Annotated in this window: 92 protein-coding genes and 6 tRNA genes (1 of these 98 running past the window's edge); 87 read left to right on the top strand and 11 right to left on the bottom strand. The window is 63.9% G+C overall.

Going from position 1 to position 103,797, the window contains the following annotated elements; genetic code table 11:
* From L6D75_RS07840 to mgtE, 22 genes are all read left to right on the top strand, one after another.
* On the top strand, window positions 1–968 hold a 968-nt coding region (locus tag L6D75_RS07840; protein ID WP_236193466.1), incomplete at its 5' end, for an AMP-binding enzyme.
* 586 nt (window positions 969–1,554) lie between these two features.
* Window positions 1,555–2,343, top strand: a complete 789-nt coding sequence (locus L6D75_RS07835) for an ABC transporter substrate-binding protein (protein WP_176518119.1) — start codon at window positions 1,555–1,557, stop codon at window positions 2,341–2,343.
* 88 nt (window positions 2,344–2,431) lie between these two features.
* Window positions 2,432–3,121: an ABC transporter permease gene (locus L6D75_RS07830; protein ID WP_176518120.1), complete on the top strand. Its 690-nt coding sequence runs from the start codon at window positions 2,432–2,434 to the stop codon at window positions 3,119–3,121.
* Window positions 3,118–3,816: an ABC transporter permease gene (locus L6D75_RS07825; protein WP_176518121.1), complete on the top strand. Its 699-nt coding sequence runs from the start codon at window positions 3,118–3,120 to the stop codon at window positions 3,814–3,816. Before L6D75_RS07830 ends, L6D75_RS07825 begins: the two co-directional genes overlap by 4 nt.
* A 22-nt stretch (window positions 3,817–3,838) precedes the next feature.
* A complete protein-coding gene (locus tag L6D75_RS07820) occupies window positions 3,839–4,603 on the top strand; it encodes an ABC transporter ATP-binding protein (RefSeq protein WP_008096710.1) in 765 nt (254 codons plus the stop codon).
* A gap of 100 nt (window positions 4,604–4,703) precedes the next feature.
* Window positions 4,704–5,684, top strand: a complete 981-nt coding sequence (gene argR, locus L6D75_RS07815; RefSeq protein ID WP_176518122.1) for a transcriptional regulator ArgR — start codon at window positions 4,704–4,706, stop codon at window positions 5,682–5,684.
* A 519-nt stretch (window positions 5,685–6,203) separates the two neighbouring features.
* Window positions 6,204–7,424 carry an aspartate aminotransferase family protein gene (locus L6D75_RS07810; protein WP_176515757.1) on the top strand — a complete coding sequence of 407 codons (1,221 nt, stop codon included), beginning with the start codon at window positions 6,204–6,206 and terminating at the stop codon, window positions 7,422–7,424.
* A gap of 133 nt (window positions 7,425–7,557) precedes the next feature.
* A complete protein-coding gene (gene aruF, locus L6D75_RS07805) occupies window positions 7,558–8,577 on the top strand; it encodes an arginine/ornithine succinyltransferase subunit alpha (RefSeq protein WP_176515758.1) in 1,020 nt (339 codons plus the stop codon).
* A 52-nt stretch (window positions 8,578–8,629) separates the two neighbouring features.
* Window positions 8,630–9,658: an arginine N-succinyltransferase gene (gene astA / locus L6D75_RS07800; protein ID WP_176515759.1), complete on the top strand. Its 1,029-nt coding sequence runs from the start codon at window positions 8,630–8,632 to the stop codon at window positions 9,656–9,658.
* Window positions 9,659–11,122 carry a succinylglutamate-semialdehyde dehydrogenase gene (gene astD, locus L6D75_RS07795; RefSeq protein WP_176515761.1) on the top strand — a complete coding sequence of 488 codons (1,464 nt, stop codon included), beginning with the start codon at window positions 9,659–9,661 and terminating at the stop codon, window positions 11,120–11,122.
* A 23-nt stretch (window positions 11,123–11,145) separates the two neighbouring features.
* A complete protein-coding gene (gene astB, locus L6D75_RS07790) occupies window positions 11,146–12,495 on the top strand; it encodes an N-succinylarginine dihydrolase (RefSeq protein WP_176515763.1) in 1,350 nt (449 codons plus the stop codon).
* A 14-nt stretch (window positions 12,496–12,509) separates the two neighbouring features.
* On the top strand, window positions 12,510–12,800 hold the full coding sequence (locus L6D75_RS07785; protein ID WP_176515765.1) for a topoisomerase II: 291 nt from the start codon (window positions 12,510–12,512) through the stop codon (window positions 12,798–12,800).
* Window positions 12,801–12,810: 10 nt separating this feature from the next.
* Window positions 12,811–13,818, top strand: a complete 1,008-nt coding sequence (gene astE / locus L6D75_RS07780) for a succinylglutamate desuccinylase (protein WP_176515767.1) — start codon at window positions 12,811–12,813, stop codon at window positions 13,816–13,818.
* Window positions 13,819–14,230: 412 nt separating this feature from the next.
* A complete protein-coding gene (gene alaS / locus L6D75_RS07775; protein ID WP_176515769.1) occupies window positions 14,231–16,855 on the top strand; it encodes an alanine--tRNA ligase in 2,625 nt (874 codons plus the stop codon).
* Between the two features lie 83 nt (window positions 16,856–16,938).
* A complete protein-coding gene (locus tag L6D75_RS07770; protein ID WP_176515771.1) occupies window positions 16,939–18,174 on the top strand; it encodes an aspartate kinase in 1,236 nt (411 codons plus the stop codon).
* Between the two features lie 167 nt (window positions 18,175–18,341).
* The gene (csrA, locus tag L6D75_RS07765) at window positions 18,342–18,530 is read left to right on the top strand and encodes a carbon storage regulator CsrA (RefSeq protein ID WP_003254503.1); all 189 of its coding nucleotides are present in this window, start codon (window positions 18,342–18,344) and stop codon (window positions 18,528–18,530) included.
* A 72-nt stretch (window positions 18,531–18,602) separates the two neighbouring features.
* Window positions 18,603–18,693 (top strand) — tRNA-Ser (locus L6D75_RS07760).
* 106 nt (window positions 18,694–18,799) lie between these two features.
* Window positions 18,800–18,876 (top strand) — tRNA-Arg (locus tag L6D75_RS07755).
* Window positions 18,877–18,949: 73 nt separating this feature from the next.
* Window positions 18,950–19,026 (top strand) — tRNA-Arg (locus tag L6D75_RS07750).
* Between the two features lie 72 nt (window positions 19,027–19,098).
* Window positions 19,099–19,175: transfer RNA gene (locus tag L6D75_RS07745), tRNA-Arg, on the top strand.
* Window positions 19,176–19,247: 72 nt separating this feature from the next.
* Window positions 19,248–19,324 (top strand) — tRNA-Arg (locus L6D75_RS07740).
* A gap of 377 nt (window positions 19,325–19,701) precedes the next feature.
* A complete protein-coding gene (gene mgtE / locus L6D75_RS07735; protein WP_176515773.1) occupies window positions 19,702–21,144 on the top strand; it encodes a magnesium transporter in 1,443 nt (480 codons plus the stop codon).
* A gap of 91 nt (window positions 21,145–21,235) precedes the next feature.
* Here the strand turns inward: mgtE and L6D75_RS07730 are convergent, their stop codons facing one another.
* Window positions 21,236–21,562, bottom strand: a complete 327-nt coding sequence (locus L6D75_RS07730; protein WP_003254499.1) for an Arc family DNA-binding protein — start codon at window positions 21,560–21,562, stop codon at window positions 21,236–21,238.
* A 345-nt stretch (window positions 21,563–21,907) separates the two neighbouring features.
* Here L6D75_RS07730 and phnN point away from each other — a divergent pair, with 345 nt between their 5' ends.
* Window positions 21,908–22,495 carry a phosphonate metabolism protein/1,5-bisphosphokinase (PRPP-forming) PhnN gene (phnN, locus tag L6D75_RS07720; protein ID WP_176515775.1) on the top strand — a complete coding sequence of 196 codons (588 nt, stop codon included), beginning with the start codon at window positions 21,908–21,910 and terminating at the stop codon, window positions 22,493–22,495.
* Window positions 22,496–22,604: 109 nt separating this feature from the next.
* Window positions 22,605–22,681: transfer RNA gene (locus tag L6D75_RS07715), tRNA-Arg, on the top strand.
* A gap of 71 nt (window positions 22,682–22,752) precedes the next feature.
* Here the strand turns inward: L6D75_RS07715 and L6D75_RS07710 are convergent.
* Window positions 22,753–23,724, bottom strand: a complete 972-nt coding sequence (locus L6D75_RS07710; protein ID WP_176515777.1) for an endonuclease — start codon at window positions 23,722–23,724, stop codon at window positions 22,753–22,755.
* A 131-nt stretch (window positions 23,725–23,855) separates the two neighbouring features.
* Complete coding sequence (locus tag L6D75_RS07705) at window positions 23,856–24,419, bottom strand: hypothetical protein (protein ID WP_176515779.1); 564 nt, start codon at window positions 24,417–24,419, stop codon at window positions 23,856–23,858.
* Window positions 24,420–24,626: 207 nt separating this feature from the next.
* Here L6D75_RS07705 and L6D75_RS07700 point away from each other — a divergent pair, with 207 nt between their 5' ends.
* Window positions 24,627–25,625 carry a sensor domain-containing diguanylate cyclase gene (locus tag L6D75_RS07700; RefSeq protein ID WP_176515781.1) on the top strand — a complete coding sequence of 333 codons (999 nt, stop codon included), beginning with the start codon at window positions 24,627–24,629 and terminating at the stop codon, window positions 25,623–25,625.
* A gap of 61 nt (window positions 25,626–25,686) precedes the next feature.
* On the opposite strand, the gene lpdA is transcribed toward L6D75_RS07700, so the two are convergent.
* The 4 genes from lpdA to L6D75_RS07680 are packed head-to-tail and all read right to left on the bottom strand — an operon-like array spanning window position 25,687 to window position 30,636.
* Window positions 25,687–27,066, bottom strand: a complete 1,380-nt coding sequence (lpdA, locus tag L6D75_RS07695; protein WP_176515783.1) for a dihydrolipoyl dehydrogenase — start codon at window positions 27,064–27,066, stop codon at window positions 25,687–25,689.
* Between the two features lie 2 nt (window positions 27,067–27,068).
* Complete coding sequence (locus L6D75_RS07690; RefSeq protein ID WP_176515784.1) at window positions 27,069–28,343, bottom strand: dihydrolipoamide acetyltransferase family protein; 1,275 nt, start codon at window positions 28,341–28,343, stop codon at window positions 27,069–27,071.
* Window positions 28,344–29,402, bottom strand: a complete 1,059-nt coding sequence (locus L6D75_RS07685) for an alpha-ketoacid dehydrogenase subunit beta (protein ID WP_176515786.1) — start codon at window positions 29,400–29,402, stop codon at window positions 28,344–28,346.
* Window position 29,403: 1 nt separating this feature from the next.
* Window positions 29,404–30,636 carry a 3-methyl-2-oxobutanoate dehydrogenase (2-methylpropanoyl-transferring) subunit alpha gene (locus L6D75_RS07680; protein ID WP_176515788.1) on the bottom strand — a complete coding sequence of 411 codons (1,233 nt, stop codon included), beginning with the start codon at window positions 30,634–30,636 and terminating at the stop codon, window positions 29,404–29,406.
* A 197-nt stretch (window positions 30,637–30,833) separates the two neighbouring features.
* Between L6D75_RS07680 and bkdR the strand changes: the two genes are divergently transcribed.
* From bkdR to L6D75_RS07665, 3 genes are all read left to right on the top strand, one after another.
* The gene (gene bkdR, locus L6D75_RS07675) at window positions 30,834–31,319 is read left to right on the top strand and encodes a Bkd operon transcriptional regulator BkdR (protein ID WP_008098689.1); all 486 of its coding nucleotides are present in this window, start codon (window positions 30,834–30,836) and stop codon (window positions 31,317–31,319) included.
* Window positions 31,320–31,499: 180 nt separating this feature from the next.
* Window positions 31,500–32,741, top strand: coding sequence for a glutamine synthetase family protein (locus tag L6D75_RS07670; protein ID WP_176515816.1), 1,242 nt, complete (start codon window positions 31,500–31,502; stop codon window positions 32,739–32,741).
* 128 nt (window positions 32,742–32,869) lie between these two features.
* Window positions 32,870–34,201 carry an MFS transporter gene (locus L6D75_RS07665; protein ID WP_176515790.1) on the top strand — a complete coding sequence of 444 codons (1,332 nt, stop codon included), beginning with the start codon at window positions 32,870–32,872 and terminating at the stop codon, window positions 34,199–34,201.
* A 181-nt stretch (window positions 34,202–34,382) separates the two neighbouring features.
* Here the strand turns inward: L6D75_RS07665 and L6D75_RS07660 are convergent, their stop codons facing one another.
* The 4 genes from L6D75_RS07660 to flgA form a co-directional block, all read right to left on the bottom strand.
* Window positions 34,383–35,126, bottom strand: coding sequence for a flagellar brake protein (locus L6D75_RS07660; protein ID WP_176515792.1), 744 nt, complete (start codon window positions 35,124–35,126; stop codon window positions 34,383–34,385).
* An 80-nt stretch (window positions 35,127–35,206) separates the two neighbouring features.
* Window positions 35,207–35,674 carry a flagella synthesis protein FlgN gene (locus tag L6D75_RS07655; RefSeq protein ID WP_176515794.1) on the bottom strand — a complete coding sequence of 156 codons (468 nt, stop codon included), beginning with the start codon at window positions 35,672–35,674 and terminating at the stop codon, window positions 35,207–35,209.
* 49 nt (window positions 35,675–35,723) lie between these two features.
* Window positions 35,724–36,038 carry a flagellar biosynthesis anti-sigma factor FlgM gene (gene flgM / locus L6D75_RS07650; protein WP_176515796.1) on the bottom strand — a complete coding sequence of 105 codons (315 nt, stop codon included), beginning with the start codon at window positions 36,036–36,038 and terminating at the stop codon, window positions 35,724–35,726.
* 151 nt (window positions 36,039–36,189) lie between these two features.
* Window positions 36,190–36,942, bottom strand: a complete 753-nt coding sequence (flgA, locus tag L6D75_RS07645; protein ID WP_176515798.1) for a flagellar basal body P-ring formation chaperone FlgA — start codon at window positions 36,940–36,942, stop codon at window positions 36,190–36,192.
* 79 nt (window positions 36,943–37,021) lie between these two features.
* On the opposite strand from flgA, the gene L6D75_RS07640 reads away from it, so the two are divergent.
* The 59 genes from L6D75_RS07640 to L6D75_RS07350 form a co-directional block, all read left to right on the top strand.
* Window positions 37,022–37,951, top strand: a complete 930-nt coding sequence (locus L6D75_RS07640) for a chemotaxis protein CheV (RefSeq protein WP_176515800.1) — start codon at window positions 37,022–37,024, stop codon at window positions 37,949–37,951.
* Between the two features lie 52 nt (window positions 37,952–38,003).
* The gene (gene cheR / locus L6D75_RS07635) at window positions 38,004–38,831 is read left to right on the top strand and encodes a protein-glutamate O-methyltransferase CheR (protein WP_176515802.1); all 828 of its coding nucleotides are present in this window, start codon (window positions 38,004–38,006) and stop codon (window positions 38,829–38,831) included.
* A 337-nt stretch (window positions 38,832–39,168) separates the two neighbouring features.
* Window positions 39,169–39,576 (top strand): flagellar basal body rod protein FlgB, encoded by a 408-nt coding sequence (flgB, locus tag L6D75_RS07630; protein ID WP_176515804.1) that lies wholly within the window; start codon window positions 39,169–39,171, stop codon window positions 39,574–39,576.
* A gap of 2 nt (window positions 39,577–39,578) precedes the next feature.
* A complete protein-coding gene (gene flgC, locus L6D75_RS07625) occupies window positions 39,579–40,022 on the top strand; it encodes a flagellar basal body rod protein FlgC (RefSeq protein WP_176515806.1) in 444 nt (147 codons plus the stop codon).
* A gap of 15 nt (window positions 40,023–40,037) precedes the next feature.
* Window positions 40,038–40,745: a flagellar hook assembly protein FlgD gene (flgD, locus tag L6D75_RS07620; protein ID WP_176515808.1), complete on the top strand. Its 708-nt coding sequence runs from the start codon at window positions 40,038–40,040 to the stop codon at window positions 40,743–40,745.
* 31 nt (window positions 40,746–40,776) lie between these two features.
* Entirely contained in the window at window positions 40,777–42,132 is a 1,356-nt protein-coding gene (gene flgE, locus L6D75_RS07615) for a flagellar hook protein FlgE (protein ID WP_176515810.1), read from the top strand.
* 72 nt (window positions 42,133–42,204) lie between these two features.
* Complete coding sequence (locus L6D75_RS07610) at window positions 42,205–42,390, top strand: hypothetical protein (RefSeq protein ID WP_176515812.1); 186 nt, start codon at window positions 42,205–42,207, stop codon at window positions 42,388–42,390.
* Window positions 42,391–42,661: 271 nt separating this feature from the next.
* Complete coding sequence (gene flgF, locus L6D75_RS07605) at window positions 42,662–43,402, top strand: flagellar basal-body rod protein FlgF (protein WP_176513079.1); 741 nt, start codon at window positions 42,662–42,664, stop codon at window positions 43,400–43,402.
* Between the two features lie 47 nt (window positions 43,403–43,449).
* Window positions 43,450–44,235, top strand: coding sequence for a flagellar basal-body rod protein FlgG (gene flgG / locus L6D75_RS07600; protein WP_054900084.1), 786 nt, complete (start codon window positions 43,450–43,452; stop codon window positions 44,233–44,235).
* Between the two features lie 35 nt (window positions 44,236–44,270).
* Complete coding sequence (gene flgH / locus L6D75_RS07595) at window positions 44,271–44,966, top strand: flagellar basal body L-ring protein FlgH (protein ID WP_176513081.1); 696 nt, start codon at window positions 44,271–44,273, stop codon at window positions 44,964–44,966.
* A gap of 12 nt (window positions 44,967–44,978) precedes the next feature.
* A complete protein-coding gene (locus L6D75_RS07590) occupies window positions 44,979–46,088 on the top strand; it encodes a flagellar basal body P-ring protein FlgI (RefSeq protein ID WP_176513083.1) in 1,110 nt (369 codons plus the stop codon).
* Between the two features lie 11 nt (window positions 46,089–46,099).
* Window positions 46,100–47,263 carry a flagellar assembly peptidoglycan hydrolase FlgJ gene (gene flgJ, locus L6D75_RS07585; RefSeq protein WP_176513085.1) on the top strand — a complete coding sequence of 388 codons (1,164 nt, stop codon included), beginning with the start codon at window positions 46,100–46,102 and terminating at the stop codon, window positions 47,261–47,263.
* A 12-nt stretch (window positions 47,264–47,275) separates the two neighbouring features.
* Window positions 47,276–49,306, top strand: coding sequence for a flagellar hook-associated protein FlgK (gene flgK, locus L6D75_RS07580; protein WP_176513087.1), 2,031 nt, complete (start codon window positions 47,276–47,278; stop codon window positions 49,304–49,306).
* A gap of 13 nt (window positions 49,307–49,319) precedes the next feature.
* Window positions 49,320–50,903 carry a flagellar hook-associated protein 3 gene (locus L6D75_RS07575; protein WP_176513089.1) on the top strand — a complete coding sequence of 528 codons (1,584 nt, stop codon included), beginning with the start codon at window positions 49,320–49,322 and terminating at the stop codon, window positions 50,901–50,903.
* A gap of 122 nt (window positions 50,904–51,025) precedes the next feature.
* A complete protein-coding gene (locus L6D75_RS07570) occupies window positions 51,026–54,604 on the top strand; it encodes a glycosyltransferase (protein WP_176513091.1) in 3,579 nt (1,192 codons plus the stop codon).
* Window positions 54,605–54,656: 52 nt separating this feature from the next.
* The gene (locus tag L6D75_RS07565) at window positions 54,657–57,377 is read left to right on the top strand and encodes a glycosyltransferase (protein ID WP_176513092.1); all 2,721 of its coding nucleotides are present in this window, start codon (window positions 54,657–54,659) and stop codon (window positions 57,375–57,377) included.
* A gap of 244 nt (window positions 57,378–57,621) precedes the next feature.
* On the top strand, window positions 57,622–58,392 hold the full coding sequence (gene rfbF, locus L6D75_RS07560) for a glucose-1-phosphate cytidylyltransferase (protein ID WP_176513094.1): 771 nt from the start codon (window positions 57,622–57,624) through the stop codon (window positions 58,390–58,392).
* Complete coding sequence (rfbG, locus tag L6D75_RS07555) at window positions 58,374–59,447, top strand: CDP-glucose 4,6-dehydratase (protein ID WP_219824855.1); 1,074 nt, start codon at window positions 58,374–58,376, stop codon at window positions 59,445–59,447. The genes rfbF and rfbG overlap by 19 nt, the downstream gene beginning before the upstream one ends.
* The gene (rfbH, locus tag L6D75_RS07550) at window positions 59,444–60,766 is read left to right on the top strand and encodes a lipopolysaccharide biosynthesis protein RfbH (RefSeq protein ID WP_176513098.1); all 1,323 of its coding nucleotides are present in this window, start codon (window positions 59,444–59,446) and stop codon (window positions 60,764–60,766) included. Before rfbG ends, rfbH begins: the two co-directional genes overlap by 4 nt.
* A gap of 215 nt (window positions 60,767–60,981) precedes the next feature.
* Entirely contained in the window at window positions 60,982–64,293 is a 3,312-nt protein-coding gene (locus L6D75_RS07545; RefSeq protein WP_236193464.1) for a glycosyltransferase, read from the top strand.
* A 166-nt stretch (window positions 64,294–64,459) separates the two neighbouring features.
* Entirely contained in the window at window positions 64,460–65,569 is a 1,110-nt protein-coding gene (locus L6D75_RS07540) for an N-acetylneuraminate synthase family protein (RefSeq protein WP_176513100.1), read from the top strand.
* A 2-nt stretch (window positions 65,570–65,571) separates the two neighbouring features.
* Window positions 65,572–67,398 (top strand): thiamine pyrophosphate-binding protein, encoded by a 1,827-nt coding sequence (locus L6D75_RS07535; RefSeq protein ID WP_176513102.1) that lies wholly within the window; start codon window positions 65,572–65,574, stop codon window positions 67,396–67,398.
* Entirely contained in the window at window positions 67,391–68,524 is a 1,134-nt protein-coding gene (locus L6D75_RS07530; protein WP_176513104.1) for an FkbM family methyltransferase, read from the top strand. The genes L6D75_RS07535 and L6D75_RS07530 overlap by 8 nt, the downstream gene beginning before the upstream one ends.
* Entirely contained in the window at window positions 68,521–69,486 is a 966-nt protein-coding gene (locus L6D75_RS07525; protein WP_176513106.1) for an NAD-dependent epimerase/dehydratase family protein, read from the top strand. Before L6D75_RS07530 ends, L6D75_RS07525 begins: the two co-directional genes overlap by 4 nt.
* Window positions 69,487–69,544: 58 nt before the next feature.
* The gene (locus L6D75_RS07520; protein WP_236193463.1) at window positions 69,545–70,441 is read left to right on the top strand and encodes a class I SAM-dependent methyltransferase; all 897 of its coding nucleotides are present in this window, start codon (window positions 69,545–69,547) and stop codon (window positions 70,439–70,441) included.
* A gap of 171 nt (window positions 70,442–70,612) precedes the next feature.
* On the top strand, window positions 70,613–71,548 hold the full coding sequence (locus L6D75_RS07515) for a ketoacyl-ACP synthase III (protein ID WP_176513108.1): 936 nt from the start codon (window positions 70,613–70,615) through the stop codon (window positions 71,546–71,548).
* A gap of 252 nt (window positions 71,549–71,800) precedes the next feature.
* The gene (locus L6D75_RS07510; RefSeq protein WP_176513110.1) at window positions 71,801–72,652 is read left to right on the top strand and encodes a flagellin domain-containing protein; all 852 of its coding nucleotides are present in this window, start codon (window positions 71,801–71,803) and stop codon (window positions 72,650–72,652) included.
* A gap of 71 nt (window positions 72,653–72,723) precedes the next feature.
* Window positions 72,724–73,101: a flagellar protein FlaG gene (locus L6D75_RS07505; RefSeq protein WP_176513112.1), complete on the top strand. Its 378-nt coding sequence runs from the start codon at window positions 72,724–72,726 to the stop codon at window positions 73,099–73,101.
* 80 nt (window positions 73,102–73,181) lie between these two features.
* Complete coding sequence (gene fliD, locus L6D75_RS07500; protein WP_176513114.1) at window positions 73,182–74,594, top strand: flagellar filament capping protein FliD; 1,413 nt, start codon at window positions 73,182–73,184, stop codon at window positions 74,592–74,594.
* Window positions 74,595–74,728: 134 nt separating this feature from the next.
* Entirely contained in the window at window positions 74,729–75,124 is a 396-nt protein-coding gene (gene fliS / locus L6D75_RS07495; protein ID WP_176513115.1) for a flagellar export chaperone FliS, read from the top strand.
* Window positions 75,125–75,138: 14 nt separating this feature from the next.
* A complete protein-coding gene (fliT, locus tag L6D75_RS07490; RefSeq protein WP_176513117.1) occupies window positions 75,139–75,435 on the top strand; it encodes a flagellar protein FliT in 297 nt (98 codons plus the stop codon).
* Window positions 75,436–75,601: 166 nt separating this feature from the next.
* Window positions 75,602–77,077 (top strand): transcriptional regulator FleQ, encoded by a 1,476-nt coding sequence (fleQ, locus tag L6D75_RS07485; protein WP_176513120.1) that lies wholly within the window; start codon window positions 75,602–75,604, stop codon window positions 77,075–77,077.
* Between the two features lie 171 nt (window positions 77,078–77,248).
* Complete coding sequence (locus L6D75_RS07480; RefSeq protein WP_176513122.1) at window positions 77,249–78,466, top strand: sensor histidine kinase; 1,218 nt, start codon at window positions 77,249–77,251, stop codon at window positions 78,464–78,466.
* Window positions 78,466–79,836 carry a sigma-54-dependent transcriptional regulator gene (locus tag L6D75_RS07475; RefSeq protein ID WP_176513124.1) on the top strand — a complete coding sequence of 457 codons (1,371 nt, stop codon included), beginning with the start codon at window positions 78,466–78,468 and terminating at the stop codon, window positions 79,834–79,836. The genes L6D75_RS07480 and L6D75_RS07475 overlap by 1 nt, the downstream gene beginning before the upstream one ends.
* Before the next feature lie 106 nt (window positions 79,837–79,942).
* Complete coding sequence (fliE, locus tag L6D75_RS07470) at window positions 79,943–80,275, top strand: flagellar hook-basal body complex protein FliE (protein ID WP_008097326.1); 333 nt, start codon at window positions 79,943–79,945, stop codon at window positions 80,273–80,275.
* Window positions 80,276–80,290: 15 nt separating this feature from the next.
* On the top strand, window positions 80,291–82,066 hold the full coding sequence (gene fliF, locus L6D75_RS07465; RefSeq protein ID WP_176513126.1) for a flagellar basal-body MS-ring/collar protein FliF: 1,776 nt from the start codon (window positions 80,291–80,293) through the stop codon (window positions 82,064–82,066).
* Complete coding sequence (gene fliG / locus L6D75_RS07460) at window positions 82,059–83,078, top strand: flagellar motor switch protein FliG (protein WP_027921181.1); 1,020 nt, start codon at window positions 82,059–82,061, stop codon at window positions 83,076–83,078. Before fliF ends, fliG begins: the two co-directional genes overlap by 8 nt.
* 193 nt (window positions 83,079–83,271) lie before the next feature.
* On the top strand, window positions 83,272–84,036 hold the full coding sequence (gene fliH / locus L6D75_RS07455) for a flagellar assembly protein FliH (protein ID WP_176513128.1): 765 nt from the start codon (window positions 83,272–83,274) through the stop codon (window positions 84,034–84,036).
* Window positions 84,026–85,384, top strand: coding sequence for a flagellar protein export ATPase FliI (gene fliI, locus L6D75_RS07450; protein ID WP_176513130.1), 1,359 nt, complete (start codon window positions 84,026–84,028; stop codon window positions 85,382–85,384). The genes fliH and fliI overlap by 11 nt, the downstream gene beginning before the upstream one ends.
* 7 nt (window positions 85,385–85,391) lie before the next feature.
* Complete coding sequence (gene fliJ / locus L6D75_RS07445) at window positions 85,392–85,844, top strand: flagellar export protein FliJ (protein ID WP_176513132.1); 453 nt, start codon at window positions 85,392–85,394, stop codon at window positions 85,842–85,844.
* 177 nt (window positions 85,845–86,021) lie between these two features.
* Window positions 86,022–86,327, top strand: a complete 306-nt coding sequence (locus L6D75_RS07440; protein WP_176513134.1) for an STAS domain-containing protein — start codon at window positions 86,022–86,024, stop codon at window positions 86,325–86,327.
* A gap of 8 nt (window positions 86,328–86,335) precedes the next feature.
* On the top strand, window positions 86,336–88,027 hold the full coding sequence (locus tag L6D75_RS07435) for a fused response regulator/phosphatase (protein WP_176513136.1): 1,692 nt from the start codon (window positions 86,336–86,338) through the stop codon (window positions 88,025–88,027).
* Between the two features lie 50 nt (window positions 88,028–88,077).
* Window positions 88,078–88,425, top strand: coding sequence for an Hpt domain-containing protein (locus L6D75_RS07430; protein ID WP_176513138.1), 348 nt, complete (start codon window positions 88,078–88,080; stop codon window positions 88,423–88,425).
* A 72-nt stretch (window positions 88,426–88,497) separates the two neighbouring features.
* Complete coding sequence (locus L6D75_RS07425; RefSeq protein WP_176513140.1) at window positions 88,498–89,784, top strand: flagellar hook-length control protein FliK; 1,287 nt, start codon at window positions 88,498–88,500, stop codon at window positions 89,782–89,784.
* 199 nt (window positions 89,785–89,983) lie between these two features.
* Window positions 89,984–90,481, top strand: a complete 498-nt coding sequence (gene fliL, locus L6D75_RS07420; protein WP_176513142.1) for a flagellar basal body-associated protein FliL — start codon at window positions 89,984–89,986, stop codon at window positions 90,479–90,481.
* 9 nt (window positions 90,482–90,490) lie between these two features.
* Complete coding sequence (gene fliM, locus L6D75_RS07415; protein ID WP_176513144.1) at window positions 90,491–91,459, top strand: flagellar motor switch protein FliM; 969 nt, start codon at window positions 90,491–90,493, stop codon at window positions 91,457–91,459.
* 47 nt (window positions 91,460–91,506) lie between these two features.
* Window positions 91,507–91,971 (top strand): flagellar motor switch protein FliN, encoded by a 465-nt coding sequence (gene fliN / locus L6D75_RS07410; protein WP_176513146.1) that lies wholly within the window; start codon window positions 91,507–91,509, stop codon window positions 91,969–91,971.
* A gap of 12 nt (window positions 91,972–91,983) precedes the next feature.
* The gene (gene fliO, locus L6D75_RS07405) at window positions 91,984–92,424 is read left to right on the top strand and encodes a flagellar biosynthetic protein FliO (protein WP_176513180.1); all 441 of its coding nucleotides are present in this window, start codon (window positions 91,984–91,986) and stop codon (window positions 92,422–92,424) included.
* Window positions 92,424–93,191, top strand: a complete 768-nt coding sequence (fliP, locus tag L6D75_RS07400) for a flagellar type III secretion system pore protein FliP (protein ID WP_176513147.1) — start codon at window positions 92,424–92,426, stop codon at window positions 93,189–93,191. Before fliO ends, fliP begins: the two co-directional genes overlap by 1 nt.
* Window positions 93,192–93,212: 21 nt before the next feature.
* On the top strand, window positions 93,213–93,482 hold the full coding sequence (gene fliQ / locus L6D75_RS07395) for a flagellar biosynthesis protein FliQ (protein WP_176513149.1): 270 nt from the start codon (window positions 93,213–93,215) through the stop codon (window positions 93,480–93,482).
* A gap of 7 nt (window positions 93,483–93,489) precedes the next feature.
* Window positions 93,490–94,266, top strand: a complete 777-nt coding sequence (fliR, locus tag L6D75_RS07390; protein ID WP_176513151.1) for a flagellar biosynthetic protein FliR — start codon at window positions 93,490–93,492, stop codon at window positions 94,264–94,266.
* Between the two features lie 2 nt (window positions 94,267–94,268).
* The gene (gene flhB / locus L6D75_RS07385; RefSeq protein ID WP_176513153.1) at window positions 94,269–95,411 is read left to right on the top strand and encodes a flagellar biosynthesis protein FlhB; all 1,143 of its coding nucleotides are present in this window, start codon (window positions 94,269–94,271) and stop codon (window positions 95,409–95,411) included.
* 168 nt (window positions 95,412–95,579) lie between these two features.
* A complete protein-coding gene (gene flhA, locus L6D75_RS07380) occupies window positions 95,580–97,709 on the top strand; it encodes a flagellar biosynthesis protein FlhA (RefSeq protein ID WP_176513156.1) in 2,130 nt (709 codons plus the stop codon).
* Between the two features lie 11 nt (window positions 97,710–97,720).
* On the top strand, window positions 97,721–99,028 hold the full coding sequence (flhF, locus tag L6D75_RS07375) for a flagellar biosynthesis GTPase FlhF (RefSeq protein ID WP_176513158.1): 1,308 nt from the start codon (window positions 97,721–97,723) through the stop codon (window positions 99,026–99,028).
* 92 nt (window positions 99,029–99,120) lie between these two features.
* Window positions 99,121–99,954, top strand: coding sequence for a flagellar synthesis regulator FleN (gene fleN, locus L6D75_RS07370; RefSeq protein WP_016393812.1), 834 nt, complete (start codon window positions 99,121–99,123; stop codon window positions 99,952–99,954).
* Entirely contained in the window at window positions 99,951–100,691 is a 741-nt protein-coding gene (gene fliA / locus L6D75_RS07365) for an RNA polymerase sigma factor FliA (protein WP_176513160.1), read from the top strand. The genes fleN and fliA overlap by 4 nt, the downstream gene beginning before the upstream one ends.
* A gap of 108 nt (window positions 100,692–100,799) precedes the next feature.
* A complete protein-coding gene (locus tag L6D75_RS07360) occupies window positions 100,800–101,174 on the top strand; it encodes a chemotaxis response regulator CheY (protein ID WP_104881405.1) in 375 nt (124 codons plus the stop codon).
* 18 nt (window positions 101,175–101,192) lie between these two features.
* Window positions 101,193–101,981 carry a protein phosphatase CheZ gene (locus L6D75_RS07355; protein WP_176513162.1) on the top strand — a complete coding sequence of 263 codons (789 nt, stop codon included), beginning with the start codon at window positions 101,193–101,195 and terminating at the stop codon, window positions 101,979–101,981.
* 12 nt (window positions 101,982–101,993) lie between these two features.
* A protein-coding gene (locus tag L6D75_RS07350; protein ID WP_176513164.1) for a chemotaxis protein CheA crosses the window boundary here: on the top strand, window positions 101,994–103,797 show its 5' portion. It continues 398 nt past the right edge of the window; only the first 1,804 of its 2,202 coding nucleotides appear in the window; it begins with the start codon at window positions 101,994–101,996; its stop codon lies beyond the right edge, outside the window.

The raw sequence follows: 103,797 nt of genomic DNA, 5'->3' as shown, positions 1-103,797 counted from the left end.
GCGTGCCGAACTACCCGGACATCACCCGCGTGTCGAAGATCGTCGACAAGCACAAGGTCAACATCCTCTACACCGCGCCCACCGCCATCCGCGCGATGATGGCCGAGGGCGAGGCCGCCGTGGCCGGTGCCGACGGCTCCAGCCTGCGCCTGCTGGGCTCGGTGGGCGAGCCGATCAACCCCGAGGCGTGGAACTGGTACTACAAGACCGTCGGCAAGGAACGTTGCCCGATCGTCGACACCTGGTGGCAGACCGAGACCGGCGGCGTGCTGATCAGCCCGCTGCCAGGTGCCACCGCGCTCAAGCCAGGCTCGGCGACCCGCCCGTTCTTCGGCGTGGTGCCGGCGCTGGTGGACAACCTGGGCAACCTGATCGAGGGCGCCGCCGAGGGCAACCTGGTGATCCTCGACTCCTGGCCGGGCCAGTCGCGTTCGCTGTACGGCGACCACGACCGCTTCGTCGACACCTACTTCAAGACCTTCCGCGGCATGTACTTCACCGGTGACGGCGCGCGCCGCGACGAGGATGGCTACTACTGGATCACCGGCCGGGTGGATGACGTGCTCAACGTCTCCGGGCACCGCATGGGCACCGCCGAGATCGAGAGCGCCATGGTCGCGCATCCCAAGGTCGCCGAGGCGGCGGTGGTGGGCGTGCCGCACGACATCAAGGGCCAGGGCATCTATGTGTACGTGACCCTCAATGCCGGCGAGGAGTCGAGCGAGCAGTTGCGCCTGGAGCTGAAGAACTGGGTGCGCAAGGAAATCGGCCCGATCGCCTCGCCGGACGTGATCCAGTGGGCGCCGGGGCTGCCGAAAACCCGCTCGGGCAAGATCATGCGGCGCATCCTGCGCAAGATCGCCACGGGGGAATACGATGCGCTGGGGGACATCTCGACCCTGGCTGACCCTGGGGTGGTGCAGCATTTGATCGACACCCACAAGGCGATGAGCCTGGCGACTGCCTGAGGTACTTGGGGCTGCGTTGCAGCCCAATCGCCGGCAAGCCGGCTCCCACAGGGATCGCGCAGCCACTGTGGGAGCCGGCTTGCCGGCGATTGGGCCGCAAAGCGGCCCCGGCTTAAGCAAAAACCCCGCTCGGGCAACCGGCGGGGTTTTTGCTTAAGTGTTACCCGACATTCATCGGTAACTCTTCTGTCACCGCTTTCGCACAAAAACGAGGCGCCCGGGAACATTTACGACCCGATTCGGTGCGCTGCCATAGCCATTTTTTGCAACGCAGCACGCTGCACTTGCCGTAACACAAGGCTTTGCCAATAATAGGCCCAGTAATTGCTAGTCCAATGGGTTCTATTTCTTGCGCTCTTGCATATTCTGCAAAGGCTGTCAACCTCGCCCGCTGCGGTTTCAGGCGCTTCTGTAAGTAGTTGTCGCTTTGAAGAAATATCGACTACCGGGCTGTCGTTAAAATGCCACTCACTCGCTCGTGGTCTGCGACCTTGGTCGAACCCTGCGCGGCTCGCGTTGTACCCATTCGCATAACGGGCAGTTGTTTCCCCTGCCTTGTATTGCCCCGTACCGATGGAGTTACCTGATGAAGAAGCTCGCACTGCTTGGCGCCCTGGCGCTTTCCGTGTTTTCCCTGGTGTCGCAGGCCGATGATGTAAAACCGTTGAAGATCGGTATCGAAGCCGCCTACCCACCCTTCGCCTTCAAGCAGCCAGACGGCAGCATCGCCGGTTTCGACTACGACATCGGCAACGCCCTGTGTGAAGAGATGAAAGCCAAGTGCACCTGGGTCGAGCAGGAGTTCGACGGCCTGATCCCGGCGCTGAAAGTGCGCAAGATCGACGCCATCCTGTCGTCCATGTCGATCACCGACGATCGCAAGAAGTCGGTCGACTTCACCAAGCGCTACTACCTGACCCCGGCGCGCCTGGTCATGAAGCAAGGCACCACCGTCAGCGACAGCCTGAGCGAGCTCAGCGGCAAGAAGATCGGCGTGCAGCGCGGCTCGATCCACGACCGCTTCGCCAAGGAAGTGCTGGCTCCCAAGGGCGCTACCGTCGTGCCATACGGCACCCAGAACGAAATCTACCTCGACGTCGCCGCCGGCCGCCTCGACGGCACCGTGGCCGATGCCACCCTGCTCGAAGATGGCTTCCTGAAAACCGACGCCGGCAAGGGCTTTGCCTTCGTTGGCCCTTCGTTCACCGACGTGAAGTACTTCGGTGACGGCGTCGGCATCGCCGTGCGCAAGGGCGACGACGCCAACCGCGAGCGCATCAACCAGGCGATCGACGCGATTCGTGCCAACGGCAAGTACAAGCAGATCGAAGCCAAGTACTTCAATTTCGACATCTACGGTCCAGACTCGAACTAAGTCGTCGAGTTTCACCTGTGCAATGGTGCAAACAGCAGAGGCTCTGAGGTTTGCACCATTTTTCATTCTCTAGGTCGAGGACCTCATCATGTTGAAAGGCTACGGGGCAGTCATCCTCGACGGGGCGTGGCTGACGCTGCAGCTCGCCCTGTCGTCGATGGCCCTGGCCATCGTGCTCGGCCTGATTGGCGTGGCGCTGCGCTTGTCGCCGGTGCGCTGGCTGGCCTGGTTGGGCGATATGTACGCCACGGTGATCCGTGGTATTCCGGACCTGGTGCTGATCCTGCTGATCTTCTACGGCGGGCAGGACATCATCAACCGTGTGGCGCCGCTGGTCGGCTATGACGATTACATCGACCTGAACCCGCTGGTGGCGGGTATCGGTACGTTGGGCTTCATCTTTGGCGCCTACCTGTCGGAAACCTTCCGCGGCGCCTTCCTCGGTATTCCCAAGGGCCAGGCCGAAGCCGGCGTGGCCTATGGCATGAGCAACCGCCAGGTGTTCTTCCGCATCCTGGTGCCGCAGATGATCCGCCTGGCGATCCCGGGCTTCACCAACAACTGGCTGGTGCTGACCAAGGCCACCGCGCTGATTTCGGTGGTCGGCCTGCAGGACATGATGTTCAAGGCCAAGCAGGCGGCAGACGCCACCCGCGAACCCTTCACCTTCTTCCTGGCGGTGGCGGCGTTGTACCTGGTGATCACCAGCGTCTCGCTGCTGGCCCTGAAGTATCTCGAGAAGCGCTACTCGGTGGGCGTCAAGGTGGCTGAGCTATGATTTTCGACTACAACGTCATCTGGGAAGCCATGCCGCTGTACCTGGGCGGCCTGTTGACCACCCTCAAGCTGCTGGCGCTGTCGCTGCTGTTCGGCTTGCTGGCGGCGGTGCCGCTGGGGCTGATGCGGGTGTCCAAGCAGCCGCTGGTGAACATGAGCGCCTGGCTCTACACCTACGTGATCCGCGGCACGCCGATGCTGGTGCAGCTGTTCCTGATCTACTACGGCCTGGCCCAGTTCGAGGCGGTGCGCGAGAGCATCTTCTGGCCGTGGCTGTCCAGCGCGACCTTCTGCGCCTGCCTGGCGTTTGCCGTCAACACCAGCGCCTACACCGCCGAAATCATCGCCGGCAGCCTCAAGGCCACGCCCCATGGCGAGATCGAGGCGGCCAAGGCCATGGGCATGTCGCGCATGAAGATGTACCGCCGCATCCTGCTGCCTTCGGCCTTGCGTCGGGCGCTGCCGCAGTACAGCAACGAAGTGATCATGATGCTGCAGACCACCAGCCTGGCGTCGATCGTGACCCTGATCGACATCACCGGTGCCGCGCGCACGGTCAATGCCCAGTACTACCTGCCTTTCGAGGCCTACATCACGGCGGGCGTGTTCTACCTGTGCCTGACCTTCATCCTGGTGCGCCTGTTCAAGCTGGCCGAACGCCGTTGGCTCGGCTACCTGGCGCCGCGCAAGCACTGAACGCTCTGTGAGAACCGACAGCATGTACAAACTCGAAGTCCAAGACCTGCACAAGCGCTACGGCAGCCATGAAGTGCTCAAGGGCGTGTCCCTGGCGGCCAAGGCAGGCGATGTGATCAGCATCATCGGCTCCAGCGGTTCGGGCAAGTCGACCTTCCTGCGCTGCATCAACCTGCTCGAGCAGCCGCACGCGGGCAAGATCCTGCTCAACAACGAAGAGCTGAAGATGGTCGCCGGCAAGGATGGCGCGCTCAAGGCGGCCGACCCGCGCCAGTTGCAGCGCATGCGTTCGCGCCTGTCGATGGTGTTCCAGCATTTCAACCTGTGGTCGCACATGACGGCGCTGGAGAACATCATCGAAGCGCCGGTGCACGTGCTCGGCGTGAGCAAGAAGGAAGCCCTGGAAAAGGCCGAGCACTACCTGGCCAAGGTGGGCGTGGCGCACCGCAAGGACGCCTTCCCCGGGCACATGTCCGGCGGTGAGCAGCAGCGCGTGGCAATCGCCCGGGCCCTGGCCATGGAGCCTGAGGTGATGCTGTTCGACGAGCCGACCTCGGCGCTCGACCCGGAGCTGGTGGGCGATGTGCTCAAGGTGATGCAGGCGCTGGCCCAGGAAGGCCGCACCATGGTGGTGGTGACCCACGAGATGGGCTTTGCCCGCGAGGTGTCCAACCAGCTGGTGTTCCTGCACAAGGGCCTGGTCGAAGAAACCGGCTGCCCGCGCGAAGTGCTGGCCAACCCGCAATCCGAGCGGCTCAAGCAGTTTCTCTCGGGCAGCCTCAAGTAAAGGCTGCATCTTTGCACCAGAATAGGGCATGCTGCGCAGCGAGCACAGCCTGCCCACGGCGCCACAGACGCGAACGACCTCAGGTTTCGGACCTTACCCTATGACCACCCAGCGAATCGGTTTTCTCATCTGGCCCAGCACCAAGCCTCTGACCCTGGCGCTGGCGGAGGAGGTGTTGCAGGTGGCCCAGCGGGTGCATCCGGACGTGGTCTACGAGCTGGCCTTCCTCCAGGCCGAGCCTGCCGAGGAGGGCGCCTGGCGCCTGCCGGGCGAGCCCTGGAACGGCCGCCTGGAAGGCTGTCACAAGCTGTTCTTGCTGGCGGACGACTTGCCCCAGGCGATCGGCTCGGCCCTGTCGGCGGCGCTCAAGCAGGTGGCGCGCAGTGGTTGCATGATTGGCGGGTTGTCTGCCGGCGTGTACCCGCTGGCCATGCTCGGCCTGCTCGATGGCTACCGCGCGGCGGTGCACTGGCGCTGGCAGGACGATTTTGCAGAGCGCTTCCCCAAGGTCATTGCCACCAGCCACCTGTTCGACTGGGACCGTGACCGCCTCACGGCCTGCGGCGGCATGGCGGTGACCGACCTATTGCTGGCGGTGCTGGCGCGTGACCATGGCGCGGAGCTGGCGGGGGCGGTGTCCGAAGAGCTGGTGGTCGAGCGCATCCGCGAAGGGGGCGAGCGCCAGCGTATTCCGCTGCAGAATCGCCTGGGTTCCAGCCACCCGAAGCTGACCCAGGCGGTGCTGCTGATGGAGGCCAATATCGAAGAGCCGCTGACCACCGACGAAATCGCCCAGCACGTGTGCGTGTCGCGCCGGCAGTTGGAGCGCATCTTCAAGCAGTACCTCAATCGCGTGCCCAGCCAGTATTACCTGGAGCTGCGCCTGAACAAGGCGCGGCAGATGCTGATGCAGACCAGCAAGTCGATCATCCAGATCGGCTTGTCCTGCGGGTTCTCCTCGGGGCCGCATTTCTCCAGTGCCTACCGCAACTTCTTTGGTGCGACGCCGCGCGAAGACCGCAATCAGCGCCGTAGCAGCAGCCCGTTCGAGTTGAGCTCGGCGCCTGCCGAAAAGGGCTGATGTGCCTTGGGGTGCATGCCTTGAGTTTTATGGCGACCATGAGATCGAGCGCCGCCCGCGCGGCGCATCGCGGATAAATCCGCTCCCACATTTGTTGCAACGTGCCGCGGTCTGTCAGGCCATGGTTGCCCGCCTTTGGCTCCCGCCGAGACACTGCGTCGTACTCACGAGGCTGACAACCATGGCCTATCAGGCATAGGTACGTTGCAACAAATGTGGGAGCGGATTTATCCGCGATGCGCCGCGCGGGCGGCGCTCGATTTATGCGGCGCCACAAAATCAACGCCCTACACCCCGCACCCCCTCCAATTGAATGTGAACACCCGTTCACCCAGCCCCCCGCTGCCGTTACACTGCGCGATTGCGACAGTGTTTGTCGCATTGCCGAAAGCCTGGCTAAAACAGGGTTTTGCGCTGTAACAAGTTGTCGCTTGGCCGCAAGGACAGGCGCGGATCAGTCCTTACAATCCCCCCATCGCTCGCCACTTCCAGGCCAGCGTTCCTCTTCAGGAGACTCAGATGTCCGTTGAGCAAGCCCCGGTGCAACGTGCCGATTTCGACCAGGTCATGGTTCCCAACTATTCTCCGGCGGCCTTCATTCCTGTGCGAGGCGAGGGTTCCCGCGTGTGGGACCAGTCGGGCCGTGAGCTCATCGACTTTGCCGGCGGCATCGCGGTGAACGCCCTGGGCCATTGCCACCCGGCGCTGGTCAAGGCCCTGACCGATCAGGCCAACACCCTCTGGCACGTCTCCAACGTCTTCACCAACGAGCCGGCCCTGCGCCTGGCGCACAAGCTGGTCGACGCCACCTTTGCCGAGCGTGCCTTCTTCTGCAACTCCGGCGCCGAATCCAACGAGGCCGCCTTCAAGCTGGCCCGTCGCGTGGCCCACGACCGCTTCGGCCCGGACAAGCACGAAATCATCGCCACCGTGAACAGCTTCCACGGGCGCACGCTGTTCACCGTCAGCGTCGGCGGCCAGCCGAAGTACTCCGACGGCTTCGGCCCGAAGATCACCGGCATCAGCCATGTGCCATACAACGACCTGGAAGCGCTGAAGGCACAGATTTCCGACAAGACCTGCGCCGTGGTGATCGAGCCGATCCAGGGCGAGAGCGGCGTGGTGCCGGCCGACAAGGCCTACCTGGAAGGCGCCCGCAAGCTGTGTGACGAGCACAACGCGCTGCTGATCTTCGATGAAGTGCAGACCGGCGTCGGCCGCACCGGCTCGCTGTATGCCTACCAGCACTACGGCGTGACCCCGGACATCCTCACCAGTGCCAAGAGCCTGGGCGGTGGCTTCCCGATCGGTGCCATGCTCACCACCAGCGACATCGCCAAGCACCTGGCGGTCGGCACCCACGGCACCACCTATGGCGGCAACCCGCTGGGCTGCGCCGTGGCCTGCGCGGTGCTGGACGTGATCAACACCCCAGAGACCCTGGCTGGCATCAAGGCCAAGCACGAACGCTTCAAAGCCCGCCTGGAGAAGATCGGCCAAGAGACTGGCCTGTTCACCCAGGTGCGCGGCGTCGGCCTGCTGATCGGCTGCGTGCTGAGCGATGCCTGGAAGGGCAAGGCCAAGGACATCCTCAACGCCGCCGAGAAGGAAGGCGTGATGGTGCTGCAGGCCGGCCCCGACGTGGTGCGCTTCGCGCCGAGCCTGGTGGTCGAGGACGCCGACATCGATGAAGGCCTGGAGCGCTTCGAGCGTGCCGTGGCCAACCTGATCAAGGGCTGATTCGCCTGCGATCCGCTCGCCGGCGCCCACCCGCGCCGGCGAACCCTGATTTTCACAGCGGGTGCGTGCATGCAGGCACCCGCCGTTTTCTCGCGCCGTCGTGCACGGCCCGTTTTTCCAAAGGAGTGACACCATGCTGGTGATGCGCCCCGCGCAAATGGCTGATCTGAACGAAGTGCAGCGCATGGCTGCGGACAGCCCCGTTGGTGTCACCTCGCTGCCGGACGATGCTGCCCGCCTGGGCGACAAGATCGCCGCCTCGGAAACCTCGTTCGCCGCCGAAGTCAGCTTCAACGGCGAGGAGAGCTACTTCTTCGTGCTCGAGGACAGCGCCACCGGCAAGCTTGCCGGTTGCTCGGCCATCGTCGCCTCGGCCGGCTATTCCGAGCCGTTCTACAGCTTTCGTAACGAGACCTTCGTGCACGCCTCGCGCGAGCTGAAGATCCACAACAAGATCCACGTCCTGTCGCTGTGCCACGACCTCACCGGCAACAGCCTGCTGACCAGTTTCTACGTGCTGCCCGAGCTGGTCGACAGCGGCTGGGCCGAACTCAACTCGCGCGGCCGCCTGCTGTTCATGGCCTCGCACCCGGAGCGCTTCGCCGAGTCGGTGGTTACCGAAATCGTCGGCTACAGCGACGAGCAGGGCGAGTCGCCGTTCTGGGACGCCATCGGGCGCAACTTCTTCGACCTCAACTACGCCCACGCCGAGCGCCTGTGCGGCCTGAAGAGCCGCACCTTCCTCGCCGAGCTGATGCCGCACTACCCGATCTACGTGCCACTGCTGCCCGACGCTGCGCAAGAGGCCATGGGCCAAGTGCACCCGCGTGCGCAGATCACCTTCGACATCCTCATGCGCGAAGGCTTCGAGACCGAGCACTACATCGACATCTTCGACGGCGGGCCGACCCTGCACGCACGGGCTTCGGGCATCCGCTCGATCGCCCAGAGCCGCGTGGTGCCGGTGAAGCTGGAAGAGGCGCCGGCCAAGGGCGGGCGCCAGTACCTGGTGTGCAACGGCCAGCTGCAGGACTACCGCGCCGTGCTGCTGGAGCTGGACTGGGTGCCGGGCAAACCGGTCGGCCTGAGCGCCGAAGCGGCCGAAGCGCTGGGTGTGGGCGAGGGCGCCAGCGTGCGCCTGGTCGCGGTCTGAAGCCTGGGAACAGAGTTTTGCGGTGGCGCTCGCTGCCGCACAAGGAGATAGCATGATCGTTCGTCCTGTACGCAGCAGCGATTTACCCGCGCTGATCGAATTGGCTCGCAGCACCGGTACCACCGGCCTGACCACCTTGCCGGCCAACGAAGAGCGCCTCGGCCACCGCGTCGGCTGGGCCGAGAAGAGCTTCCGTGGCGAAGCGGAGCGTGGCGACACCGACTACCTGTTCGTGCTGGAAAACGATGAAGGCATGGTGGTGGGCATCAGCGCCATCGCCGGTGCCGTCGGCCTGCGCGAGCCCTGGTACAACTACCGGGTCGGCCTGACCGTCAGCGCCTCGCAGGAGCTGAACATCTACCGCGAAATCCCGACCCTGTTCCTGGCCAACGACCTGACCGGCAATTCCGAGCTGTGCTCGTTGTTCCTGCGCAGTGACTACCGTTCCGGGCTCAATGGCCGCTTGCTGTCGCGCGCGCGCATGCTGTTCATCGCCGAGTTCCCCGAACTGTTCGGCAACAAGATCATCGCCGAAATGCGCGGCATGTCCGATGAGCAGGGGCGCTCGCCGTTCTGGGAAAGCCTGGGCCGGCATTTTTTCAAGATGGAGTTCAGCCAGGCCGACTACCTCACCGGCGTGGGCAACAAGTCGTTCATCGCCGAGCTGATGCCCAAGTTCCCGCTGTACACCTGCTTCCTGTCGGAGGCGGCGCGCAATGTGATCGGCCGCGTGCACACCGATACCGAGCCTGCGCTGGCCATGCTCAAGCAGGAAGGCTTCAGCTACCAGGGCTACGTCGACATCTTCGACGCCGGCCCCGCCATCGAGTGCGAAACCTCGAAGATCCGCGCGGTGCGCGAAAGCCAGAACCTGGTGCTGGCCGTCGGCACCCCAGGCGACGACGCCACGCCATACATCATCCACAACCGCAAGCGCGATGACTGCCGCATCACCGCTGCGCCCGCGCGCCTGGCCGCCGGCACCCTGGTGGTCGACCCCTTGACCGCCAAGCGCCTGCGCATGGGTGCAGGCGACAACGTGCGCGCCGTGCCGCTGTCGGCAAGCCGGGAGGCCCAGTAAATGACCACGCATTACATTGCCGGCACCTGGCAGGCCGGCCAGGGCGATGCCCTGCAGTCGCTCAACCCGGTGACCCAGGCGGTCATCTGGCAAGGCCAGGGCGCCGCTGCCGGCCAGGTCGAGGCTGCCGTGCAAGCCGCTCGCCAGGCCTTCCCGGCCTGGGCCCAGTTGAGCCTGGAAGCGCGCATCGACGTGCTGGAAAAATTCGCCGAGCAGCTCAAGCAGCATGCCGAAGCCCTGGCCCACTGCATTGGCGAGGAAACCGGCAAGCCGTTGTGGGAATCGGCCACCGAAGTCACCAGCATGGTCAACAAGGTGGCGATCTCGGTGCAGAGCTATCGCGAGCGCACCGGTGAAAAGAGCGGGCCGCTGGCCGATGCCACGGCGGTGCTGCGGCACAAGCCGCATGGCGTGGTGGCGGTGTTCGGCCCCTACAACTTCCCCGGCCACCTGCCCAACGGGCATATCGTGCCGGCGCTGCTGGCGGGTAACTGCGTGGTGTTCAAGCCCAGCGAGCTGACGCCCAAGGTTGCCGAGCTCACGGTCAATTGCTGGATTGCCGCCGGCCTGCCGGCGGGCGTGCTGAACCTGGTCCAGGGCGCCCGCGAAACTGGCGTGGCCCTGGCTGCCAACCCGGGGATCGATGGGCTGTTCTTCACCGGCTCCAGCCGCACCGGCAACCTCTTGCACCAGCAGTTTGCCGGGCGCCCGGACAAGATCCTGGCCCTGGAAATGGGCGGCAACAACCCGCTGCTGGTCGATCAGGTCAAAGACCTCGACGCCGCGGTGTACACCATCATCCAGTCGGCCTTCATCTCCGCCGGCCAGCGCTGCACCTGCGCCCGTCGCCTGCTGGTGCCGGCAGGGGCCTGGGGCGATTCGCTGATCGCGCGCCTGGTCGAGGTGAGCAAGAGCCTCACTGTCGGAGCCTTCGACCAGCAGCCAGCACCCTTCATGGGGGCGGTGATCTCGCTGCAGGCGGCGCAGGCCCTGGTGGCGGCCCAGGCTGAACTGCTCGCCAAGGGCGCGGTGGCCTTGCTGCCGCTGACCCAGCCACAGGCCAACGCTGCGCTGCTGACGCCGGGCATCGTCGATGTGACCGCAGTGGTCGAGCGCCCGGATGAAGAGTTCTTCGGCCCGCTGTTGCAGGTGATCCGCTACGCCGACTTCGATGCCGCCATCGACGAGGCCAACAACACCCAGTACGGCCTGGCCGCCGGCCTGCTGTCCGATTCCCGGGCGCGCTACCAGTACTTCTGGCTGCGCAGCCGCGCCGGCATCGTCAACTGGAACAAGCAACTGACCGGCGCCGCCAGCAGCGCGCCGTTCGGTGGGGTAGGGGCCAGCGGCAACCACCGCGCCAGTGCCTATTACGCGGCCGATTACTGCGCCTACCCCGTGGCTTCGCTGGAGACCGCCAGCCTTGCCTTGCCGGCGTCGCTGACGCCGGGCGTCACCCTATAACAACAGGTCTCGGAGCCTAGCCGATGAAATCCTATGAAGTGAATTTTGATGGCCTGGTGGGGCCTACCCACAACTATGGCGGCCTGTCCTACGGCAACGTGGCTTCGCAGAGCAACAGCCAGCAGGCGTCCAACCCGCGTGAAGCGGCGCGCCAGGGCCTGGCGAAGATGAAGGCGCTGGCCGACATGGGCTTCCAGCAGGGCGTGCTGGCGCCGCAGGAGCGCCCGGACGTGGCGGCGCTGCGCCGCCTGGGCTTTGCCGGCAGCGATGCCGAGGTGATCCAGCGCGCCGCCAAGGAGGCCATGCCGCTGCTGGTCGCCAGTTGCTCGGCGTCGAGCATGTGGGTGGCCAATGCCGCCACTGTCAGCCCCAGCGCCGACACCGCCGATGGCCGCGTGCATTTCACCGCCGCCAACCTCAACTGCAAGTACCACCGCAGCATCGAGCACCCGACCACCAGCCGCGTGCTGGCGGCCATGTTCAACGACGACAGGCACTTTGCCCATCACCCGGCGCTGCCTGCGGTTGCGCAGTTCGGTGACGAAGGCGCGGCCAACCACACGCGCTTCTGCCGCCGCTATGGCGAGGCGGGCGTCGAGTTCTTCGTCTACGGCCGCAGCGCGTTCGACAGCCGCTACCCGGCACCGCAGAAATACCCTGCGCGCCAGACGCTTGAAGCCTCCCAGGCCGTGGCCCGGCTGCACGGCCTGAGCGATGACGGGGTGGTCTACGCTCAACAGAACCCGGCGGTGATCGACCAGGGCGTGTTCCACAACGATGTGATCGCGGTGGGCAACGGCGAGGTGCTGTTCTACCACGAGGACGCCTTCCTCGAGACCGACGCGGTGCTTGGCCAACTACAGGCTAAACTGGCCAGCAAGGGTGGCCATTTCCAGGCCATCCAGGTGCCACGCGCGGCCGTGACGGTAGAAGACGCAGTGCGTTCGTACCTGTTCAACAGCCAGCTGCTGAGCCGCGAAGATGGTTCGATGCTGCTGGTGGTGCCGGAAGAGTGCCGCAACAACGAGCGGGTCTGGGCGTACCTGAACCAGTTGACCGCCCAGGGCGGCGCGGTGCGCGAGGTCAAGGTGTTCGACCTCAAGCAGAGCATGCAGAATGGCGGTGGCCCCGCGTGCCTGCGCTTGCGCGTGGCGTTGAAGGAAACGGAACTGGCGGCGGTCAATCCAGGCGTTATCATGACCGCCCCGTTGTACGACACGCTGCTGCAGTGGGTCGACAAGCACTACCGCGACCGCCTTGGCGAAGCGGACCTTGCCGACCCGCAGCTGCTGGTGGAATGCCGTACCGCGCTGGATGAGTTGACCCAGATCCTGAAGTTGGGTTCGGTCTATCCGTTCCAACGCCAACCTTGAAGAGAGAACCTGTAATGACCGACGCCATGCGCCTGATCCTCGAAGATTCCGACGGCACCCAGCTGGAAACCTCCTGCACGCGCTTTGCCGTGGTCTGGCAAGGCAAGGAAGTGTGGATTCAGCAAGATGGCCGCGGCCAGCTGCTGATCGGCGTGGATGTCGATGAAAACGACACCGAGTACGCCAACCTGCTGCTGCGCCCGATGGCCACCAACCTGGTCAGCCTGCAGCTGGAGATGGAGCCGGCCGATGCTGGCGAAGGCGACGATCACGTCCATGGCCCCGACTGCGGCCACCACCACTAAGGAAGCGCCTATGCTCGCCCTTGGCAAACTGCTTGAGCTGACCCTGACCGATCACGAGCCGGCCGAGAAGACCCAAGTGACACCCAAGGGCGTGCGGTTGCGCTGGCTGGGCGAGGGCGCACTGGAGGTGCGCCCGCCGGAAACCGAGGACTGTGGGCTGGACCTGCTGCTCTCGGCCGGCATCCACGGCAACGAGACGGCGCCGATCGAGCTGCTCGAGCGGCTGCTGCATGGCGTGGCCAACGGCAAGATCAAGCCCCGTGCGCGGGTGCTGTTCCTGTTCGGCAACCCGGTGGCGATCCGCAAGGGCGAGCGCTTCATCGAGCAGGACATCAACCGCCTGTTCAATGGCCGCCACGAACTTTCCAGTGGCTTCGAGGCACTGCGTGCCGCGGAGCTCGAACAATTTGCCCGGGTGTTCTTCAGCAAACCCGAGCGCACCCGCCTGCATTACGACCTGCACACCGCCATCCGCGGCTCGAAGATCGAGCAGTTCGCCTTGTACCCTTATAAAGAGGGGCGCAAGCATTCGCGCCGCGAGCTGGCCCGCCTGGCGGCGGCCGGCATGGAGGCGGTGCTGTTGCAGAGCAAGTCGTCGATCACCTTCAGTGCCTTCACCTACGAACAGCTCGATGCCGAGGCATTCACCCTGGAGCTGGGCAAGGCGCGGCCGTTCGGGCAGAACGAGCAGGTCAACCTCGACAGGCTCGAAGAGCGGCTGATTCGCATCATCGAGGGCACTGAGCCTGAGAACGATGGCTCGCTGGACGGGTTGAAGCTGTTCAGCGTTGCCCGCGAGATCATCAAGCACAGTGACAGCTTCCACCTGCATCTGCCGGCGGATATCGAAAACTTCTCCGAGCTGAGCAAGGGCTACCTCTTGGCTGAGGACCTCGCGGAGATGCGCTGGGTGGTCGAGGAGGAGGGCGCGCGAATCATCTTCCCCAATCCCAAGGTCAGGAATGGGCTGCGTGCCGGGATTCTCATCGTCCCCGACTCGGGGCAGCGGCTGGGCTGAGGTTGCGCCCTCGTTGTAGGAGCGGCCTTGTGTCGCGAAAGGGCTGCGCAGCAGCCCCAGTTAAGTTGCAGCAATGAAGAGATCTGGGGCTGCTGCGCAGCCCTTTCGCGACACAAGGCCGCTCCTACAGCCGGCCGGTCGTCGCTTCATGCTCCCCATGAAAACCTTTTAATTCACCGCCTGTTCCATTTTCCCTTCCCTTGGGCGGTAATTGGCTTGCCAGCGGCAAAAGCCTGCATTTAGCATCCGGTCATGTCTTTTTCGTTTGCTTGAGCTGAAAAGCCGTCCAATCGACGCTTTCTATCGCATAAACACACTGCACCGAGATTGCAGGACCGATATAATGCGGCCCTTTGCCGTCGTTTCGTCGACGTGTTTGCCCAACAGGGCCGCCGTTTCCGTGGAAGAACCTATGAAAAGCGCAGAAATCCGTGAAGCCTTCCTTCGCTTCTTCGAAGAGCAGGGACATACCCGAGTCGCCTCCAGTTCGCTGATCCCGAACAACGACCCGACCCTGCTGTTCACCAATGCCGGCATGAACCAGTTCAAGGACTGCTTCCTCGGCGCGGAGAAGCGTGCCTACACCCGTGCCGTGAGCAGCCAGAAGTGCGTGCGTGCCGGCGGCAAGCACAACGACCTGGAAAACGTCGGCTACACCGCGCGTCACCACACCTTCTTCGAGATGCTGGGCAACTTCAGCTTCGGTGACTATTTCAAGCGCGACGCGATCACCTTCGCCTGGACCTTCCTGACCTCCGACCAGTGGCTGAACCTGCCGAAGGAAAAGCTCTGGGTCACCGTCTACGCCAGCGACGACGAAGCCTACGACATCTGGACCAAGGAAGTCGGCGTGCCGGCCGAGCGCATGGTGCGCATCGGTGACAACAAAGGCGCCCCGTACGCCTCCGACAACTTCTGGACCATGGGCGACACCGGCCCGTGCGGCCCGTGCACCGAGATCTTCTACGACCACGGCGCCGACATCTGGGGCGGCCCACCCGGCTCGCCGGAAGAAGACGGCGACCGTTACATCGAGATCTGGAACAACGTCTTCATGCAGTTCAACCGCACCGCCGATGGCGTGCTGCACCCGCTGCCAGCGCCGTCGGTGGACACCGGCATGGGCCTGGAGCGCATCAGTGCGGTCATGCAGCATGTGCACTCGAACTATGAAATCGACCTGTTCCAGAACCTGCTGTCCGCTGCTGCCAAGGCCATCGGCTGCAGCAACGACGGCCAGGCTTCGCTGAAAGTGGTCGCCGACCACATCCGTTCCTGCGGCTTCCTGATTGCCGACGGCGTGCTGCCGTCCAACGAAGGCCGCGGCTACGTGCTGCGCCGCATCATTCGTCGCGCCTGCCGCCACGGCAACAAGCTGGGCGCCAAGGGCAGCTTCTTCTACCAGATCGTCGCCGCCCTGGCGGCCGAGATGGGCGAGGCCTTCCCTGAGCTCAAGAGCCAGCAGGCGCACATCGAGCGCGTGCTCAAGGCTGAAGAAGAGCAGTTCGCCAAGACCCTCGAGCAGGGCCTGCGCATCCTCGAGCAGGACCTGGCCCAGCTCAAGGGCAACGTGGTACCTGGTGACGTGGTGTTCAAGCTGTACGACACCTATGGCTTCCCCATGGACCTGACCGCCGACATCGCCCGCGAGCGCGAGCTGACCATCGACGAGGCCGGCTTCGAGCGCGAGATGGACGCCCAGCGTGAGCGTGCACGTTCCGCCAGCGCCTTCGGCATGGACTACAACAGCCTGGTCAAGGTCGACACCGCGACCGACTTCCTCGGCTACGAGGCCACCGAAGGCCAGGGCAAGATCATCGCCCTGTACAAGGATGGCCAGTCGGTCGACCAGCTGGGTGAAGGTGAAGAGGGCGTCGTGGTGCTCGACCGCACGCCGTTCTACGCCGAATCCGGTGGCCAGGTCGGCGACAGCGGCTACCTGCAGGCCGGCGCTGCGCGCTTCGACGTGCGCGACACCACCAAGACTGGCGGCGCCTTCCTGCACCACGGCGTGGTGGCCAGCGGTGCGCTGGTCATCGGCTCGCCGGTCGAAGCCAAGGTCGATGCCCAGGTGCAGCACGCCACCTCGCTGAACCACTCCGCCACCCACCTGCTGCACGAAGCGCTGCGCCAGGTACTGGGCGACCACGTGCAGCAGAAGGGCTCGCTGGTCGACAGCCAGCGCCTGCGTTTCGACTTCAGCCACTTCGAAGCGGTGAAGCCGGAGCAGATCAAGGCGCTGGAAGACATCGTCAACCGCGAAGTGCGCAAGAACACCCCGGTGGAAACCGAAATCACCGATATCGAAACCGCCAAGCGCAAGGGCGCCATGGCCCTGTTCGGCGAGAAGTACGGTGACACCGTGCGCGTGCTGAGCATGGGCGGCGATTTCTCCGTCGAGCTGTGCGGCGGTATCCACGCCAAGCGCACCGGCGATATCAGCCTGTTCAAGATCATCAGCGAAGGCGGCGTGGCCTCGGGCGTGCGCCGTATCGAAGCGGTCACCGGCGAAGCGGCGCTGGCCTACCTGAACGCTGCCGAAGAGCAGGTCAAGGAAGCGGCGCAACTGGTCAAGGGCAACCGTGACAACCTGATCGACAAGCTGTCGGCGGTGCTCGAGCGCAACCGTCAGCTGGAGAAGCAGCTGGAACAGCTGCAGGCCAAGGCCGCCAGCGCCGCCGGGGATGATCTCTCCAACGCGGCCGTTGAGGTCAAAGGTGCCAAGGTGCTTGCCGCCCGCCTCGACGGGCAGGATGGCAAGGCGCTGCTGGCGCTGGTCGATCAGCTGAAGAACAAGCTCGGCCACGCAGTGATCCTGCTGGGCAGCGAGCATGAGGGCAAGGTCGTGCTGGTGGCCGGCGTGACCAAGGACCTCTCCAGCCAACTCAAGGCTGGCGACCTGATGAAACAAGCCGCAGCAACAGTGGGTGGCAAGGGCGGTGGCCGTCCGGACATGGCCCAGGGTGGTGGCGTCGACGTCGCTGCGCTGGACCAGGCCCTGGCGCTGGCCGTGCCGTTCGCAGAGCAGGGACTTTGAGATGACGGGGCGGCGGTCTAGTCGCCGCCCCGTCATGTTGGATGGTTTTTTTGGGGCCCTGTATGGGCTGAGGCACCATTGAAATGGCGTTGATCGTACAGAAATTTGGCGGCACCTCTGTCGGTTCCATCGAGCGGATCGAGCAGGTTGCCGACAAGGTCAAGAAACACCGTGAGGCGGGCGACGACCTGGTGGTCGTGCTGTCGGCCATGAGCGGCGAAACCAACCGCCTGATCGACCTGGCCAAGCAGATTACCGACCAGCCGGTTCCGCGCGAGCTGGATGTGATCGTGTCCACCGGCGAGCAGGTCACCATTGCCCTGCTGGCCATGGCCCTGATCAAGCGTGGCGTGCCGGCGGTGTCCTACACCGGCAACCAGGTGCGCATTCTCACCGACAGCTCGCACAACAAGGCGCGCATCCTGCAGATCGACGACCAGAAGATTCGCGCCGACCTCAAGGCCGGGCGCGTGGTGGTGGTGGCAGGTTTCCAGGGCGTCGACGAGCACGGCAGCATCACCACCCTCGGCCGAGGTGGCTCCGACACCACCGGCGTGGCCCTGGCGGCCGCGCTCAAGGCTGACGAGTGCCAGATCTACACCGACGTCGATGGCGTCTACACCACCGACCCGCGTGTCGTGCCCCAGGCGCGCCGCCTGGAGAAGATCACCTTCGAAGAGATGCTGGAAATGGCCAGCCTCGGCTCCAAGGTGCTGCAGATCCGTTCGGTGGAGTTCGCCGGCAAGTACAACGTTCCGCTGCGCGTGCTGCACAGCTTCAAGGAGGGTCCGGGTACCCTCATTACCATTGATGAAGAGGAATCCATGGAACAGCCGATCATTTCCGGTATCGCCTTCAACCGTGATGAAGCCAAGCTGACCATTCGTGGCGTGCCGGACACCCCGGGCGTTGCTTTCAAGATCCTCGGCCCGATCAGCGCGTCGAACATCGAAGTGGACATGATCGTGCAGAACGTTTCGCACGATAACACCACCGACTTCACCTTCACCGTGCACCGCAACGAGTACGAGAAGGCCCACGCCGTGCTGGAAAACACCGCGCGCGAGATCGGTGCCCGTGAAGTGAGTGGCGACATCAACATCGCCAAGGTGTCGATCGTCGGCGTTGGCATGCGCTCCCACGCAGGCGTTGCCAGCCGCATGTTCGAAGCCCTGGCCAAGGAGAGCATCAACATCCAGATGATCTCCACCTCCGAGATCAAGGTTTCGGTCGTGATCGAAGAGAAGTACCTGGAGCTGGCCGTTCGTGCGCTGCACACCGCGTTCGAGCTTGACGCTCCGGCCCGACAGGGCGAGTAAGGCCTTGCCAGAAGGGCGCGGCTAAGCCGCGCCCTTCGCGTTTCTGGCTGCCGCGCAGGCCCTGTCCTGCCGGCGTGGTGGCCAACCGGGCCTGGTGCTGTCGTCCGCAGCCGTGGCCCGTCATTCCAAGACTGTTATCCCTGAATGTTTTGCGTAAGGAGAAAGCTATGTTGATTCTGACTCGTCGGTGCGCCGAGAGCCTGATCATTGGAGACGGCGAGATCACCGTGACGGTGCTTGGCGTCAAAGGCAACCAGGTGCGTATCGGCGTCAGCGCGCCCAAGGAAGTGGCCGTTCACCGCGAGGAAATCTACCTGCGGATCAAGAAAGAGAAGGATGAAGAGCCAAGCCTTTAATTTTTTTGAAGTTTTTTTCAAAAAAAGGGTTGCAAACGAGGAAGAGCCTGTTTAATATTCGCCTCGTGTTGCGGTGAGGTGGCCGAGTGGCCGAAGGCGCTCCCCTGCTAAGGGAGTATACCTCATAAGGGTATCGGGGGTTCGAATCCCCCCTTCACCGCCATTATTCGCTTAGGGCGCTGTAAACGGTAAGAACGCTAAGTCGTTGAAGTTAAACGAAAAAGTTCTTGCAAAAATGTTTCAGCGAACTATTATGCGCGGCAAGACACGGACTCATAGCTCAGCTGGATAGAGTACTCGGCTACGAACCGAGCGGTCGCAGGTTCGAATCCTGCTGAGTCCGCCATTTTTGAAGTGGTTTTGCTTGCAAGGCTGCTTCAAACCAACCAGTGGTAACCTGGTCTAAAACTACCAACCACGGACTCATAGCTCAGCTGGATAGAGTACTCGGCTACGAACCGAGCGGTCGCAGGTTCGAATCCTGCTGAGTCCGCCACTTTTGAAGTGGTTTTGCTTGCAAAGGCACTTCAACCCACCAGTGGTAATCTGGTCTAAAACTACCAACCACGGACTCATAGCTCAGCTGGATAGAGTACTCGGCTACGAACCGAGCGGTCGCAGGTTCGAATCCTGCTGAGTCCGCCACTTTTGAAGTGGCTTTGCTTGCAAAGGCATTTCAACCCACCAGTGGTAACCTGGTCTAAAACTACCAACCACGGACTCATAGCTCAGCTGGATAGAGTACTCGGCTACGAACCGAGCGGTCGCAGGTTCGAATCCTGCTGAGTCCGCCATACATCAAGAAGCCCGCTCATTTGAGCGGGCTTTTTGTTTTCTGTTTTCACTGAATTCTCGGTGATGCCTGACTAGACTGCAAAGTAACCGGCCCAGCACTCTTTTGTGCGGCAGATGTGTTCTTTGCTTGGCACCCTGCGTCGCACTGTTGGCTTCGAGCGTTGTCCTAGCTTTATCGCGCAAACGATTGTTCTGGCCAAAATTTTAAGCGATCTGACAGCTTAGGCAGTGTATGATTGCGCCCGTCAGCCCCGCCGGGGCTTGTGGAATCCCACCATGGACTTACCCAGTAGTTACTCCTTAACAAGTTTTATACAGATTGATCTGACCGATTGATTCTCCCGGCGTGCTCCGCTGCTGGGAGTGGAGTTCGCCTATGACTGAAGTAGAAGTAAAGAAAGCTCAAGAGAGCCTGCAGGATCGCCTGGCCCAGGTGGTCGAACTGTTGCAGCGCCAGCGCGTGGTAGAGGACCTGACCCACCGTCAGGAAGGTCATCACCATGACCGGGTGGAAAGCCTCGTCCACCGTCAGAATCTCGTCGAGCTGCAGCGCAAGCTCGATGACCTGCACCCTGCAGACGTCGCCTACATCCTCGAAGCCTTGCCCCTGGAAGACCGCCTGACGGTCTGGCAGCTGGTGCGCTCGGATCGCGACGGCGACATCCTCCTCGAAGTATCCGACGCCGTCCGCCAATCGCTGATCGCCGACATGGACGATCACGAAATCCTCGCTGCGGCGAAGGAAATGGACGCCGACGAACTGGCCGACCTGGCGCCCGAGCTGCCGCGTGACGTCGTTCACGAGCTGATGGAGAGCCTCGATGCCCAGCAGCGCGAGCGCGTGCGCTCGGCGTTGAGCTACGACGAGGAGCAGATCGGTGCGCTGATGGACTTCGAGATGGTCACCATCCGCGAAGATGTCAGCCTCGAAGTGGTGCTGCGCTACCTGCGCCGCCTGAAGGAGTTGCCCAACCACACCGACAAGCTGTTCGTGGTCGACTACGACGGCATCCTCAAGGGTGTGCTGCCGATCAAGCGCCTGCTGGTCAACGACCCGGAGAAGAAGGTAGCGGAGGTCATGGCGACCGACCCGGTATCCTTCCACCCCGAGGAAGATGCCTACGACGCGGCTCAGGCTTTCGAGCGTTACGACCTGGTATCGGCGCCGGTGGTAGACAAGAGCGACCGCTTGATCGGCCGCCTGACCATCGATGAAATGGTCGACCTGATTCGTGAGGAGAGCGAAAGCGAAGTCCTCAACATGGCCGGCCTGCGCGAAGAAGAAGACATCTTCGCCTCGGTCTGGCGTTCGCTGCGCAACCGTTGGGCCTGGCTTGCCATCAACCTGATTACCGCCTTTGTGGCATCACGCGTGATTGGCCTGTTCGAGGGCTCGATCGAGAAGCTGGTGGCATTGGCAGCCTTGATGCCGATCGTTGCCGGTATCGGCGGCAACTCCGGTAACCAGACCATCACCATGATCGTTCGCGCCATGGCGCTGGACCAGGTGTCGCCGGGCAATACCAGCCGCCTGATGCGCAAGGAGCTGGCGGTATCGCTGCTCAATGGCCTGATCTGGGGTGGGGTGATCGGTGCGGTGGCGTTCTGGTTGTATGGCAGTTGGTCGCTGGGCCTGGTGATGACTGCGGCGATGACCTTGAACCTGCTGCTGGCAGCCTTCATGGGCGTGTTGATCCCGATGACCCTGACCCGCCTGGGCCGCGACCCGGCGATGGGCTCGAGCGTGATGATCACGGCCGTGACCGACAGTGGCGGCTTCTTCATCTTCCTGGGCCTGGCCACCATCTTCTTGCTGTAACCCCATGGGCGCCGGCTTGCCGGCGACAAGGCCGCGAAAGACCCATAAAAAAAGCCAGCTTGCGCTGGCTTTTTTGTGCTCGCTACACGCCTCAGGAGGCGTCGGCGGCCATTTCCACGTCGTGAGCGATGAGGGCCACCAATGCGTTTTGCTGTCGGTGGGAGAGCTGGCGGAAGCGCTGCAGCAGCTCACGCTCGTGCAGCGACAGCTCAGGGCTGTCCAGGCGCATGCTCAGCTCGTCGCCCAGCGCGCCTTCCTGGATAAGGCTCTGCTCCAGGCGCGCGATGATCTCGGAGTTCATGCTGCGGTGATGGTTGCGCGCTACCTCGGCAATGCGCTCACGCATTCCGTCTGGCAGGCGGACGACGAACTTGTCAGCGGTGCGGCTCGAATAAATAGCCTGTTTCATTGGGCGCATATAAATTGACCGGTTTTTGGTTCAGGGGGAAGCGGTTCTCAAATTGGCCGCACGGGATGGTGGTACGACCGTGGCGACGACAAAATGTTCAACCGTCAGATAAATTTGGTGCTCATCTTGCCTCATGGTCGCCGTTTCCTTGGCGTCAATTCTGTGACAAATAGTGAGCCGGATACAGGCTTTTTGCCAGTACCAATTATCAGAAATGAGTACTGGTTTGAAAAGTTTTACATCATCCGCCCAGCCATCGCGTCAGCCCTTTGCCGTCAAAAACCCGTAAAACGCAGCAAAGGGTAGGGAAAACACCTAAAATGCCCGGGTTTCCTTTCATAGAGCATAGTGGCTATGCAACATGACGCAAGCGTCCAAGGTGAAGCCTCAGGCCGCCTGATATTTCTGATAGGACCCTCCGGTTCAGGGAAAGATTCCCTGATTGATGCAGCGCGTGCGCAGCTGGCTGCGGCGGGGGTGGAAATTGCCCGCCGGGTCATCACCCGCTCTGCCGAAGCCAAGGGTGAAGACGCCCATGGCGTTACCCCCGAGCGCTTCGAAACGATGCGTGCGGCGGGCGACTTTGCCATGCACTGGCGCGCCAACGGGCTGGACTACGGCATTCCGGCGCAGGTGGACCAGTGGCTGGCGCAAGGGCGCCCGGTACTGGTCAACGGCTCGCGTGCCTATCTGCCCCAGGCGCGCCTGCGCTACCCCGATTTGCTGGCCGTGTGCCTGGTGGTAAAGCCGCAGGTACTGCGTGAGCGCCTGCTCGCCAGAGGGCGAGAAACCCTGCAGGAGATCGACCAGCGCCTGGCGCGCAACGCCGGCATGCAGCTTGATGGCGATGCCCCCATGCACCTGCTGGACAACTCGGGGGCGCTGGATGCGGCGGTGGCCGCGTTGCTCGCCTTGTTGCGCGCGGAAAAGCTGATCGGGTGAGGGGCGGAAAAAAGCTACGGGCAAAAAGCCCGATTGAGGCTGACAAACGGCAGCGTGCTGGTTAACATGCTTGCCGTCCAGCCGCGCAGCATTCGTTGCCGGTTCTTGTGTCTCAGTAGCTCAATTGGATAGAGCATCCCCCTCCTAAGGGGAAGGTTGGCAGTTCGAACCTGCCCTGGGACGCCATGCATTCAAGCCCTGCGCCACCAACGCCACCATGGCTCGCTCCGCAAGCCATGGCGTGATTCGGCCTTCGGCTACTTGCAGTTCCCCGCCTTGCGATACCCCGCCGCCTGCGCCTGCGCTTCACTGTCGAACGCTACCTGGTTCTTCTGTGCCACCTGGCTGTACCCCGGGCAGCCGTTGGCCAGGTGGTACACGTGGCTATTGCGGTTGCCGATGATTGCCCCCTCGGTCACAGCGCTGGCCAGGGTCGGCTGGGGTACAGGTTTGGCTGGCGTTTTCGGGCCTGGAGCGGTGGCTACGTCAGAAGCGCCGGCAGGCTTGTAGCCGAGTGTCCAGGTGCGCTCGCCGCTGACGAACGGGTTGGAGTGCCCCATGATCCGGGCGATGCGCTGGTCACGTTGCTTTTCCCAGGCAGACACCGGGTGCTGCTTGTCCCAGGCCATCAGCAGCTGTTGCTGCTGGCGCGACATGCTCAACTGGTAGCGGTCGAACATGTAGAACGTGGTGCGCGCCACCAGGCCCTTCACTTCATCGCGCGGTTCTGCGGCTTTCTGCTGGAAATCGACCTTGGTGGTGCACTGGCCGTATTGCGGGGCGACGCCCGAGACCATGCCGTAGTTGAAGTTGCTGCGGTCGCCGTTCACTTCGCCCACGGAAGGGTAGAGGTTGAACAGGTCGGCTTCCATGGCGCGGAAGGTGGGGTCGGTGTCGACGCAATGCTCACGCCCGCCGTTCTGCCAGCACTGGCGTTGGTGGCCGAAGGTCCAGGCCGGCACGATGTGCTCCCACTCGGTGCGTTCGGCGCGGGTCTGCAGCTTGCGGGTCTGGTAACCGCAGGACTTGAGGTCCACGCGGCCGCCGGACTTGCCGACCCAGGTCCACTTGCAGCCACAGTACAGCTCGCCCATGGCGCTGCTGGCCTGGTCGAGGTAGACCTTCTGCTTGGCAACGACCTTGGCTTCGGTGAAGGTCGCGGGCGGGGTGGCAAAGGCGCTGGGAATGGCGGCGAGGGCGAGGGTTACGACGTACAGCAGTTTCTTCATGAGACAACATCATTGGAGGGGTGGGCGCGGGATTATACGGGGAGCCGAGGATGTGGGAAGAAATGCCCTGCAGGCTTCACGCAACGCGCCTACAACGGGGCAGCCAGCCTTGCACTGGCCACCCCATGCGCTCAGGCCTGGCTGGCCTGCAGCGCTTGTTCGCGCTCGTCGATGCCTTGCGCTGGCGCAAGGTCGGTGCCCTGGCGCGCCTGCTCGGCATGCAGCGCCTGCAGCTCCAGCTTGGCCTGGGTTTTCAGCTCGACGTCCTCTTTCATGCGCTGGGCAACCTGCTGGTCGACCTTCATCTGCTGCTCCGGCGGCAAGGCGTCGTACTCATCGGCGGTCATGCCCAGCTCCTGAAGGATCTTTTCCTTGATCTTCTCCTCCGGTGACTTGGCCATGTAGTCGCGGAAGTCCTGCACCGCCGTGCGGGTTTCCTGGGTGCTGGCGCCGGCCTGCTGGCGGGCGGCAAGGTCGGGGTTCTGCAGCATGACCTTGAGCTTGGCAAAGGCTTCGGCGCGGGCATCGTCAGCCTCTTGCTGCGCGGTGCTGCCTTGGCCCTGCTGCTGCGCAGACGCGTTGCTGGCGGCCAGCGGCGCGCGGAACGCCACGCCTTCGGGCTGAGCCTGTTGCGGGTCGATGCGCTGCTGGTGCTGCACGGTGGCCCAGCCCAGGCCATTGAGGGTGATTGCCATGTTCTCCTCCTTGGATGGTACGAAACCCGGTGAGAGGGGCAAAACCCATGCCAGGCACTTTGGGCCAGGAAAGTAGGGCAGTGCATTCATTCTGATGGCAAACTGCTCGGAATATCCTTGCCTGCCAGGGGCACAAGCTTGCCGCCTGCGGCAAACATGAGCGCCGCTTGATCGCAGTGCAGCAGTGGGACATCAGGGAGAGCGTCCATGAGTGAGCAGTCAAGGCCGACACCCGCCGGTTTCAGCGAACAGCAGTTGCACACGCTGTTCGAGTTGATCAGCGATGGCGTCTGGGACTGGCATGTCAACACCGGCTATGTCTATCGCAGCCCTGGCTGGTACGCCATGCTCGGCTATGCCAGCCATTCCATGGCCAATACCTTGCTGACCTGGGAGAGCGTGATCCACCCCGAGGATTATCCACGGGTGATGGCGAGCTTCGAGGCCTACATCCAGCGGCGCAACGAGCGCTACCTCATCGAATACCGCTGCCTGTGCCAGGACGGCAGCTACCTGTGGATCGAGGACACAGGCTCTGTCATCGAACGCAACCAGGACGGCTCGGTGGCACGCATTCTCGGGGCGCACCGCAATATCGACGCCAGCAAGCGCCTGCTGGCCGAGCTGCAGCAGAAGAACCTGTCGCTGGAAACCCTGGTCGCCGAACATACCCGCGAGCTGTCGTGGGTCAACCAGCAGCTGCAACGCCAGCTCGACGAGAACCGTGAACTGGCAGAGCGTGACGCGCTGACCGGCATCGCCAACCGCTACAGCCTCGAGAAGATGCTGCACAAGGCGTGCGAGCGCGCCCAGCGTTTTCACCAGTTGCTCGCTGTGATTGTCATGGATGTTGATGATTTCAAGGCGATCAATGATCGCCATGGTCATGTGCGTGGCGATGCGGCGTTGGTGCAGATCGTCGAAGCGCTGCGTGGCTGCCTGCGCGAACACGACTTGCTGGCCCGTTGGGGCGGTGACGCGTTCGTCGTCGTCTTGCCGCTGGCCTCGTTGCGTGAAGCCCTCGAGAGTGCGGCCAGGCTGCGATGTGCGATAGCGCGCGTCGAGCCGGTGGGGGAGGATGCGCTGACCTTGAGTTATGGGGTAGTGAAGTGGCGGGCGGGAGAGACCCCGCATGAGCTATTGGCGCGGGCGGATGGCGCGTTGTTCCGGGCCAAGGGCGCTGGCAAGAACGCCATCTGCGAATAAAAAAATGCCCGCGGTGCCTGGGCAGGCGCCGCGGGCCAAATCGGCCACAGCCGCTTCAGTGTCAGATATGCAGGGCGTGCCCCAGCGCGCGCAATGCCGCTTCCTGTACTGCCTCACCCAAGGTCGGGTGGGCATGGATGGTGCCAGCCACATCCTCCAGCCGCGCGCCCATCTCCAGGGACTGGGCAAAGGCCGTGGACAGTTCCGAAACCGCCACACCCACCGCCTGCCAGCCCACGATCAGGTGGTTGTCGCGCCGCGCCACCACCCTGACGAAACCGCTTTTCGACTCCAGGCTCATCGCCCGGCCATTGGCGGCGAACGGGAACTGCGCGACGATGCAGTCCAGGCCTTGCTGGCTGGCCTGTTCGGGCGTCTGGCCGACCACCACCACCTCGGGGTCGGTGAAGCACACCGCGGCAATGGCAGCCGGCTCGAAGCGTCGCGCCTTGCCGGCGATGATTTCTGCCACCATCTCGCCTTGCGCCATGGCCCGGTGGGCCAGCATCGGCTCGCCGGCCACGTCGCCGATGGCCCAGACATTGCGCATGCTGGTCTGGCAATGCGAGTCGATGGCAATCGCGGCGCCATTCATCTTCAGGTCCAGGCACTCAAGGTTGAAGCCCTGGGTGCGCGGTCGGCGGCCCACGGCCACCAGCACCTGGTCGGCCTCCAGGCACAACTGCGCGCCCTGGCCATCGCGGGCCAGCAGGCAGCCGTCGCTGTAACCTTCCACGCTGTGCCCCAGGTGCAGGGCGATGCCCAGCTTCTTCAAGGCATCCATCACCGGCGCGGTGAGCTCGCTGTCATAGCTGGGCAGGATGCGCTCGCGCGCTTCCACCACGCTGACCTCGGCGCCCAGCTTGCGGTAGGCGATGCCCAGCTCCAGGCCGATGTAGCCGCCGCCCACCACCACCAGGTGCTTGGGCAAGGCTTTGGGCGCCAGGGCTTCGGTGGAGGAGATGACCGGCCCGCCCAGCGGCAGCATGGGCAGCTCGACGCTGTTCGAGCCGGTGGCCAGCAGCAGGTGTTCGCACTGGATGCGCTGGCCGTCGACCTCGACGTGCTTGCCGTCGAGGATCTTCGCCCAACCGTGGATCACCTTGACCCCATGCTTTTTCAAAAGGGCCGCAACGCCTGTGGTCAGGCGGTCGACGATGCCGTCCTTCCAGGCCACGCTGCGGCTGATGTCCAGGCGCGGCGACGATACGCTGATGCCCAGTTCGGATGCGCCGCTGTAGCGTGAGGTCTGGTGGAACTGCTCGGCCACATGGATCAGCGCCTTGGACGGGATGCAGCCGACGTTCAGGCAGGTGCCGCCCAGGGCCTGGCCCTCGACCAGCACGGTCGGGATGCCCAGCTGCCCGGCGCGGATGGCGGCCACGTAGCCGCCGGGGCCGCCACCGATGATCAGCAGGGTGGTGTCGATAGTCTGGGGCATGCTCACTCCACGAACAGGCAGGCAGGTTGCTCAAGCAGGCCGCGCACGGCCTGGATGAACAGCGCGGCATCCATGCCATCGACCACCCGGTGGTCGAACGAGCTGGACAGGTTCATCATCTTGCGGATCACGATCTGGCCATCGATCACCATCGGCCGCTCGACCATGCGGTTGACGCCGACGATCGCCACCTCCGGGGTGTTGACCACCGGGGTGCTGACGATGCCACCCAGTGCGCCGAGGCTGGTCAGGGTGATGGTCGAGCCGGACAGCTCTTCGCGGCTGGCCTTGTTGTTGCGCGCGGCGTTGGCCAGGCGGGCGATCTCGCTGGCGTTGCCCCACAGGCTGCCGGCTTCGGCATGGCGCAGCACCGGCACCATCAGGCCGTTGTCACCTTGGGTGGCGATGCCCACATGCACCGCGCCGTGGCGGGTGATGACTTGGGCTTCGTCGTCGTAGGTGGCGTTGATCTGCGGGAAGTCGCGCAGGGCCACGACCAGGGCGCGCACCAAAAACGGCAGCAGGGTCAGCTTGCCGCGGCTGTCGCCGTGCTTGCTGTTGAGCTGCTGGCGCAAGGCTTCCAGGGCGGTGACGTCGATTTCCTCGACGTAGCTGAAGTGCGCCACGCGGCGCTTGGCATCCTGCATGCGCTGGGCGATCTTGCGGCGCAGGCCGATCACCTGCACCTGCTCGCTGTCGGTACGCTTGGCATAGCCGCTCGGCGCCTGGCCCGCAGGGCTCTGCGGCTTGCTGATGAAGGCGTCGAGGTCTTCGTGCAGGATGCGCCCGGCCGGGCCGCTGCCATGCACGTAGCGCAGTTCGATGCCGGCATCCAGCGCGCGCTTGCGCACGGCGGGGGAGGCCAGCGGTTTTTCGTCGGCCTGGCGCGGCACGATCGGCGCGGCGCTGTAGGTGGCCGGGGCTGGCTGGCTGGCCAGCGGTTGCGCTTCGACGCGCGGTTGTTCCTTGGCGATTACCGGGGCAGCCTGCGCCTCCACCGGCTTGGCCTGCGGCACATCCACGTGGTTGCCGCTGCCTTCCACCTCGATGCGGATCAGCTCGCTGCCGACCGCCATCACTTCACCGGGCTGGCCACCCAGGGCCAGCACCTTGCCGCTGACCGGCGAGGGGATTTCCACGGTGGCCTTGTCGGTCATGACATCGGCCACCACCTGGTCCTCGGCGATCACATCGCCGACCTTGACGAACCATTCCACCAGCTCGACCTGCGCGATGCCTTCGCCAATGTCCGGCATCTTGATGACGTGCGTGCCCATTCAGACCTCCATGACCCGTTTCAATGCCGCACCTACCCGCGAAGGGCCTGGGAAATACGCCCATTCCTGTGCATGCGGGTAAGGGGTGTCCCAGCCGGTGACGCGCTCGATCGGTGCTTCGAGGTGATGGAAGCAATGCTCCTGCACCAGCGACACCAGTTCGGCACCGAAGCCGCAGGTGCGCGTGGCTTCATGCACCACCACGCAGCGGCCGGTCTTCTTCACCGAGGCGACGATGGTTTCCAGGTCCAGCGGCCACAGGCTGCGCAGGTCGATGACTTCGGCGTCGACGCCGGTTTCCTCGGCAGCCACCTGGGCCACGTAGACCGTGGTGCCGTAGGTCAGCACGGTGACATCGTTGCCGGGGCGGGTGATCGCCGCCTTGTCCAGCGGCACCGTGTAGTAGCCGTCCGGCACCGCGCTTTGCGGGTGCTTGGACCACGGCGTCACCGGGCGGTCGTGGTGGCCGTCGAACGGGCCGTTGTACAGGCGCTTGGGCTCCAGGAAGATCACCGGGTCGTCGCATTCGATCGAGGCGATCAACAGGCCCTTGGCGTCATACGGGTTGGACGGCATCACCGTGCGCAGGCCGCACACCTGGGTGAACATCGCCTCGGGGCTCTGGCTGTGGGTCTGGCCGCCATAGATGCCGCCGCCGCAGGGCATGCGCAGGGTCAGCGGGGAGATGAACTCGCCGGCCGAGCGATAGCGCAGGCGCGCCATTTCCGAGACGATCTGGTCGGAGGCCGGGTAGAAGTAGTCGGCGAACTGGATTTCCACCACCGGCCGCAGGCCGTAGGCGCCCATGCCCACGGCAGTGCCGACGATGCCGCTCTCGGAGATCGGCGCGTCGAACACGCGCGACTTGCCGTACTTGTTCTGCAGGCCTTCGGTGCAGCGGAACACGCCGCCGAAGTAGCCGACGTCCTGGCCGTAGATCACCACGTCGTCGTCGCGCTCGAGCATGACATCCATGGCCGAGCGCAGGGCCTGGATCATGGTCATGGTGGTGGTGGCCATGGCGGTTTCCGGTTTGATGCTGTTGTTGTGGTCGTTCATCTCAAACCCCCAGTTCCTGGCGCTGACGGCGCAGGTGGTCGGGCATCTCCTTGTACACGTCCTCGAACATCGAGGCCGCGCTCGGGATGTGGCCGTTGGCCAAGGTGCCGTACTGTTCGGCCTCCTTCTGCGCGGCGATGACCGCGGCCTCGAACTCGGCGGTGACCGCCTGGTGTTCTTCCTCGGACCACTGGCCGATGTTGATCAGGTGCTGCTTCAGGCGAACGATCGGGTCGCCCAGCGGGAAGTGGCTCCAGTCATCGGCAGGGCGGTACTTGGAGGGGTCGTCGGAGGTCGAGTGCGGGCCTGCGCGGTAGGTGACCCATTCGATCAGGCACGGGCCCAGGCCACGGCGGGCGCGTTCTGCGGCCCAGCGCGAGGCGGCGTACACGGCGACGAAATCGTTGCCGTCCACGCGCAGGGAGGCGATGCCGCAGCCTACGCCACGGGCGGCGAAGGTGGTCGATTCACCGCCGGCGATGGCCTGGAAGGTGGAAATCGCCCACTGGTTGTTGACCACGTTGAGGATCACCGGGGCGCGGTACACGTGGGCGAAGGTAAGGGCGGTGTGGAAGTCCGATTCGGCGGTGGCGCCGTCACCGATCCAGGCCGAGGCGATCTTGGTATCGCCCTTGATTGCCGAGGCCATGGCCCAGCCGACCGCCTGCACGAACTGCGTCGCCAGGTTGCCGCTGATGGTGAAGAAGCCGGCCTCGCGCACCGAATACATGATCGGCAGCTGGCGGCCCTTGAGCGGGTCGCGCTCGTTGGACAGCAGCTGGCAGATCATCTCCACCAGCGACACGTCGCGGGCCATCAGGATGCTCTGCTGGCGGTAGGTGGGGAAGCACATGTCGGTGCGGTTCAGCGCCAGGGCCTGGGCGCTGCCGATGGCTTCCTCGCCCAGGCTCTGCATGTAGAAGGACATTTTCTTCTGGCGCTGGGCAACCACCATGCGGCTGTCGAAGATGCGCGTCTTGAGCATGGCGCGCATGCCTTGGCGCAGGATCTCGGGGTCGATGCCCTCGGCCCAGGGGCCCAGGGCATTGCCGTGCTCGTCGAGCACGCGGACCAGGCTGGAAGACAGGTCGGCGGTGTCGGCGGCATCGACATCGATCGGGGGTTTGCGAACTTGACCCGCATCGTTCAGACGCAGGTAGGAGAAATCGGTCTGGCAGCCTGGCCGGCCGGTGGGCTCGGGCACATGCAAACGCAGGGGGGCGTACTCGTTCATGCTTTTTACGCTCGCTCGGGTGTTGTTTTTGTGAGCTCTGAAGCGGTCGCCGCTGAGTACCGGCTTGTGACTGGTAGGTCAGCGTCAATTACATAGTAGAGACAGCCCGGGAGAATTTTTCTCTCAAGTTGATTGCCTTTGCGAGGCAGTGCAGATAAATATTCTGCATAAACATAAGAAACCGGTGATTTTGTCTCATGCGCAAACTCGATCGTACCGATATCGGCATTCTCAACAGCCTGCAGGACAACGCTCGCATCACCAACGCGGAGCTGGCGCGTTCGGTGAACCTCTCGCCCACGCCGTGCTTCAACCGGGTCAAGGCCATGGAGGAACTGGGCGTGATTCGCCAGCAGGTGACCCTGCTGTCGCCGGAAGTGCTGGGCCTGGATGTCAATGTGTTCATCCATGTCAGCCTGGAGAAACAGGTGGAACAGGCGCTGCATCGCTTCGAGGAAGAGATCGCCGAGCGGCCCGAGGTGATGGAGTGCTACCTGATGACGGGAGACCCGGATTACCTGCTGCGGGTGCTGTTGCCGAGCATCCAGGCGCTGGAGCGGTTTCTCGACTACCTGACGCGCTTGCCGGGGGTGGCCAACATCCGCTCCAGCTTTGCCCTCAAGCAGGTGCGCTACAAGACGGCGTTGCCGCTGCCCGCCAATGGCATGACCTTGCGCGAATAGGGCCAACGCAGGGCGCTTGATATTTTAAACACCGCCAGCCTATGTTGTTGCCAGCCTATAACAACAAGGACAAGCGTCATGACCACCGCCGCCCAACGCCCCCTCGCCGAACGCCTGCAGGGCATCGACCAGATCGAATGCATCACCCCCGACCTCAATGGCGTGCCCCGTGGCAAGGTGATGACCGCCGAGGGTTTTGCCGAAGGCCGGCGCCTGCAGATGGCCCGTGGCGTTTTGCTGCAATGCATCATGGGCGGCTACCCGCCGGCACGCTTCTACGGCAGTGACGATGGCGACCTGGCGCTGGTGGCCGAGCCCACGCAGGTCCACCGCCTGCCCTGGAGCGAAGAGGGCCTGGCCCTGGCCATCTGCGATGCCGTCGAGCTGGATGGCCGCTCCTCGGCCTTGTCCACCCGCGGCCAGCTCAAGGCGGTGATCGCCCGCTACGCCGCCCTTGGCCTGGCACCGGTGGTGGCGACCGAGCTCGAGTTCTTCGTCTTCGCCCCCAACAGCGACCCGCAGCAGCCCTTCCAGCCGCCTTTGGGCAAGGACGGGCGCCGCGAGCTCGGCCACTCGGCCTTCAGCGTCAGCTCCAACAATGGCCTGCGCCCGTTCTTCCAGGAGGTGTACCAGTGCATGGCGGCGCTGGGCCTGCCGCGCGATACCTTCATGCACGAGATGGGCGTCAGCCAGTTCGAGATCAACCTGCTGCACGGCGACCCATTGCTGCTGGCCGACCAGACGTTCCTGTTCAAGCACCTGCTCAAGGAAGTGGCGCTCAAGCACGGCCTGATCGTGGTGTGCATGGCCAAGCCGCTGGCGCATACGCCTGGCAGCTCCATGCACATCCACCAGAGCCTGGTCGAGATTGCCAGCGGGCGTAACGTGTTCAGTGACGAGCAAGGCCAGCCGACCGATACCTTCCACCACTTCATCGGTGGCCTGCAGGCGTGCATGGCCGACTTCACCGCGCTGTTCGCGCCCAACGTCAACTCCTACCAGCGCCTGTGCCACCCCTATGCTTCGCCGAACAATGCCTGTTGGTCGCACGACAACCGTGCCGCCGGCCTGCGCATTCCGGCCAGCGCCCCCGTGGCACGGCGCGTGGAAAACCGCTTGCCCGGCGCCGACGCCAACCCCTATCTGGCCATCGCCGCCAGCCTTGCCGCCGGCCTGCACGGCATCGAGCAGCGCCTGCAGCCGGCACCGGCCATCCAGGGTGAGTTCGAAGTGCCGCCGGCCTTGAGCCTGCCGTGCACGCTGCACGCGGCGCTGGAGCGCCTGAAGGCCAGCAGCCTGGCGCGGGAACTGTTCGGCAGCGAGTTCATCGAAGGTTACGTTGCCAGCAAGACCCTGGAGCTGACCGACTTCTTCGACGAAATCACGCCGTGGGAGCGGCGGGTTCTGGCGGCGCAGGCCTGATCGCGACACAACCACCACTGGATGCGCCGCAGGCCAAGTATTTCGTTTAAGGGGGCCTGCGCCGCGGCGCATTTGCTTTTATGCTTGCCAAGGCCAACGCCACCTGACCAGGGAGCCCGAGGGGACGTATGCGAAACATCTGGAAGCCCTTTCAGTCGCTGTATTTCGCTGCCTTGATGATGCTGATCGGCTCGGGCCTGCTCAGTACCTACCTGGCCCTGCGCCTGGCGGCCGATCACGTCGACAGCTTGTGGGTCGGCGCCTTGATGGCAGCCAACTACTTTGGCCTGGCCGTGGGCGGCAAGGTCGGCCACCGCCTGATCGGCCGGGTCGGGCACATCCGCGCCTATGCCACCTGCGCCGGTATCGTCGGCGCGGCGGTGCTCGGCCATGGCCTGACCAGCTGGCTGCCAGCCTGGGTCGGGCTGCGGATGATCGTGGGCCTTGGGATGATGTGCCAGTACATGGTCATCGAAAGCTGGCTCAACGAGCAGGCCGACGCCAAGCACCGCGGCGCGGTGTTCAGCGGCTACATGATCGCCTCCTACCTGGGGCTGGTGCTTGGCCAGCTGATCCTGGTGGTGCACCCAGAGCTTGGCCCGGAGCTGCTGATGCTGGTGGCCATGTGCTTCGCCCTGTGCCTGGTGCCGGTGGCGATGACCCGGCGCATTCACCCGGCGCCCTTGCGCCCGGCGCCGATGGAGCCGAAGTTCTTCATCAAGCGGGTGCCGCAGTCGCTGAGCACGGTGCTGGGCTCGGGGTTGATCGTCGGCTCGTTCTACGGCCTGGCGCCGCTGTATGCCTCGAGCCAAGGGCTGTCTACCGAGCAGATCGGTCTGTTCATGGGCTGTTGTATCTTCGCCGGGCTGGTGGTGCAGTGGCCGCTGGGCTGGTTGTCCGACCGTTACGACCGGGCGGTGCTGATCCGCAGCGTGGCGGTGGGGCTGGCACTGGCTGCGGCGCCGCTGGCGATCCTGCCCAGCGTGCCGCTGGAGTTGCTGTTTGGCGTCGGCTTCGTGATTTCTTTGCTGCAGTTCTGCCTGTACCCATTGGCGGTGGCGTTTTCCAATGACCATGTGGAGAGCGAGCGGCGGGTTTCGCTGACGGCCATGCTGCTGGTCACCTATGGCGTGGGGGCGTGCATCGGGCCGCTGGCGGCGGGGGTGCTGATGAAGGTGCTGGGCCCGCAGATGCTCTATGCCTTCTTCGTGTTCTTCGCGTTGGTGCTGGTGTGGCGCATTCGGCCCAAAGCGGTTACCGGCCTGCACCAGGTGCAGGATGCGCCGCTGGGGCACGTGGCGATGCCGGCGGCGGGTTCGCCCTTGTCGGCCGCGCTCGACCCACGGGTGGATGAGCAGACCGTGCAGGATGTGATGCAGGCGCCGGTGGCGGCCGAGGATACCGAGGTGGAAGAGAAGGCTGAGCAACCTGCCGAGCCCGAGACGGAGCGCCCCCTGTAGGAGCGGCCTCGTGTCGCGAAAGGGCTGCGTAGCAGCCCCAGCAATGTAAGCGGCGCAAGCGGAGCAGGGGGCCGCTTTGCGGCCCTTTCGCGACACAAGGCCGCTCCTACAGGTCCGTGCCTTTGTTGAAGGAAAACGAAAACGCCACCCGATGGGTGGCGTTCTTGCATCCGGCAACCAATCAATAATCGTCTTTATCGAACCGCCGCGCTTCACGCTGCAGCTGGTACACGAAGCTTTCGATCTTGCGCTGCGCCTGGCCACTGAGGTTGTGGAAGCGCACGCCGGCGAAGGTGGTGTTGATCCGCTCTTCATGGTGCAGGTGGCGCAGCTCGACCATGGTGTCCACCAGGCCCAGCGGGTTGCCTGCCTTGAAGCGCTCGTACACCTGGCCCAGTTGCAGGCGGTCTTCGACATTGCCTTCAAAGCGCAACTTGCAGCCGGTGGCGGAGATGTCCAGCAGCTTGCCGCGCAGGGCGCCATTGCCCTTGAGGTGGGTGCCATCGAGCATGACATCGACCAGTTGCGACAGCTTCAGCGCAGCGCGAAAGGCGTTGCGGCGCTGGTGGTAGGTCATTTCGAGGGGCAGCGCGCCGCGGTACGAGCGGTGGCCGTCGACCTCGGTGATCTTCAGTTGATGGTCGCACTCCCAGGCGATGCGCACACCGTCATGGAAGCCTTCGACGCGGAACGCTTCACCGTTCTCTATGAATTTTTCGCCATCGCGCGGGATCATTTCGTCCAGCGCCAGGGTGTTGCTCTCACGGTCCACGTGCACCACGTAGCTCTGGAACCGCTGGCTGCGCTCGTGGAAGGTGATGATCAAGGGATCATGGCTCTCCTGCAGCTGGCGCAGGTTGGCGGCGATCTCCAGAGGAGTGTTCAGCACCTTTGGCGGCTGCGGAGCGTCGGTTTCATTGAACACGGGTTATCAATCTCCAGGCAAAAACGGCACACGCAAGTAACGGCATTTTGCCAGTATGTTCCGTGCCTTGATACAAATAATCAAACTTGGCTGAGCGCCCGTGGCTTGGCCAGTGGCGAGGTGGCGCCACGGCTGTCGTAGAGCGACGGAGAGTCGCCGCCCATGAGGATTCTGATCTGGTTGGCCGTGACGTGCTGTTGCACCTGGATGATCCGGCCGTTGGTCTCGTTGACCTTCTGGCAGGTGTCCATCAGCTGGGTCAGCACGTTGAGCTGCTGCATGATCAATGCGCCGTTGTCCGACTGTGCAGCCAGCGCCTCTACCCCGGCGCGGTCGGCGCTCAGGCCGAGGCTGGTGAGCAGGTGGTTGCGGCGCAGGCCTTGCTGCTCGAGCAGGACGATCAGCGACTGCTTGCGGGCGAGGATGCCCTCCAGCGGCGCCAGGTCCCGACTGTGCAGGGCTACGGACTCTCTTTGCAGGAGGTCGAGCAGCTCCTCGGTCGGGGCGATGTCGTCTTCGATCAGTTGCAGCAAAGTGATGTCGTGCATGGCTAACTCTTGGCTTTTAAAGCGTCCGTGAAGTCAGCGCGCCAAACGGTCAGCGCTGGGCTTCGAAATCGAGCAGTTTGCTGGCGACCCGGCCGGCATCGACCTTGTAGCTGCCGTCGGCGATGGCCTGCTTCAACTGCGCCACGCGGGCGTTGTCGACAACGGGCTGGTCGCGCAGCTTGTCGCTGATCTTCTGCAACTGCTGGGCCTCTTGGCTGAGGTGTACCGCTTCTCCGCTGGCGCTGGTGCCGGCTGGCGCTGCAGCCGGTTCACCGGCCTTCTCGGCAGTGCCCGGTGCGGCAGTGCCGCGAACGCCGCCCGTGACGGACGGAGAGTTATTCAAACGACTGAAGTCGATGACCATGATCAGAAACCTCTGGGTATTTGGACGCTTGCCTTGTTTTCGGCCAACCCGAAAGAAACTTTAGGCACAAATGCATAGCCGCCTATCGGCAAGCCCGCGAACCCGTTTCCGACACAGTTTAGGAAAAGCGCCAGCGCACCGCCAGCCTAATCTACATGGCCACCTCGACCTGGCCGGGCCCGGTGACCCGGGCTTTGACCACCCGTTGCGAATTCAGATTGCGCACGCGGATCTGCTCGCCCTGGCCGCCCTTGCTCAGGGCTTCGCCCGGCATGCGCACGCTGAGGCTGCCGCTGCGCGCGGTAATCACCACATGGTCGCCCTTGCGCACCACCTCGGCCTGCTCCAGGTGCTGCGGGGTGAGCACCTGGTCGATCACCGTGGAGCGCAGCATCTTCATGCCCACGGCCTGGTCCAGGTCGCTGAGAAAGCCCTGGGTCAGGGTGCCCACATCACGCTCGCGCAGGGCCACGTCGCCCTCGCCGATCACGTTGTCACGCCGCAGCGGGCGTGTGACCACCACCACCTCGCGAAACAGCTTCACGGTGGCCGGCACGAACAGCGTCCATGGCGCACTGCCATCGCAGCGCACCCGCACCGTCACCCGGCCCAGCGGCTGCGCCGGGCTTTCCAGCGAGGCATCGAGCTGCTGGCTGCACAGCGGCATGCGCAGGCGCGGGTCCAGCGGGCTGACCTGGATTTCATAGCGCCCCACGGTCTGGGTGGTGGCCAGGTAGTCCTCGACGGCGAATTCAAGAAACCCTTGGGTGACGCCGATAAGCTGTTCAGGCAAGGTAACCGCATCCGCCAGCGTGCGAGCGCCCGGTGCCAGCAGGCACAGCGCGGCGAGCGAGCCGCTCAGCAGGTGCGTCAGTCGTCGGAAAATTGTCGTTTTCATGTACATGGCGCTCAAAAAAGCAAAGCCCGTGCCGACTCGCTGTCAGAGTCGCTACTAAAAAGGCAGATACCAAAAGGAGTCAGGCATGGCGGGGGTAATGGATTCAGTCAACCAGCGCACTCAGCTGGTGGGGCAGAATCGCCTGGAACTGCTGCTTTTCCGCCTCAATGGCGAGCAGCTCTACGGCATCAACGTATTCAAGGTCCGCGAAGTGCTGCAGTGCCCGGAGCTGACCGTGCTGCCCAAGTCGCACCCGGTGGTGCGCGGCGTGGCCAACATTCGCGGGGCGACCATCCCGATCCTCGACCTGTCGATGGCCACCGGCTTGCCCGGGTTGAAGGAAGAGACGCGCAACAGCTTCGTGATCATCACCGAGTACAACACCAAGACCCAAGGCTTTCTGGTGCACTCGGTCGAGCGCATCGTCAACATGAACTGGGAAGAGATCCATCCGCCACCCAAGGGCACCGGCCGCGACCACTACCTGACCGCGGTCACCCGGGTGGACAACCGCATGGTCGAGATCATCGACGTGGAAAAGGTGCTGGCCGAGGTGGCGCCGTCGTCCGAGCAGGTGTCCGCCGGCGTGGTCGATGCCGAGGTGCAGGACAAGGCCGTGCTGCTGCGGGTGCTGACCGTGGATGATTCGTCGGTGGCGCGCAAGCAGGTCAGCCGCTGCCTGCAGACGGTGGGTGTGGAAGTGGTGGCGCTCAATGACGGCCGCCAGGCCCTGGACTACCTGCGCAAGCTGGTGGAGGAGGGCAAAAGGCCGGAAGAAGAGTTCCTGATGATGATCTCGGACATTGAAATGCCAGAAATGGACGGCTACACCCTCACTGCAGAGATACGCAGCGATCCGCGCATGCAAAAATTGCACATCTGCCTGCATACTTCCCTGTCCGGGGTGTTCAACCAGGCGATGGTCAAGAAGGTCGGAGCCGATGACTTCCTGGCCAAGTTCAAGCCGGACGACCTGGCCCAGCGCGTGGTCGACCGGATCAAGGCAACGCATTGAAGCAGCCGGGGGGCATGCTCCCGGCACCAGTGATTGAAAAGAGGCGGCAGTAGTGTCTACGGGTAATTTGGAGTTCGAACAGTTCCGGGTCTTCCTGGAGAAAGCCTGTGGGATCCTGCTGGGCGAGAATAAGCAATACCTGGTCTCCAGCCGTCTCAACAAGCTGATGGAGCAACAGGGCATCAAGAGCCTGGGCGAGCTGGTGCAGCGCATCCAGACGCAACCGCGTGGCGGCCTGCGCGAGCTGGTGGTCGACGCCATGACCACCAACGAGACGTTGTGGTTTCGCGATACCTACCCGTTCGAAGTGCTGAAGAACAAGGTGATCCCAGAGTTCATCAGGAACAACCCCGGCCAGCGCCTGCGCATGTGGTCGGCAGCGTGCTCGTCGGGCCAGGAGCCGTATTCCATTTCCATGGCCATCGACGAGTTCGAGCGCAGCAACCTGGGCCAGTTGAAAATGGGCGCGCAGATCGTTGCCACCGACCTCTCCGGCTCGATGCTCAACAACTGCAAGACCGGCGAGTACGACAGCCTGGCGATTGCCCGCGGGCTGTCCCAGGAGCGCCTGCAACGCTACTTCGACGTCAAGGAGCCGGGGCGCTGGGCGGTCAAGCCGGCGATTCGCAGCCGGGTCGAGTTCCGCTCGTTCAACCTGCTCGACAGTTATGCCGCGCTGGGCAAGTTCGACATCGTGTTCTGCCGCAACGTGCTGATCTACTTCTCGGCGCAGGTGAAGAAGGACATTCTGCTGCGCATCCACAGCACGCTGAAACCGGGTGGCTACCTGTTCCTCGGCGCGTCCGAGGCGCTCAACGGTTTGCCGGACCATTACCAGATGGTGCAGTGCAGCCCGGGGATCATCTACCAGGCCAAGTAAACCCAAGGGGCCGGCAGCGAAAGTTGCCGGCCTTTTTGTTTGCGCGCACTGGCTTCCCACAATTTCAAGGCCACCACCAAACCCTTGTGGGAGCCGGCTTGCCGGCGATGGGCCGCAAAGCGGCCCCTCTGACGTCAATTTTTTGTTTTGCCGCTTTTGCCACCCGGCAATTGCCGCTTTCCCCTCATCAGGCGGAAGCACTTTGCCGCTTTTCTGGCATCACGGCCGCCCCCGCATCCCTCGCCGCCCAGAAATTACGGCCTTTGTAAACCTTGGCACAGCACTTGCTATACCTAGGCCAACGACATTCCGGTCAACCTTCGAAGGTTTCCCCGACATGAGCATCAGCTTCGACAAGGCACTTGGTATCCACGAAAAAGCCCTGGGCTTTCGCGCCCAGCGTGCCGAGGTGCTGGCCAACAACATCGCCAACGCCGACACGCCCAACTACAAGGCGCGCGACATGGACTTCTCCTCGGTGCTCGCTGCCGAGAGCCAGAAGCAGCAGAGCGGGCGCTTCGCCATGGACCGCACCAACAGCCGGCACATCGAGGCCGAAGGCCTGGCGATGAACGACGAAAGCCTGCAGTACCGCACCCCGACGCAGCCGTCGATCGACCAGAACACCGTGGACGCGCAGATCGAGCAATCGAACTACACCGAAAACGCCATGGGTTTCCAGGCCAGCTTCACCTTGCTCAACAGTAAATTCAAAGGGCTGGTATCGGCCCTGCGCGGAGAATGACCATGTCCCTTTCCAGTGTTTTCAACATTGCCGGCAGCGGCATGAGCGCGCAGAACACCCGCCTCAACACCGTTGCCTCGAACATCGCCAACGCCGAAACCGTATCGTCGAGCATCGACCAGACCTACCGCGCGCGTCACCCGGTGTTCGCCACCACCTTCCAGAACGCCCAGGCCGGCGGCAGCCAGTCGCTGTTCGAAGACCAGGGCGAAGCGGGCCAGGGTGTGCAGGTCAAAGGCATCGTCGAAGACCAGAGCAACCTCGAGGCGCGCTACGAGCCTAACCACCCGGCGGCGAACAAGGACGGCTACGTCTATTACCCGAACGTCAACGTGGTCGAGGAAATGGCCGACATGATTTCCGCCAGCCGAGCGTTCCAGACCAACGCCGAGCTGATGAACACCGCCAAGAACATGATGCAGAAAGTCCTGACCCTGGGTCAGTGATAAGGAATCCAGACCATGGCAGTCGATAGCACCAGCGGTGTGAACCTCAACGATGTCCTGACGGCATCGGGTGTCGGTGGCACCACCAAGAAAACCGTCGATACCGCGTCCAAGACCGGTTCCGACGCGCTCGGCAAGGACGCGTTCCTGCAGCTGTTGGTTACCCAGATGCAGCACCAGAACCCGCTCGACCCGCAGGACAACAGCGAGTTCGTCGCCCAGCTTGCGCAGTTCAGCAGCCTTGAAGGCATCACCAACCTGAACGACTCGGTCACCAGCATCACCAATGCCATGGCCTCGTCCCAGGCGCTGCAGGCCTCGTCGCTGGTGGGGCGTTCGGTGGTGGTGCAGAACGACAAGGCAGTGGTCGACACCGCCGACAGCTTCAACGGCCAGTTCGTCGTGCCCCAGGCGATCAGCGAAGCGAAGGTCACCATCAAGGACAAGGACGGCAACACCGTCAAGACCATCGAGCTGGGCGAGCAGAAAGCCGGTTATGCCGACTTCATCTGGGATGGCACCAATGCCAAGGGCGAGAAGGTCGAGCCGGGCACCTACACCTTTGCCGCCAGCACCACCGTCGACGGCAAGGCCGTGCAGATGAACACCCTGCTGCCGGCCAAGGTGACCAGCGTCAGCTTCAACGCCACCGGCGAGATGGTGCTCAACCTCGCAGGTGTCGGCAAAGTGTCCCTCTCCGACGTACAAACCATTGGTATCTAAGGCCCGCTAGCGCGGCACAAGGAGCGAATTCATGTCTTTCAATATCGGCCTTAGCGGTCTGTACGCAGCCAACAAGCAACTGGACGTCACCGGCAACAACATCGCCAACGTCAACACCACCGGTTTCAAATCCTCGCGCGCCGAGTTCGCCGATGTCTACGCCGGCGCCAACCGCCTGGGCGTGGGCAAGAACCAGGTCGGCGCCGGCGTGCGCCTGGCTGCGGTTTCGCAGCAGTTCACCCAGGGTGACGTGGCCACCACCGGCAACGTGCTGGACATGGGTATCCAGGGCCAGGGCTTCTTCGTGCTGTCCGACAACGGCACGCGCGTCTACACCCGTGCCGGTGCCTTCCAGGCCGACAAGAACAACTTCGTGGTCACCTCCGACGGCCTGCGCCTGCAAGGCTACGCCGCCGACTCCAACGGCAAGATCCAGAAGGGCGTGCTGACCGACCTGAAGATCGACACCTCGGCGCTCAAGCCCAAGGCCACCACCCTGATCGACCAGGGCATCAACCTCAACTCCTCGGCCGGCGACATCCCGCTGACCGTCGATGACGGCACCGGCACCATGGTTCCGAACAAGGTGTTCGACCCCTCCGACGAAACCACCTACACCAAGTCGTTCCCGACCAAGGTGTATGACAGCCAGGGCAACGAGCACACCCTGGAGCAGTTCTACCGCAAGACCGACACCAACGAGTGGACCATGTACACCCTGGTCGACGGCCGCAACCCGTTCGACCCGTCGTCGACCACGCCACTGACCGGCACCATCAGCTTCAACAGCGATGGTTCGGTGAAGAGCATGTCGGCCGATGACACCGGCCACCCGGCAGGTTCGTCGTTCACCGTGACCAACAACACCTTCACCATGACCGGTTGGGTGCCCGCGGTTAAGGATTCGGCCGGCAACTGGGCAGGCAATGGCGCCACCGGCAATGCCGAGGGCATGAAGCTGTCGATGAACAGCACCACCTCCTACAACACCGAGACCGCGCGCATGTCGCAGTCCCAGGACGGCTATGCCACCGGTATCCTGTCGAGCCTGAGCATCGACTCCACCGGCGTCATGTTCGCCAGCTTCAGCAACCAACAGTCGCGCGCCATCGGCCAGGTGGCGCTGGCCGGCTTTGCCAACGAGCAGGGCCTGCAGCAGATTGGCGGTACCCGCTGGACCGAGACCTACAGCTCCGGCATCCCAGGCATCGATGCGCCGAAGACCGGTACCCTGGGCAGCGTCGAATCCAACGCCCTGGAAGGCTCCAACGTCAACCTGACCCAGGAGCTGGTCGAGCTGATCAAGGCGCAGAGCAACTACCAGGCGAACGCCAAGACCATCTCCACCGAAAGCACCATCATGCAGACCATCATCCAGATGACCTGATGGTCGCTGCTTGAGGGTGTGTGGCCGAACCCCTTTGTCATGAAGGGGTTCGTCGTTTTTGCCGGAGGCATCATGAAAAAGCTGCTGGTCGCATTGCTTGCTGCTTTTTGCCTGTACCAGGCGCAGGCGGGCACCGCGCCGTGGTGGCGCTGGGAAAGCCAGGTGGATGGGCGCCTGGTGTGCTCGCAGTGGTCGCCGGGGGAGGGCTGGAAGCGCTTTGCCGGGCCTTACAACAATGGTGGGTGCCGGGAGCGGTGAGGATGTACCGGCCCTATCGCCGGCAAGCCGGCTCCCATAGGGTCGGGGCCAGCCGCATACCTTGTGGGAGCCGGCTTGCCGGCGATAGGGCCACATTGCCGCCACCGGCAACCTCGCGCCGGATAACCGGCGTCCACTTCCCAGGCATCCCCCGCAAAAGCCCGTATTCACGGGCTTTTTCTCACTTTCTCAAAGTTGGTTCGGAACTTGCTTCAGTGCCTGCACAGCAGCGGCAAGCGGCAAGCGCTCGCCAGTGCAGCGGAGGATGACTGTGGACAAGATGCTTTACGTGGCCATGACCGGCGCCAGCCAGAACGCGCTGGCGCAGAAGGCCCACGCCAACAACCTGGCGAACATTTCCACCAACGGCTTCCAGCGCGACCTGGAGCAGGCGCGCTCGATGCCGGTGTTCGGTGACAGCTTTCCGTCGCGGGCCTTTGCCATGACCGAGCGCCCGGCCACCGACTTCAGCGAAGGGCCGATGGTCGAGACCGGGCGTGACCTGGACGTGGCCGTGGCCGGGCAGGGCTTCATCGCCGTGCAGGCCCCCGATGGCAGCGAAGCCTACGTGCGTACCGGCAGCCTGAACATCGATGCCCTCGGCGTGCTGCGCGCCGGCAACGGCATGCCGGTGATCGGCAACGGCGGCCCGATCGCCATTCCGCCCGAGCAGAAAGTCGAAGTTGGCGAAGACGGCACCATCAGCATCCGCTCCATGGGCGAAGACCCACGGGTGATGGCCGAAGTCGACCGCATCAAGCTGGTCAACCCCGACACCAAGGGCATGACCAAGGGCCTGGATGGGCTGATCCACACCGCCAACGGCCAGCCAGCGGCGGCCGACGTCAACGTGCGGGTGGTTTCGGGCTTTCTGGAAGGCAGCAACGTCAACGCCGTGGAAGAAATGACCTCGGTACTGGCGCTGTCCCGCCAATTCGAACTGCACGTGAAGATGATGAACGCGGCCAAGGAAGGCGACGAAGCCATGGCGCGTGTTTTGCAACTCGGCTAACCACACTTGAACGGGTGCCGTAAAACAGGCGCACGAGGAGAAAACTGATGCTTCCGGCTCTTTGGGTCGCTAAAACCGGCCTGTCCGCCCAGGACACCAACCTCACGGTCATTTCCAACAACCTGGCCAACGTTTCCACCACCGGCTTCAAGCGTGACCGCGCCGAGTTCCAGGACCTGCTGTACCAGATCAAGCGCCAGCCAGGTGCCCAGTCGACCCAGGACAGCGAACTGCCGTCGGGCCTGCAGGTCGGTACCGGTGTGCGCATCGTCGGCACCCAGAAGAACTTCCAGACCGGCAGCCTGCAGACCACCGAGAATCCGCTGGACATGGCCGTCAACGGCCGCGGCTTCTTCCAGGTGCTGCAGCCGGACGGCACTGTCTCGTACACCCGTGACGGTACCTTCCACCTGAACTCCGACGGCCAGATCGTCACCGCCAACGGCTTCGCCCTGGAGCCTGCGATCGTGGTGCCGAACGACGCCCAGACCTTCACCGTCGGCCAGGACGGCACCGTTTCGATCACCACCGCCGGCAACCCGGCTGCGCAGGTCATCGGTAACATCCAGACCGCCGACTTCATCAACCCGGCCGGCCTGCAGGCCATTGGCGAGAACCTGTTCCTGGAAACCGCCGCCAGCGGCGCGCCACAGGTCGGTACCCCGGGCCTCAACGGCTTCGGCACCACCCTGCAGCAGACCTTGGAAAACTCCAACGTCAGCACCGTCGAAGAGCTGGTGAACATGATCACCACCCAGCGTGCCTACGAGATGAACTCCAAGGTCATTTCCACCGCCGACCAGATGCTGTCGTTCGTTACCCAGCAGCTCTAAGCCCTAGTCACCGTTACACCGTGAGGTAATGCGTCATGAAGCGTTCGTTGTCTGTCTTCGCCCTGGGGGGGGCGGTGTTGCTGGCTGGTTGCGTCGCGCCGACGCCCAAGCCCAACGACCCGTACTACGCGCCGGTTCTGCCGCGCACCCCGTTGCCGGCGGCGGCCAACAACGGTTCGATCTACCAGGCCGGCTTCGAGCAGGGCCTGTACACCGACCGCAAGGCCTTCCGGGTCGGTGACATCATTACCATCACGCTCAACGAGCGAACCTCGGCGAGCAAGAACGCCGGCTCGCAGATCCAGAAGAACAGCAAGGCAGACATCGGCCTGACCTCGCTGTTCGGCACCACGCCGAACACCAACAACCCGTTCGGCAGTGGCGACCTGAGCCTGGAAGCCGGCTACAGCGGTGACCGCACCACCAAGGGCGACAGCAAGGCGACCCAAGGCAACACCCTGACCGGTTCGATCACCGTCACCGTCGCCGAAGTGCTGCCCAACGGCATCATCGCCGTGCGCGGCGAAAAATGGCTGACCCTGAACACCGGCGAAGAGCTGGTGCGCATCGCCGGCCTGATACGTGCCGACGACATCGCCACCGACAACACCGTGCCCTCGACCCGTGTGGCCGATGCACGCATCACCTATTCGGGCACCGGCTCGTTCGCCGATGCCAGCCAGCCGGGTTGGCTCGATCGCTTCTTCATCAGCCCGCTCTGGCCTTTCTGAGTACGGATGAACATGTTCAACCTTAGGCAGCTGATTGCCGCAACCTTGCTCCTGTCCTGCGCGTTCGCTGCCCATGCCGAGCGCCTGAAGGACATCGCCAGCATTTCCGGCGTGCGTTCCAACCAGTTGATCGGTTACGGCCTGGTGGTGGGGCTCAACGGCACGGGTGACCAGACCACCCAGACGCCGTTCACCCTGCAGACCTTCAACAACATGCTGTCGCAGTTCGGCATCAAGGTACCGCCGGGCTCGGGCAACGTGCAGCTCAAGAACGTCGCCGCGGTGTCGGTGCATGCCGACCTGCCGGCCTTCGCCAAGCCGGGCCAGGTGGTGGACATCACCGTCTCCTCGATCGGCAACTCCAAGAGCCTGCGCGGCGGCAGCCTGCTGATGACCCCGCTCAAGGGTATCGACGGCAACGTCTATGCGATCGCCCAAGGCAACCTGGTGGTCGGCGGCTTCGATGCCGAAGGCCGTGACGGCTCGAAGATCACCGTCAACGTTCCGTCGGCCGGCCGCATCCCGGGCGGCGCCTCGGTCGAGCGTGCGGTGCCGAGCGGTTTCAACCAGGGCAATACCCTGACCCTGAACCTCAACCGCCCCGACTTCACCACCGCCAAGCGCATCGTCGACAAGGTCAACGAACTGCTCGGCCCAGGTGTGGCCCAGGCCGTGGACGGCGGTTCGGTGCGCGTCAGTGCGCCGATGGACCCGAGCCAGCGCGTCGACTACCTGTCGATCCTGGAAAACCTCGAGATCGACCCGGGCCAGGCCGTGGCCAAGGTCATTATCAATTCGCGCACCGGCACCATCGTCATTGGCCAGAACGTCAAGGTCTCGCCGGCGGCGGTGACCCATGGCAGCCTCACCGTGACCATCACCGAAGACCCGATCGTCAGCCAGCCGGGGCCGTTCTCCAATGGCCAGACCGCCGTGGTGCCGCGCTCGCGGGTCAATGCCGAGCAGGAAGCCAAGCCGATGTTCAAGTTCGGCCCGGGCACCACGCTGGATGAAATCGTCCGTGCGGTGAACCAGGTGGGCGCAGCGCCCGGCGACCTGATGGCCATCCTCGAAGCCCTGAAGCAGGCCGGCGCCTTGCAAGCCGACCTGATCGTGATCTGAGGACGCTGGCGATGAACTCCAAGAGCCTGGTCTCCAGCACCGCCGACAGCGGCGCCTACACCGACCTCAATCGCCTGAGCTCGCTCAAGCACGGTGACCGCGACAGCGATGCCAACGTGCGCAAGGTGGCCCAGGAATTCGAGTCGCTGTTCATCAGCGAGATGCTCAAGGCCTCGCGCAAGGCCAGCGATGTGCTGGCCGACGACAACCCGATGAACACCGAGACGGTCAAGCAGTACCGCGACATGTACGACCAGCAGCTGGCCGTGAGCATGTCCCGCGAGGGCGGCGGTATCGGCCTGCAGGATGTGCTGGTGCGCCAGCTGTCCAAGCACAAGCCGGCGCCGGCCAACACCAGCCCGTTCCCGCGCATCGAGGGCAATGCCCCGACGCTGTGGGGCAACAAGGTCGCAGAGCCTGCGCACGCGGCCCAATCGGCTGCGCGCAACGACGTGGCTGCGCTCAATTCGCGGCGCCTGGCCTTGCCGAGCAAGCTCACCGACCGCCTGCTGGCCGGCATCGTGCCGTCTGCAGGCGGCACGGCCGCAGCCACCAATACCGCCGCCGTGCCGGTGCGTGACGGCCAGCAGGTGGCCAGGGCCGTGGCGGTGCCAGACAACGGCCTGCGCATCACCGGCCGCGCCGTGGCCCAGCCGCCTTTGGCGCCGAAGAAAGCCTTTGCCGACAGCGATGAATTCGTCGCCACCATGCTGCCGATGGCCGAACAGGCCGCCAAGCGCATCGGTGTCGACCCACGTTACCTGGTGGCCCAGGCGGCGCTGGAAACCGGCTGGGGCAAGTCGGTGATGCGCAACAGCGACGGCAGCAGCAGCCACAACCTGTTCGGCATCAAGGCCACCGGCAACTGGCAAGGCGATTCGGCGCGGGCGATCACCAGCGAGTTTCGCGATGGCCAGTTCGTCAAGGAAACGGCGGCGTTCCGTTCCTACGATTCCTACCAGGACAGTTTCCACGACCTGGTCAGCCTGCTGCAGAACAATTCGCGCTATCAAGATGCGGTGAAGTCGGCCGATAAGCCAGAACAGTTCGTGCAAGAGTTGCAGAAGGCCGGGTACGCCACCGACCCGAATTACGCCAGCAAGATCTCGCAGATCGCAAGACAGATGAAGTCGTACGAGCAATACGCAGCGCTCGGTACCACAACGAAACTTTAAGGGCATGGAACCATGGCGAGTCTGATCAACATTGGTATGTCGGGGCTTGGCGCCGCGCAGTCGGGGATGTACACCCTCGGTAACAACATCGCCAACGCCGACGTCGAGAGCTACTCGCGCCAGCAGAACGTGCAGAAGACCAAGGGCGGCCAGCAGGTCGGCCAGGTCTTCATGGGCAGCGGCACCACGCTGGCCGACGTGCGCCGGGTGTACAACTCGTTCCTCGAGAACCAGCTGCGCACCACCACCTCGCTGAGCAGCGATGCCTCCTCCTACCTGGACCAGATCTCGCCGCTGGACACCGCCCTGTCGAGCAGCGACACCGGCATCACCGCCGCCCTGCAGAGCTTCTTCAGCGCCATGCAGGACGCTGCGGCCAAGCCCACCGAAGACGCCTCGCGCCAGCTGCTGCTGACCAGCGCGCAGTCGCTGAGCAAGCGCTTCAATACCCTGGCTGCGCAGCTCAACCAGCAGAACAGCAACATCAACAGCAACATGACGTCGCTGGCCGACCAGGTGAACAACCTGACCAAGACCATCGCCGACCTCAATGACCAGATTTCCCGCGTCAGCGCCATCTCCGGCCAGCCCAACGACCTGCTCGACCAGCGCGACGGCGCCGTGCGCGAGCTCAACAAGCTGGTCGGCGCCGACGTGGTCGAGCGCGATGGCAACTACGACATCTACCTGAAGAACGGCCAGTCGCTGGTGCTCGGCAAGACCACCCAGACCCTGGGCGTGGCGCCGAGCGCCACCGACCCGACGCGCTTGAGCCTGATCCTCAACCGCGGCTCGACCAAGATGGACATCACCAACAGCACCACCGGTGGTGAGCTCGGCGGCCTGATCCGCTACCGCAAGGAAACCCTCGACCCCGCGCTCAACGAGCTGGGCCGCGTGGCCCTGGTGGTGGCCGATGCCATCAACAGCCAGCTGGCCCAGGGCATCGACAAGAACGGTGACTTTGGCGCCACGCTGTTCGGCGACATCAACAGCCTCAAGGCCATCAGCGAGCGCAGCGTCGCCAAGCAGGGCAACAGCGCCGGCTCCGGCAACCTCGATGTGACCATCAAGGACACCGGTAAGCTGAGCACCAGCGACTACCAGGTGACCTTCACCAGCGCCACCGGCTACAACGTGCGCAAGCTGCCAGAAGGCACCGACATGGGCAGCTTCGACCTCAGCGACAACCCGCCACCGGTGATCGACGGCTTCACCCTGTCGCTCAATGGCGGCGGCCTGAGCGCCGGTGACAGCTTCAAGGTCACCCCCACGCGCAATGCCGCGGCCAACATCGACACCGTGCTCACCGACCCCAAGCGCCTGGCCCTGGCCTCGCCCCTGACCGCCAGCAATGGCGCGGGCAACAAGGGCACCGGCGTGATCACCCAGCCGAACCTGACCTCCAAGCTGGACATCTACGATGCCGCCCAGCGCACCCAGCTGCAGAACGGCCTGAAGTACTCGACGCCGGTCAAGCTGGTGTTCGGTGACGAAACCACCTCGCCCCAGGCGTACAAGATGTACGACGCCAAGGGCACCGAGATCGGCAGCGGCACCATCGTCCCCGGCCAGGAAAACAAGCTGCAGCTGTCGGTGCCGATGGTCGACGGCAATGGCAACTCGCTGGGTGGCAACTTCACCTTCGAGATGAGCGTTTCCGGCGCGCCGAAAAATGGCGACAGCTACACCGTGGCGCTGACCGGCGCAGGCTCGGCGGACAACCGCAACGGCCAGTCGGTGATCGACCTGCAGACCAAGCCCACCGTCGATGTCGGCGCCAATGGCAAGGGCATCAGCTTCACCGATGCCTACGCCAAGCTGGTCTCCAACGTCGGCGGCAAGGCCGGCCAGGCCGAGATGGACAGCGATGCCACCACGGCGCTGCACACCTCGGCGCTGGAAAGCCGCAACAACCTGTCGGGCGTGTCGATCGATGAAGAGACTGGCAACCTGATCAAGTTCCAGCAGTACTACACCGCGTCGTCGCAGATCATCAAGGCGGCCCAGGAAACCTTCGCCACCCTGATCAACAGTCTTTAAGGAGCCGTAGATCGTGAGCGTACGCATCTCTACTTCGCAGTTCTACAACACCAACCAGGCCAACTATCAGAAGAACTTCGCCAACACGGTGAAGACCCAGCAAGAGGCCAGCGACGGCATTCGCGTGCGCTCGGCCAAGGACGACCCGGTCGGCGCGGCGCGCCTGCTGCAGCTGGAGCAGCAGCAGAACATGCTCAAGCAGTACAACGGCAATATCGTCAATGTGCGCAATGCGCTGGGCACCGCCGAAAGTACCTTGAACGCGATCGGCACCATCTTGCAGCGGGTCAATGAGCTGGCGGTCAGTTCGGGCAACGCCTCGTTCACCGACTCCGACCGCAAGGCCAATGCCGATGAGCTGGCATCGCTGGAAGACCAGCTGTTCTCGCTGATGAACAGCAAGGATGAGAACGGCAAATACATCTTCTCCGGGTCCAAGGGTGACACCCCGCCCTACGTGCGCAATGCCGACGGTACCTATAGCTACCAGGGCGACCAGGGCAAGCTGAACCTTCAGGTCGGTGACATGCTCACCCTGGCCGCCAACGAAACCGGCTACGACGCGTTCGAGCAGGCGCTCAACACCAGCCGCAGCGAGACCAAGCTGACCGCACCGGCCACCGACGATGGCCGCGTCAGCCTGTCCAATGGCCAGGTCTCGGGCAGCTCGCTCTACAACGACCGCTTCCGCAGTGGCGAACCCTACAAGATCGAGTTCATCAGCAGCACCGAATTCAAGATCACCGATGCCAACAACAATGACGTGACCCTGGAAGCCAGCCAGGGTGGCAAGTTCGACCCCACCAAGGCGAACAATTCGATCAGTTTCCGGGGTGTCGATCTGCGCCTGGATATCGCTTACAAGGATGGCGACAAGGGCAATGAAGACGCCGTGATCGCCGGCCACACCTTCACCTTGAGCTCCAAGGCCGACGAGGTTCAGGGCAGCCGCAGCCCCGGCAACACCTCTTCGGAGCAGGTAACGGGCGCCACCATTACCGACCAGGACGCCTACAAGGCAGCATTCCCGTCCGGCGGCGCCGTGCTCAAGTTCACCGGCACCAACACCTTTGAACTGTATGCCTCGCCCGTCAATGCCGACAGCCGCCCAGTGGCCTCCGGCACGCTGGGCGGGCCTAACGGCACGACGGCTACCGCCGCAGGTGTCAGCTTCGAGCTGTCGGGCGCGCCGGCTGCGGGTGACTCGTTTTCGGTCAAGGTCGACACCCACCAGACCCAGAATGTGCTCGACACCATCAGCAAGCTGCGCACTGCGCTGAACACGCCACAAGACAACGACCCGGCGGCCAAGCAGAACTTCCTGGCCTCGCTGGATTCGGCCATCGGCAACGTCGCCAGTGCGATGAACCAGGTATCGTCTTCGGTGAGCGCCATTGGTGGCCGTGGCCAGGCGCTGGATGTGCAGGCCGAGACCAATGAAGCGCTGGGTACCGAAAATACCAAGACCCAGAGCTCGATCCGCGAGAGTGACCCGGCGGAGGTCATGGTGCGCCTGCAGATGCAGACCAACATGCTGCAGGCTTCGTTGCAGGCGTATGCCAAGGTCGCCGGGTTGTCGCTGGTGAACTACATCTGATTGTTCGCAGCATTCAAGGCTCGAGATGAAGCCGGCAGCGCTCGATGAAGCCTGCCGGTCGAGCCTTGGTTCGATGGCCTCGTCAACCGCCTGCTTTTGCCTATCCCTCCAAGGTCGTCACCGTGACTGAGCAACCTCTCGTCAGCATCGCCATCCCTGCTTACAACGCCGAGTTCTTGCGCGGCACGCTGGCCAGTGCTCTCGCCCAGGATTACCCCAACCTGGAAATCGTCATTTGCGACGACAGCGCGGATGGCCAGATCGAGGCAATCTGCCTGGCGATGGCCAAGGATGCACCGGTGCCAGTGCGCTACCTGCGCAATCCGCTACGGCTTGGGTTTGCCCGCAACCTGCAGGCTTGCCTGGAGCAGGCGCATGGCGAACTGGTCAAGTTCCTGTGCGATGACGACTTGCTGCTCGACAGTTGCGTCAGCCGGCAGGCCAAGGTCCTGTGCCAATGGCCGCAGGTCAGCATGGTCATCGCCCAGCGCCTGATCTGTTCCGCCGATGACATCCTGTTGCCGTCCAGGGCGCTCAACAGTGTGATCTCACCCATGAGCGCAGTACTGGTCGGCACCGACCTGCTGGCCAGTATCGCCGACAATGCGCCCAACCTGTTTGGCGGGCTGAGCCATGCGTTGTTCCGTCGCGAACAGGTTAAGGAGTTTCTGGCGCAACTGGTGCTCGATGGGCAAGGCTTCGCCGCACGCCTGGACCTGGCCTTGTACGCCTGCCTGTTGCGTCGGGGGCACCTGGCGAGCCTTGAGCAGGTGCTGAGTATTGAACGCCTGCATGCCGGGCGGCTGAGCCACCACGTCAGCATGACCGAGGCCTACAAGGTCGAAACCCAGTGGCTGCAGCAGATGTTGGCGGCACGCACCGGCGAATCGGCGCCTGCCAACGGTTGGGTGCGCTACCTGCCACTGAATGCCTACACCGCCGAGCCCGATCAGGTCTGGGAAGAGTTCGATATCCGGCGTTTCTACGCCGGGCAGGTGGCCAACTTCATCCAGCAGGTGGGCAGTCACGCGCTGAGCTTTTCCGAGCTGTACAGCGAGTGGCTGGAGTGCCGAAACCTCTCTGCCGGCCAGCTGCGCTTGCTGCCCAAGCGCATCGAGCAGTGGCCCGTGCAGCCTCGTATCGTGCCGATCGTGTTGTGCCAGCCGGGCGATGAACAGGCGCTGCGGGCCACCCTGGACAGCCTGGCCGTACAGTCCTACGCCGCTGCTGGGGTGCAGGTGCTTGCCCCGCCAGGCTTCGATGGGGTGAATGCCCCAGGGGTGCAGTACCGGGCGTTGAGTGGCAGTGGCTATGGGCAGCTCAATCAATGGCTGGCCAACCCGGGCGTTGCTGACTGGATCCTGTTGCTGCGCGCCGGTGACCGTTTGCAGGCGCATGCGCTGGTGATCATGGCCGAACGCATGGCGCTGCGCACCGAGAGCCTGTGCCTCTACACCGACGAGGACGCTTTCGACAACCTCGCGCCGGCCAACCCGATCTTCAAGCCGGGCTTCAACCTCGACCTGATGCGCAGCGTGCCTTATGTGGGGCGGATGCTGGCGTTCGATCGTTCGGCGTTGCAGGCGCTCGGTGGTTTCGATGTCCAATTCGAGCATCTGGCGCCACACGACCTGCTCTGGCGGATGGTAGAGGCCCATGGCCTGCACGTGGTGGAGCACATTGCCGAGGTGCTGGTGCATTGCCAATACGGCTACGCCGACTGGCTTCAGGCGCCTGCCGGGCAGCTGGAGGCGCCGCGGGTGGTCGAGGCGCACCTGCGGCGCCTGGGGGTCGATGCCACGGTGCAAGGGGCCGGTAATGGCCTGGTATCGCGCGTGACCTATCAGCATGACGAGGCGGCGAGTGTATCGATCCTGATCCCTGCAGGCAGCCACTTGCAGGCACTCAGGCGTTGCGTCGAGTCGTTGCTCGAACACACCGACTACAGCCAGTTCGAAGTGCTGGTGATCGCGGATGGGCAAGAGCCCGCCGACGTCGCTGGCTGGCTCTCGGCGATGCGTGGCCTGGAAGGTGACCAGTTGCGCATTGTCGACGTGCAGGCGCAGGGCAGGGCTGCGGTGCTCAACCTGGGCAGCCAACAGGCGCGTGGCGACTACCTGTTGCTGCTCGACCCCAGCTGTGCATTTTTCGAAAAGCCGTGGCTGAGCCAGTTGATGAGCCAGGCGCAGCGGCCTGAAGTCGGGGTCGTGGGGCCGATGCTCTGCGCAGGCGATGGCAAAATCGTTTCGGCCGGCTTGGTGCTTGGCCTGAACAATGGCACGGCAGGCACGCCGTTCCTGGGGGCCAAGCTGGGCGCCGAGGGTTACATGGGCCGCCTGCGCCTGGTGCAGAACTGGAGTGCGCTGAGTGCCGACTGCATGGTGGTGCGCCGCGAGCTCTTCGCTGAGCTGCAGGGGCTGGACTGCAACACCCTGCAAGCCTCGCTGTTCGATGCCGATTTCTGCCTGCGCGCGCGGGAGAAAGGCTACCTGGTGGTATGGACGCCATTTTCTCGGGTGGCCAAGCTGTCGGGGGCAATCGCCGAGGCCGTTTCGGAAGAGGCGTTGCTGGCCGACAAGGATGTGTTCCACGACCGCTGGCTGGCGCGCGTGGCACGTGACCCGGCGTACAACGACAACCTCAGCCTGAGGCTTGCCAATTTCAACCTCGAACCTGGCCTGCGCACCGGCTGGGATCCGTTCATCGACCGGGCGATGCCCTCTGTACTGGCCTTGCCGACCAACACCACGGCGATCGGGCACTATCGGGTCATCCAGCCGTTCAACGAGCTGGAGCGCGCTGGCTGGATCCAGGGGCGCATCAACCATACGACCCCAGGGGTGATCGAGCTCAGCCGGGAAAAACCCGATGTGATGATCCTGCAGTGTCGCTACACGCCGACCAATCTCAAGGAAATGGCGCGTTTCAAGCGCTTTTCCAATGCCCGGCGAATCTACGAGCTGGACGACTACATCATCGAGCCGCCGAAGAAGAACGACCATGCCCGCAACCTGCCGCGCAACATTGGCGAGCTGGTTGCCCAGGGCATCGCCTTGTGCGACCGCGTGGTGTGCTCCACCGAGCCGCTGGCCGATGCCCTGTCGCACATGCACCACGATATTCGCGTGGTGCCCAACATGTTGTCGGCGCAGCTGTGGTCAGGCATTTCCAGCCAGCGCCAGACCAGCGTGCGGCCTCGTGTGGGCTGGGCGGGCGGCACCAGCCATCGGGGCGACCTGGAGCTGCTATTGGAGGTGGTGAAGACGCTAGCCGACCAGGTGGACTGGGTGTTCTTTGGCATGTGCCCGGCCGCCTTGCAGCCCTACGTCAAGGAATTCCACCCGGCAATCTCGATGGCGGACTACCCGCGCAAGCTGGCCAGCCTGAACCTGGACCTGGCATTGGCGCCGCTGGAGCAGAATCTGTTCAACGACTGCAAGAGCAACCTGCGCTTGCTCGAATACGGCGCCTGTGGTTTCCCGGTGATCTGCACCGATACCAAGGCCTATGCCGGTTACTTGCCGTGCACGCGGGTCAAGCACAACACCACCGAGCAGTGGCTCGCGGCAATCCGCATGCACCTCGATGACCCCCAGGCCAGCTATCGCCAGGGTGATGCGTTGCGTGAAGTGGTGATGCGTGACTACCTGCTGACACCCCACCACCTGCAGCACTGGGCCAATGCCTGGTTGGCTGACTGAAACATGACGCCCGGTTTTGCCGGGCATTGACACGATATCTTGAGAGGACGCTATGGCCGAAGTCGCCACTGCACTGGGCAATGAGGTAACTGTCATCTTGCTGGAGCCGGGTGAGGACGCTTGCCGAGCCCGCGCTCAGCACTACTATCAACAGGCTGGCGTTGCTTGCCTGGCGCTGGATCCACTGCCAGCCGACGGTGCAGGTCAGGCGTGCCATGCGGCTTTGCAACAGCAGCTGGAGGTGGTGCGCACGCCTTTCGTGGTGCTGACACTGCAGACCGATTTCGTCCTGGCGCCGGCGTTGCAGGTTGCGGCGAGCAGGCTGCACCAGCAGCCCCAGGCAATTGCGGCGCAGGGGCATGCATTGGGCTTTGTGGTGGATAACGCGCGCGTGCGTTATCACAAGCTGGGTGCGGCGTTACCGCCTTTGGCCGGTGATGACGCGCTGGCGCGCCTGCGTCAATACGGCCAGGCCGAACGCCAGGCGTGGCGGGCGGTGATCCGCGTGCCTGCGTTGCAGGCGGTGCTGGCTTCGATGCCGGTGGCGGCGGACCTTGCAGCGCTGCGCCTGGGCCTGTCCTATGCGCTGCTGGCCCAGGGGGCCGTCATTGCGCTCGAACAGACCGATGTGTTGTGTGCCTGCACCCAGGATGTGGCGAGCCCCGCCGCGCGCAATGAGCAGCTGAACCAGGCCTTGCGCGCCTTGCGCCTGTGGGATGACGAGCATCAGGCGCTGTGTGCCGGCGATGAGGGCTTTGCAGTGCTCAACCGTTTTGTGCACGGCACCTATGGCCAGGGTGACAGCCCCTTGCTGTTCACCTCGGTCTGGGGCAGCGTCATCGATGACCCCAAGCGTGTGTTCGAGCCCACTCAGTATGTCGAGTTGCCCTACTACAATGGGGCCGTGTTTGCGCAGCTGACCGCGCTGGAATTCCTCTGCCACGCTTGGCCGGCAGGGGAGACCCAGCACCAGGCCCTGGAGGGCAGCTGGGTCCGTCAGTGGCATCTGACCCGCTCCTACCCCAACGACACCACCGAAAGCCGGCAGTTGCGCTATTGGCAAGCGTTGGGGCTGGGGTTGTTCGATCCGGCCATCTGCCGGATGTTGCTGGAGACACTCACGGCGCCATCCGATACCCATCGGGTGCGGGAGCTGAACGATTGGCTGGCTCGCCTGGCACAGGTGCCGGGTGTCGATCGGCAACCGCGCCTGCAGGCAACCGAGTCCGGGCGGCTGCTCGCCGGGCTGGAAGCTGCCACGCCGGATGCCGCCGCGCGCCGACGGGTCGTGGAGCAGCTGGCCCGGCAGCGGCCAGGGCAAGTTGCGTTCGTGGTGCTCGACCTGGGTGACGATAACGTGCGCTTGCAGGCGACTTTCGACAGCCTGCTTGAAAGCGGCGTGCGCGATTTCAAGCTCATCGTGCTCAAGGGCGGCAGGCCGCCGGCCATTACCACCGTGCGCGACACCTTGCACTTCATCCAGGTCAACCAGGACAACTGGGTGGGGCATCTCAACCAGATCGTGCGCCAGCTTTCCAGCGAATGGCTGATGTTGCTGCAGGCCGGTGACGAACTGCTGGCAGGCGGCTTGTTGCACCTGCTCACGGAGCTGTCGCAAGCGCCGGCCTGTCAGGCGGTCTGTGCCAATGAAATTCAGCGTGACCAGGAAGGCTGCCTGCATGCCGTGCAGCGTCCGGGCGCCGACCTGAACCTGCTGCGCGGCCAGGCCGGGTTGATGTCTCGCCACTGGCTGCTGCGGCGCCAGGCAGTGCTTGACCTCGGTGGCTACAGCGAGTCGTATCGTCAGGCGCTTGAACTGGACCTGTTGCTGCGGCTCGTCGAGGCGCAGGGGGTCGGCAGCCTTGCGCATCTGGATGATTATCTGGTGATCGGCGAGCAGGTGGACGCCGCGCAGGGCGAAGAGCATGGCAAGGTACTCAACCGCCATCTCGGCCAGCTCGGCTACCGTGCCCAGATCAAGCAGCAAGATGGCGGCTTGTCGATCGACTATCGCCATGCCGCCACGCCGCTGGTGAGTATCCTGGTGGCCAGTGAGGGCGATCAAGGGCGCCTGGAAGCTTGCCTGAACAGCGTTTTGCAGCGCACCCGCTACCCGCGTTTCGAGGTGCTGGTGGTGTGCGCCGAGGCACAAAAGCCGGGCTTGCAGCAGTGGAGCGGCCGAGTGCGGCTGATCACCGGCGAGGCGGGCGTGCCGCGCAGCGCGTGGCTTAACCAGGCCGCCAGCGAGGCGCGGGGTGAATACCTGATATTGCTGTCCGAGCGTTCCCAGGTGATTACCCCGGCATGGATCGAAGCGTTGCTCAATGAAGCGCTGCGTCCAGAGGTGGGGGTGGTGGGTGCGTTGCTCGAGGATGCCGACGGTGGCGTGCTGCATGCCGGCTACGCGTTGCAGGCGGGGCCGCAGGTGGCGGCGCCGTGGCAGGGGCTGTCGGCCAGTGGCCGCGCCAGGGCGCGCTGGCCGCAAGCGGTTCGCAGCTGTGCGGCGGTGTCTGCCGACTGCCTGATGGTGCGCAAGGAGGTCTTTGAGCACTGTGCAGGCCTGCAGTTGCACGACGCTGCGGACATCGAGCTGTGCCTTGCCGCCAGCCAAGCAGGGCAGCTGGTTGTGTGGACGCCGCAAGCGCAACTGCTGACGCAGGCTGCAGCGGCGCATGATGCACAGCTGCTGGCCGAGCTGCAGGCGCGCTGGCCGGCAGCGTTCGCTGCACAGGCCAATTCGGCGCCTTCGTTGGCCTGGCTGTCTTCGGTCTGACGGCGAGCGAGGCAGTTTATTGACGGGCACTGTCACCAGGCGGTGCCCGTTTCCTCGCTTACCCGGTTGCAAGCCCTCTCTGCGCGGCCCTCGCGCCAGCACACCCTTCGCTACCTTGGCTGATCATCGCTTTGCATGGGCGGTGGAATTGGCAATCTTTTTGCTACGTAAGCAGCAAATTGCTGAATTGGTCAGTATTTTGTCTGCCCGTCTCAGGGCGGCGGCCTCTCAAGGTAAGTCGACAATGAAAACAGTCATCCTGGCCGGTGGCCTGGGTACCCGTATCAGCGAGGAGTCGCATCTTCGTCCTAAGCCCATGATCGAAATCGGCGGCAAGCCGATCATCTGGCACATCATGAAGATCTACTCCCATTACGGAATCAACGATTTCGTGATCTGCCTGGGCTACAAGGGCTACGTGATCAAGGAGTACTTCGCCAACTACTTCCTGCACATGTCCGATGTGACGTTCGATATGTCGGAAAACCGCATGCATATCCACAACCGCAACGCCGAGCCTTGGCGCGTGACGCTTGTGGATACCGGTGAAAACACCGCAACGGGCGGTCGCATCAAGCGCGTGCGTGACTATGTCGGTGACGAGACGTTCTGCCTTACCTACGGCGATGGCGTGGCCAACGTCCATCTCCCGTCGCTGCTCGACTTCCACAAGCACCACGGCAAGCTGGCCACGGTGACCGCCGTGCAGCCGCCCGGTCGCTACGGTGCGCTGGATGTGCGTGGCGAACAGGTCCATGGCTTCCAGGAAAAACCGCTCGGCGACGGTGGCTGGATCAACGGCGGTTTCTTCGTGCTTGAACCGGGCATCTTCGACTACATCGAGGGTGACGACAGCACCTGGGAATATGAGCCGATGCGCGCGTTGGCGCAGAGCGGTCAGCTGATGAGCCATGTCCACAGAGGTTTCTGGCAGGCCATGGATACCTTGCGCGACCGCAGCTACCTGGAAGAGCGCTGGAAGTCGGGAGAGGCGCAATGGCGGGTATGGCCGTAAGCGCTGGCTTCTGGCGCGGGCGCCGGGTTTTTTTGACCGGCCACAGCGGCTTCAAGGGCGGCTGGCTGGCGATGTGGCTCAGCGAGCTGGGGGCCGAGGTATACGGCTATTCGCTCGCGCCTGCAAGCGCGCCGGCACTCTTCGACAGTGCCGGCCTGGCGTCGTGCGTGGCGGGTGAGTTTGCCGATATTCGCGATGCCGAGCACCTGCAGCAGAGCCTGGCGGCATTTCGCCCTGAACTGGTTTTGCACTTGGCAGCGCAGCCGTTGGTGCGTGAGTCCTACCGCAGCCCGGCGCAAACCTACGCAACCAATGTCACCGGTACCCTCAACCTGCTGGAGGCGGTGCGCAGCTGCGCGAGCGTGCGTGCCGTGCTGGTGGTGACCACCGACAAATGCTACGAGAACCGCGAATGGCTCTGGCCTTATCGCGAGCAAGACGCCCTGGGTGGCCATGACCCTTACAGCAGCAGCAAAGCCTGTGTGGAGTTGCTGTGCGCTTCGTGGCGCGAGTCGTTCTTTCGCGAGGCAGGCGTTGCCTTGGCAACTGCCCGTGCCGGCAATGTGATTGGTGGCGGTGACTGGTCGGCTGACCGGCTGCTGCCCGATATTTTGTGCGCCTGGGACAACGAGCAGTTGCTGACCCTGCGTTACCCGGATGCGGTGCGCCCCTGGCAGCACGTGCTGGACCCGCTGCGGGGCTACCTGATGTTGGCCCAGGCGTTGCTCGAGCAGGGCCAGGCCATGGCCCAGGCCTGGAACTTCGGGCCGGACAGTGAAGGCACGGCAACGGTTGGTGAGGTGGTTCAAGCCATGTCGCAGCTGTGGCCTGGCCGAGCGCGCTGGGCGGTCGAAGCGCACGCGCAGCCGCATGAGGCAGGGCTGCTCACCCTCGATTCATCCAAGGCGCGCACGCTTTTGAACTGGCGCCCGCGCTGGGGCCTGCACCAGGCCTTGCAGCGAACCCTCGAATGGCACCATGCCTGGCGCGATGGCCAGGACATGCAGCAATACAGTCGCGCGCAGATCGCGGCTCATGAAGGCGAAAACCAATGACTGATCAAACGGCGCAGCAGTTGCGCCAGCAAATTGCCGAGCTCGTGGAGCGTTACGCTGCACTTGAACTGACCCCGCCGGCGTTCGTGCCTGGCCAGCACCCCGTGCCGCCTTCGGGCAAGGTCATCGGTGCGCCTGAGCTGCAGGCCATGACCGAAGCGGTGCTCGACGGCTGGTTGACCACCGGGCGCTTCAACCAGGCATTCGAGAAGCGCCTGGCCCGCTACCTGGGGCGCCGTGGTGTGCTGACCGCCAACTCCGGATCCTCGGCCAACCTGCTGGCGTTTTCCGCACTCACATCGCCGCGCCTGGGCGACCGCGCCATACGCAAAGGTGATGAAGTCATCGGCGTAGCGGCGGGCTTCCCGACCACGGTCAATCCGATCCTGCAGTTCGGTGCGGTGCCGGTGTTCGTCGATATCGAGATGGGCACCTACAACATCGACCCGACCTTGATCGAGGCGGCAATCAGCCCCCGTACCAAGGCCATCATGCTGGCCCATACGCTCGGTAATCCGTTCAACCTCAAGGTGGTTCGCGAGCTGTGCGATCGCTATGGCCTGTGGTTGATCGAGGACTGCTGCGACGCATTGGGTGCGACCTACGACGGCCGTCAGGTCGGCAGCTTCGGCGACCTGGGTACCTTAAGCTTCTACCCGGCGCATCACATCACCATGGGCGAGGGCGGGGCGGTGTTCACCGACTCGCCACTGCTCAAGCGCCTGGTCGAGTCGTTCCGCGACTGGGGCCGTGACTGCTACTGCGGCCCGGGCGAAGACAATACCTGCAGCAAGCGCTTCTGCTGGCAGCTAGGCGATCTGCCGCAGGGCTATGACCACAAGTACACCTACTCGCACCTGGGCTACAACCTGAAGATCACCGACATGCAGGCGGCCTGCGCGCTGGCGCAGATGGACCGCGTGGATGATTTCATCGCCGCCCGCAAGCGCAACTTCGCCTGGCTCAGCGATCGGCTGGGCAACTGTGTCGAGCAGCTGGTGCTGCCTCAGGCAACGCCGAACAGCGAGCCTTCCTGGTTCGGTTTTCCGCTGACCTTGCGCGATGGCTGTGGTGTCGAGCGCCTGGACCTGCTGCGCCACCTGGATGCACAGAACGTCGGTACACGCCTGTTGTTCGCCGGCAACCTCACGCGTCAGCCCTACATGAAGGATCAGCCATATCGGGTGGCGAGCGACTTGAGCGTGACCGACAAGGTCATGAAGGACACGTTCTGGATCGGCCTGTGGCCAGGGCTGGGCGAGGCTCACCTGGAGCACGCGGCCAGCAGCATCGAACACTACGTGCGCAGGCTACGTTGATGCGCAGTTTCCAACAGCCCAGCGGCTTGGCCGTGGGCGCTGCTTTCATTCAGGTCGGTATATAGCCCATGGCCAGCCGCAAGATGCCGCCACTGCATCAGGTGTCACCGCGCCCTTACTACATCCTTGCGCCGGAGTATCGCAGGAGTTCGGCAGGTATTCGGGTGATGCACCTGCTCTGTCACCTGCTCAATCGCTGTGGGCAGGATGCCTACATGTTTCCGACCACGACCAACCCGCTGTGGCATACCCCACTGCTGACCCAGGAACTGCGCCAGCAGCATCTGCAGGCGGGGCGAGAGCCGATCGTGGTGTACCCGGAAGTGGTGCGAGGCAACCCGTGCAAGGGGCGCTCGGTCGTGCGCTATCTGCTCAACGTGCCGGGGCTGCTGGGTGGCGACGAAGCGTTTGCGGCGTCCGACATGGTCTTTGCCTATGGTCAGAGCCTGCTGCCCCAGGGCGTGGGCGATGATCACATTCTGTTCATGCCGCCCATCGACACGAGTATCTTCCACAATCAGTCCAACCCCTATGACCAGCAGCGCAAGGGCTGGTTGATCTATCCGGGCCGTCACAGCGAAGCCCTGAAGCAGCACCCCGACCTGGCCGCCAAGTGCACGGTAATCACCAACCAGTGGCCAGCGACCCCCGAAGAAATGGCCGAGCTGTTTCGCCGCAGCGAGCGGGTGTATTGCTTCTCCTCCACCTCCATCGCGCTGGAGGCGATATTGTGCGGTTGCCCTGCCGTGGTACTGAAGTCGCCGTTCTTCGATGGTGTGCCCATTGGTGTCGGTGAGTTCGGAACCCACGGGCTGGCCTTCGACGATTCGCCACAGGCCCTGGCTCACGCCGTTGCGGGCCTGCCCATCGTCGAGCAGACCTACGCAATGCTGCAAGATCGGTTCTGGGAGCAGTTGCAGGTATTCATCGACAAGACGCAGGCAATGCCGTTCCTGCCGGCCCCTGTCAGCGACATCACCCCGCAGCACAACAGCCAGGCTGAACGCACGCTGGCTGTGCAGCAGTGGTTGCGTCAACGCACGCCCAGCGACATGCAGGCAACACTGATGGCCGAGCGCCTGCAGCGTTGCGCGCAAGACGTGCCGCGTTTCGATTTCATCATCATCGCGCAAGGGCAGCCAGCGGCTGTGGAGGCCACCCGGCAAAGCCTGCTGGAGCAGAGCTACCCGTACATTGACATCCATGTCGCGCAGGACCCGCACGCCACGGCGCTCAATGAGGTCGCCGTGCGCGGTGGCCAGGGGCAGTGGCTGTGTTTTGTACCTGCCGGTACCACGTTCACGGCGTTCGGGCTCTTCGTGTTGGCGTTGGAGTTGCTCGATGCGCCGGATGTACGAGCGCTGTATGCCGACGAAATCGTGCGGTTTCCCTCGGGCGACCTGGACACCTTGCTACGCCCGGACTTCAACCTCGACCTCTTCCTCAGTGCGCCAGCGTGCATGGCGCGCCACTGGTTCTACCGCCGTGATGTGTTCATGGGCGCTGGCGGCTTCGACCCGAACTGCGCGGGCGCGCTCGAGCTTGGCCTGCTGCTGCACCTGATCGAAGACAGCGACGGCCTCAATGGCCTGGCGCATGTCAGTGAGCCAGTCTGCATCAGCGCCTGCAACGCAGGGGTACACAACCCCCAGGAACAGGCCGTGCTGGAGGGGCATCTGCACCGACGCGGCTACCTGGACGCCAGCGTGCAGATGCACCTGCCAGGTATCCAGCGGATTCACTACCGGCATCAAGATGAGCCATGGGTGTCGATCATCATCGAGGCCGGTGAGCGCTTCGACCGCCTTCAGCGTTGTGTCACCTCGGTGATGGAAAAAACCACCTACCGGCACTATGAAATCCTGCTGCTGGACAACGGCACTGCCGATCCGGCTACCCGTGCCTGGCTTGATGGCCTGGCGGCGCAGGGGGTCAGCGGTATCCGTGTGTTGCGCGGTGATCATCAGCTGGATGCAAACATCGCCGTCGAGCACGCGCGGGGCGACTACGTGCTGCTGTTGCATGGCGCAAGTGTGGTGGTTGAAGGCCACTGGCTGGGCTCGCTGCTCAATCACGCACAGCGACCGGAGGTGGGCGTGGTGGGCGGCAAACTGCTGCACCCGGACGGCACGCTGGCGCAAGCGGGGCTGGTGCTGGGCCTGAACGGGCCAGCGGGCTTGGCGTTTGCTGGCGAGGCTGGCGCGTCGGGCTGCTGGGCGCGTGCTGAAGCGGACCAGAATCTCAGCGCCGTTGCCGCTGCCTGCATGATGATTCGACGCTCGCTCTATCAGGCATTGGGTGGTCTGGATCTGCTGCAGTTCAATGCAGCGGGTGCGGCGATCGACCTGTGCCTGAAGGTAGGGCAAGAGGGCTACCTGACAGTGTGGACCCCTCATGCCGTGCTGGTTTACGAAGGCCCTTCGGCCGAGGCCACGGCTGATGAGCAAGCGTTGTACCACAAGTGGCTGGCGCTGATTGCCCGTGACCCTGCCTATAACCGCAACTTGTCCCTGCACGGTGCAGGCTTTGCCCTGGAAACCGACCCGGGGCTTGCACGCAACCCGTTGACCTGGCGGCCGCTGCCGGTGCTGCTGGCGATGTCGGCCGGCGCAGAGGCGGGGGCGGGCAGCCGAATCATCGACCCCGGCCTGTCCATGAACATTCGCGCCATGGCCGATGTCCGTCTGGCCATGCGCCCATACTCGCCCGCCGAGCTTGAGCGGCTGAAGCCGGATGCCTGGGTCATGCAGGTGCCTGAGACCGAGGCCCAGTGTGATGGGTTGCTTCTGTGCGCCAGTTTCACCGGTGCGTTCAAGGTACTCGAAGTGGATGCGGCGAGCCTGGCGCACTCACAGGGTCAGGTTGCGCTGCAACGGCTGGCCGCTGTGGTTGATCGGCTGGTGGTGCCTACCGAGGCATTGGCCGAGGCGTTGCGCGGCAGCCACGCGGACATTCGCGTGGTGCCCGAAAGCCTGCACCCGGCCCGCTGGGGGGCGCTGCAAGCTCAACGGCGTACAGGCCCGCGCCCGCGTATCGGTTGGGTCGGTGACAGTGTGCCGGGTGAGGAGCAGGCATTGCTCCTGGAGATCGTCACCGCCTTGCATGGCCAGGTGGACTGGATATGCCTGGGCCCATGCGCCGAGCAGATTCAACCGTACCTGAGCGAGATGCATGCGGCGGTGGCGCTGGACCAATCTCCCGGCACGCTGTGCGCGCTCAACCTGGACCTGGCGCTCGTGCCGGCGGTAGGCGGCGTATACAGCCACTGCCGGAGCAACTTGCCCTTGTTGCAGCTGGGCGCGTGCGGTTTTCCGGTGGTGTGCAGTGACGTGTTGCCGTGGCAAGGGTTGCCGGTCACGCCGGTCGCCAACGATGCGGCGCACTGGCTCCAGGCAATCGGCCTGCAGTTGGCGCAACCCGAGGTGGCAGCCACGCGTGGCGACCTGCTGCGCGAAACGGTGTTGAGCCAGTGGATGCTGGACGACCCTCGTCTGCGCCAGCGATTCGAGGCTTGGCTTGCCCCGTGACGCGCTGCACGCAAGTGACGGATGTGGGCTCGGCTGTCCATACAAGGTTTTTTGCCAATGACGCGTAGCCAAGGCGTCGGCGCAAGGCTCAGTTTTGCGGTCATCAGGACACGGGTTCCGGTTACCGATCTCAATCAATCGATGCGAATTTGCAGGGGAACAAGCAGTGAGAACCATCAGCCAACGTGACAAAGACCTGTTCGAAAACCTGTTCGTGCTGGAGTTGGCCAACAACCATTGGGGCAAGCTCGAGCGCGGCCTGAAGATCATTCGTGATCACGGCACGATTGCGCGGTTCAATAACGTCAAGGCTGCCATCAAGCTGCAGTTTCGCGATGTCGATGAGTTCATTCATCCTGATTTCAAAGGCACCAGCGAACTGCGCTATGTGAAAAAGACCGAAGACACTCGGTTGAGCAGAGAGCAGTTTGCCCGGATGGTGGAGGAAATCCGAAACCTCAGTTGCATTCCGATGGCCACGCCGTTCGATGAGGCGTCCGTCGACCTTTGCCTCGAATTCGACATGCCGATCCTGAAGATTGCCAGCTCGGACATGAACGACTGGCCGCTGATCGAAAAGATCGCCTCCACGCGTCGCCCGACCATCATCTCCACCGGCGGCGCTTCGGAAAAAGACCTGGACGATGTCGTTCACTATTTTGAAAAGCGCGACATCCCGCTTTCCATCAACCACTGCGTCTCGCTGTACCCCAGCGAAGATGACGAGCTGCACCTGGACCAGATCGATTACCTGCGCAATCGCTACCCGAGCCACGTCATCGGCCTTTCCACCCATGAGTACCACGACTGGCATTCGTCGATGCTGATCTCCTATGGCAAGGGGGCACGCACCTGGGAGCGGCATATCGATATTCAGTACGAAGATGTTCCGGTGTCCAACTACTGCTCGCTGCCAGAGCAGTGCGACACCTGGTACAAGGCGTTCCACAAGGCCAAGGAAATGTGCGGTGGTGTCGGGGCCAGCCGACGCATCATTTCGCGCAAGGAAACCGAATACCTCAATGCCCTGGTGCGTGGCGCCTATGCCCGCCGTGACCTGGAGCCGGGCTATGTACTGAGCCGGGATGAATTCGAGAAGGACTTCTACCTGGCCATCCCGTTGCACAAGGGCCAGCTGTCGTGCCGTGAGGTCATGAATGGCGAGCGGCTGCTGCAACCTATCCGGGCCAACGAGCGCCTGACCATCGAGCATATCGATGGCCCGTACAGCGAAACGCCTTCGCTGAAGAACCTGATCCTGAGCCGGGGGCTGTGAGCATGATGCGCGCGTCCGAACACATTGCCCAATGGCTGGTGCAGCAGGGGGTCGAGCAGGTCTTCAGCGTTACCGGTGGTGGCGCCATGTTCCTCAACCAGGCGTTGGGTGGGCATGAGGGGCTGCGTTGCACGTTCATGCATCACGAACAGGCCTGTGCCATGGCGGCCGAAGGTTATGCGCGGATTACCGGCAAGCCTGCGGTGGTCATGCTGACCACGGGGCCTGGGTCCATCAATGCCCTCAATGGCGTCCATGGTGCATTCACCGATTCCATCCCGATGATCGTGATTTCGGGGCAGATCAAGCGCGAGACCTGTGTCTCCTTCCAGGATGTGCCAGGGTTGCGCCAGCTGGGTGATCAGGAGGGCCCGATCATCGCCATGGCCAGCCCGGTGTGCAAGTATGCCCAGCTGGTGCGCAGCGAGAAGGACCTGGAGGTCATGCTGCCGAAGGCTTATGCCGAAGCGGTAGGTGGCCGCCCTGGCCCGGTATGGCTGGATATTCCGCTGGATATCCAGCAATCCACGGCGCCAATCAGCATTGCGCCACCGGTATTGTCGCGCCCGGCGGCGGCGCAAGGGCTGCAGGCGGCCTGTGCTGATATTGCCCGTCGGCTGCTCGATTGCCACCGCCCGTTGCTCGTCGGCGGCACCGGGGTAAGGCTTGCTGGGGCGGTTGAGCGCGTACTCGCACTGGTCGAGCGCTACCGTTTGCCGCTGGCCACTGCCTGGACCCATGACCTGATCACTTCGGACCATCCGCTGTTCGCTGGCCGCCCAGGCACGATCGGTACCCGGGCCGGTAACTTCTGCCTGCAGGCAGCTGATTTCGTGCTGGTGCTGGGCTCGCGCCTGAACGTGCGCCAGACCAGCTACAACTGGCAGGCATTCGCCAGGAATGCGTGGGTTGCCCAGGTGGACATCGACCCGGCAGAGCTCGACAAGCCCACCGTCCGGCCGGACCTGGGCGTGGCTGCCGACCTGAATGATTTTCTCGAAGTGCTCGAGCAGGAGCTGGCGCGAATCAGCCTGCCGGACTTCGCCGATTGGGTGCAGTGGTGCCAACGCATCGGGCAGGCCTACCCGGCTTCGGCAGAACATCAGCAGAGCGCCGCTGGCCCGCTCAATCCTTATGTGATGGTCGAGCGCATTTTCGCCCAGCTGCGCCCGGACGATATCGTCGTCTGCGGCAACGCCTCCGCCTGTATCCTGCCCTTCCAGGTCGGCGCTTTGCAAAAAGGCCAACGCCTGTTCAGCAACTCAGGCGCCGCCTCCATGGGCTATGACCTGCCAGCGGCAATCGGCGCCGCCACCGCTGCCCGTAGCGAAGGGCGCCGGGTGATCTGCTTTGCCGGTGACGGCAGCCTGCAGATGAACATCCAGGAATTGCAGACGCTGAAAACCCTGGGCGCCAATGTCATCGTGGTTGTACTGAACAACCGCGGTTACCTGTCCATCTGGCAGACCCATGAAAACTTCTTCGGTCGGGTGATCGGTGCCACGCCGGAGTCGGGTGTGGAGTTCCCCGACTTCACGGCCGTCGCCCGCGCTTACGGCGTGCGTGCCGAATCGATCGCCGCGCAAGCCGACCTGGCCAGGTTCGATGAGCTGTTGAGCACGGATGGGCCGTTGCTGATCGACTTGCATGTCGACCCACGCCAGGAGTTCGCGCCGCGGATCAAGTCGCGGGTGGGTGCGGACGGTGCTTTCGTCACGCCAGAGCTGGACGACATGCACCCGTTCCTGGAGCCGGCGGCCCTGGAACGGATTCGCGGTGAAGCACTGGCCATACGCGCCAAAGCCCCGCGGAGCCAGGGCAATGGCTGAGCCGCGTTATCACTTTGCCGATTTCATTGCACTGCGCGAGCAGGCTGCGCGCTTGCCGAGCGTGCACCTGGAACCCGGCCAGGTCGTGTGGGTGTTCGGGGCCGGCAATTTCGGGCGCAGCCTGGCAACCGCCATGCAGAAACAAGGCGTTGTGGTTGCCGGTTTCGTTGAAACGCAGCCCCGCGTGGAGGCGGCGTGTGGATTGCCGGTGATGGACTGGCAGACGCTGGCGCAAGCGCATCCGGATGCGCAACTGGCGCTGGGTATCCTCAACCGCGATACACCCTATGAGCAGCTGTTGGAGATTGTCGCCGAGGCCGGTTTTGCACCGCCCTTGATGCCGTGGCAGCTGTACCAGCAGTTTTCCAGCGACCTGGGCTGGCGATTCTGGTTGAGCGCCAGCGCCTGCCTGCTCGAAGGGCTTGAGCGTGTCGGCGCCGTGGCGCAGCGCCTGGCGGATGAGCAAAGCCGGCAAATACTGTATCGGATGTGTGCCTTCCGCCTTGGGCTGGATATGCCGTATTCGCGCTTTCTGTCGGCTGAGAGCCATTACGTCAACACCCTGACGTTGCCGGCGCTGCAGGGCGCAGACATCACCTACGTGGATTGCGGCGCCTACGATGGCGACAGCTATGCCCAGCTGATCGAAGCGCCCGGGGTATCCTGCACGCGCGCCTTCCTGCTCGAGCCCGACCCGGACAATTTTGCTCGGCTCGTGCAGCGCGTGGCGCGCAACGGCGAGGGCGCCGTCTGCTTGCCGCTGGCAGCTGCCCAGGCCTACGCAATGCTCAGCTTCAATGCGGGCCAGGGTGAGGCCTGCTCCATCGGCACGGGCGCCGGCGAAAGCGTGATTGCTGCCGTTGCACTGGATCAGCTGCTACCCGATGTGTCGGTTGACGTGATCAAGCTCGACGTGGAAGGCGCGGAGGCACAGGTGCTGGCTGGCGCGCAGCAGCTGATTCGGCGTAGCCGGCCTGTGTTGATGGTCTCGCTCTACCATAACCCTCAGGATGTATGGCAATTGCCGGAGCTGTTGTTCGACTACTGCCCCAACTACAGCTTCTACATTCGACAGCATGCTGCCAACACCTTCGAAGCTGTCCTGTACGCAGTGCCCAGGTCATGAAGGTCCTGTTGACCGGCGGCACCGGGTTTTTTGGTCGCGCACTGTTGCGCCATTGGCAGGCAGCCGCCGCGGCGGGCTTGCCGGTGCCGCAGGTAACGGTGCTCAGCAGGCAGCCTGAGGCGTTTCTCGCGCGCTATCCGGGGTTCGCCCGGCTGCCTTGGCTGCGCCTGCACCAGGGTGATGTCATGGTGCCTTCGTCGTTGCCGGTAGCGGCGGGCTTCACCCATGTGCTCCATGCGGCGGCTGATTCCACCGCTGGCCCAAGCCTGAGCCCGCTGCAGCGCCATGCGCAGATTGTCGACGGTACCCGTCACCTGCTGGAGTATGCCGTTGCCGAGCGAATCGGGCGGTTTCTGCTCACCAGTTCCGGCGGGGTCTATGGCCCTCAGCCTGCACATATGGAGACGATCAGCGAGCACTACCACGGCATGCCGGACCCGCTGCAGGCGGCGCATGCCTACAGCGTCGCCAAGCGCTGCGCCGAACACCTCTGCGCGTTGTACCAGCAGCAATATGGTCTGCAGGTGGTGATTGCCCGCTGTTTCGCCTTCGTCGGGCGTGACCTGCCGTTGGATGTGCACTTTGCGATCGGAAACTTCATTCGCGATGCGCTGTGTGCTCCGGCCATCACGGTCAATGGCGATGGCACGCCGCTGCGCACGTACATGGACCAGCGCGACCTTGCGCACTGGCTCGAGGTGCTGTTGGGCAAAGGCGAGGCGGGGCAGGCCTACAACGTAGGTTCCGATCAGGTCGTGAGCATTGGCGAGCTCGCGCATCAGGTGCGCGACCTGCTTGCGCCGGGCAAGCCCGTGGTCATTGCCCGTTGCGCCGAGGCAGGGGGGAGTTTCCGTAACCGCTATGTGCCTGCGATCAGCAAGGCGTGCAACGAGCTAGGGCTGCGTCTGCGCTACAGCCTGGCAGAATCGATCCGTGAAACGGCCCAACACGCAGTCCTCTGAGGGGTGACGGCCGCCGCTGGCTGCCCCCTTACTCAATCAGTGCTTCAGGAAACCAGTCATGAACGATGTCAACGCCTCCTCGAATCAGCGCGACCGCGTGGCGCTGCAGTGCGTTTGCTGTGGTAATGAACAATTGCTCAGGTCGCCGGCTGTGCTCATGCCGTTCGTTTCCCACAGGGCCCTGGGCTGGGCGCCTGCGCAGATCGACGCGGGCTGGGGCCTGGCGACGATTCCCCAGGGCATGGCCTATTGCGTGTGCAATACCTTGCATTGCGTGCAGTGCCAGTTTCTGTTCCTGGATATCCGCTTCAGTGATCGCGAAATGGCCCGACTGTACGATGGCTATTACGGTGAGGCATACGAGGACCTTCGCGAGCACTATGAGCCCGGCTTTCGTGAGCGCAACCAGACCCTCAAGGCGCCAAGCCGCCTGATCGATATCACCACCTCGTACATCCTGCAGTACATCAGGCCGACGTCCGTTCTGGACTGGGGTGGAGGAGACGGAACCAACACCCCGTTCAAGGGCGAGGCCGGCCAGGTGGATGTGTTCGATATCGACAGGAAGGCTACCGTGGCAGGCACCCGCAGTGTTTCCAGCGAGGACGTGCGAGCCTGCGCGTATGACCTCATTGTCAGCCGCCATGTGCTGGAGCATGTCCCCTACCCGTCGGACACCCTCGGCGCCATACGCCAGTGCATGGGTAATGACACGCTGCTGTACGTCGAGCTGCCGCATGAGGCACTGATGGTCGACAATCCCGGGCTGACGGCAGAGCAGAAGCGGCACTGGCACGAGCACATCAACTTTTTCTCCGCGACCGCGCTGCACAGCTTGTTCAGCTCATGTGGGTTCACGGTGCTGGATATCACCAGTACGGCCATTCCCGATGATCGTAATCTGGGTTCGTCCTCGCGGATTTTTCAGGCCATGGTCAAGAAAGCGGCGCGCTGACAGGGGGGAGGGCGTTGCGGCGTGCGCAGCTTTGGTCGTATAACCGTGACTTGGCAGTCGAAACGTGCATCTCTAATCTATCGAGCATGCGGCCGTCACGCCCAGGGGGGTTAACGCCTGGGCCATACGCTATTGAACCGCAGTATCCGCCATGTCTACCGGGAAGCCACAATGATTGGCATTAAAAGCATCGCCAGTTACGTACCAGTGGGGGGTGTCGATAACTACGCCCAGGGTGCGAAATTCGGCAAAGACCAAGAATTCATCTTCGGCAAGATCGGTTCGACCTTCTTGCCGCGCAAGGAAGACGCCCAGGAAACCTCCGACCTGTGTGTCGAGGCTGTCAGGAACCTGTTCGCTGCCAATCCGTCGCTGGACCCGGCATCCATCGATGCCGTGATCGTTGTCACCCAGAATGGTGACGCCGAAGGCCTGCCGCACACCGCTGCGATCGTTCAGCACAAGCTCGGCCTGCCGACGGCGATTGCCGCCTTCGATATCTCGCTGGGCTGCTCGGGCTACGTATACGGCCTGTATGCGATGAAAGGCTTCATGGAGGCCGCGGGCCTCAAGAATGGCCTGTTGATCACCGCCGATCCGTATTCGAAGATCGTCGACCCCGAAGATCGCAACACCACCATGCTGTTCGGCGACGCCGCCACCGCCACCTGGATGGGCGAGGATGCCAACTGGCAGTTGGGCAAGTCGCTGTTCGGCAGCGACGGAGCGGGTGCCGAACACCTGCGCACCACCGATGGCAAGTTCTTCATGAACGGCCGTCAGGTCTACAACTTCGCCCTGGTCAAGGTGCCTGCGCACCTGCATCAGCTGCTCGAAGCCAGCGGCCTGCAGGCCGGTGACATCGACCTGTACTGCCTGCACCAGGGCAGCGCGGCCATCGTCGATGCAGTGTCGGCGCGCTTCGTCGAGGGCGAGCACAAGCAAAAGTTCGTCAAGGACATGGTCGAGACCGGCAACACCGTGTCGTCGAGCATTCCGCTGCTGCTGGAAAAGCACGTGCTCGGCTCGCAGCACAAGCGTATCGCCTTGAGTGGTTTCGGTGTGGGCCTGTCCTGGGGTTCGGCCATCATCGAGCGGCGCGACTGACCGTTCGTCACTGCGCTAGACGCCGCCGCTGCCAGGCGGCGTTTTTGTTTCTACCCTGATGGTTGTTTGCGCCTGAAATCTGGCGTCAACTCCTTGATTTCATTGGGCTGGCATCATGCCAGTAAATTTTTTTGAAAATCCCCTAAAGCAACCCGCCCTGACGACGATAACTATTACGAAGGTTCTCTGTGCCACACCCGGCGAATTGCCAAGGCCGGAAGCCGTAGTACCCAATCCAACGAGGAATTCGTCATGGCTTTGACCGTCAACACCAACACCACCTCTCTGGGCGTTCAGAAAAACCTGAACCGTGCTTCCGATGCACTGAGCACCTCGATGACCCGTCTGTCCTCCGGCCTGAAAATCAACAGCGCCAAAGACGACGCAGCCGGCCTGCAGATCGCTACCCGCATGACCTCGCAGATCCGTGGTCAGACCATGGCTATCAAGAACGCCAACGACGCTATCTCCATCGCCCAGACCGCTGAAGGCGCGATGCAAGAGCAGACCAACATCCTGCAGCGTATGCGTGAACTGGCTGTTCAGTCGCGAAACGACAACAACAGCGAAGACGACCGCGCCGCACTGGACAAAGAGTTCCAGTCGATGCTGAAGGAAATCGACCGTATCGCCGGTTCCACTCAGCTCAACGGCAAGAACCTGCTGGACGGTACCGCTGGCGACATGACCTTCCAGGTCGGCTCGAACACCGGTAGCGACAACCAGATCACCATCAGCCTGAGCGACGCCCTGAGCACCGCCGGTGCCCTGAGCGGCCTGTCCAGCCAGAGCATCACCGGTGCCGACAGCTCCTCGGCCGAAGCCACCTTCACCGCCGCCATGAGCGCTATCGATGACGCCCTGAACGCCATCAACAGCACCCGTGCCGACCTGGGTGCCGTGCAGAACCGTCTGACCAGCACCATCAACAACCTGCAGAACATCAACGAGAACGCCGAGGCCGCTCGTGGCCGCGTTCAGGACACCGACTTCGCTGCTGAAACTGCCCAGCTGACCAAGCAGCAGACCCTGCAGCAAGCTTCCACTTCGGTTCTGGCCCAGGCCAACCAGCTGCCATCCGCCGTACTGAAACTGCTTCAGTAATCGTTGATGGCAATCGGCGGGGGAGTGCATGATAAGGCACTTCCCCGCCTTTTCGTTACGAGGTGGTAGACATGGACATGAGCGTCAAGCTGAATCTGTCCTACCCGGCCGTTCGACCGGCCGAGCAGGTTGGTGACAAGGCCGTTGCCCGGTCGGCGGATGCGCCTCGCGGCAATGCTGATACGCTGGAACCCAAAGCAGTGACGGCTGCCGAAAAAAGCAGCGATGCCGAAAAGGTGAAAAACGCCGTTTCGGAAATTGAAAAGTTTCTCAGCTCGACCCGGCGCAACCTGCAGTTCTCGACGGACGAAGAGTCCGGCAAGATCGTGGTCAAGGTCATCGCCAGCGAAACGGGCGAGTTGATTCGCCAATTGCCTTCTGAAGAGGCGTTGCGAATCGCTCATAGCCTGCATGATGTGAACAGTCTTTTGTTCGACGCCAAGGTGTAATGGGCGGCGAAGTTTTCAAGCGGGATCGATGTCTGTCTTGCAGGAGCAGGATGTGACGTTCCAGAAAGAGGGATAACCGTATGGCGAGCACACTGGTATCTAGTATCGGCCAAGGTACAGGTCTGAACATCACCGACATGGTCAGCGCATTGGTCAATGCCGACACTGCAGCCAAAAAGGCGCAGATTACCCGGCAGACCAGCAACAACAGCGCGATGATTTCTGGTGTGGGCTCGCTGCGCAGTGCCCTCACGGCGTTCCAGGACGCCATGAAGAAGCTCAACGACAAGACCGCCCCGGCCTTCAACGCCTTTTCGGCGAAATCGGCCAACGAGGCGGTGGTCAAGGTGACTGCCACCAACTCGGCGGTGGCGGGCAGCTACGATATCGTGGTCAACCAGCTGGCCACCGGTTCCAAGGTGGCCAGTGCGCCGTTGAGCGGTGGTGCAGGGTCTGCAATTACCGCAGGCAAGATGACCATCGAGCAAAATGGCAACAAATACGAAATCGATGTCGCCGACGGCTCCACGCTGCAGACCGTTCGCGACCAGATCAACAAGCAATTGAGCGTTCAGGGTATCTCCGCCAACATCGTCAATGGCGAAGGTGGTGCGCGCCTGGTGCTGAGTTCGACCACCACCGGTGCCGGCTCCGACCTCAAGGTCAGTGGCATTGCCGAGTTGGAAATCGACGGCACGGCGAAGATGAGCGATACCGGCGGGGGTTACATCACCGGCCTCGCGCAGAACAGCGAGCTGACCATCGATGGCCTGACGGTAAAAAGCACCAAGAACACCATCAGCGACGCGATCAGCGGTATTACCCTGGAGCTCACCGGCGTCAGTGCCAAGCCCGGTGCGACGGGCACGCCGAGCACTGTGACGGTTGCGCAGGACAACGATGGCCTGAAGAAAAACGTTCAGTCGTTCGTCGACGCCTACAACACGCTGCAAAAGACCATCACGGCACTGACCACCAGCACCCGTGACGCGGATGACAACCTGTCGCTTGGCCCGCTGAGCAACGACCCGACCACCCGTTCGCTGGTCAACGACATCCGCAAGGTGCTTTCCGAGGTGGGCTCGGGCGATCAGCTGACCACGCTGAGCCAGCTGGGCATCAATACCACCAAGGACGGCACCCTGGAATTCAACGCCACCAAGTTCACCTCGGCGATGAATGACAAGAAGCTGGGTTCTCAGGTGCAGGAGCTGTTCACCGGCAGCAACGGCATCATCGAGCGCATGAACAAGGCGATCGATCCGTACAACTCGGCGGACGGCAGCCTGGCCACGCGCAAGGCCAACCTCGACAAGGTTGCCAAGAACCTGTCGGACCAACAGTTGGCCCTGGACCGTCGTACCGAGGCGCTGACCGAGTCGCTGACCAAGAAATACGTCGCGATGGACACCATGGTCGCCAAGCTCAATGCCCAGGCCAGCCAGATCAAATCGGTCTTCGATGCGCTCAACGCCCAAGCCAAGAACTCCTGATCGAGCGTGAGTGGCAAAAGCCCGGCTGCGTCCAATGCGACGCGCCGGGCTTTTTGTTTTGATCCCTAAAGTTTTTTGACGTACCGGCGATACACAGGGTACAAGCAACCTTTTCGCTGCAACGAGGTAGATCCATGAACCCGATGTTGGCCCTTCGGCAGTACCAGAAAGTCAATGGCGTGGCCCAGACGTCCGAGGCCAGTCCGCACCGTCTGGTACAGATGCTCATGCAGGGCGGTCTTGATCGTATGGCTCAGGCCAAGGGCGCCATTGCGCGCAAGGACGTCGCCCAGAGGGGGATCCTCATCGGCAAGGCCATCGACATCATCGGTGGCCTGCGCGAAGGCCTGGACCTGGAAAACCACGCCGACAGCCTGGCCGAGCTGGACAGCCTGTACACCTACATGAGCCGCCGCCTGGTCGAAGCCAACGTGAAGAGCGACCCCGCCATCATCGACGAAGTGGCGCGCCTGCTGATCACCGTGAAAGAAGGTTGGGATGCGATCGGCGACCCGTCGGCGGCTTCCTGATCAAGGAGGATGACATGACCGAGGTAATCGCCCGAATCGAACAGACCCGCGAGTTGCTGCTGGCCGCCCTGGCCAGCCGCGACTGGGATGCGGTCGGTGAACTCGACCTGCAATGCCGCCTGCGCATTGACGATGTGCTGACCGAGGCACAGGGCAACGAGGCCGACGTGCGCGACAGCCTGGAGCAGCTTCTGCTCGTCTACCGCCAATTAATTGATGTTGCAAGTGGCGAGCGTCAATCAATAGTCGACGAGATGATGCAAATCCGTCAGGCGAAAAACGCGGCTAAGGTATACCATCTGTTCACGTGATCCACAGATGGGCAAAAAGCCGTCCGCCATTAATTTGACTGTATGCGTTTTTTTGACTTTACTAGTGGCTGTTTTCGAATTTCAGACGTCCGAACACTGACCATTCAGTCGGAATGATGTCGCGCATGCCTTCGGGCGCCGATATGACTAGGGAAGTTGCTATTGCATGTGGCGTGAAACCAAGATTCTTCTGATCGATGACGACAGCGCCCGCCGCCGCGACTTGGCGGTGGTACTGAACTTTCTCGGGGAAGAGAACCTATCGTGCTCCAGCCAGGACTGGCAGCAGGTAGTCGAATCGTTGTCTTCCAGTCGCGAAGTGCTCTGCGTGCTGATCGGTGCCGTCAATGCTCCAGCCGGAGTGCTTGGGCTGCTTAAGACCGTGGCAGGGTGGGATGAGTTCCTTCCGGTGCTGCTGATTGGTGAAATTTCTTCTGCGGACTACCCCGAAGAGCTTCGCCGCCGGGTGCTGTCCAACCTGGAAATGCCGCCCAGCTACAGCCAGCTGCTCGACTCGCTGCACCGTGCCCAGGTCTACCGCGAGATGTACGACCAGGCCCGCGAGCGCGGCCGCCAGCGCGAGCCCAACCTGTTCCGCAGCCTGGTCGGCACCAGCCGTGCCATCCAGCATGTGCGCCAGATGATGCAGCAGGTGGCCGATACCGACGCCAGCGTGCTGATCCTCGGTGAGTCCGGCACCGGCAAGGAGGTGGTGGCGCGCAACCTGCACTACCACTCCAAGCGCCGCGAAGCGCCGTTCGTGCCGGTCAACTGCGGGGCGATTCCGGCCGAGCTGCTGGAAAGCGAACTGTTCGGCCATGAAAAGGGCGCCTTCACCGGGGCCATCACCAGCCGTGCCGGGCGTTTCGAGCTGGCCAACGGCGGCACCTTGTTCCTCGACGAGATCGGCGACATGCCGCTGCCGATGCAGGTCAAGCTCTTGCGCGTGCTGCAGGAACGTACCTTCGAGCGGGTGGGCAGCAACAAGACCCAGAGCATCGATGTACGCATCATTGCCGCGACCCACAAGAACCTCGAGAGCATGATCGAGGAAGGCACCTTCCGCGAAGACCTGTACTACCGCCTCAACGTGTTCCCCATCGAGATGGCGCCGTTGCGTGAGCGCGTGGAAGACATCCCGCTGCTGATGAACGAGCTGATCTCGCGCATGGAGCACGAGAAACGTGGCTCGATCCGCTTCAACTCCGCAGCCATCATGTCGCTGTGCCGCCATGGCTGGCCGGGCAACGTCCGCGAGCTGGCCAACCTGGTCGAGCGCATGGCCATCATGCACCCCTACGGGGTGATCGGTGTGTCGGAGCTGCCGAAGAAATTCCGCTACATCGACGACGAGGACGAGCAGCTGGTCGACAGCCTGCGCAGCGACCTCGAAGAGCGCGTGGCGATCAACGGCCATGCGCCGAACTTCGCCAACCACGCCATGCTGCCGCCGGAAGGGCTGGACCTCAAGGACTACCTGGGCAGCCTGGAGCAGGGTTTGATCCAGCAGGCGCTGGACGATGCCAACGGGATCGTGGCGCGTGCGGCCGAGCGCTTGCGCATTCGCCGCACCACCTTGGTGGAGAAGATGCGCAAGTACGGCATGAGCCGCCAAGGCGGCGAGGACCAGGCCGAAGATTGATTTGGCCTGTACCGGCCCTATCGCCGGCAAGCGGCTCCCACGGGTGGGAGCCGGCTTGCCGGCGATAGGGCTGGGCCTGTAAAAACCCAAAACCCCCATCCCCGGCACGGCTATTGCTACACCGCTGGCACCACACCGTTTTTATGACGGTCAGCCACGCGAGAGAGCACGATGCCCCAGGCCGCCCACCATTCCCGAGCCCTTGATCTGCAGGGGCGTACCCCGGTCGAACAGGAGAGTCGAGAGGGGCTGGAGCAGGCGTTCGCCCTGTTCAACCAGGTTTCCTCCCAGCTCAACCAGTCCTACAGCATGCTCGAAGCCCGCGTCAGCGAGCTCAAGGGCGAGCTGGCGGTGGTCGGCGCCCAGCGCATGGCCGAGCTGAACGAGAAGGAGCGCCTGGCCAACCGCCTGCAGAACCTGCTCGACCTGCTGCCCGGTGGGGTGGTGGTGATCGATGACCAGGGCCTGGTGCGTGAAGCCAACCCCGCAGCCTGCGAGCTGCTTGGCGAGCCCTTGCTGGGGCAGCTCTGGCGCCAGGTGATCGGCCGCTGCTTCGCCCCGCGCAAGGACGACGGCCACGAAGTGTCGCTGCGTGACGGCCGCCGCCTGTCCATCGCCACGCGTTCGCTGGACGCCGAGCCCGGCCAGCTGGTGCTGCTCAACGACCTGACTGAAACCCGTCGCCTGCAAGACCAGCTGGCGCGCCACGAACGGCTGTCTTCGCTGGGCCGCATGGTGGCGTCGCTGGCCCACCAGATCCGCACGCCGTTGTCGGCGGCCATGCTCTACGCCAGCCACCTGGCCGATGGCGAGCGCGAGCTCGCGCCAGAGACCCGTCAGCGTTTTGCCGGCAGCCTCAAGGAGCGCCTGCACGAGCTCGAGCACCAGGTGCGCGACATGCTGGTGTTCGCCCGCGGCGAGCTGCCGATGACCGACCGGCTGACCCCAAAAGCCCTGTTCCAGGCCCTGCAGCACGCGGCCCAGGCCCATGTGCAGGGGCATGCCGTGCGCTGGCAGTGCGACACCCACCTGGGCGAGCTGCTGTGCAACCGCGATACCCTGGTCGGCGCCTTGCTCAATCTGATCGAAAATGCCCTGCAGGCCAGCGAAAGCCCGGCGCGGCTCAAGGTGCACCTGTTCCGCCGCCAGCACAGCCTGCACCTGTGCATCAGCGATGCCGGCAGCGGCATTGCGCCAGAGCTGCTTGGGCGCCTGGGCGAGCCGTTCCTCACCACCAAGGCCACCGGCACCGGGCTCGGGCTGGCCGTGGTCAAGGCCGTGGTGCGTGCGCACCAGGGCAGTCTGCAACTGCGCTCCAGGGTCGGCCGCGGCACCTGCGTGAAGGTGGTGCTGCCACTGATCGACGGCCAGCCGGCGGAGGGCCTGTGATGCCCATCAAGGTGCTGCTGGTCGAAGACGACCGCGCCTTGCGCCAGGCGCTGGGCGACACCCTGGAGATCGGTGGCTTCGCCTACAAGGCCGTAGGCAGTGCCGAGGAGGCGCTGCAGGCGGTGGCGGGCGAGGCGTTCAGCCTGGTGGTCAGCGATGTGAACATGCCGGGCATGGACGGCCACCAGCTGCTGGCGCAATTGCGCCGCCATTACCCGCAGCTGCCGGTGCTGCTGATGACCGCCCACGCAGCCGTGGAGCGTGCCGTCGAGGCCATGCGCCAGGGTGCGGCGGACTACCTGGTCAAGCCGTTCGAACCCAAGGCGCTGCTGAGCCTGCTCGAGCGCCATGCCGCGGGGCGCCTTGGCGCAGATGAAGGGCCAGTGGCCAACGAGGCCGCCAGCCGGCAACTGCTGGAGCTGGCCGCGCGGGTGGCGCGCAGCGATTCCACGGTGCTCATTTCCGGCGAGTCGGGTACCGGCAAGGAAGTGCTGGCGCGCTACATCCACCAGCAGTCGCCGCGTGCGGCCCAGCCGTTCGTGGCGATCAACTGCGCGGCGATCCCCGACAACATGCTCGAAGCCACCTTGTTCGGCCATGAAAAGGGCGCCTTCACCGGCGCCATCGCTGCCCAGGCCGGCAAGTTCGAGCAGGCCGAAGGCGGCACCTTGCTGCTCGACGAAATCTCCGAGATGCCCCTGGGCCTGCAGGCCAAGTTGCTGCGCGTGCTGCAGGAGCGTGAAGTGGAGCGGGTCGGCGGGCGCAAGCCGATTGCCCTGGACATCCGCGTGCTGGCCACCAGCAACCGCGACATGGCCGGCGAAGTGGCGGCCGGGCGCTTCCGTGAAGACCTGTTCTATCGCTTGTCGGTGTTCCCCCTGGCCTGGCAACCGCTGCGCGAGCGCGCCGGCGACATCCTGCCGCTGGCCGAGCGCCTGCTGGCGCGGCACGTGGCGAAGATGAAGCATGCGCCGGTGCGCCTGTCGGCCGAGGCCCGCGCCTGCCTGCAAGCGCACAGCTGGCCGGGCAACGTGCGCGAGCTGGACAACGCCTTGCAGCGGGCGCTGATCCTGCAGCAGGGCGGGGTGATCGAAGCGGCGGATTTCTGTCTGGCAGGCGCCATTCCCTTGTCGGCTGCGGCGCAGGCCACTATTGCGCCAGTATCCGAGCCGGCCCCGGCGGACGCCGGTGGCCTGGGCGACGACATGCGTCGTCACGAATTCCAGATGATCATCGACACCCTACGCGCCGAACGCGGTCGCCGCAAGGAGGCTGCCGAACGGCTCGGCATCAGCCCGCGCACCCTGCGCTACAAGCTGGCGCAGATGCGTGATGCCGGCCTGGACGTGGAAGCCAGCCTGTACGGCTGATCGCGCCATTTCAAAGATCGTCGAGCGGGCTGGCACTCTTGTTGCTAGTTCTGGGCTATCCGCCGCATGAGTGTCAAAAAAATGCGGCCGCCGGAGAGAGAAGTTCATGAGCCAAGGTGTTGAATTCAATCGTCTGATGTTGGACATGCGTGCCATGCAGGCAGAAGCCATGTCCGCGCCCAAGGCCACTGCCGCGCCTGAGCTGGCGCCGGGGCAGAGCAGCTTTGCCGACATGCTCGGCCAGGCCATCGGCAAGGTGCATGAGACCCAGCAGGCGTCGACCCAGCTGGCCAATGCCTTCGAAATCGGCAAGAGCGGCGTCGACCTGACCGACGTGATGATCGCTTCGCAGAAAGCCAGCGTGTCCATGCAGGCGTTGACCCAGGTACGCAACAAGCTGGTCCAGGCGTACCAGGACATCATGCAGATGCCGGTTTGAGGACGGAAGTGAGTCATGGCTGAAGCAGTCGTCGAAAACGCCCCCGCCAAGAGCGGTTCGCCCGCGAGCAAGCCGCCGCTGTTCGGCATGGCGTTTCTGGAAAACATCTCGCAGATGCCCATGCTGCGCCAGGTTGGCCTGCTGGTCGGGCTGGCGGCGAGCGTGGCGATCGGCTTCGCCGTGGTGCTGTGGTCGCAGCAGCCGGATTACCGCCCGCTGTATGGCAGCCTGGCCGGCATGGACACCAAGCAGGTCATGGATACCCTGGCCGCTGCCGACATCCCCTACAACGTCGAGCCCAACTCCGGGGCTCTGCTGGTCAAGGCCGACGACCTCTCCCGTGCGCGCCTGAAACTGGCAGCCGCCGGCGTGGCGCCCAGCGATGGCAACGTCGGTTTCGAACTGCTCGACAAGGAGCAGGGGCTGGGCACCAGCCAGTTCATGGAAGCCACCCGCTACCGCCGCAGCCTCGAAGGCGAGCTGGCGCGCACCGTGTCCAGCCTGAACAACGTCAAGGCTGCCCGCGTGCACCTGGCGATCCCGAAAAGCTCGGTGTTCGTGCGCGACGAGCGCAAGCCCAGCGCCTCGGTGCTGGTCGAGCTGTACCCGGGGCGTTCGCTGGAAGCCGGCCAGGTGATGGCCATCGTCAACCTGGTCGCCACCAGTGTGCCGGAGCTGGACAAGTCGCAGGTCACCGTGGTCGACCAGAAGGGCAACCTGCTCTCCGAGCAGCTGCAGGACACCGCCTTGACCATGGCCGGCAAGCAGTACGACTACAGCCGCCGCATGGAAGGCATGCTCACCCAGCGCGTGCACAACATCCTGCAGCCGGTGCTGGGCAACGACCGCTACAAGGCCGAAGTGTCGGCTGACCTTGACTTCAGCGCGGTCGAATCGACCTCCGAGCAGTTCAACCCGGACCAACCCGCGCTGCGCAGCGAGCAGTCGGTCAACGAGCAGCGCGCCAGCAGCCAGGGCCCGCAAGGCGTGCCGGGTGCCCTGAGCAACCAGCCACCAGGCCCGGCCTCGGCGCCGCAGACCACCGCGGGCGCCCCGGGCGCCGCCGCCGCGATCCAGCCTGGCCAGCCTTTGGTGGACGCCAACGGCCAGCAGGTCATGGACCCGGCCACCGGCCAACCGATGCTCGCGCCGTACCCTTCGGACAAGCGCCAGCAGACCACCAAGAACTTCGAGCTGGACCGCTCCATCAGCCACACCCGCCAGCAGCAGGGGCGCCTGACCCGCCTGTCGGTGGCAGTGGTGGTCGATGACCAGGTCAAGGTCGACGCCAACGGCGAAACCACCCGTGCGCCGTGGGGCGCCGAAGACCTGGCGCGCTTCACCCGCCTGGTGCAGGACGCGGTGGGCTTCGATGCCAGCCGTGGCGACAGCGTGACGGTGATGAACGTGCCGTTCGCCGCCGACCGCGGCGAGGTGATCGCCGACATCGCCTTCTACCAGCAGCCATGGTTCTGGGACATCGTCAAGCAAGTGCTGGGCGTGCTGTTCATCCTGGTGCTGGTGTTCGGCGTGCTGCGCCCGGTACTCAACAACATCACTGGCGGCGGCAAGCATGCTGCCACGGACAGCGACATGGAGCTGGGCGGCATGATCGGTCTGGATGGCGAACTGGCCAACGACCGCGTCAGCCTGGGTGGCCCGACAAGCATTCTGTTGCCAAGCCCGAGCGAGGGTTACGAGGCGCAGCTCAACGCAATCAAAGGCCTGGTGGCCGAAGACCCGGGCCGCGTGGCCCAGGTCGTGAAAGAGTGGATCAACGCCGATGAGTGACAATCGAGCCATTACCGCCAAGCTCAGCCGGGTCGACAAGGCAGCCATCCTGCTGCTGTCGCTCGGCGAGACCGATGCTGCGCAAGTGCTGCGACACATGGGCCCCAAGGAAGTGCAGCGGGTCGGTGTGGCCATGGCGCAGATGGGCAACGTGCACCGCGAGCAGGTCGAGCAGGTGATGAGCGAGTTCGTCGAGATCGTCGGCGACCAGACCAGCCTGGGCGTGGGCTCCGATGGCTACATCCGCAAGATGCTCAACCAGGCCCTGGGCGAAGACAAGGCCAACGGCCTGATCGACCGCATCCTGCTCGGTGGCAACACCAGCGGCCTGGACAGCCTCAAGTGGATGGAGCCGCGTGCGGTGGCCGACGTGATCCGCTACGAGCATCCGCAGATCCAGGCCATCGTGGTCGCCTACCTGGACCCTGACCAGGCCGGCGAAGTGCTGAGCAACTTCGACCACAAGGTACGCCTGGACATCATCCTGCGCGTGTCGTCGCTCAATACCGTGCAGCCGGCGGCGCTCAAGGAGCTGAACCAGATTCTCGAGAAGCAGTTCTCGGGCAACTCCAATGCCGCGCGCACCACCCTGGGCGGCATCAAGCGCGCCGCCGACATCATGAACTTCCTCGACAGCTCCGTGGAAGGTGCACTGATGGACTCGATCCGCGAGATCGACAACGACCTGTCGGAGCAGATCGAAGACTTGATGTTCGTCTTCAACAACCTGGCCGATGTCGACGACCGCGGCATCCAGGCGCTGCTGCGCGAGGTGTCCTCCGATGTGCTGGTGGTGTCGCTCAAGGGCGCCGACGAGCGGGTCAAGGACAAGATCTTCAAGAACATGTCCAAGCGTGCCTCGGAACTGCTGCGCGACGACCTGGAAGCCAAGGGGCCGGTGCGCGTCAGCGACGTCGAGACCGCGCAGAAGGAAATCCTCACCATCGCCCGGCGCATGGCCGAGGCCGGCGAGATCGTGCTCGGCGGCAAAGGCGCCGAGGAAATGATCTGATCCACAGGTCCTCTGTAGGAGCGGCCTTGTGTCGCGAAAGGGCTGCGAAGCGGCCCCAGGATTCTGGATTCTGGATTCAGGATTTCAGTGTTGTTGCATAAATTGCTGGGGCTGCTGTGCAGCCCTTTCGCGACACAAGGCCGCTCCTACAGGGGGCGCATTGGTCGAACAGGGTTTTTGAGTACCTGAGAACATGCCCACCAAAGAATCCCACCCCAGTGACCTGATCCGCGCCCGCGACCTCGTGGGCGTCGACGTCTGGGCGTTGCCCAGCTTTGACCCGGAGCCTGCACCTGAGGCGGAACCGGAACCGGAAGTGGTCGAGGAAGAAGTCGAGGAAGTGCCGCTGGAGGAAGTCCAGCCGCTGACCCTCGAAGAACTCGAAGCGATCCGCCAGGAGGCCTACAATGAAGGCTTCGCCACCGGCGAGCGCGAAGGTTTTCACAGCACCCAGCTGAAGGTGCGCCAAGAGGCCGAGGAAGCGCTCAATGCCAAGCTGGCCAACCTTGAGCAACTGATGGAGCACCTGCTCGAGCCCATCGCCGAGCAGGACACGCAGATCGAAAAGACCATGGTGCACCTGGTGGCGCACATGGCCCGCCAGGTCATCGGCCGCGAACTGCGCAGCGACTCCAGCCAGATCACCCAGGTGCTGCGCGAAGCCTTGAAGCTGCTGCCCATGGGCGCCGACAACATTCGCATCCACCTCAACCCCCAGGACTTCGAGCTGGCCAAGGCCCTGCGCGAGCGGCACGAGGAGAGCTGGAAGCTGCTCGAGGACGATGCCCTGCTGCCCGGTGGTTGCCGGATCGAGACCTTGCACAGCCGCATCGACGCGACCATGGAAACGCGCATCGAGAAGGCCGTGGCGCAGCTGTTCGACCAGCTGCACGACCACGCCCTGCACCCGGCGGCGCCGGATGTGTCGGTCGAGATAGGCGCCAGCGATGCGCCTTGACCGCACCAGCTTCGGCAAGCGCCTGAGCGGCTACGCCGAAGCCATCGAGCTGCCGGCGCAGCCCGTGGTCGAAGGCCGCCTGCTGCGCATGGTCGGCCTCACCCTCGAGGCCGAAGGCCTGCGCGCCGCGGTCGGCGGGCGCTGCCTGGTGATCAACGACGACAGCTACCACCCGGTGCAGGTCGAAGCCGAGGTCATGGGCTTTTCCGGCAACAAGGTGTTCCTCATGCCGGTCGGCAGCATCGCCGGCATCGCCCCGGGCGCGCGGGTGGTGCCGCTGGACGACAGCGGCCGCCTGCCCATGGGCATGAGCATGCTCGGCCGGGTGCTCGACGGCGCCGGCCGCGCGCTGGACGGCAAGGGCGGGATGAAGGCCGAAGACTGGGTGCCGATGGATGGCCCGATCATCAACCCGCTCAACCGCGACCCGATCAGCCAGCCGTTGGACGTGGGCATCCGCAGCATCAATGGCCTGCTGACCGTCGGGCGCGGGCAGCGCCTGGGCCTGTTCGCCGGTACCGGCGTGGGTAAATCGGTGCTGCTGGGCATGATGACGCGCTTCACCGAGGCCGAGATCATCGTGGTCGGGCTGATTGGCGAGCGGGGCCGCGAGGTCAAGGAATTCATCGAGCACATCCTCGGCGAAGAGGGCCTCAAGCGCTCGGTGGTGGTCGCATCCCCCGCCGACGATGCGCCGCTGATGCGCCTGCGTGCGGCCATGTACTGCACGCGCATCGCCGAATATTTTCGCGACAAGGGCAAGAATGTCCTGTTGCTGATGGACTCGCTGACCCGCTTTGCCCAGGCCCAGCGCGAAATCGCCCTGGCCATCGGCGAGCCGCCGGCGACGCGTGGCTACCCGCCGTCGGTGTTCGCCAAGCTGCCCAAGCTGGTGGAGCGTGCCGGCAACGGCGAACCTGGGGGTGGCTCGATCACTGCGTTCTATACCGTGTTGTCCGAAGGCGACGACCAGCAGGACCCGATCGCCGACTCGGCGCGTGGCGTGCTCGACGGCCACTTCGTGCTGTCCCGGCGGCTGGCCGAGGAAGGCCACTACCCGGCCATCGATATCGAGGCCTCGATCAGCCGGGTCATGCCGCAAGTGGTCGATGCCGACCACCTGCGCCAGGCGCAGAAATTCAAGCAGTTGTGGTCGCGCCTGTCGCAAAGCCGCGACCTGATCAGCGTCGGCGCCTATGTCGCCGGCGGCGATCCGGAAACCGACCTGGCCATCGCCCTGCAGCCCAAGCTCGTGGACTTCCTGCGCCAGGGGCTGGACGAGAATGTCGGCATGGCCCAGAGCCGCCAGCAACTGGGGTCGATCTTCATGCCCCCGGGCAATGGTTGAGTAGCCCATGAGCATGCCCAGCCGTGCCGCGCGCCTGGCGCCGGTGGTGACCATGGCCGAGGAGGCCGAGCGCAAGGCTGCCCAGCGCCTGGGGCACTTCCAGCAGCTGGTGGCCCAGGCCCAGGCCAAACTGGGCGAGCTCGAGTCGTTTCGCGAGGGTTACCAGGCGCAGTGGATCGAGCGCGGTGGGCAGGGTGTCGATGGCAGCTGGCTGCTCAACTACCAGCGCTTTCTGGCTCAGCTCGAAACGGCGATGACCCAGCAGCGCCAGAGCCTGCTCTGGCACCAGAACAACCTGAAGAACGCCCGTGGTACCTGGCAGCAGGCGTATGCACGGGTCGAAGGGCTGCGCAAGCTGGTACAGCGGTACATGGACGAAGCGCGGCGGGCCGAAGACAAGCGCGAGCAGCGGTTGCTCGATGAACTGTCCCAGCGGCTGCCCCGGCAGGGGCATCTGTAACCTGCGGCGGCCCTATCGCCGGCAAGCCGGCTCCCACAGGAGCCGTGCCAGTGCCCTACCTGTGGGAGCCGGCTTGCCGGCGATAGGGCCGCATCAGGCATCCCCGGTTTGCCACTACCGCTAGCGCCTGCTAAACCTTGAAGAGTTGCATTCGCCATCATCGAAGGAATCGCTAGCATGGCAGTCGAGACCGATTTTTCGCAGGACGGGAAAAAACTCACGATCAAGGTCAAGGGGCGCTTCGATTTCGGCGAGCATCAGGAATTTCGCAATGCCTACGAGCGCCAGGATAAGCAGCCCGACGCGTTCGTGGTCGACCTGAAGGACACCACCTACCTGGACAGCTCCGCGCTCGGCATGCTGCTGTTGCTGCGCGATCATGCGGGCGGCGACGCCGCGGATGTGCGGGTGGTGCATGCCAGCTCCGACGTGCGCAAGATCCTGGCCATCTCCAATTTCGAAAAACTGTTTGACATCAGTTGAACGCCCAGATGCCTCCCGAACAGGCGTTGACCGTGCTGGTGGCCGAAGATGGCGCCACCGACCGCCTGTTGCTGGCGCAGATCGTCCGGCGCCAGGGGCATCAGGTCTTCACGGCGGAAAACGGCGAGCAGGCGGTGGCGCTGTTCGCCGAAAAGCGCCCGCATATCGTCCTGCTCGATGCCTTGATGCCAGTGATGGACGGCTTCGAGGCGGCGCGGCAGATCAAGGCCCTGGCCGGCGAGGCGCTGGTGCCGATCATCTTCCTGACCTCGCTGAACGAGGAGGGTGCCCTGGTGCGCTGCCTGGAGGCTGGGGGCGATGACTTCATGGCCAAGCCCTACAGTGCGGTGATCCTCGGCGCCAAGATCCGCGCCATGGACCGCCTGCGCCGGCTGCAGGCGACGGTCCTCGAACAACGCGACCTGATCACCCGCCATCACCATCACCTGCTCAACGAACAGCGGGTGGCCAAGGCGGTGTTCGACAAGGTCGCCCATTCCGGCTGCATCACCGCACCGAACATCCGTTACTTGCAATCGCCCTACGCGCTGTTCAACGGCGACCTGCTGCTGGCGGCGTTCACGCCCTCGGGCGACATGCACGTGCTGCTCGGCGACTTCACCGGGCACGGCCTGCCGGCCGCCGTCGGCGCCATGCCCCTGGCCGAGGTGTTCTATGGCATGACCGCCAAGGGCTACGGCCTGGCGCAGATGCTGCGTGAGATGAATGCCAAGCTCAAACGCATCTTGCCGGTCGACATGTTCTGCTGCGCGCTGCTGCTGAACCTGAGCGTGCAGCGCGGCACCGTGGAGGTGTGGAACGGCGGCATGCCGGATGGCTATCGGCTGTCGGGCGCAGGAGAGGTGCTGTCCACCCTGGCCTCGCGCCATCTGCCGCTGGGCATTCTCGCTGCCGAGCGCTTCGACGACAGCACCGAGGTACTGCCGCTGGCGGCGGGCGAGCGGTTGCTGCTGCTGTCCGATGGCGTGGTCGATACTGCGGACGATCAGGAGCGGCTGTTCGGCGTCGAGCGCCTGCGCGCGGTGCTGGCGGCCAACCGCGACCCGGTGCGCCTGTTCGACGAGGTGATGCAGGCGCTGCAGGGTTTTGGCGGGCGCCCGCGGGACGACATCAGCCTGTGTGATATCCGCATGTTCGCCGCCGAAGAGCGGGTGCCGGCGCCGACCCTCTATTCCGACAGCGGGCGCTCCAGCCCGCTGGATTGGTCGCTGGGCTTCGAACTGCGCGGCGAAAGCCTCAAGCGATTCAACCCGGTGCCCTACCTGGTGCAATTGCTGCAGGAGATCCACGGCTTGCGGCCGCGCACCGGGGCGTTGCACAGCGTGCTCAGCGAGCTGTATTCCAATGCCTTGGAGCATGGCGTGCTGGGCCTGGATTCGCGGCTCAAGCGGGACGTGCAGGGCTTTGCCGATTACTATCAGGAGCGCGCCCGGCGGCTGGGCGTGCTGGCCGAGGGCTTCGTGCGCATCGACCTGAAAGTGGAACCGCTGGCCGGCGGTGGGCGTCTGATGATCGAAGTGCGCGACAGCGGCGCCGGCTTCGATGTGCACCGGGTGCTTTCGCGCCCGCCGCAGGACCAGGGCCTCAGTGGTCGTGGCCTGAGCCTGGTGCGACGGCTTGCCAGCAGCGCGCAGTGGCGCGAAGGCGGGCGTTGTGCCCAGGTGCATTTCGAATGGTGAGCCGCCGGGCGCGGCTCGGTCATAATCCGGCTTGATCAAGGAGTGAGCAAGTGACTGACATGCATATCGACCACAGGGTGCTCAGGGACCTGCAAGAGGTGATGGAGGAGGGCTACCTGCAGTTGCTGGAAACCTTCCTCGAAGACTCCGAGCGGCGCCTGAGCCAGTTGCACGGTGCCCGCACTGCCGATGAGCTGGGCATGGCGGCCCACAGCTTCAAGGGCAGCAGCGGCAACATGGGTGCGGTCGGCCTGGCCCAGCTTTGCCAGCAGCTGGAGGAGCGGGTCAAGGAGCGCGCGTTGTACGGCATCGAGGACCTGATCCAGCGTATCGACCAGGAATACCTGGAGGTGCAGCGCTTTTACCGTGCCGAGCGCGAGCGGGTCTCGGCAAGCTGATCGGCAGGTTGGCGCGAGTTTTGCCTGTCTGTGCCAGGACGATATTCATGTTTTTGGCGCGGAGACCTTTCAATGCCTGTCGCACCCAACCCTTTGTTGCAATCCAGCACCCTGAGCAAGCCGTCGAACGCTGCTTCCTCGCGGCTGGACAAACCGCTGCAGGCGGCGGGCGGGCAGGGCGGTGGCTTCGACCAGGTGATGGCCAACCAGGGCCGCGACAAGCCTTCGCTGCGCGACGACAAGGTCAAGCCCAAGGACAAGCCTGATACCGACCAGGGCGGCAAGGCGGCGGCAGACGACAAGCCGGCCGTTGCCGATGACGGCAACAAATTGCCAGCCAGCGACCAGGCCCAGGCCAGCGCCGACGCCGACGCAAGCTCGGTGGATGCCAACCTGGTAGCCGGCCAGGTCACCGATGCCCAGCCGGGCGCGCAACTGTTGCAGGCCCAGGCCCAGACCGTGGCGCCGGTGTTGCAGGCGGCCGCTCAGCAACCACCGGCGCCGGCGTTGCCTGAAGAGGATGCCGGCGAAACCTTCGACCCCGAGGCCGACGCCCTGGCCAACATGCCCACCCTGCGCCTGGCGCTGGAGCAGAGCGCCCAGGCCAAAGGCACTACCTCGGCCCATGCCGCCAACACCGCGCAACAGCCACAGGTTGAGGATGGCGCGGTGGCCGTCAATCCATTGGCGAACCTGGTCGACAAGGTCGAAGCCGAGGCAGGCCATGCGGAGTCGGGTGACAAGGCCTTCGGCGCCTTGCTCGAAGACGGCCTGAAAGACACCAAGAGCGCCAGCAGCGATACCCGCATCGATGATTTTGCCAACCGCCTTGCCAGCCTGACCCAGGCGGCCACGGCCAAGACCGCCAACGCCGTGCCGGTGACCCCGAGCCCCCTGCACCAGCCGCTGGCGATGAACCAGAACGCCTGGGCCGAGGGCCTGGTCAACCGGGTCATGTACCTGTCCAGCCAGAACCTCAAGTCGGCCGATATCCAGTTGGAGCCGGCGGAGCTCGGGCGCCTGGACATTCGCGTCAACCTGGCGGCGGACCAGTCGACCCAGGTCACCTTCATCAGCGGCCATGCCGGCGTGCGCGATGCGCTGGACAGCCAGGTGCACCGCTTGCGCGAACTGTTCGCCCAGCAGGGGCTGGCGCAGCCGGACGTCAACGTCGCCGACCAGTCGCGCGGGCAGCAACAGCAGCAGGCGCAGCAGGATGGCTCGCAGTTGTCCGGCGTGGCGGCGCGCCGGGCGCAGGAAGGTGGCGCTGGCGAGCGGGGTGGTGAAGTGGCCGATGCCGCCCGGCCGGTCGAGCAGCAGGTGGTCATCGGCGACAGCGCGGTCGACTTCTACGCCTGATTTGCCGTGGCAGCACCGGCCTCTTCGCGGGGCAAGCCCGCTCCCACAGGTACACCACCGACTTTGGTGCAGTGGTGTACCTGTGGGAGCCGGCTTGCCGGCGATAGGGCCGGTACAGACTAAAACCCGAAATCTGGCATAACACTTGCTCAAGCCACGTCATCTCCTTTGAAACCCCGCTGGACGACGGATTATTGGCATGGCGAAGAGCGACGCAGTGAAAGACCCCGCCGCTAAAGGCAAACTCAAGCTGATCTTGCTGCTGGTGCTGGCACTGCTGCTGGCCGTCGGCCTGTCGGTGGGCGCCACCTGGTTCATCATGCACAAGAGCGAGCCGGCCCCGGCGGCCGACCCGGCGGCGGCCAACGTCAAGCCGGCGGCGATTTACGAGCCGCTGGCCCCCGCCTTCGTGGTCAATTTCAACCAGAACGGCCGCCAGCGCTACATGCAGGTGAGCATCACCCTGCAAGGCCGCAACCAGGCCGACCTGGATGCCCTGAAGGTGCACATGCCGGTGATCCGCAACAACCTGGTGATGATGTTCTCCGGGCAGGGCTTCGACAGCCTGGCCGGCAGCCCGGTGGGCCAGGAGATGCTGCGTCAGAAAGCCACCGCGGTGGTGCAGGAAGTGGCGCAGAAGGAAGTCGGCAAACCTGTGGTCGACCAGTTGCTGTTCACCAATTTCGTATTGCAGTAGGAGTCCGCCATGGCCGTACAGGACCTGCTGTCCCAGGATGAGATCGATGCCCTGCTGCATGGCGTCGACGATGGGCTGGTACAGACCGAAAGCGCTGCCGAGCCTGGCAGCATCAAGAGCTACGACCTGACCAGCCAGGACCGTATCGTGCGGGGTCGCATGCCGACCCTGGAAATGATCAACGAGCGCTTCGCCCGCTACACCCGCATCAGCATGTTCAACCTGCTGCGCCGCTCCGCCGACGTGGCCGTGGGTGGCGTGCAGGTGATGAAGTTCGGCGAGTACGTGCATTCGCTGTACGTGCCCACCAGCCTCAACCTGGTGAAGATCAAGCCGCTGCGCGGCACCTCGCTGTTCATCCTCGACGCCAAGCTGGTGTTCAAGCTGGTGGACAACTTCTTCGGCGGCGACGGCCGTCACGCCAAGATCGAAGGCCGCGAATTCACCCCGACCGAGCTGCGCGTGGTGCGCATGGTGCTGGACCAGTGCTTCGTCGACCTCAAGGAAGCCTGGCAGGCGATCATGCCGGTCAACTTCGAGTACATGAACTCCGAGGTCAACCCGGCCATGGCCAACATCGTCGGGCCGAGCGAGGCGGTGGTGGTGTCGACCTTCCACATCGAGCTCGACGGCGGTGGCGGCGACCTGCACGTGACCATGCCGTACTCGATGATCGAGCCGGTGCGCGAAATGCTCGATGCCGGCTTCCAGTCCGACCTGGACGACCAGGACGAGCGCTGGGTCAAGGCCCTGCGCGAGGACGTGCTGGACGTGTCGGTGCCGCTGACCGCCACCGTTGCCCGCCGCCAGCTGAAGCTGCGCGACATCCTGCACATGCAGGTCGGCGACGTGATCCCGGTGGAGCTGCCCGAGCACCTGGTGCTGCGCGCCAACGGCGTGCCGTCGTTCAAGGCGCGCCTGGGTTCGCACAAGGGCAACCTGGCCCTGCAGATCATCGACCCGATCGAACGCCGCTGACGGCGTGCCGGTCGCTCACTACGAATTGAATGCCTGCCGAGGACATCATGGCTAACGAAAACGAGATCACCTCCCCCGAGGACCAGGCCCTGGCCGATGAATGGGCTGCGGCCCTGGAAGAAACCGGTGACGCCGGCCAGGCCGACATCGACGCGCTGCTCGGCGCCGATGGCGGCAGCTCAGGCGCCGGCCGCCTGCCGATGGAAGAGTTCGCAAGCTCGCCGCGGCCCAAGGAAAACGTCAGCCTCGAAGGCCCCAACCTGGACGTGATCCTCGACATTCCGGTGAACATCTCCATGGAAGTGGGCAGCACCGAGATCAACATCCGCAACCTGCTGCAGCTCAACCAGGGCTCGGTGATCGAGCTTGATCGCCTGGCTGGCGAGCCGCTCGACGTGCTGGTCAACGGCACCCTGATCGCCCATGGCGAGGTGGTCGTGGTCAACGAGAAGTTCGGCATCCGCCTGACCGACGTGATCAGCCCCAGCGAACGCATCAAGAAGCTGCGCTGAGTGAAGGGCACGATGCGGGCCGCGATGGCCCTGGTCGGCTTGCTGGCCAGCGAGGTGGCGATTGCCGCCGTGGCCGCCACCCCGGCCGCGCCGGCCGCAGCCGCGCCCGGCAGCCTGGGCGGGCAGCTGGCGCAGATGGTCTTCGGCCTGTTGCTGGTGGTCGGCCTGATCTTTTTCCTGGCCTGGGCGCTGCGCCGCATGCAGGGCGCCACCCCCAAGGGCGGCCAGGTGATCGAGATCGTCGGCAGCCGCGCCATCGGCCCGCGTGACCGGCTGCTGCTGGTGCAGGTGGGCAACGAGCAGATTCTCATCGGCCACAGCCCCGGCAGCATCGAGGCCTTGCATGTGCTGGCGGAGCCGGTGCAGGTGCCTGCCAGTGCCCGCCAGGCAACGCCGGAATTCGCCCAGCGGCTGATGGAGCTGATGGGCAAGGATCAGAAGGACAAGAAGTGATGAGCCGCGCCCTGCGCACCCTGTTGAGCACCTTGCTGCCCATCGCGCTGCTGCTGGCCGCGCCGCTGGCGCTGGCAGCCGACCCGCTGTCGATCCCGGCCATCACCCTGTCCAACGGCCCGGATGGGCAGCAGGAGTATTCGGTCAGCCTGCAGATCCTGCTGATCATGACGGCGCTGAGCTTCATCCCGGCGTTCGTCATCCTGATGACCAGCTTCACCCGCATCATCATCGTGTTCTCGATCCTGCGCCAGGCCCTGGGCCTGCAGCAGACACCGTCGAACCAGGTGCTGACCGGCATGGCGCTGTTCCTGACCATGTTCATCATGGCCCCGGTGTTCGACCGGGTGAACCAGGACGCCCTGCAGCCCTACCTGAAAGAGCAGATGACCGCCCAGCAAGCCATCGACAAGGCCCAGGGGCCGCTCAAGGACTTCATGCTGGCGCAAACCCGGCAGAGCGACCTGGACTTGTTCATGCGCCTGTCCAAGCGCACCGACATCGCCGGCCCCGACCAGGTGCCGCTGACGATCCTGGTGCCGGCGTTCGTGACTTCCGAGCTGAAGACCGCGTTCCAGATCGGCTTCATGATTTTCATCCCGTTCCTGATCATCGACATGGTGGTGGCCAGTGTGCTGATGGCCATGGGTATGATGATGCTGTCGCCGCTGATCATCTCGCTGCCGTTCAAGATCATGCTGTTCGTCCTGGTCGATGGCTGGGCGTTGATCATGGGCACCCTGGCCGGCAGTTTCGGCGGCGTCTGACGCCGTCAAGGAGAGCCCCGCATGACCCCTGAAGTAGCTGTCGACCTGTTCCGCGATGCGCTGTGGCTGACCACGCTGATGGTTGCCATCCTGGTGGTGCCGAGCCTGCTGGTGGGCTTGATGGTGGCGATGTTCCAGGCCGCCACGCAGATCAACGAACAGACCCTGAGCTTCCTGCCGCGCCTGCTGGTCATGCTGGTGACGCTGATCGTCGCCGGCCCTTGGCTGGTGCAGAAGTTCATGGAGTACATCACCGGCCTGTACACCAGCATCCCGCAGCTGATCGGTTGAGGCGGCCATGCTGGAGCTGACCGACGCGCAGATCGGCACCTGGGTCGCCACCTTCATCCTGCCGCTGTTCCGGGTGACGGCGCTGCTGATGACCATGCCGATCTTCGGCACGCGCATGCTGCCGGCGCGCATCCGCCTGTACGCGGCGGTGGCCATCACCGTGGTGATCGTGCCGGCACTGCCGCCGTTGCCCGAATTCGACCCGCTGAGCCTGCGTGGCCTGCTGCTGTGCGGCGAGCAGGTCATCGTCGGCGCGCTGTTCGGGTTTTCCCTGCAGCTGCTGTTCCAGGCCTTCGTCATTGCCGGGCAGATCGTCGCGGTGCAGATGGGCATGGCCTTCGCCTCCATGGTCGACCCGGCCAACGGCGTCAACGTGGCCGTGGTCAGCCAGTTCATGACCATGCTGGTGAGCGTGCTGTTCCTGCTGATGAACGGCCACCTGGTGGCGTTCGAGATCCTCACCGAGAGCTTTACCACCTTGCCGGTGGGCAATGCGCTGATGGCCAACCAGTTCTGGGAAATGGCCGGGCGCCTGAGCTGGGTGTTCGGCTCCGGGCTGTTGCTGATTCTGCCGGCGATCGCTTCGCTTTTGGTGGTGAACATCGCCTTTGGCGTGATGACCCGCGCTGCGCCGCAGCTGAACATCTTCTCGATCGGCTTCCCGCTGACCCTGGTGCTGGGCATCGGCATCTTCTGGGTGGGTCTGGCCGACATTCTTTCCCATTACCAGGCATTGGCCAGCGAAGCGCTGCAATGGCTGCGTGAACTGGCAAGGGCGCGCTGAGCATGGCCGAGAGCGAGAGCGGTCAGGACAAGACGGAAGACCCCACCGAAAAACGCAAGCGCACCGCGCGCGAAAAAGGTGAGATCGCCCGCTCCAAGGAGCTGAACACGGTGTCGGTGACCCTTGCCGGTGCCGGCGCCTTGCTCGCCTTTGGCGGCAACCTGGCCGAAACCCTGATGACGCTGATGCGCATGAACTTCTCACTGACCCGTGAAGTGCTGGTCGATGAGCGCTCCATGGGCCAGTTCCTGCTGGCCTCGGGCAAGATGGCGATCTGGGCGGTGCAGCCGATCCTGGTGCTGCTGTTCGTGATCGCCTTCGTATCGTCCATCTTGCTGGGCGGGTTCATCTTCTCCGGGAGCCTGCTGCAGCCCAAGTTCAGTCGCATGAACCCCTTGTCGGGGATCAAGCGCATGTTCTCGCTGAACTCGCTGACCGAACTGCTCAAGGCGATGGCCAAGTTCTTCATGATCCTGGTGGTGGCGCTGGTGGTGCTCAGCAATGACCGCCAGGCGCTGCTGGCCATCGCCAACGAGCCGTTGGAGCAGGCGATCATCCACAGCGTCCAGGTGGTGGGCTGGAGTGCCCTGTGGATGGCGGCGGGCCTGTTGATCATCGCGGCGGCGGACGTGCCGTTCCAGCTGTACCAGACGCACAAGAAGCTGAAGATGACCAAGCAGGAGGTCAAGGACGAGTACAAGGACAGCGAGGGCAAGCCCGAGGTCAAGCAGCGCATCCGCCAGCTGCAGCGCGAGGTGTCGCAGCGGCGCATGATGGCCGCGGTGCCTGAGGCCGATGTGATCATCACCAACCCCACGCACTATGCCGTGGCCCTGAAATACGACCCGGAGCAGGGTGGGGCGGCGCCGCTATTGCTGGCCAAGGGTACCGACTTCATTGCCTTGAAGATTCGCGAGATCGCCGTGGAGCACAAGGTGCAGATTCTCGAGTCGCCCGAGTTGGCGCGGGCGATCTACTACTCCACCGAAGTCGAGCAGGAGATCCCGGCGGGGCTGTACCTGGCCGTGGCGCAGGTGCTGGCATACGTGTTCCAGATTCGCCAGTACCGCTCGGGCAAGGGCAAGCGGCCGGAGCCGTTGAAGGAAGACCTGCCGATCCCGCCAGACCTTCGCCGCGACAGCTGAGGGCCCAATCGCCGGTAAGCCGGCTCCCACAGAGTGGGTGGTGTGGGAGCCGGCTTGCCGGCGATAGGGCCGGCCCTGCCCGCACAAAACCCAAAGTTGGAAGGCTTCTTGCAGAGCCACGCCCAAGCGCCCCTTGGGCGTCAAAGTTTTGCATGAAGAGGAATCGCGGTGGATCGCACTCAGTTAATCAGCAACGCCCGGCAAAACCTGGCCGGTCTCGGCCGGGGCAACCTGGGGGTGCCGTTGTTGCTGCTGGTGATGTTGGCAATGATGATGTTGCCGATACCGCCGTTCCTGCTCGACGTCTTCTTCACCTTCAACATTGCCCTGTCGATCGTGGTCCTGCTGGTCTGCGTGTACGCCCTGCGGCCGCTGGACTTTGCCGCGTTCCCCACCATCTTGCTGATTGCCACGCTGTTGCGCCTGGCCCTGAACGTCGCCTCCACGCGCGTGGTCATGCTCCACGGCCAGGAGGGCCATGGCGCCGCGGGCAAGGTGATCCAGGCCTTCGGCGAGGTGGTGATCGGCGGCAACTATGTCGTGGGTGCGGTGGTGTTCGCCATCCTCATGATCATCAACTTCGTGGTGGTGACCAAAGGTGCCGGGCGTATCTCGGAGGTGAGCGCGCGCTTCACCCTCGACGCCATGCCCGGCAAGCAGATGGCCATCGACGCCGACCTCAATGCCGGCCTGATCGACCAGGCCCAGGCCAAGGCGCGCCGCGCCGAGGTGGCCCAGGAGGCCGAGTTCTACGGCTCGATGGACGGTGCCAGCAAGTTCGTGCGCGGTGACGCCATCGCCGGCCTGCTGATCCTGTTCATCAACCTGATCGGCGGCATGCTCATCGGCATGCTGCAGCACGGCATGAGCTTCGGCGATGCGGGCAAGGTGTACGCCTTGTTGACCATTGGTGACGGTTTGGTGGCGCAATTGCCATCCCTGCTGTTGTCCACCGCCGCCGCGATCATGGTCACCCGTGCCTCGGGCTCCGAGGACATGGGCAAGCTGATCAACCGGCAGATGTTCGATTCGCCGAAGGCGCTGGCGGTGTCGGCCGGCCTGATGATCGTCATGGGCCTGGTGCCGGGCATGCCGCACATCGCCTTCCTCAGCCTCGGCCTGCTGGCCGCAGGTGGCGCGTACCTGGTGTGGAAGAAGCAGCAGAAGGCCAAGGTCGAGGCGCTGCAGGAAGCCCAGCGCCAGCAGGACCTGCTGCCTTCGCCGCAACGTGCGATGGATACCAAGGAACTGGGCTGGGACGACGTCACCCCCATCGACATGATCGGCCTGGAGGTCGGCTACCGCCTGATCCCGCTGGTCGACCGCAACCAGGGTGGCCAGCTGCTGGCGCGGATCAAGGGCGTGCGCAAGAAGCTGTCCCAGGACCTGGGCTTTCTCATGCCCACCGTGCACATTCGCGACAACCTCGACCTGCAGCCCAGTGCCTACCGCCTGACGCTGATGGGGGTGATCCTGGCCGAGGCCGAGATCTACCCGGACCGGGAGCTGGCGATCAACCCTGGCCAGGTGTTCGGCACCCTCAACGGCATTGCCGCGCGCGACCCGGCGTTCGGCCTGGAGGCGGTGTGGATCGACGTCGGCCAGCGGGCCCAGGCGCAGTCGCTGGGCTACACCGTGGTCGACGCCAGTACGGTGGTGGCCACCCACCTCAACCAGATCCTGCAGAAGCACTGCCACGAGCTGATCGGCCACGAAGAGGTGCAGCAGCTGCTGCAGGTATTGTCCAAGGCTTCGCCTAAACTTGCCGAGGAACTGGTACCGGGTGTCATTTCCTTGTCGGGGCTGCTCAAGGTCCTGCAAGCGTTGCTTGCCGAGCAAGTGCCAGTACGTGATATTCGCAGCATTGCCGAGGCCATCGCGAACAATGCCGGCAAGAGTCAAGATACCGCCGCGCTGGTCGCGGCAGTGCGCGTCGGATTGTGTCGTGCCATCGTGCAAAGCATTGTCGGCGTTGAGTCCGAGCTGCCTGTGATCACCCTTGAGCCAAGGTTGGAACAGATTTTGCTCAATAGTCTGCAAAGGGCCGGGCAAGGTCAGGAAGACGGTGTTCTTCTGGAACCGAGCATGGCCGAAAAGCTGCAGCGTTCGTTGATCGAAGCAGCCCAGCGTCAGGAGATGCAGGGCCAGCCGGCCATCCTTCTGGTCGCCGGCCCGATCCGCGCCATGCTGTCGCGCTTCGGTCGCCTGGCTGTACCGAATTTGCATGTTCTGGCGTATCAGGAAATACCGGATAACAAGCAAGTCACCATCGTTGCCACCGTGGGCCCCAACGGCTGAGGTAGTGGGTTATGCAAGTTAAGCGTTTTTTCGCCGCCGATATGCGTCAGGCCATGAAGCTGGTCCGTGATGAGCTGGGCTCCGATGCCGCCATCATCGGCAACCGCCGCATCGCCGGCGGTGTCGAGCTGACGGCCGCGCTGGACTACAAGCTGTCCGCGCTGGCCCCGCGCGTGCCCAACGCCGAGCTGGAAGAAGAGCTGCGCAAGACCCATTCGCGCATCGCCACGGCCCAGGCCGAGCTGGACAACCGCGAAGATGCCAGCGAAGGCAACCGCCAATTGTTCGCCGGCCAGTCGCTGACCGCCTCGGAGCCGCTGATCGAGCCGCACGTGGAGGCGCCGGCAGCCGCTGCCGCAGCTGCCCCGGCGCCGGTCGACCAGCGCGTGTTCGACGCCATGCGCTCGGAGCTCTCGGGCCTGCGCGAGCTGCTCGAAGTGCAGCTCGGCTCGCTGGCCTGGAACCAGCTGCAAGGCGCCAAGCCTGCGCAAGCCAACCTGTGGCGCCGCCTGCAGCGTATCGGCCTGTCTGGCCCGATCGCCCGCGAACTGCTCGATCTCACGGCTGAAATCGATGAGCCGCGCCAGGCCTGGCGCATGCTCCTGGCGCACCTGGCGCGGATGATCGAGGTGCCCGAGGTCGAGCCGATCGAGGAGGGCGGGGTGATCGCCATGGTCGGCCCGGCCGGCATGGGCAAGACCACCACGCTGGCCAAGCTGGCGGCGCGCTATGTGCTCAAGTACGGCCCGCAGAACCTGGCCCTGGTGAGCATGGACAGCTTTCGCATCGGCGCCCAGGAGCAACTCAAGACCCTGGGCCGCATCCTCAACGTGCCGGTGACCTACGTCGACCCGGGCCAGTCGCTGGCCCAGGCGCTCGAGCCGCTGCTGCGCAAACGTGTGGTGCTGATCGATACCGCCGGCCTGCAGGCCAGCGACCCGGCGCTGCGCATGCAACTGGAAACCCTGGCCGGGCGCGGCATCGCCGCGAAGAATTACCTGGTGCTGGCCACCACCAGCCAAAAGCAGGTGCTCACCGCTGCCTACCACAGCTACAAGCGCTGCGGCCTGGCCGGTTGTATCCTGACCAAACTCGACGAAACGGCGAGCCTCGGCGATGTGCTGAGCCTGGCCATCAGTCATGAACTGCCAGTGGCCTACCTCACCGATGGCCCGCGTATTCCTGATGACCTGCACCTGCCGCGCCCGCACCAGTTGGTGACCCGCGCGGTCAATGTGCAGTTGCAAGACGAGCCCAGCGAAGAGGCCATGGCCGACATGTTCGCTGATCTCTATCACAACCCGCGGCGCGCGGGCTGATGATGAAGCGTATGCAAAATACCTACACCAGGGGGGCGCTGTAATGCCTCTAGTGTGGCTTGGGTCCAAGCGAGACAAGGTAAACAACGAACATGGGTAGCATGCATCCCGTACAGGTGATCGCCGTCACCGGTGGTAAAGGTGGCGTCGGCAAAACGAACGTTTCAGTGAACCTGTCCCTGGCGCTGGCCGAACTCGGCCGCCGGGTCATGCTGCTGGACGCCGATCTGGGCCTGGCCAATGTCGACGTGTTGCTGGGCTTGACCCCCAAGCGCACCCTGGCCGACGTGATCGAAGGGCGCTGCGAACTGCGCGATGTGCTGTTGCAGGGGCCGGGCGGTGTGCGCATCGTGCCGGCGGCCTCGGGCACCCAGAGCATGGTGCACCTGGCGCCGGCCCAGCATGCCGGCCTGATCCAGGCCTTCAGCGAGATCGGCGACAACCTCGACGTGCTGGTGATCGACACCGCTGCAGGTATTGGTGACTCGGTAGTCAGCTTCGTCCGCGCGGCCCAGGAAGTGCTGCTGGTGGTCTGCGACGAGCCGACTTCCATCACCGACGCCTACGCCCTGATCAAGCTGCTCAACCGCGATTACGGGATGAACCGTTTCCGCGTGCTGGCCAACATGGCGCAGAGCCCGCAGGAAGGGCGCAACCTGTTCGCCAAGCTGACCAAGGTCACCGACCGCTTCCTTGACGTTGCCCTGCAGTACGTGGGCGCCGTGCCTTACGACGAGTGCGTGCGCAAGGCGGTGCAGAAGCAGCGCGCAGTGTACGAAGCCTTCCCGCGCTCCAAGTGCGCGCTGGCCTTCAAGGCCATTGCCCAGAAGGTCGACAGCTGGCCGCTGCCGGCGAACCCGCGCGGGCACCTGGAGTTCTTCGTCGAGCGCCTGGTGCAACCCACCAGCGCAGGGCCGGTGCTATGAACGCGAGCGGATTCAAGATGTACAGCAAGGCGTCCAAGGACGCCCAGTACGAATTGATCGAACGCTACGCCCCGTTGGTCAAGCGCATTGCCTACCACCTGCTGGCGCGCCTGCCGGCCAACGTGCAGGTCGAAGACCTGATCCAGGCCGGCATGATCGGCCTGCTGGAAGTTGCCAACAAGTACGACGCCAGCAAGGGTGCGAGCTTTGAAACCTACGCCGGCATCCGCATCCGTGGCGCGATGCTCGACGAGGTGCGCAAGGGTGATTGGGCGCCGCGTTCGGTGCACCGCAACACCCGCATGGTCAGCGACGCGATGCGCGCCGTTGAAGCCAGAACCGGCCGTGACGCTAAAGATCATGAAGTTGCTGCCGAACTCCAATTGAGTCTCGATGATTACTACGGGATCTTGAACGATACCCTGGGCAGCCGCCTGTTCAGTTTCGACGACCTGTTGCAGGACGGCGAGCACGAAGGCTTGCACGAGGACGGCGTCAGTGGCCAGGTCGAGCCATCGCGCGACCTGGAGGACGAGCGCTTCCAGGCCGCCCTGACCGATGCCATCGCCAACCTGCCGGAACGCGAGCGGCTGGTGCTGGCGCTGTACTACGACGAAGAGCTGAACCTCAAGGAGATCGGTGAGGTGCTGGGGGTCAGCGAGTCGCGTGTCAGCCAGCTGCACAGCCAGTGCGCCGCGCGCCTGCGCAGCCGTCTGGGAGAGTGGCGGGCGCGTTGAGCCCGGTATCGTTGCAGTCGTTTTCCATGTTGTACCGAATTGAATGAGTTGCGTGCTCGGTAGGCCGAGCGCGTTTGAGACTGCTTGGAGGTCTACTTGAACAAAGACATGAAAATCCTCATCGTTGACGACTTTTCGACGATGCGGCGAATCATCAAGAATCTGCTGCGTGACCTTGGCTTCACCAACACCGACGAGGCCGACGACGGCACCACGGCGCTGCCGATGCTCGAAAGCGGCCATTACGACTTCCTGGTGACCGACTGGAACATGCCGGGCATGTCCGGCATCGACCTGCTGCGCAAGGTGCGCGCCCATGACCGCCTCAAGGGCATGCCGGTACTGATGGTGACCGCCGAAGCCAAGCGCGACCAGATCATCGAAGCGGCCCAGGCCGGCGTCAATGGTTACGTGGTCAAGCCGTTCACCGCCCAGGTGCTCAAAGAAAAGATCGAGAAGATCTTCGAACGCGTCAACGGCTGAGTCACGTCAGGGGGCGCCATGGAATCATCACAAACGTCTTTGGGGGAGTTCGAAACGACCCTGAAGAAGCATGCCCAGGAGCTGGTCGAAAGCCTGGAGCGCGGCCGTTTCGGCGAGGCGGTGCAGCTGATCCATCAGCTCAACCAGACTCGCGACCGCGGCCTGTACCAGGAAGTCGGCAAGCTCACCCGCGAGCTGCACAGCGCGATCGTCAGCTTCCAGATCGACCCGCACATGCCGCAGGCCGAGGAAGTCTCGCAGATCACCGACGCCACCGAGCGCCTGTCCTACGTGGTCAAGCTCACCGAAGGCGCCGCCAACCGCACCATGGACCTGGTGGAGGAGAGCACGCCTGTGCTCAACGACCTGGCGGCCGAGGCCCAGGGCCTGAGCCTGGACTGGCAGCGTTTCATGCGCCGCGAAGTGGCCGCGCCGGAATTCCGTGAGCTGGTCAAGCGCGTCGACAGTTTCCTGACGCACAGCGCCGAGGGCAACCGCAAGGTGTCCGGCCACCTCAACGACATTCTCCTGGCCCAGGACTACCAAGACCTGACTGGCCAGGTGATCAAGCGCGTCACCGCGCTGGTGACCGAAGTCGAAAGCAATCTGCTCAAGCTCGTGCTGATGGCCAGTCAGGTCGACCGCTTTGCCGGCATCGAACATGACCACCAGCAGCTGCGCGCTGAAAAAGATCAAGAAAAACATCCGACTCGGGGTGAAGGTCCGCAGATTCATGCCGATAAGCGTGAAGACGTCGTGTCCGGTCAGGACGATGTCGATGATCTGCTGTCCAGCCTGGGTTTTTAAGGAGCACGTTTAATGAGCTTCGGCGCCGATGAAGAAATCCTTCAGGATTTCCTGGTAGAAGCCGGCGAAATTCTTGAGCAACTGTCCGAGCAACTGGTCGAGCTGGAAAGCCGGCCCGACGATGCCGACCTGCTCAATGCCATTTTTCGCGGTTTCCACACTGTAAAAGGGGGCGCCGGCTTCCTTCAGCTCAACGAGCTGGTGGAGTGCTGCCATATCGCCGAGAACGTCTTCGACATCCTGCGCAAAGGTGAGCGCCGGGTCGATGCGGAACTGATGGATGTGGTGCTTGAGGCACTGGACACGGTCAACAGCATGTTCGGCCAGGTGCGCGAGCGCAGCGAAGTGACGGCGGCCACCCCCGAGCTGCTGGCGGCCCTGGCGCGCCTGGCCGAGCCTGCCGCTGCCGGCCAGCCTGCGCCAGCCCCGGCGCCGGTGGCCGAGGCGCCCGCCGCCGAGGCAGACATCACCGACACCGAATTCGAACAGCTGCTCGACTCGCTCGATGCGGTCAAGGCCCAGGCCGAAGCGGCGGCCGAGCAACTGCAGGGTGAAACCCTCAGTGGCGCCACCGACGAAATCACCGACGCCGAGTTCGAATCGTTGCTCGACCAGCTGCACGGCAAGGGCCAGTTCTCGGCCGAAGTCGTCGCCACCGAGCCGCCGGCCGTTGCCGCCAGTGCACCGGTGAGCGACGAAATCACCGATGAAGAATTCGAGTCGCTGCTCGACCAGTTGCACGGCAAGGGCACTTTCCAGGCCGACGCGCTGCCGGCTGCCGCGCCGGTGGCCAGCAGCGCACCGGCCGCCAGTGGCGACGAGATCAGCGAGCACGAGTTCGAAGCGCTGCTCGACCAGCTGCATGGCAAGGGCAAGTTCTCCGGCGACAGCGTGACTGCCGAGGCCCCTGCCGCGGTTGCCGCGCCCGTTGCCGCCAAGGCCCAAAGCCTGCCCGTGGCCAAGCCCGCTCCAGCCCCGGCCGCCAAGCCCGCAGCGCCAGCGCGCGCGCCGGCCCCTGCCGCCGAGAAGCACGCGGTCAGCGAAGCGGAAACCACCGTGCGCGTCGACACGGCGCGCCTGGACGAGATCATGAACATGGTCGGCGAACTGGTGCTGGTGCGTAACCGCCTGGTGCGCCTGGGCCTGAACAGCGGCGACGAGGCCATGTCCAAGGCCGTGTCGAACCTCGACGTGGTCACCGCCGACCTGCAGACCGCGGTGATGAAGACCCGCATGCAGCCGATCAAGAAAGTCTTCGGCCGCTTCCCGCGCCTGGTCCGTGACCTGGCCCGCCAGCTCAAGAAAGAAATCAACCTGGAGCTGGTCGGCGAAGAGACCGACCTGGACAAGAACCTGGTCGAGGCCCTGGCCGACCCGCTGGTGCACCTGGTGCGCAACGCCGTCGACCACGGCGTGGAAATGCCCGACGAGCGTGAAGCCGCCGGCAAGGCCCGCACCGGCCGCGTGGTGCTGTCGGCCGAACAGGAAGGCGACCACATCCTGCTGTCGATCTCCGACGACGGCAAGGGCATGGACCCCAACGTGCTGCGCGCCAAGGCCGTGGAAAAGGGCCTGATGGACAAGGACGCGGCCGAACGCCTGAGCGAGTCGGACTGCTACAACCTGATCTTCGCCCCGGGCTTCTCGACCAAGACCGAAATCTCCGACGTGTCCGGCCGTGGTGTCGGCATGGACGTGGTGAAGACCAAGATTTCCCAGCTCAACGGCTCGATCAACATCTTCTCGGCCAAGGGCCAGGGTTCGAAGATCGTCATCAAGGTGCCGCTGACCCTGGCGATCATGCCGACCCTGATGG

It is taken from the genome of Pseudomonas faucium, assembly GCF_021602585.1.
GTDB classification, from domain to species: domain Bacteria; phylum Pseudomonadota; class Gammaproteobacteria; order Pseudomonadales; family Pseudomonadaceae; genus Aquipseudomonas; species Aquipseudomonas faucium.
Note: the sequence above shows the minus strand (reverse complement) of the source record. Positions and strands in the feature narration are given on the sequence as shown.

Bases quoted from the DNA above. Each gene is read 5' to 3' on its own strand.
- L6D75_RS07835 (WP_176518119.1), top strand. From the start codon at position 1,555: ATGAAGAAGCTCGCACTGCTTGGCGCCCTGGCGCTTTCCGTGTTTTCC.
- L6D75_RS07830 (WP_176518120.1), top strand. From the start codon at position 2,432: ATGTTGAAAGGCTACGGGGCAGTCATCCTCGACGGGGCGTGGCTGACG.
- L6D75_RS07825 (WP_176518121.1), top strand. From the start codon at position 3,118: ATGATTTTCGACTACAACGTCATCTGGGAAGCCATGCCGCTGTACCTG.
- L6D75_RS07820 (WP_008096710.1), top strand. From the start codon at position 3,839: ATGTACAAACTCGAAGTCCAAGACCTGCACAAGCGCTACGGCAGCCAT.
- argR (WP_176518122.1), top strand. From the start codon at position 4,704: ATGACCACCCAGCGAATCGGTTTTCTCATCTGGCCCAGCACCAAGCCT.
- L6D75_RS07810 (WP_176515757.1), top strand. From the start codon at position 6,204: ATGTCCGTTGAGCAAGCCCCGGTGCAACGTGCCGATTTCGACCAGGTC.
- aruF (WP_176515758.1), top strand. From the start codon at position 7,558: ATGCTGGTGATGCGCCCCGCGCAAATGGCTGATCTGAACGAAGTGCAG.
- astA (WP_176515759.1), top strand. From the start codon at position 8,630: ATGATCGTTCGTCCTGTACGCAGCAGCGATTTACCCGCGCTGATCGAA.
- astD (WP_176515761.1), top strand. From the start codon at position 9,659: ATGACCACGCATTACATTGCCGGCACCTGGCAGGCCGGCCAGGGCGAT.
- astB (WP_176515763.1), top strand. From the start codon at position 11,146: ATGAAATCCTATGAAGTGAATTTTGATGGCCTGGTGGGGCCTACCCAC.
- L6D75_RS07785 (WP_176515765.1), top strand. From the start codon at position 12,510: ATGACCGACGCCATGCGCCTGATCCTCGAAGATTCCGACGGCACCCAG.
- astE (WP_176515767.1), top strand. From the start codon at position 12,811: ATGCTCGCCCTTGGCAAACTGCTTGAGCTGACCCTGACCGATCACGAG.
- alaS (WP_176515769.1), top strand. From the start codon at position 14,231: ATGAAAAGCGCAGAAATCCGTGAAGCCTTCCTTCGCTTCTTCGAAGAG.
- L6D75_RS07770 (WP_176515771.1), top strand. From the start codon at position 16,939: ATGGCGTTGATCGTACAGAAATTTGGCGGCACCTCTGTCGGTTCCATC.
- csrA (WP_003254503.1), top strand. From the start codon at position 18,342: ATGTTGATTCTGACTCGTCGGTGCGCCGAGAGCCTGATCATTGGAGAC.
- mgtE (WP_176515773.1), top strand. From the start codon at position 19,702: ATGACTGAAGTAGAAGTAAAGAAAGCTCAAGAGAGCCTGCAGGATCGC.
- L6D75_RS07730 (WP_003254499.1), bottom strand. From the start codon at position 21,562: ATGCGCCCAATGAAACAGGCTATTTATTCGAGCCGCACCGCTGACAAG.
- phnN (WP_176515775.1), top strand. From the start codon at position 21,908: ATGCAACATGACGCAAGCGTCCAAGGTGAAGCCTCAGGCCGCCTGATA.
- L6D75_RS07710 (WP_176515777.1), bottom strand. From the start codon at position 23,724: ATGAAGAAACTGCTGTACGTCGTAACCCTCGCCCTCGCCGCCATTCCC.
- L6D75_RS07705 (WP_176515779.1), bottom strand. From the start codon at position 24,419: ATGGCAATCACCCTCAATGGCCTGGGCTGGGCCACCGTGCAGCACCAG.
- L6D75_RS07700 (WP_176515781.1), top strand. From the start codon at position 24,627: ATGAGTGAGCAGTCAAGGCCGACACCCGCCGGTTTCAGCGAACAGCAG.
- lpdA (WP_176515783.1), bottom strand. From the start codon at position 27,066: ATGCCCCAGACTATCGACACCACCCTGCTGATCATCGGTGGCGGCCCC.
- L6D75_RS07690 (WP_176515784.1), bottom strand. From the start codon at position 28,343: ATGGGCACGCACGTCATCAAGATGCCGGACATTGGCGAAGGCATCGCG.
- L6D75_RS07685 (WP_176515786.1), bottom strand. From the start codon at position 29,402: ATGAACGACCACAACAACAGCATCAAACCGGAAACCGCCATGGCCACC.
- L6D75_RS07680 (WP_176515788.1), bottom strand. From the start codon at position 30,636: ATGAACGAGTACGCCCCCCTGCGTTTGCATGTGCCCGAGCCCACCGGC.
- bkdR (WP_008098689.1), top strand. From the start codon at position 30,834: ATGCGCAAACTCGATCGTACCGATATCGGCATTCTCAACAGCCTGCAG.
- L6D75_RS07670 (WP_176515816.1), top strand. From the start codon at position 31,500: ATGACCGCCGAGGGTTTTGCCGAAGGCCGGCGCCTGCAGATGGCCCGT.
- L6D75_RS07665 (WP_176515790.1), top strand. From the start codon at position 32,870: ATGCGAAACATCTGGAAGCCCTTTCAGTCGCTGTATTTCGCTGCCTTG.
- L6D75_RS07655 (WP_176515794.1), bottom strand. From the start codon at position 35,674: ATGCACGACATCACTTTGCTGCAACTGATCGAAGACGACATCGCCCCG.
- flgM (WP_176515796.1), bottom strand. From the start codon at position 36,038: ATGGTCATCGACTTCAGTCGTTTGAATAACTCTCCGTCCGTCACGGGC.
- flgA (WP_176515798.1), bottom strand. From the start codon at position 36,942: ATGTACATGAAAACGACAATTTTCCGACGACTGACGCACCTGCTGAGC.
- L6D75_RS07640 (WP_176515800.1), top strand. From the start codon at position 37,022: ATGGCGGGGGTAATGGATTCAGTCAACCAGCGCACTCAGCTGGTGGGG.
- flgB (WP_176515804.1), top strand. From the start codon at position 39,169: ATGAGCATCAGCTTCGACAAGGCACTTGGTATCCACGAAAAAGCCCTG.
- flgC (WP_176515806.1), top strand. From the start codon at position 39,579: ATGTCCCTTTCCAGTGTTTTCAACATTGCCGGCAGCGGCATGAGCGCG.
- flgD (WP_176515808.1), top strand. From the start codon at position 40,038: ATGGCAGTCGATAGCACCAGCGGTGTGAACCTCAACGATGTCCTGACG.
- flgE (WP_176515810.1), top strand. From the start codon at position 40,777: ATGTCTTTCAATATCGGCCTTAGCGGTCTGTACGCAGCCAACAAGCAA.
- L6D75_RS07610 (WP_176515812.1), top strand. From the start codon at position 42,205: ATGAAAAAGCTGCTGGTCGCATTGCTTGCTGCTTTTTGCCTGTACCAG.
- flgG (WP_054900084.1), top strand. From the start codon at position 43,450: ATGCTTCCGGCTCTTTGGGTCGCTAAAACCGGCCTGTCCGCCCAGGAC.
- flgH (WP_176513081.1), top strand. From the start codon at position 44,271: ATGAAGCGTTCGTTGTCTGTCTTCGCCCTGGGGGGGGCGGTGTTGCTG.
- L6D75_RS07590 (WP_176513083.1), top strand. From the start codon at position 44,979: ATGTTCAACCTTAGGCAGCTGATTGCCGCAACCTTGCTCCTGTCCTGC.
- flgJ (WP_176513085.1), top strand. From the start codon at position 46,100: ATGAACTCCAAGAGCCTGGTCTCCAGCACCGCCGACAGCGGCGCCTAC.
- flgK (WP_176513087.1), top strand. From the start codon at position 47,276: ATGGCGAGTCTGATCAACATTGGTATGTCGGGGCTTGGCGCCGCGCAG.
- L6D75_RS07565 (WP_176513092.1), top strand. From the start codon at position 54,657: ATGGCCGAAGTCGCCACTGCACTGGGCAATGAGGTAACTGTCATCTTG.
- rfbF (WP_176513094.1), top strand. From the start codon at position 57,622: ATGAAAACAGTCATCCTGGCCGGTGGCCTGGGTACCCGTATCAGCGAG.
- rfbG (WP_219824855.1), top strand. From the start codon at position 58,374: ATGGCGGGTATGGCCGTAAGCGCTGGCTTCTGGCGCGGGCGCCGGGTT.
- rfbH (WP_176513098.1), top strand. From the start codon at position 59,444: ATGACTGATCAAACGGCGCAGCAGTTGCGCCAGCAAATTGCCGAGCTC.
- L6D75_RS07545 (WP_236193464.1), top strand. From the start codon at position 60,982: ATGTTTCCGACCACGACCAACCCGCTGTGGCATACCCCACTGCTGACC.
- L6D75_RS07535 (WP_176513102.1), top strand. From the start codon at position 65,572: ATGATGCGCGCGTCCGAACACATTGCCCAATGGCTGGTGCAGCAGGGG.
- L6D75_RS07530 (WP_176513104.1), top strand. From the start codon at position 67,391: ATGGCTGAGCCGCGTTATCACTTTGCCGATTTCATTGCACTGCGCGAG.
- L6D75_RS07525 (WP_176513106.1), top strand. From the start codon at position 68,521: ATGAAGGTCCTGTTGACCGGCGGCACCGGGTTTTTTGGTCGCGCACTG.
- L6D75_RS07520 (WP_236193463.1), top strand. From the start codon at position 69,545: ATGAACGATGTCAACGCCTCCTCGAATCAGCGCGACCGCGTGGCGCTG.
- L6D75_RS07515 (WP_176513108.1), top strand. From the start codon at position 70,613: ATGATTGGCATTAAAAGCATCGCCAGTTACGTACCAGTGGGGGGTGTC.
- L6D75_RS07510 (WP_176513110.1), top strand. From the start codon at position 71,801: ATGGCTTTGACCGTCAACACCAACACCACCTCTCTGGGCGTTCAGAAA.
- L6D75_RS07505 (WP_176513112.1), top strand. From the start codon at position 72,724: ATGGACATGAGCGTCAAGCTGAATCTGTCCTACCCGGCCGTTCGACCG.
- fliD (WP_176513114.1), top strand. From the start codon at position 73,182: ATGGCGAGCACACTGGTATCTAGTATCGGCCAAGGTACAGGTCTGAAC.
- fliS (WP_176513115.1), top strand. From the start codon at position 74,729: ATGAACCCGATGTTGGCCCTTCGGCAGTACCAGAAAGTCAATGGCGTG.
- fliT (WP_176513117.1), top strand. From the start codon at position 75,139: ATGACCGAGGTAATCGCCCGAATCGAACAGACCCGCGAGTTGCTGCTG.
- fleQ (WP_176513120.1), top strand. From the start codon at position 75,602: ATGTGGCGTGAAACCAAGATTCTTCTGATCGATGACGACAGCGCCCGC.
- L6D75_RS07480 (WP_176513122.1), top strand. From the start codon at position 77,249: ATGCCCCAGGCCGCCCACCATTCCCGAGCCCTTGATCTGCAGGGGCGT.
- L6D75_RS07475 (WP_176513124.1), top strand. From the start codon at position 78,466: ATGCCCATCAAGGTGCTGCTGGTCGAAGACGACCGCGCCTTGCGCCAG.
- fliE (WP_008097326.1), top strand. From the start codon at position 79,943: ATGAGCCAAGGTGTTGAATTCAATCGTCTGATGTTGGACATGCGTGCC.
- fliF (WP_176513126.1), top strand. From the start codon at position 80,291: ATGGCTGAAGCAGTCGTCGAAAACGCCCCCGCCAAGAGCGGTTCGCCC.
- fliG (WP_027921181.1), top strand. From the start codon at position 82,059: ATGAGTGACAATCGAGCCATTACCGCCAAGCTCAGCCGGGTCGACAAG.
- fliH (WP_176513128.1), top strand. From the start codon at position 83,272: ATGCCCACCAAAGAATCCCACCCCAGTGACCTGATCCGCGCCCGCGAC.
- fliI (WP_176513130.1), top strand. From the start codon at position 84,026: ATGCGCCTTGACCGCACCAGCTTCGGCAAGCGCCTGAGCGGCTACGCC.
- fliJ (WP_176513132.1), top strand. From the start codon at position 85,392: ATGAGCATGCCCAGCCGTGCCGCGCGCCTGGCGCCGGTGGTGACCATG.
- L6D75_RS07440 (WP_176513134.1), top strand. From the start codon at position 86,022: ATGGCAGTCGAGACCGATTTTTCGCAGGACGGGAAAAAACTCACGATC.
- L6D75_RS07435 (WP_176513136.1), top strand. From the start codon at position 86,336: ATGCCTCCCGAACAGGCGTTGACCGTGCTGGTGGCCGAAGATGGCGCC.
- L6D75_RS07425 (WP_176513140.1), top strand. From the start codon at position 88,498: ATGCCTGTCGCACCCAACCCTTTGTTGCAATCCAGCACCCTGAGCAAG.
- fliL (WP_176513142.1), top strand. From the start codon at position 89,984: ATGGCGAAGAGCGACGCAGTGAAAGACCCCGCCGCTAAAGGCAAACTC.
- fliM (WP_176513144.1), top strand. From the start codon at position 90,491: ATGGCCGTACAGGACCTGCTGTCCCAGGATGAGATCGATGCCCTGCTG.
- fliN (WP_176513146.1), top strand. From the start codon at position 91,507: ATGGCTAACGAAAACGAGATCACCTCCCCCGAGGACCAGGCCCTGGCC.
- fliO (WP_176513180.1), top strand. From the start codon at position 91,984: ATGCGGGCCGCGATGGCCCTGGTCGGCTTGCTGGCCAGCGAGGTGGCG.
- fliP (WP_176513147.1), top strand. From the start codon at position 92,424: ATGAGCCGCGCCCTGCGCACCCTGTTGAGCACCTTGCTGCCCATCGCG.
- fliQ (WP_176513149.1), top strand. From the start codon at position 93,213: ATGACCCCTGAAGTAGCTGTCGACCTGTTCCGCGATGCGCTGTGGCTG.
- fliR (WP_176513151.1), top strand. From the start codon at position 93,490: ATGCTGGAGCTGACCGACGCGCAGATCGGCACCTGGGTCGCCACCTTC.
- flhB (WP_176513153.1), top strand. From the start codon at position 94,269: ATGGCCGAGAGCGAGAGCGGTCAGGACAAGACGGAAGACCCCACCGAA.
- flhF (WP_176513158.1), top strand. From the start codon at position 97,721: ATGCAAGTTAAGCGTTTTTTCGCCGCCGATATGCGTCAGGCCATGAAG.
- fleN (WP_016393812.1), top strand. From the start codon at position 99,121: ATGGGTAGCATGCATCCCGTACAGGTGATCGCCGTCACCGGTGGTAAA.
- fliA (WP_176513160.1), top strand. From the start codon at position 99,951: ATGAACGCGAGCGGATTCAAGATGTACAGCAAGGCGTCCAAGGACGCC.
- L6D75_RS07360 (WP_104881405.1), top strand. From the start codon at position 100,800: ATGAAAATCCTCATCGTTGACGACTTTTCGACGATGCGGCGAATCATC.
- L6D75_RS07355 (WP_176513162.1), top strand. From the start codon at position 101,193: ATGGAATCATCACAAACGTCTTTGGGGGAGTTCGAAACGACCCTGAAG.